Here is a 115,343-nt window from a genome sequence, read left to right on the forward strand (position 1 = left end):
CAAGGCGCTCGCCCTGGACGCCCGGCTGCTCATCATGGACGAGCCGACCGCGGCGCTGGCCGACCACGAGGTCGAGCTGCTCTACGGGTTGGTGCGCCGACTCCAGGAACGCGGCATCGGCCTGCTGTACGTCTCGCACCGGCTCGCCGAGGTGTTCGACCTGTCGAGTCGGATCACCGTGCTCAAGGACGGTCGCCGGGTCACCACCGTGGACACCGCGAGCACCACCGGCGACGAGTTGGTGCGGCACATGGTCGGCCGGGAGCTGTCCAGCTACTACCCGGACCGGGCCGCCCCCGAGGACCGAGGTCCGGTGCGGCTCAACCTTCGCGACGTGGGAAACGGGAAGCTGAGTGACATCAACCTCCAGTTGCGCGCCGGCGAGGTGCTCGGCATCGGCGGCCTCCAGGGCTCCGGGCGGTCCGCGCTGGCCCGTGCGATCTTCGGGGTGTCGCCGTTCACGACCGGTGACGTCACGCTCGACGACCGGCCGGTCCGACTGCGCTCACCCCGCACCGCGATGCGGGCCGGCATCGCCTACGTCACCGAGGACCGCAAGGGCGAGGGGATCGTCCCCCGACAGTCGGTGCTCGACAACGCGCTGCTCGCCAGCCGGGCCGTCTTCGCGGCCCGGTCCGGCCGTGCGGCCCGGACCGTTCGGGTGCGCGAGCTGCTCAACGCCGTGGAGGTCCGTGGTGCGGGCGACGACCAGGAGATCCGCTTCCTGTCCGGCGGCAACCAGCAGAAGGTCGTGCTGGCCCGCTGGCTCGCGCTCAACCCGCGGATCCTGCTCTTCGACGAGCCGACCCGCGGTATCGACGTGGGTGCGAAGTCGGCCATCCACGACCTCGTCCGCCGCCTCGCCCGCGACGGCGCGGCCGTGCTGATGATCTCGTCTGATCTCCCGGAGCTGCTGGGCATGAGTGACCGCATCATCGTCATGCGGGACGGCCGTGTCGCGGGCGAGCTGCCCGCCGGCGCGAGCGAGGAAGAGGTCGTCACCCTGGCGGTCGGCGCCGTGCCGGAGGCCGCCCGATGAGCGCGAGGAGTGAGCCGGGTTTGCGAGCCCCGCAGTCGCGAATGGAGATGGCCCAGTGACCGCGCTGTCGCTCCTGCCGGCCCGCCGCGCCGTACCGGGCGTCTTCGTGGCCCTGACCCTCACCCTCGCGATCGGCTGGCTGGTCGTCCTCGTCGACGGTGGCCAGCTCTTCAACCAGTCCACGACGGTGAGTCTGCTGCACGTGGCGGCCGGCCTCGGGCTCGTGGCCGTCGGCCAGACACTTGTCATCCTGGGTGGGTCGCTGGACCTCTCGGTGGCGTACGTGATCAGCCTCAGCACCCTCGTCGCCGCCGAGACGATGAACGGCAGCGACGGTGCGGTGCTGCCGGCGATCGGCCTGGTGCTCGTCGTCAGCGCCGGCGTCGGGCTGCTCAACGGGCTCCTCGTCACCAAACTCCGGGTCAACGCGTTCATCGCGACCCTCGGCGTCGGGCTGTTGCTCAAGGGCTACCTCGACAACGGCTACGACGGACCGGCCGGCACCACCGCGCCGTCGCTCGTGCAAGCGCTCGGCTACCAGCGCATCGGCCCGGTGCCGGTGTCGTTCCTGCTGCTGGTCGCCGTGACCGCGGCGGCCTGGTTCGCGCTCTCGAAGACCCGCTTCGGTCACCACCTGGTGGCCGTCGGCGGCGACCCGGAGGTCGCCCGGCTCTCCGGCGTCCGCAACGACCGGGTCCTCGTCACCGCCCACGTGCTGTGCTCGATGTGTGCCGGGCTCGCCGGCATCTACCTCGCGAGTCGGCTCGGCTCGGGCGCGCCCCGGGTGGGCACCGAGGGCCTCTACGACCTGGAGTCGATCGCCGCCGTGGTGATCGGTGGCACCGCCCTCGCCGGTGGGCGCGGCGGCGTCATCGGCACGGTCGGGGGAGTGCTGCTGCTGGCCAGCATCGACGCGATCTTCAACCAGCTCGAGGTCGACGCGTTCTTCAAGCAGGTGATCCGGGGCGCCATCATCATCGCCGCGGTCGCCGTCTACGCCCGCAGGGCCATGCGAAAGGCGGCTGCCTAGCCATGCAGACCGTTCAGCGTCGTACGCTGCCGCTGCGTCTCCCGCGGGTCCGTCCGGGTGGCCTCCTGCCGATCCTCGCGATCCTCGCGGTGCTGGTGGTGCTCGTCGGCATCCGACAGCCCGACTTCCTCGCCCCGCCGTCGCTGATGTCGTTCCTCGGGCGTTCGGCGCCGATCATCCTGCTCGCCGCCGGCCAGTACTTCGTGATCGTCTCCGGCGAGTTCGATCTCTCCGTCGGCTCCCTGGTCACCGCGCAGGTGGTCGTGGCCGCCCGGCTCATCGACAGCGACCCGACGCGTACCTGGCCCGTGGTGCTGCTCCTGCTCGCCTTCGGGGCACTCGTCGGGTTGGTCAACGGCGTGATCACGACCCGGCTGCGGGTGCCGTCGTTCATCACCACCCTCGGCATGTTCCTGATCCTGGTCGGTGCGGTCTACCTGTGGTCCGACGGTGCTCCGAAGGGTGGGCTGTCCGAGGAGTTCCGGCGGTTCGGTCGGCGGGCCTTCGAGGACGTGCCGGTGCTCGGTCGCGTGCCGTTCGCGCTGCTGGTCCTGGTGGCCTTGGCGGTGGTGGCTGTGCTGCTGATGCGCTCCGACTTCGGCCGCACGCTCGTCGCCGTCGGCGACAATCCGCGCACCGCCGAGCTGAGCGGCGTAAGCGTCTGGCGTACCCGGACGATCGCCTTCATCCTCAGCGGCCTGGCGGCGGCGGTCGCGGCGATCCTGCTGGGCGGCTACAGCGGCGTGTCGTTCCAGGCCGGCGCGGGGCTGGAGTTCGGTGCGATCACCGCGGTCGTGCTCGGTGGCGTCGCGCTGGGCGGGGGTCGCGGCTCGGTCGTCGGCGCGATGCTCGGTGCGCTGACCCTCGAGTTGCTGTTCGCCCTCATGAATTTCTACGGCGTCTCCGGCGCCCTCAGGTCGACCGTCCAGGGCGGGATCATCCTGCTCGCCGTGGCGGTCTCGGCAACGCGTTCTTCGTCGAGATAAAGGGGAATCCATAGTGCGACGTTCCATGGCGGCCTTGGCCGCTGTCACCTTGCTGTCCCTCACCGCCTGTGCCACCGACGAGCCCTCCGCGGGCCCGTCGGGCGGTGCCTCCACCGCCGCCGGGTCGGGCACCGGCGAGCAGTCGAAGTTCTTCGTGCAGGCCGACTACGACGCCGAGCTGGCACTGCTCAGCGCGACCGCGACGGGCCCGGCCGACAAGCCGTGGGAGCAGGTGCTCAACCCGAAGCTGGTGGACACCGCCAAGTTCAAGAAGAAGGGGCCGCACAAGATCTGCTTCTCGAACGCGGCGTTGAACAACCCGTGGCGGCAGGTCGGGTTCAAGACCATGCAGGCCGAGGTGGAGGCGCAGAAGAGCCGCATCAAGGAGTTCGTGCACGTCGACGCCGAGGGCAAGGACCAGAAGCAGATCGCGGACATCAACGACCTGCTCGGCAAGGGCTGCTCCGCGCTCATCGTCTCGCCGAACACCACCGCCACGCTGACCCCGGCCGTCGAGGCGGCCTGCCAGGCGGGTCTGCCGGTGGTCGTCTTCGACCGGGGCGTCAACACGAAGTGCCCGGTGACGTTCATCAACCCCATCGGCGGCTACGGGTTCGGCCACGTCGGCGCCGAGTTCGTCAGCCAGAAGATGAAGCCGGGCGGCAAGGTCCTCGCCCTGCGGATCCTGCCCGGTGTCGACGTCCTGGAGACCCGCTGGTCGGCGGCGAAGGTGGCGTTCGACAAGGCGAAGGTCGACGTCGTGGGGGTCGAGTTCACCGACGGTGACCCGGCCAAGACCAAGAAGATCGTCGACGACTACATCCAGCGGTACGGCACGATCGACGGCGTCTGGATGGACGCCGGAGCGGTGGCCGTCGCGGCGGTCGAGGCGTTCCAGGACGCGGGCAAGCCCGTTCCGCCGATGAACGGCGAGGACCAGCTCGACTTCCTGAAGATCTGGAAGGACAAGAAGCTCACCGCGATCGCGCCGACGTACCCGACCTACCAGTGGCGTACGCCGATCATCGCCGCACTGCGGATCCTCGACGGCGAGCAGGTGTCGAACCCGTGGAAGCTGCCGCAGCCGACCGTCACCCAGGACAACCTGGACACGTATCTCGACGCGGGCATGCCGCCGCTGCACTACGCGATGTGCGGCTGCACCGACCTGCCCGGCTACCCGCAGCGCTGGAAGTAGGGCCCTGATGTACGCCATCGGCGTCAACCCCTGGGTGTGGGCCTCGCCGGTCGACGACGAGGCCCTGTCCGAGCTGATCCCGCGGATCGCCTCGTTCGGCTTCGACGCGGTCGAGTTGCCGATCGAGCAGCCGGGCGACTGGGACCCGGTCCGCACCCGGGACCTGCTGGCCGAGCACGGCCTCGTCGCCGCCGGCGTCTGCGCGGCCTTCTCGCCGGGGCGGGAGCTGGTCGACGCCGCGCCAGCGGTGGTCGAGTCGACGGTGGCGTACCTCAAGGGCTGCGTGGCGAGCGCCGCGGCCGTCGGCGCTGGATGCGTCGGCGGCCCGGTGTACGCCTCGGTCGGCCGCACCTGGCGGATGTCACCGGCGGCTCGCGCGGCCTGCTACGCGGATTTCCGGCGGGCCCTGGCGCCGGTTGCCGAGCAGGCCGGCGAGTTGGGCGTGAGCATTGGTGTCGAGGCGTTGAACCGCTACGAGACGAGCGTCGTCAACACGATCGAGCAGACGGTCGAGTTGATCGACGGGCTCCCGCCGAACGTCGGCATCATGATCGACACGTACCACATGAACATCGAGGAGGCCGACCCCTACGCGGCTCTCGCTGCCGCTGCCCCGCACATCAAGCACGTGCAGGTCAGCGGCAGCAACCGGGGCGCACCCGGTGCGGACCACTTCGACTGGCCCCGCTTCTTCACCGTCCTGCGGGACACCGGTTACCAGGGTGCGATCTGCATCGAGTCGTTCACGGGGGAGAACGAGGCCATCGCGGTCGCCGCGGCGATCTGGCGCCCGTTGGCACCCTCACAGGACCGTCTCGCCACGGACGGCCTGCGCTATCTCCGGAAGATTCTCAGCTGACCACCACGCACCAAGCCCTCCGCCCCTCTCATGTCAGGAGCACCGTCCCGTGTCTGTCTCCCCCATTCCGCCGCTGCGGCGAATGTTGGCCGGCGTCGCCGCGTCAGCGTTGACCGCTGTGGTCGCGGTGGCTGCCGCGGCGTCCCCCGCGCTCGCGGCCACCACCACCCTCTACGCGTCGCCCTCCGGCACCGGCACCAGTTGCTCGGCCAGCGAACCCTGCTCGCTGTCCGCCGCACAGACCGCGGTGCGGGCAGCCAACACCACGATGTCCGGTGACATCGTCGTGGAGTTGGCCGACGGCGCGTACCGGCTGTCGTCGCCGCTGCGGCTGACCGCTGCCGACTCCGGCAACAACGGCTACCAGGTGATCTGGCGGGCGGCCACCGGCGCCCGTCCGACGATCACCGGCGCCCGGGCGGTCACCGGCTGGACGCAGGTTGACGCCGGGAAGAACATCTGGCGGGCCAGCGTTCCCGCCGGGCTCGACTCCCGTCAGCTCTACGTCAACGGGGCAGTCGCCACGCGGGCACGTACCGCCGTGAACCGCGCCGACTTCACCTTCACCACGTCCGGCATGCGGTTCACCAACAGCGCGCTCAACTACCTCAACAACCTCGGCAACCAGAACCGGGTCGAGGTGGAGAGCGTCGGCTCGTTCACCGACCGGTACTCGCCGGTGCAGAGCATCAGCGGCAACTTCCTGACGATGCAGCAGCCGGCGTGGAACAACAACACCTTCGGCTTCGACACGCTGTCCCGTCCGCACCGCGCCGGCCCGTTCTACCTGGCCAACGCGTACGAGTTCCTGGACTCGGCGGGGGAGTGGTATCTCAACCCCAGCAGCGGCCAGCTCAACTACATCCCGCTCGCCGGACAGAACATGAGCTCGGTCAGCGTGGAGCTGCCGCAGTTGCAGTCCCTGGTGAACGTCGGCGGCACCTACGACGCGCCGGCGCACCACATCTCGTTCAGCGGGATCACCTTCACCGGCACCAGCTGGCTCGGCCCGAGCAGCAGCAACGGCTTCGCCGACCAGCAGACCGGCGCGCACATCGTCGGCACCTGGGCCCGTCCGTCCGACGCGCTGACCTCCTGCCAGGAGGGCTGCTCACTGTTCGAGGCCACCCGCCCGAGCTGGGCGCAGATGCCGGCCGCGGTGCAGGTCTCCGCCGCGAACACCATCAGCTTCAGCGACTCCCAGTTCGTCAACCTGGGGCAGACCGCGATCGGCATCGGCAACGACGCCAACGCCCACGCCAGCGGTGTCGGTCTGGGCGTCAACAACATCACCGTCACCCGCTCCGAGATCGCCCGCAACTCCGCCGGTGGCGTCGTGGTCGGCGGCGTGCGGGCCGACGCCCACCACCCCAGTGACCAGCGGATGGTCAACCGCAACGTCACCATCAGCAACAACAAGGTGCACGATCTCGGCCTGGAGTACCGGGGCGTGGTCTCCATCCTGACGACCTACGTGAACACCTCGCTGGTCTCGCACAACGAGGTCTACAACATGCCGTACACCGGCATGTCGATCGGCTACGGCTGGGGCGCCAACGACGCCGGCGGCAGCCAGCACTACGCCAACCGTGGCCTGTACAACTACCAGCCGCGGTACACGACCGCGACCACCGCGGCCAACAACCAGGTCATCGGCAACTACGTGCACGACGTCATGCAGCAGATGACCGACGGCGGGTGCATCTACTCGCTGTCGGCGAACCCGGGCGGATTGATCGCCGAGAACTACTGCCTGCGGACCAACGGCTGGTTCGGGCTCTACTTCGACGAGGGCTCGCGCTACTACACCGCCCGCAACAACGTGTTCTCCTCCACCGGCACCTGGGCAACCGCCAACTACTACTACGCCGAGAACATGGGCAACTTCACGGTCACCAACAACTGGTCGACCAGCAGCGGCACGAACGTGACGAACGGTGACCGCGGCAACGTCGTCAACGGCAACGTCACGGTCAGCAACGGCAACTGGCCGTCCGGCGCGCAGACGGTGATCAACACGGCCGGCGTGCAGAGCGGTGGCAGCACCAACCCGACGAACGTGCAGCTCGTGGGCGTCCAGTCGAATCGCTGCGCCGAGATCGGCAACTCCAGCACGACCAACGGCACGCAGGCCCAGATCTGGGACTGCATCAGCAACGCCACCAACCAGCGGTGGACCCACACCGCGAGCCGGCAGCTCATGATCTACGGCACCAAGTGCCTGGACGCCTCCGGCCAGGGCACCGTGAACGGCACGAAGGTGGTGATCTGGGACTGCAACGGTGGTGTCAACCAGCAGTGGAACATCAACTCCAACGGCACCATCACCGGCGTGCAGTCGGGTCTCTGCCTCGACGCGAACGGCGCCGCGACGGCGAACGGCACCAAGTTGATCCTGTGGGCCTGCAGCGGCGGCGCGAACCAGCGCTGGCAGGTACGCAGCTGACGTAACGAGGGACAGCAACGGATCCGGGCTGGGGTGTTCTCGCCCCGGCCCGGGTCCGCGTGGTGCGTCCTGACCGGCCTGAGGTTACGCGGACACTTCGGGCAGGTTTCATTGATGCTCTTGACAGGCATTGTTAGCGATAACACGATGGCTGCACGCCGCTCTCGCGTCTGGAGTCCACCTTGGTCGTGTCGATCCGCCCGCGAGTTTCCCGCCGCTTCCGCACGCTCGCATCGGTCGCCGTTCTCCTGGGTGCGAGCCTGGTGAGCACACCCTCCGCCGCCCACGCCGCCGAGGGCTGGTCGCCCCGCTCGTCGTACACCTCGACCGACACCGGCGCCGGCACCTACTCGGTGCCGCTGCTCAACGCCGACGTGCCGGACATCAGCGTCGAGCGGGTGCCCGCCGCCGAGAACGACGAGGGCCGCGACACCTACTACATGATCAGCACGACGATGCACCTGAGCCCGGGTGCGCCGATCATGAAGTCGTACGACCTGGTCAACTGGGAGATCGTCAACTACGTCTTCGACCGGGCGAGCATCGGCGACTCGTTCTCGTTGCGCAACGGTCAGAACTCGTACGGTCAGGGTCAGTGGGCGTCGTCGCTGCGCTACCACGACGGCACGTTCTACGTCGCCTTCAACACCAACAACCTCAACGGGGCGTACCTCTACCGCACCGACGACATCGAGAACGGCACGTGGCAGCGCACCGCCCTCGGCCGTGGCCTGCACGACCCGTCGCTCTTCTTCGACGTCGACGGCACGCCGTACATCTTCTACGGCTCCGGCGGCACCAGCGCCGTACGCCTCAACGCCGACCTGACGGCCATCGCACAGGACTATCCGAACATCTTCACGGCGAGCAACTACGCCGGGCAGCCGTTCATCGGCGGCCTGTTCGAGGGCGCGCAGGTCTACCACATCGACGGCTGGTACTACGCCGTCATCATCACCTGGCCGTCCGGGCAGGGCCGCCAGGTCGTGATGTTCCGGTCGAAGGACCTGCTCGGCCGCTACACCTCGGCCGGCGGGGTGAACACCTACGAGGCGCGTGGCGTGCTCAACTCCAACGGCTTCGCCCAGGGCAGCCTGGTGCCGATCAGCCGGGCCGGTGGCGGCACCGACTGGCACGGCATGTTCTTCCGCGACACGTTCCCGATCGGGCGGATCCCGGCGCTCATCCCCGCCACCTGGCAGGACGGGTGGCCGACCTTCGGCACCAACGGGGTCGTGCCGGTCAACGGCGTGTTCGCCAAGCCGATCCAGCTCAGTCCGGCCGAGGAGGTCTTCGAGCGGCAGAAGAGCATCGTCGCCTCGGACGACTTCGCCAACGACGCGCCACACAGGGCGTACCAGGACGAGCAGTGGACGGTGCCGGCGCCGCTGGACCCGGCGGAGATCGCCCCCAACGGGTCGCGGCTGGACCTGGCGTGGGAGTGGAACCACGCACCGGACAACCGGTACTGGTCGCTCACCGACCGGGACGGCTGGCTGCGGTTGACGGCCGGCAAGGTGGTCACCGGCCAGTACGTCTACACGAAGCTGTCCAACCGGGCCGAGTTGGCCTGGTTCGAGGAGGCCCGCAACACGCTCTCGCAGCGGACGTTCGGGCCACGGCAGTCGGTGCAGACCCGGATGGACATCGCCGGAATGAACAACGGCGACGTCGCGGGCCTGGCGGCCTACAACCGCGGCTTCTCGTACGTGGCGGTCAAGCGCGTCGACGGTGTCAACACCCTCGGCGTCGTCAACCGGTCGCAGCCGTTCGCGGTCGACCTCGACCAGTCGACACTGGAGAGTTTCGTGGCGGGCACGACCGTGGCGTTGGGTGACGCGACCGAGGTGCACGTGAAGGCGGACCTCGACTTCGCCTCGCCGGTCGGCCAGTTGTGGACGACGTTCTACTACAGCCTGGACGGGTTGACCTGGACCCGGCTCGGCAACCGCGTCGGCCCGCAGACGCTGGACGGCAGCCTCGCGCACTTCATGGGTCACCGGGTGGGCCTGTTCAACTACGCGACCCAGGAGACCGGCGGGCACGTCGACTTCGACAACTACCTGCTCAGCGACGTGCTGACCGCGCAGGCCCGGCCGCTGGACACCGTCGCCCTCGACGCGGCCATTGCCCACGCGCACACGCTCGACGCGCGCCACTACCCGCCCGACGCCTGGGCTGCGACGCGGTCCGCACTCGCGGCGGCGACGGCGGCACGGGCCGGCCAGTTCGGCACCCAGAACCAGATCGACGCCCCGGAGCGCGCACTCAGCTACCAACTGGCCCGACTCGGCGTGCTCGCGGCACTGCCGGTCACGGCCAGCGCCGAGGTGCGGTGCCTGGCTGGCCGGGCGTACCTGGCGGTGCGGGCGCGCAACGACTCGGACGGGCCGGTCGGGATCACCCTGGAGACCCCGTACGGGAACCGGTCGTTCGCGACCGTGGCGGCGGGGGCGAACGTCTACCAGTCGTTCCCCACGCGTGCGGCGTCGGTGGCGGCCGGCTCGGCGACGGTCCGGGTCACCGGCACTGTCGCCGGCCGGGACGTGACCACCGCGCACTCCGCGCCGCACCCCGGCGCCACCTGCGGCGGATAACCCCACCACGAGCCCCTCGGCTCAGCGACCAGCACCACCGGCGACCGGCCGTGCGGCGCGGAACAGCAAACCTGTTCCGCTCCGCCGGTCGCGGTCGAGCCGGTGGTGGCGGTCGACCCCTGATGTCCGGACCACCCACCGATCCCCCGTACACCGATGACCGCACGTCAGAGATGAAGGAGGACGTTTCGTGGAACAACGAATGCGACGGCCGACCCGAGGACGGGTCGCGGCGCTCGCGACAGTCGGCCTGCTGCTGGCCGCCGGGTTCGGCGCCGGGGCCGCGCCGGTCCAGGCCGCCGACACGAATCTCGTCGTCAACGGCGGGTTCGAGGACGGCCTGGCCAACTGGTTCGTCAACAACGGAAACGCCAGCGACGGCGCCCAGTTGTCGGCCACCTCGGATGCCTACGCCGGGGCGAACGCCGCCCTCGTGACCAGCCGGACGACGACCGGGTCCGGGCCGATGCAGGACCTCAGCGGCAAGGTGCAGGCCGGCCAGGCGTACACCCTGACGGCCCGCATCAAGTACGAGAACGCGAACGGACCGGCCACCAAGCAGTTCTTCGCCACCATGCACTACGGCGGCGGCACCTACACCAACCTCGTCAGCGTGACGGCGACGAAGGGTCAGTGGGCGCAGTTCAACGGCACGTTCACGATCCCGGCGACGCAGACCGTGTCGACGGCGCGCCTGTTCTTCGAGACCCCCTGGACGGCCACCCCGACCACCGACCCGGACCTGCACCTCATGGACTTCAAGCTCGACGACGTGTCGGTGGTCGGCGCCGCGCCGCCCGCACCGGCGTCGAAGACCATCGAGGTCGTCGGCAAGCTGCCCGGGGAGCACAACCCGTTGATCGGGCACAAGTTCGGCGCCGACGGCTTCGGCCTCGTGCACGACGGCCGGGTGTACATGTACATGACGAACGACACCCAGGGCTACGCCCCGAACCCGGCCACGGGCGTCTCGCCCGGGATCAACTACGGCGACATCAACCAGATCACGGTGATCTCCTCGGCGGACCTGGTGAACTGGACCGACCACGGTGAGATCCAGGTCGCCGGCCCGAACGGGGTGGCCCCGTTCACCGCCAACTCGTGGGCTCCGGGCATCGCCAAGAAGGTGGTGAACGGGGTGGAGAAGTTCTTCCTCTACTACGCCAACGGCGGTGGCTCCAGCAACGTGATCACGGGCGCGTCGCCGCTCGGCCCGTGGACCAGCGAGCGTACGAGCACGCTCATCGACGGTCGTACCCCCGGTGCTGAGAACGTCGCGTGGAAGTTCGACCCGGCCCCGTTCGTGGACGACGACGGCCAGCCGTACCTCTACTTCGGTGGTGGCCCCGCGTCGACGAGCATGCCGCCGGCCGAGCGCTTCAACAACCCGAAGAACATCCGGGCCATCGAACTCGACGACACCATGGTCGCGACCCAGGGCACGGCCGCGGTGGTCGACGCCCCGGTGGCCTTCGAGGCGGGTCACGTCTTCAAGCGGCAGGGAAAGTACTACTTCTCGTACTCGTCGCACTTCGGCGGGAACGACTTCGGTGGCAGCCAGCAGCCGCTCCCCGGCTACCCCGGTGGTGGCCAGATCGGCTACCTGATCTCCGACAACCCGATGTCGTGGCCGAAGGAGACCTACGCCGGCGTGCTCTTCCCGAACCAGTCGCAGTTCTTTGGGGCCGGCACCGGCGGCAACAACCACCAGTCGGTCTTCGAGTTCGAGGGCAAGCACTACTTCACCTACCACGCGCCGACGTTGAACAAGCGCATCAACGGCAACACCACCCAGGGGTACCGCAGCCCGCACATCCAGGAACTTGCCTTCAACCCGGACGGCACGATCCAGCAGATCGTCGGCACCTACGCCGGCGTGAACCAGGTCCGCGACTTCGACCCGTACCGCGTCTTCGAGGCCGAGACCTTCGGCTGGAGCAAGGGCGTCGCGACCACGAAGATCGACGGCGGCTCCGCCCAGTTCGGCGGCGCGGCACCGAACCTGGTGGTCCGCGACATCGACAACGGCGATTGGACGGCGTTGTCGTCGGTGAACTTCGGCGACAACGGCGCGCGGAGCGTGACGGCGAGGGTGCGGGCGCTCGCCGCTGGCGGGCAGATCCAGGTACGGCTGGACTCCGCCACCGGTCCGGTCGTCGGCACGGCCGCCGTCGACACGCCCGTCGGCCAGTGGTCCGAGGTGACCGCCGAGCTTGCCGGCGTCAGCGGCGTGCACGACGTCTACTTCACCTACACCGGTCCGGCCGGTGTCGACCTCTTCGAGATCGACACCTGGGCCTTCCAGGCGGCCACCCTGGAGCTGCCCGTCACGGTCACCGCGTCGGCGCGGTGCGTGGGCGGCAAGGTCTACGTGGCGGTGCAGGCGCGCAACGACCATGGCGCGCCGGTGGGGATCGCGCTGGAGACCGCGTACGGCGAGCGCTCGTTCGCGGCCGTCGCGCCGGGCGCGAACGCCTACCAGTCGTTCAACACGCGCGCCGTCTCGGTGCCGGCGGGTTCGGCGACGGTCCGGGTGACCGGGGCGATCGGTGGACAGGACGTGACGACCGTCCGCACCGTGCAACACCCCGCCGGCACCTGTGGCGGATAACCCCTTTTTCGACGCGAACGGAGATCACATGAACACAGACAAACGGCGGCGGATGCTCGCGGCCGGTGCCGTCGGCGCGGTTCTGGTCGGGGCCGCGGTGCTGCCGTCGCCCGCCCTGGCCGAGCCCGACGACGACGCCAGCGTGCGGGTGACCGTCGACATCGACGAGGTCAGGGAACCGGGCGTCCTGGCCCTGTCCATCGCCGGCGACGCCGTCGCGCTGTCCGAGGACGGCTCGACCCTGCTGGTCCGCCAGTTCGTCGGTACGCTGCCGACGGTGACGGTCACCGACACGCGCGTCGCCGACGAGGTTCCCGACGGTGCCGGCTGGGCGGTGCTCGGCAGCGCTACCGACTTCGCGGGCACCTCCGGCCAGACGCCGATCACCGCCGACCACCTCGGGTGGAAGCCCCGCCTGCTCGACGGCGGGGACAGCGGCCTGGTCACCGAGGGCGAGGAGGTCGTGACCGCGCTGGACGAGGCGACCCTGCCGGGTAACAACGTCGGCCTCGTCGACCAGGAGCTGTTGGTCTCGGCCTTCGACTCCGAGGCGGTCGCCAGCGACTCGTACTCCGTCAACGCCGATCTGTACCTGCGTACCCCGGCGGAGGTCGCCGCCGGTGCGTACAGCTCGACGCTCACGCTCTCACTGTTCGAGTAGTGGTGTGGCGGGGGCCCGGACCGGGCCCTCGCCACACCCCCCGCCGAAGGGCCATCCGCATGACCGTCTCCCCGCTGCGCCGGGTGCTCACCGTCCTCGCCGTCGTGGCCCTCACGGTTGGGGCCGCGCCGGCCGTGGCGGCGGCGGAGCCGGACCCGAAGGCCCTGACCTGGACGGTCCAGCCGGCCACCCCGAGCGGGCCCGACCAGCGCCGGTGGATCAACGCCAGCCTCGACCCGGGGGCGGTCGTGACCGAGCACCTGGCGGTCCGGAACTTCAGCCGTACCGCTGTCGCCTTCTCCCTGAAGGCCGCCGACGGCTATCTCACCGACAGGGGTCGGTTCAACATGCTCTCGTCCGACCGCCCCTCGGTCGACGGCGGCACCTGGATCGACGTGCAGGAGAAGGTCACCGTCGGCCCGAACGAGACGAGGGTGGTGCCGTTCACGATCACGGTGCCCAGGAACGCCACACCGGGGGACCACCCGGCCGGCATCGCCGCGACCGTCACCAGCACCGGTGGCACGGTCAACGTCGAGAGCCGGGTGGGTTTCCGGGTCATGGTCCGGGTCAACGGGTCCGCCCAGGCGACCCTGCCCGTTCAGGGCCTCACCGCGAGATACACGCCGTCGTGGAATCCCTTCGCCGGTGGCAGGCTGCGGGTCCGCTACACGGTCGAGAACGCCGGCAACGTCTGGGTCGGCGGAACGAGCCGGGTGGTGGTGTCCGACCTCTTCGGACGGACCAACCACGACGCCACAGGTGCGATCGAGGAGTTGCTCCCGGCCGGCAGCCGGCAGGTGCAGACCCGCGCCGACGGCGTCTGGGCGCTGGTGCGCCTCCGGACGACCGTCACCACGTCACCGGCCCTGCTCGGCGACGCAAAGGTCGGTGCCGATCTTCGGCCGGTCTCCGCCACCGTCACCACCTGGGTCGTGCCGTGGGCACAGCTCGCGCTGCTGGTTCTGCTCGGCGTACTCCTCGTCGGTCTGCGGGCCGTGGTCCGGCGCCGCCGTCGTCGGCTGGCCGGGCTGCTCGCCCGTGCCCGCCAGGAGGGTCGGCAGGAGGGGCAGGAGTCGGTGCTGGTCGGAGGCGGGCCTTCCAGCGCTGAGCCCGACCCGGGCGACGCCCGCCGGTAGTCCGCCGCGCGCCGCACTCGCGTCGTCGGATCGTGGGCGGCGCGCGCAGGCCGGTGGGGCTGCAACAAACCTGCAAACGCTAACCCTTGCCTTCGGGGAAAACGCTTTCCTACCATTGCTGTACATCGATGTTCTATCTGTGAGCCGGGCGATCACACATCGATCAACGCCACCTCGGGTGCACCGCTTGCGCGGCCGGTTCCCTGCGCCTACCAGGGCGAGGCGGATGTCGACAGACCTTGGGTGCTGTCGAGCGGTCGGCAGGGTCTCCACCGAGCAAGCGTGCGGTCTGACGGGCCGCCACCCGGCGATGGACCTCTCGAATGTGAAGGTGAGACGAGATGAAAAGACATGTCGCTCTGCGACTTCAGGCAGCGCTGGCCACGGCGGCCGTCGGGATCGCGGTCGCGGTGGCCCTGCCGACCCCGCAGGCGTCGGCGGCGGCCGGCAACGCCACCGGCTACGCCACCCAGAACGGCGGGACCACCGGCGGTGCGGGTGGGCAGACCGTACGCGCCACCACGGGCACCGCGATCCACGCGGCGCTCTGCGGCCGCCCCAGCAGCAGCACCCCGATCACCATCGAGGTCACCGGGACCATCAACCACGGCAACACCGCCAAGGTGTCGGGATCGAGCTGCAACACCACCGCCGGCGTGATCGAGCTCAAGCAGATCAGCAACGTCACCATCATCGGCGTCGGCAGTGGAGCGGTCTTCGACCAGCTCGGCATCCACATCCGCGACTCCAGCAACATCATCATCCAGAACGTGACGGTCCGGAACGTCAAGAAGTCCGGCTCGCCCATCTCCAACGGCGGGGACGCCATCGGCATGGAGAGCACGGTCCGCAACGTCTGGGTCGACCACGTCACGCTGGAGGCGTCGGGCGGGGAGTCGCAGGGGTACGACGGCCTCTTCGACATGAAGGACAACACCCAGTACGTCACCCTGTCCTACAGCATCCTGCGCAACTCCGGGCGCGGCGGCCTCGTCGGGTCCAGCGAGACTGACCTCTCGAACAGCTTCATCACCTACCACCACAACCTGTACGAGAACATCGACTCCCGGACACCGCTGCTGCGCGGCGGCACGGCCCACATCTACAACAACCACTACGTGGGCCTGCACGAGTCGGGCATCAACTCCCGGGCCGGTGCGAAGGCGAAGGTGGAGAACAACTACTTCCGAAACTCCAAGGACGTGCTGGGCACCTTCTACACCGACCAGCGCGGCTACTGGCAGGTGAGCGGCAACATCTTCGACAACGTCACCTGGTCCGGCCCCGGCAGCGACAACTACCCCGCCGGTCCCAACCCGACGTCCAACACCACCGTCACCATCCCGTACGCGTACAGCCTCGACGGGGCGAGCTGCGTGCCGGACGTCGTCCGGCAGACGGCGGGCCCCAACACGGGTCTGCGGGTGTCGAACGGCAGTTGCTCACCGCAGAGCCCGTCGCCGACCACGCCGCCGCCGACGAGCGCCCCGCCGACCACGACTCCGCCGCCGACCACCCCGCCTCCGGGCGGCGGGACCAACCTCAGCCTCGGTGCCGGTGCCGACGGGTCCAGCAAGGCCAGCGGGACCAGCTACGGCAACGTGCGGGACGGCGACCTCGGCACCTACTGGTCGCCGGCCGGAGCGACCGGCACCATCTCGATCAAGTGGGGCTCCCCGACCCGGGTGTCCCGAGTGGTCATCCGAGAGCCGTCCGGGACCCAGGGCTCCATCGGGGCCTGGCAGCTCGTCAACAACGACAACGGGGCCGTCCTGGCCTCCGGCAGCGGGGCGGGCTCCATCACCTTCTCCTCGACCTCGCTAAGCAAGATCAACTTCAAGATCAACAGCTCCGGCGGTACGCCGCGGGTCGGCGAGTTCGAGACGTACGCCAGCTAGCTTGCGCGGGCGGGAGCGGCGGAACCCGTCGCTCCCGCCCTCGCGCGAGCACCCGTCACTCGAACACCTCGGCGGTTGCTCCGAGCTGAACGGTCTGCGCTGAGCACCGAGCCTGACCTCGACGCGGCCGGGGCATGTCGTTCTGCTGAGCGTGATGCCGGTGAGTCATCTTGATGACTCAGCGACATCAAGGTCTCCGCGGCATCGCCCGACAAGCATTGGCTGGCTGGCTGGCTGGCCGGCCGGGCCGGGTGCGGCGGGCGGGCGTGGCCGGGCGAGAGCTCTGCTCGGTCTCCGGCGCGCACTCACCGGAGACTGCCCGCCCCCAGTGCCAGCCGGGCCAGGAGCGCGTCCAGGGGCAGGTCCGCCGCGCTGGGCAACACCAGGTCCGCGGCCGTGAAGCGGGCGTGGTCCGCGTGGCGGTTCGGCACGGCAACGCACCGGAGCCCAGCGGCCCGTGCCGCCGCCACGCCGTGCGCGGTGTCCTCGAACGCGACAGCCTGATCCGCGGGCAGCCCGAGCCGATCCAGCGCCAGCAGATAGACCGCCGGATCCGGTTTGTGGGCCGGCACCTCCTCGCCGGTCGCCAGCACCTCGAACCGCGCCCGCAGCCCCGCCTGGTCCAGCAGCGCGCCCACATGCGTGATCGGGGAACTGCTCGCCACGGCGAGCCGCAGCCCCAACTCCGCGGCCCGGTCCAACCACCCCAGGATGCCGGGCGCGGGCGTCAGCGCCGCATTCAGCTCTGCCCGGTACGCCATCCGCAACGTGTGGCTGGACGTGCGGTCGTACGCCGGCCCGACCGCCGCTGCGAGCGCCACATACCGGGCGTCGTTCGCGTCGCCACCGTGGTCGGCGAAGAAGCCCGTCGGGTCGAGCCGCAGGCCGTGCCGTCGCCACTCCCACCGCCAGCTCTCCAGCAGCGTGGTCTCCGTGTCCATCAGCAGACCGTCGAAGTCGAGGATCAGCGCTTTGATCGTCACGGTGGCCAAGTATTCCGGTGCTGGTCGCCGCGCACGTCCCCAGCCCCGGATGGTCGCGGTCGAGCCCGGGCCCTCGTGCCGTGCGTCGGGCCGTGCGTCGGGCCGACGGTCACCGCTGGTTGCGAACGAGAGCCAGGAGGGCGGCGTGCGTCCGCTCGTCGGCGGCGACGACGAGACCTTTCCCGTCGGGGTGAACCGGCCCACCGTCGATCCCGGTGACCACACAACCGGCCGCCTGACCGAGGGCGATTCCGGCCGCGAAGTGGACGCTGTCGCACAGGTGCTCGCCATCGGTGACGTAGCCGGCGCGGCGACCGGCGGCCACCCAGGCCACGGCCAGCGTGGTGGAGACGACGCGCGGGCGGAACTGTTCGATGAACCCGTCGTCCGCGAGCATCCGGGCGGCCAGGAAGACGTGTCGGTGGGGAAACGGCGGGTCGAGATTGACGTCGACGAGACGTGACTCGGCCGACGGGGTGAGCCGCTCGTCGATGCCGCCACGCCGGGCGTACGCGGTGCTGCCGTCGGTCCAGAACACCTCGTCGGTGAACGGGTCCGCCGAGGCGGCCACGGAGACGCGGGCCCCTGCACGCAGGGCGACGTTCACCGAGGTCAGCATGGTCCGCACGGCGTAGTTCAGCGTTCCGCACAGCGGGTCGACAAGCCACGTACGTCCGTTCGCGCCGGTGCCGGTGCGCCCGCTCTCCTCCGCCAGCACGGTGTCGTCCGGCCTGCCGGCGCGCAGGACGTCGAGGATGGCCCTCTCGGCCTCGACGTCGGCGGTGGTGGCGAAGTCGTCAGCGGTCTTCATGAAACGGGCCAGCGACGATCCGTACTGCGAGCGGACGACCGCGGCTCCGGCTTCCGCCGCCTCGACGGCCAGCGCGTGATCGGTGATTGACATGTCCGACATGATGCCGCCCGCCCGGACGACGGGCGGGCGGCATCACCACCGCATCAGCAGTCGCAGTCCGGTGGCACGACGTAGAAGAAGACACTGCCGGTGGTTGCCCGGTACGTGGCGGTGCCGGACCAGGAGAACTCGTACTGGAACTGCGGGTAGGTGCTGGCGTCCATGGTCGGCAGCGAGTCGCGGTAGGAGAAGGTGCCGTCGGCGGCGGTGGTCACGCCCGGGAGGGTGACCTCGGAGCCGTCCGGGCCGATCCGCCGCACGGTCAACTTCCACCGCCCGCTGATCGACTCGCCGTTGAGATCGGTGACCCTGCCCTCGATGACCGCCTGCTGCCCGTTGAGGAGGGTGCGGTCGGGAGACGTGGCCTCGATGTAGGTCGGCTGCTTCTGCACGGTGCCGGAGATGGTGCCGGTGGTCCTGCGGTGGGTGGCGTCGCCGTCCCAGGTCACGGTGTAGGCCACCGGCCCGGTCCTGCTCACGGTGTCGTCGAAACCGAAACCGCAGGAGGCGTCGGTGGTGACGTCCGGCAGCCGGCTCGCCGCGCCGCCGTTGACCCGCCGGCTCACGTGCACCACGGTCGGGCCCTGGCACGCGCCGACGTCGTAGGTCACGGCGCCGGAGACCCGGAACGGCACCCCGATGTACGCGGGCTCCGCCACCTGACCGGCGACGTGCGAGTCCGTGGACGACACCGTCACCTCGTGGCTGGCGGACGGCGACGCGTACACCGAGTCGCCGTGCCAGGTGACGGTGTAGACGTACCGGCCGCCCTGGCTGGGCGTGTCGAGGACGGTGAAGGCGCCGAGGCTGTCGGTGGTGACGTTCGGCAGTTGCTCGATGGCACCGTCGAGGCGGTTGTTCCAGATCGTCCGGGTCACCGCCAGGGTCTGCGGTTGCGTGGGAGCCCTGCCGTCGAGGCCCAGGACGCCGGAGAGCGACAGTTGCCTGCCGTCCCTGCCGTTGCCCGGCCCGCCGAGGGTGAGCGTCGCGGCGCGCCCGGCCACCGGAACCGTCGCCGAGGCCGTGCTGCCGTGGTAGTCACCTGTCGGATTCCAGTAGACGTCGTAGCGGATCTGCCCGCTCAGCGGGGGGACGTCGGTGAGGGTGAAGGTGCCGTCGGCCGACGTGGTGGCCGAGAGGGTGACCCAGGTGCCGTCCGGAATGGTGCGGCTGACCTGAAGCTCCTGCACCCCCGGGTCGGTGCCGTCGGCAAGGGTGAGCCGGCCGGTGACGCGCAGTGGGTCGAGCGCGATGCCGGAGTCGGGCGCGGTCAGGGTGATGGCCGACGTCGGAAGCGTCGCGTCGACCACGTGCCAGAGCCGGAACGCGCCTTCGCGCTCGATGACCGTGAAGACGTCCCTGCCGAGGAGGGTCGCGGTGCCGAGCACCATCTGACCGAACTCGGTGCTGGCCGTGTTGATCACCCTGCCGCTGGCGGTGTCGTAGATCATCAGCGCCGGGCCTTCGCCGACGTAGTGGCCGGCCGCGAGGTGTCGACCGTCCGGGCTGAACGCCACAGCCGTCGGCGATCCTGAGGAGCCGCCGTAGCGGCGTACCTCGGCGAGGGTGGCGGTGTCGTACGCGAGAGCCTCGGACCTCCCACCCCAGGCGGCGACCAGCACCGAGCCGTCCGGGTTGAGCGTCAGGTCGCCGAGCACCGGCACCTCGATCGTGCCGCGCTCGGTGGCCTGCTGGCCGTCGACGGAGTAGACGTGGACCGTCGACGGATGCAGTTCGGTCTCGCCGAGGGCCAACACGCCGCCGGCCACGGCCAGGGCCGGGGCACCGAACTTGTTGTCGGTGATGCTGACGACGGTGGGGGAGGCCGCGGCGAGGTCCAGGGTCAGTGCTCCGCCCGCCCCGCTGCGCTCACAGCCGTAGCCGACCCAGACCCGGCTGCCGGAGAGCGCGAGGTGCTGGGGACAGCGCTGCCCGATGTCGATCCTGCGGACGACCTCCCTGGTGCTGGTGTCGATCTCTGCCACCGCACCGCCGTCGTACAGCGCCACGTAGAGGCGGTCGCCGCCGGGTGTGATCGCGAGGCCGCGCGGACCGGCGAGCCCTTTCACCGTGTCGGTGATGGTGCCTGTCGAGTCGGCGACGATCACCCGGTCCGTCGCGGAGACGAAGACCCGGCCTCCTGCGGCGGCGGTGTCGAAGACGGCGGTGACGTCCGGCAGTCGGGTCACGCTGTCCGCGGCGGCAGTCGGTGCGGCCGCCCCCGCCGTGGCGAGGGCTGGCCCGCCCACGCCGACCGCGGCGGCGGCGACCAGGGTCACCACGGCGGTCGCGCCGGCAACCCGGCGTGACAGTGCGGCGCGGGTGCCGACGAATGATGGTCTGTGAAGCATTGTTCTCCCCGTCTGGGGTGACGGGTCGTCACCCCGCACGGGATCATGGCTGGCCCTTCCGACGGGAATCCACCCGTCTCCGCCAGGCGGTGGGGCATTTTCACATGTCGATAACTGCGACATCGCTCCGCTGCCCCGCCGGACCTCGCGGCACGGGGGACGACGGTCAGGAGATCGCCGCCCGGACCAGCTCGACGACCTTCTTCTCCACCGCCGGGCTCCACTTCTGTAGGGCGTACGCCACCGGCCACAGGTCGCCGTCGTCGAGGTTGGCCGCGTCCTGGAAGCCCAGGGTCGAGTACCGGTAGTTGAACTTGCCGGAGTCCTGGAAGAAGACCACGATCTTGCCGTCGGCGTTCGCGTAGGCGGGCATTCCGTACCACGTCCTAGGCAACAGATCCGGGGCGGCGGCGGTGACCGTCACGTGCACGCGCTCGGCGAGCGCCCGGTCGTCCGGCTCCATCTGCGCGATCCGGTCCAGGATCGCCTGTAGCCCGTCGGCCTTCTTGGCGCCCTTCTTGCCCTCGGCGCGCAGCTCGGCGGCGCGCTCCTTCATCGCGGCCCGCTCCTCGGGGCTGAAACCGTCGGACTCGGTCGTGGCGGTCTTCGCGGACATTCGCGGGCTCCCTCTCGTCGTCAAGTCTCGGCGTGCTCCGTGACCTGGGAAAAGGCTAGACCGGGTGGCACCGGCCGGGCTTCTCGATTCCTGATCGACCAGCCGCGTCCGGACCACACCAGCGCTGACCGCGGTCAGGCGGCGGCCACCTTCCGGTACGCCCACGGCGTGCGGGGGGAGCCCGGCGACTACGACGCCGCTCGGGCGGCGGCAATGGTCCGCCCACGCTCGGACTCCGGGAAGCGGTCGAGCATGGCACGCACCTCGTCGGCGCTCACGTTGGCACCGAACAACTCGCTGCCGGGTTCGAGTCGTACGCCCTCGGCCAGGCGGCCGGCGACGACCGGATCGAAGCCCAGCGCGTCCACCAGCGCCGCGACCGTGGCGAGGTCGGTGGCGTCGTCGCCGGCGATCGCGATGGCCTTGCGGCCGGCCGATCCCGCCGGCCGCGCCTCGTCCTCAAGATCGTGGTAGCCCATGTGGTTGAACGCCTTGACTATCCGGGACCCGGACAGGAACGCCTGGACGATCTCGCTCGACGAGGTACGCGGGTCGGTGAGGTCGTCGCGGATGCCGTCGATCTCCCACCAGTAGTTCATCGCGTCGACGACGAGCTTGCCGCGCAGCGCCTCGGCGGGAACGCTGCGGTACTTTCCCAGCGGCAGGGCGAGGATCACGATGTCGGCGGCGGCCACCGCGTCGACCGCCGTGGTGGCCGCCGCCCCCGGGGCGAGCACCTCCACGGTGAGGGCGATCTTCGCCGGGGCGCCGGAACCGGCGACCAGCACCCGGTAGCCGGCGGCGACGGCGAGCCGGGCGAGCACCGTGCCCACCTTGCCGGCCCCGAGCACGCCAAGGGTCTGGGGCCGATCGTTGTCGAACATGTCGTCCTCTCGGTTCTGACGTGCTGATCAGGCCAGCAGTTCGCGGACCATGGGGATCACCCTGGAGCCGTACAGTTCCACGGCCCGCATCCGGGCACTCACCGGTTGCGCGCCGGCCGAGTAGATGAGGTCGAACCGGCCGACGCCGAGGCTGCGGATCGCGCGGGCCATCCGGCGGGCCACGGTCTCCGGCGAGCCGATGTAGAGCGAGCCGTTCTCCACCTCGGAGTCGAACTCCTGGCGGCGGATCGGTGGCCAGCCCCGCAGTTTGCCGATCCGGTCTCGCATGATCCGGTAGTGCGGCCAGTAGATCTCCTTGGCCTGCTCGTCGGTGTCGGCGATGAAGCCCGGCGAGTGCATGCCGACCGGGTGCGCGGTCGTCCCGAGTTGGTCGGCCGCCCGGCGGTACAGGTCGATGTAGGGCGCGAAGCGTTCGGGGGCGCCGCCGATGATGGCGAGCATGAGTGGCAGCCCGTACTGGGCGGTGCGGACGACCGACTGTGGTGAGCCACCGACGCCGACCCAGGTGTCCAGGTGACCCGACTCCGTCTTGGGGAAGACGTCGGCGTTCTCCAGCGGGGCACGCAGGGTGCCACTCCAGGTGACCGGCTTCTCGTCGAGCAACTTGACGAACAGTTCGATCTTCTCCTCGAACAGCGTGTCGTAGTCGCGCAGGTCGTAGCCGAAGAGGGGGAACGACTCGGTGAACGAGCCGCGACCGAGGATGACCTCGGCTCGGCCGTTCGACAGCGCGTCCACCGTGGCGAAACGCTGGAACACCCGGACCGGGTCGTCCGAACTCAGCACGGTCACGCCGGAGGCCAGTCGGATCCGCGAGGTACGGGTGGCGATGCCCGCCAGCACCGTCTCCGGTGTGGAGACCGAGTACTCCGGCCGGTGGTGCTCGCCCAGCGCGATGACGTCGACGCCGAGGTCGTCGGCGAGCACGGCCTCGTCGACGACCTGGCGGATCGCCGCCGCGTGGGAGACGAGCTTGCCGTTGTCGTCCTCCGGTACGTCGCCGAACGTGTCCAGGCCGAACAGCAGATCAGACATGGGTGGGCTCCTTCGCCAGCAGCTCCCGGACTCGCGGTGCGACCGCACTGCCGAGCAGTTGGATCGTGCGCGCGCGTGCCTCGCGGGGCAGGTGCATGATGTCGTACTTCAGATCGAAGCGGCTCAGCCGCAGGTCGCGGGCGACCGTGGCGATCTTCTGCGCCACCGTCTCGGGCGACCCGACGAAGAGCGCGCCGTGGTCGATTTCCGCCTCGTAGCGTGCGCGGTCCGGTTTGTAGAAGCCACGTTCCGCGGCGAGCGCCGCCGCGACCGGCTGCCAGTACCGCCACCACGTCTCCACCGCCTCCTCGTCGGTGTCTGCGACAAGGCCGAGGGAGTGCTGCCCGATTGGCTGCGGGGTATGCCCGAACTGTTCGAGCGCTTTGGTGTACAGGTCGACGTGGCCGGCGAACCGCTGTGGTCGCCCACCGATGATCGCCAGCAGGAGCGGGAGACCGTGCCGGGCGGCCCGGATCACCGAGTTCGGGCTGCCCCCGACGCCGATCCAGGTCGGGATGCCGCCGGGCCGCATCCGTGGATGCAGGCGCTGGCCGGTCAAGGGAGTTCGCACCGTTCCGGACCAGGTGACCGATTCGTCGCGTTGGAGCCGGAGGAAGAGGTCCAACTTCTCCTCGAACAACCGCTCGTAGTCGGCCAGGTCGTAGCCGAACAGCGGAAACGACTCGGTCGCCGACGCGCGTCCGAGGACCATCTGGGCGCGGCCGTTGGACACGGCGTCGAGGGTGGCGAACTCGTGGTAGAGGCGTACCGGGTCGTTCGTGCTGAGCACCGTGACCGAGGTGCCGAGGCGAATCCGCTCGGTCGCCGTCGCGGCTGCCGCGAGCAACACGGGCGTGGCCGAGTCGTTGTGGCCCTCCCGGTAGTGCTCACCGAGGCTGAACACGTCGAGTCCGAGCGACTCGGCGAGTTGTGCCTCCTCGACGAGCAGCCGTACGGTCTCGGCGTCGCTCAGGACCCGGTCGCCGTCGGTGGCCACCTCCCCGAACGAGTTGAGCCCCAGTTCGAAATCTGCGGCTGTCATCGTGCCCTCCTCGGTACTCCCCGTCGGCGATCCGCGGAAGCGGACCTACCGGTTGACGTGTCAATGATGCTAACTTGGCGATTGACACGTCAATTCCCGGGAGAGTGGCATGACGGAGACCACACCTGTCCGGCGGGGTGGGCGCCAGCTACCGACGGCGGAGGAGCTACGGATCTGGCGGGACTTCATCGAGACGACGGCGGCGCTGGGTTCCTGGCTGGAATCCCGTCTCCAGGGCGACTCTTCCCTGTCAACGGGGGACTACGCCGTCCTGCTCGCTCTCAGCGAGGCACCGGAGCAGGCAATGCGCTCGTCCGCACTCGCGTCGCACATCGGCTGGGAGCGCAGCCGCCTCTCCCACCATCTGGGGCGGATGGAGCGGCGCGGCCTCATCCGCCGCCAGGAGTGCGCGACAGTCCCCCGAGGGGCGGAGGTGCTGCTCACCACGGCCGGCGCCGAGGCGTTCGGCAAAGCCACATTTCCCCACCTGCGCGCCATTCGTGAACTCTTCGTCGACGCCCTCACGCCGGACCAGATCGTCGCGGCGGGCGAGATCGCGGCGGCGCTGCGAGCGCGCCTCGACGCCCTCCGCGAGGATTGACCACCCAACTGGTGGTCAACTTCGGCCTCGGGCTCTACCTCGCCTTCAACCGTTGACGCGACGAGCCGTGGCCAGCAGGAACGCCTGGTCGTCCCGCTCCGTGCCCCGAGCGCGTCGCACCAGGCGGCACTCCTCGCGCAGGCCGGCGGCCTCGATCTCGGCGGCGACCCGATCCGGCGGGTAGCGGTGTCGCGCCAACCGGATCTCGTGCCCGAACCGGCGACGGAAGGCCGCGGACAGGTCGCGTGTGCCGTCACCGGCCTGGAATCCGACGAGCAGGTGGCCACCCGGGCGCAGCACCCGGGCCGCCTCCGCGAAGACGCGCGCCTGCCCGGCGGGAGGTGTGTGGATGGTGGAGTACCACAGCAGCACGCCGGCGAACCGGGCGTCCGGGTAGGGCAGGGCGCTCAGTGAGCCCACGGTGAACATCAGGTCGCGGTGGTCACGCCGGGCGCGGGCGATCATGCCCGGCGACAGGTCGACGCCGTGCACCAGACACCCACGGTCGGTGAGGTACCTGCTCATCCGGCCCGGGCCGCACCCGGCGTCGAGGACCCGGGCGTCACCGCCGGACGTCACCGCCTCGGCGAACGCGTCGACCATGGCGAGGTCGACTGGTGCCTCGGCGCGGGTGTCCGGCAGGAGAGTGGCGTAGTCCTCGGCGACGGTGTCGTAGGCACGTCGTACGCCGCGCAGGTCGAGCGGATCGGAGGCCGGGGAAGTCACGGGCCGCATCATCGCACCGGGGAACCACCGCCGGTCGGGGACTACCCCTGCCAGGCGTCGATGGTCCGGACACCCTCACGCAGGGCCCGGTCCACGACGGCGGGGTTGCCGCTGGTGCCCTCCCAACCCTGGTCGTCGAACACGGTCACCACGGTGTCGACGCGTGCCACCGCGATCTGGCTGGTCGCCTCGCGGCCGGTGTGTTCGCCGTTCAGGCTCGTCTCGGGCCACGTGCGGGTCAGCAGCAGCGCCTCGTCGCCGACACCGGGCACGGCCTTGCTCTTGACGGTGGCCCGGTTTCCGAACTGCTGGTAGGTGGGGCATGCGTCCAGGGCGGTACGCAGACGTGTCATGTACGCCGTGGCGCCGTCACCCTCGAAGGTGAAGATGGTCTGGTGGATCGTCCCCTGCGCCACATCGGCGGCGGTGGCGCCCGCCGACTGGTACATGACGGTCATCGCGGCGCTCGCCGTCACCTGCCGGCCTCCGGTGCCGAACTCGTTGGCACACAACTTCGGCAGGGCGTCCTCGACGGACAGCGTCCGACGGGGAGACTTTCGCAGCTCGGCGGGCAGCTCGAAGAAGGCCGACGTCGGGATGGTCGTCGGGCCGCTCGCGCTCGGCGAGGGCTGGCCGGTCGGATCCACTGCGGCCGACGCGGACGTCGGCGCCGCGGTGGACGGGGTCGACCCGGGCTTGTCCTCGGTGCTGGTGCAGGCGGCGGCAACGGTGATGGTGCCCAGTAGCGGGATCAGCGCAAGCACGCGTCGCATACGGGCGGGCGATGGCGGTGTGTGTCGGCTCATGATCACCTTTCGTCGATGTGGGGGCAGTTCCCGATGGGGCACCGTCCCAAACGACGGTTCGCGGCCGTCGGACGCTCACCCGACCGGTGGTAATCGGGATGTCGACACATCCGTGGCCGGCTAGGCTGCCCACATGACCAGCGTGATCGCCAAGTGCACCGGAGCGTCTTCTGACGTCCAGGTCGGTGCGCGGCGACGCCGGCGATCCGTCGCCCGCCCGCGCTGACCTGTTCCCGCGACCGGCGGATCGAGCCGCCGGTCGTGCGCCTGTCGTCCTCGGTCCGCCCCGCATCTCCTGTCGTCAGAGGCTCGCGTGACAGCGTGGGTCCGAGTGAGATCGGCGTACTCATGGATCTTGAAAGATTGTTGTCCGACCGGCTGGCGCCGGCGTTCGCGGCGGTGGCCGGCGGCCCGGTCGACCCGCTCGTGCGGCGCTCGCCGCGGGCGGACTTCCAGTCCGACGCGGCGCTGGCGCTGGCCCGGCGGCTCGGCCGCCCGCCGCGCGACATCGCCGCCGCGGTGCTGGAGCACGCGGTGCTCGACGACGTCTGCGTGTCGGCGGAGGTCTCCGGGCCGGGCTTCATCAACCTCACCGTCGCCGACCCGGCACTTGCCGACCTGGTCGCCGGGTTGGCCGGCGACGCCCGGCTCGGCGTGCCGGCGACGGCGGCCCCGCAGACCGTGGTGGTCGACTACTCGGCGCCGAACGTGGCGAAGGAGATGCACGTCGGGCACCTGCGCTCCACGGTCATCGGGGACGCGGCGGTCCGACTGCTGGACTGGCTGGGGCACCGGATCGTGCGGGTCAACCACCTGGGCGACTGGGGGACACCGTTCGGCATGCTGATCGAGCACCTGGCCGACCTCGGCGAGGCCGGGGCGGCGGACGAGTTGTCGATGGGTGACCTGGACGACTTCTACCGGGCGGCGCGGGTGAAGTTCGACGCCGACGAGACGTTCCGGGAACGCTCGCGGCTGCGGGTGGTCGCGTTGCAGGGCGGCGACGAGCGGACGCTGCGGTGGTGGCGGCTGCTGGTGGCGCAGTCCGAGCGGTACTTCCTGACCGTCTACGACCTGCTCGACGTGACGTTGTCCGGGGATGACTTCCGGGGCGAGAGCGCCTACAACGATCTGCTCGCGGGGGTCGTCGATGACCTGGACCGGTTGGGCCTGCTGGTGCGAAGCGGTGGGGCCGACTGTGTCTTCCCGGCCGGGTTCAGCGGCCGCGACGGCGAGCCGGTGCCGCTCATCGTGCGCAAGAGCGACGGGGGATACGGCTATCCGGCCACCGACCTGGCCGCGTTGCGGCAGCGCGTCGGTGAGCTGGGCGCGACCCGGCTGCTGTACGTGGTCGGGCTGCCGCAGCGGCAGCACTTCGCGATGGTGTTCGCGGTCGCCCGGACGGCCGGTTGGCTGTGCCCGCCGGCCCGAGCCGAACATCTGGGCTTCGGGTCGATCCTCGGCGCCGACGGGCGGATGCTGCGCAGCCGGGCCGGCGAGTCGGTGAAGCTGGTCGGCCTGCTGGAGGAGGCGGTCGCCCGCGCCACCGACCTGGCCCGCAGCAGAAACCCGGAGCTGGACGCCGGAGCCGCCGCCGAGATCGGTCGCGCGGTCGGGATCGGCGCGATCAAGTACGCCGACCTGGCCACCGATCGGAGGAAGGACTATGTCCTGGACTGGGAGCGGATGCTCGCCCTGGACGGCAACACCGCGCCGTACCTCCAGTACGTGTACGCCCGGATCCGGTCGGTGTTCCGGCGCGCCGGAACACCCGCGCGGCCGGACACGCCGATCGTGCTCACCTCGCCGGCGGAGCGGGCGCTCGCGGTCGAGCTGCTCGGCTTCGCCGCGGTGGTCGGCGAGGTGGAGCGAAGCCTCGAGTTCCATCACCTCGCCGGGTACCTGCATGGGCTCGCCACCGCGTTCAACGCGTTCTACGAGCGCTGCCCGGTGCTGCGGGCCCCCGACGAGCTGCGGGAGAGCCGGCTGCTGCTGGCCGAGCTGACGGCCCGGACGCTGCGGCAGGGGCTGCACCTGCTCGGCATCCGGACCCCGGAGCGGATGTGAGGGGTCAGCGGGTCTTCTTCGTCGCCCGCTTTCGGGGCGGCGTCAGCAGGTCGGCGATCTGGGCGATCGCGGCGGGCACCAACCGGTAGTAGGCCCACACCCCGCGCTTGTCACGTTCGAGTAGCCCAGCCTCGGTGAGGATCCGCAGGTGATGACTCACCGTCGGCTGGGAGAGGTTGAGCGCCCCGGTGAGGTCACTGACGGACGCCTCACCTTCCGGCGCGGACTGGATCAGACTCAGCAGTCGCAGTCGGGCCGGATCGGCGAAGGCCTTCAGCACCCCCGCGAGCCGTTCGGCATCGGCCCGCTTGATTGGATCGCCGGTCAGCGGCGAGATCGCAGGCATGGCAGTTTTCGCAGTTCCCACGCCTGCCATAGTGACACCAACTCGATCGATAAGCCGGTAGAACCGGCATCAATACTCCGATGGCGTCCGTACGGCCGCACGGGGACGACCGAACGTGGACACGTAGCGGCCGTGTGGGGCTCCGCCAAGCCCCACACGGCCCTACGCCGACGGACAGGCCGTCGGGTCGGCCGCGACCGGAGGTCAGCGGCGGGGTTTGGGGGAGACGCGGGGCAGGACGTACGGCGGGCCAGCGAAGATCAGATCCGACTTCAACTCGTGGTACGCCCGCTTGGGCTGGTAGTTCTCGTCGTAGATCGTGGCCAGGCCCTCCGGCGGGTCGTCGAACCAGCCCGGCACCCAGGAGTGGTTGTCGCTGAAACCCCAGACCGTGTACGACAGGCAGCTACGCACGGCGAGGCACGCCTTCATCAGCACGCTGAAGTTGGCGGCCGACGCCTGCAACCGGGGGTTGATCTCCTCCGCGTTGCCGGCCCGGACGGCCTCGGTCAGCTGACTGCGGACGTCGACCTCGGTGAACGCGGTCGCGACGCCGAGCCCGCTGAACTTCTTCAGCGCGGCGGTCACCTGGAGGGTGTCGAAGTTGCCGTACTGGGTGCCCAGGTGACCCTGGGCGCCGACGCCGTCGATCGGCACACCCTGGGCGAGCAGGCCCTTCGTCATGTCGTAGACGAACTGGGTCTTGTCGTCCGCCGGGTTGCCGGAGCCGAACGCCTCGATGTTGTAGTCGTTGTAGAACAGCAGGGCCCTGGGGTCGGCGGCCCGCGCCCAGCGGAACGCGTCGGCGATGTAGCCGGGCCCGAGGTTGTCGGCCCAGAAGCCCTTGTAGTGCAGGGTCGACGGGGTGTCCCAGGGGTCGCTGACCGCCTCGTTGACCACGTCCCACTGCCAGATCTTGCCCCGGAAATGGTTGACGACAGTGGTGATGTGCTTGCGCAGCAGCTCGCGCAGCTCCTGCTTGCTGATGGAGCCGTCGGCGACACCACTGGTCAGCCAGCCGGGCAGTTGGTTGTGCCAGACCAGCACGTGCCCGCGCACGCTCTGCCGGTTGCGCTTGGCGAAATCGATGAGCTGGTCGGCTGCCGCCCAGTTGTAGGTGCCGCGGGTGGGCTCCAGGACCTCCCACTTCATCACGTTCTCGGCGGTGACCGAGGTGAACTCGGAGGAGGCCAGCGCGCGGTACTGCGGATCGCCGGCGTCGTTGAGGGCATCCGTGTTGACCGCGGTGCCGACCTGGAGGCCGTGGCGCAGGCCGAGGGCGCCGAGGCTCTGCGCGGTGGGGTCGTACGGCCGACTCGCGGTGGCGGGCACCGTGTTCAGCGCCGCGACGGTCGCGACGGCGACCACACCGACGGTCGTCCACTGTCTCAGCTTCATGTGCCTTCCCTTCCAGACCTTTGATCGACAAGAATCGATCAATAAGGGTGCGGGTCCGGTGTTGGCGGATGGGGGGCGGGGGCCGGTAGTTCCGGCCGGTGACCGGAAACCTGCTCGAAACGTTAAGGCCGTCGATGTCCGGGCGTCAACGCTGAAAACTTCCGGAAATTCGTCATATGACCTGCGCGGGCTCGCCGGAGATACCCGCGAAACTTCCGGAGGTTGTCGGCGGTACCTGCCTGCCGACCAGGCGCCGACGATAAAGCGCCCGCCTCCGAATATCGAGGGCGGGCGCTTCGTGCGTCTGGCGTTGCTTACGACCGCTCGGCGACCTGACCAACGAAGGCCCGCCAAGACTCGGGCGTGAAGACCAGCGCCGGCCCGGCCGGATCCTTCGAGTCCCGTACGCCGACGACGCCGGGAAGGTTGTCGGCGACCTCTACGCAGGCTCCTTGGTTGCTGCCGCTGCGGGTGCTCTTGTGCCAGCGTGCGCCGGTCAGGTCCATGACTTCGCCACTTCCGTTATCAGCTCGGTGGACTGTTGCAGGGTCAGCGCCTCGGCGAGGATGGCTTCCCACTGCTCACGCAGGGCCGCTACCTCGGCAGCCCGCTCGACCACCTGACCCCGCAGCCGATTGTCGAGGTAGCCCACATCAACCAAACCCGGCAGGGTCGCGAGGACGAACGGCCCGTCGAGGCCAGCGTACGCGCCGACCCCGCGTGGAACGACATGGATTCTCACGCGCCGCCGGTCCTGGTTGAGCTGCGCCAGGTGGAACAGTTGCTCACGCATCACCGCCGCGCCGCCGACGGGACGCCGAAGGACGGCATCGTCCAGGACGGCGACGAGGTGCGGTGGGTCGTCACTGGTGAGGATCTGTTGCCGGGCAAGCCTTCCAGCTACCCGCGTCTCGACCTCCTCGGCGCTGATCCGGCCGTCGCTGGCGAACACGGCACGGGCGTACGCCTCGGTCTGCAAGAGACCCGGCACCCACGCGACCTCACACCATCGCAACGTGCGGGCCTGCTGCTCGAAAGTGATCCACTCACGCAGCCAGAGCGGCGCGGCGTCAAGGTCGGAGAGTCGATCGAGCAGCCGAGCGAACAATCCTCCGGTCTTCAGCGCACGATCGATGGCCGTGGCGTAGTCGCCCGTCGGCGGACGCGAACCAGTCTCAACGGCGCTGACGTGCGTACCTGAATAGCTGATGAGCTTGCCAAAGTCGTCCTGACTGAGCCCGTGTGAGGCACGAGCGTGCCGTAACTCATCGAGCAGGATTTCGGCAGCCGTCATGCTCATGTCCCCAGCCCTTCCCCACCTCTAGCGCGCGTACCCCCATGTGTCTCCACCAGGGCAAACGTTGGCCTTCGCGGTCTCTCCAACGTGGTCGAACACCTTCCGACACTAGGCGGTCACGCACAAGAGTGGAACCAGGTGGCGCGGCCGGTCGGGACCCGAATCCGGCGGACGCGTTCGCACCGGGGCTGCCCCTGCGGGCGAGCGCTCAGGCGGCGGCCCTTTCCCAATGGCAGCAGGGAGAGAACTGTGCCCGACGAGAAGCCGACGCCAAAGCCAAAGCCGAAACGTGAGCCGACGCCGCCCGCCAACCCTGACGCACCGATAGCGCCGTTTGACCCCTGGCCGCCCGGACCGATGATCCCGCCCGCTGGCCTGCCGTCACCGGCCGATCGCCGCGCCCGCCGTTGGACTTCTCGCGTCGCCCGCGCCCATATCCCGATGCGCCCCGTGTGGCTGTGCCGCAACTGCGCCGCGCCCTGGCCGTGCAACCCGGCGCAGCTACACCTCGCGACCGAGTTCTACGGCCACTCGATCGCCCTCTCGTTCTACCTGGCGGCGAACCTGCAAGACGCGATCGACGACCTGTACGCCCTCGGCGCACGTCCCGACGTACGAGCGCTGCACCGCCGCTTCCTCGGATGGCTGTCGATCTCCCGCCGACCCCGCCGCGCCGAGATGCCCTGACCCCCTGGGCGAGTAGGTCGCAAGATTCAGCGCAGGCCGGCGAAGAGGTCGTCCTCGGGGGTCGGCGCGTCGGTGCGGTCCCGGACCCGGACGAAGGTCTCCACACCCATCAGCTCGGTGAACCGCTCCCGGCCCAGTTGCAGGAAGAAGATGTTCTCGGTCTGGCTGGCATGGGTGGCCAGGGCGTCGAACTTCTGCGCCCCGAAGGCGCTGGTGTCCACCCAGGTGCTGATCTCGTCGTCGGGCAGGCCGAGCTCCGGCATCGGCTCCGCCTCCGGGTCCGGTGCGTCCCACTCGACGCCGAGCTCCCGCATGATCTGGCCGAACTGCTCGAACGCGGTACGCGGCACCGTGGTCCAGTACACCTTCGCCGGGGTGTCGGTCTGCTCGACGGCGGCCATGGTGATCCGGTGCGCCTGGATGTGGTCCGGGTGGCCGTAGAAGCCGTTCTCGTCGTACGTGACGATCACGTCCGGTTGGTATTGCCTGATCAGCTCCGCGAGGCGGCCGGCCGCCTCCGCCACCGGCGTCGTCCAGAACGCGCCGGGCTGGTCGTTTGTCGCCCAGCCCATCATGCCGGAGTCGGCGTACCCCAGGGTCTCCAGGTGGCTGACCTTCAGCACGGCGCAGCTGGCCTCCAGCTCGGCCTGGCGCATGGCCACGACGGCGGCCGGGTCGTGCCCCGGGTCGCCCGGCTTGACCCCACCGGGGCCGTCACCGCACCGCCCGTCGGTGCAGGTCACCAGCACCGTCGTGATCCCCTCCGCGGCGTAGCGGGCAAGGACGCCACCGGTGCTCGTCGCCTCGTCGTCGGGGTGGGCGTGCACCGCCATCAGGGTCAGAGGTCGCTCAGCCATGCCATCACCCTACGGTCGGTGCCCCGCCCGCAGGCGCGGAGGGCGGCGAAGTCGCTGGCGACGGGCGCATCATAGCCAGCCCGGAACGGGTGCCGCCGATCATGTGTGAACCCTGCTCACCGGCCTGGCCCCGGCTCTAGGTTGAGACGTGGCCAGCACATCCGAGAGGTCGGGACGCGGGGAGAGGTGCGATGGCGGGGGCCGGCATGGGGACGTCGTTCGATGACGTGAGACAGGTCGACGCGGGGGTCCTGAGCGTCGGGTACGTCGACGCGGGGCCGCCCGACGGGCCCGCGGTGATCCTCCTGCACGGCTGGCCGTACGACATCCACAGCTTCGTCGACGTCGTGCCGCTGCTCACCGACGCCGGTCACCGGGTCGTCGTGCCACACCTGCGGGGCTACGGCACGACCCGGTTCCTCTCCGACGACACCATGCGCAACGGCGAACCGGCAGCCCTGGGGCTCGACCTCATCGCCCTCATGGACGCCCTGAAGATCGACACCGCGAAGCTGGCCGGGTTCGACTGGGGCGCGCGTACGGCCGACGTCGTGGCCGCGCTGTGGCCCGAGCGCTGCCGAGGGCTGGTGTCGGTGAGCGGCTACCTGATCGACGGCCAGGCATCGGGCAAGGTGCCGCTGCCCCCGAAGGCGGAACTGGCCTGGTGGTACCAGTACTACTTCGCCACCGAGCGCGGCCGGGACGGATACGACAGAAACCGACGCGACTTCGCCCGGCTGATCTGGCAGACCGCGTCCCCGAAGTGGTCCTTCGACGATGCCACCTTCGACCGCAGCGCGACCGCGTTCGACAACCCCGACCACGTGGACGTCGTGATCCACAACTACCGGTGGCGGCTGGCCCTCGCCCCCGGCGAGTCGCAGTACGACGAGGTGGAGAAGCGGCTGGCCGCCAAACCGAAGATCACGGTGCCCAGCATCTCGATGGAGGGCGACGCCAACGGCGCGCCGCACCTGGAGCCCAGCGTCTACGGCAAGCAGTTCGCCGGGCAGTACGAACACCGGACCGTCGGCGGCGGAGTCGGGCACAACCTGCCCCAGGAAGCGCCCCGGGCCTTCGCGGACGCGGTGCTGGACGTCTGACCGGGCCGCTATCCCCGGCGGACCGGTCGCGAGGGCTCCGGACGTTCCACCCGCACCGGGTCGCCGCGAACGAGGTCGTCGTGCACACGCCACCGGGCCGTGGTGACGGCACGCCGGGCCGCCTCGTCGCCGTGCTCGATGCGCTGCCGCAGCAGGTGCAGGGCGATCCGGCGGTTGAGGCTGAACTGCCGCTCCTCGTCCACCACGACGACGATGCCCGAGGGACGGTGCGTCGCCCGTACCGCCGTGCTGGCCTTGTTGCGGTGCTGACCACCCGGGCCGCCGGTCCGGCAGGGCACGATGTCGACATCCGTCTCGGCGAACGTCGTCGGCGTGGCGTCGGGTTGCGGTGGCTGAGCGGTGACGTACCAGTTCTTGCGGCCCGTGCCCGCCCGGTAGGGGCTCGGGGCCTGCCAGCACAGCGTCCCGGTCCACGAGGCCGCGAACGCGTCGGCGTCCGGACCGGTGATCCGGATGAGCGCCGACCGGTAGGTGCCGGGCCGATCACCGGGTGACATCCGAAGCTGGGCGATCGTCAGACCTCGGCGGGTGCCGTCCCCCGTCAGGCGGTGCAGGAGCTGGGCCACTGCCCAGGCACACTCGGCGGGGCCGCGACCGGCGGACAGCAGCAGGAGCACGCTCACGACCGCCCCCGTCCGCCGCGGTGGCCGCGCCGCTCGGCACGGGCGGTGGACCCGAGATCCGGTGTCTTGTAGGTGACCAGGGGAGTCGTGCTGACCACCGGGGTGGCCAACCGGTGCTCGACCAGATCGGCGATCACCTGCTCGATGCGCTTGTACGCCGTGGGCGCCTCCTCGAAGAGCAGTTGCCGGTCGCCACACACCACGAGCGAACCCACCGGAGTACGGCGAAGCTCCTCGACCGTGTGCTTGGCCCGGCCCCGCCGCAGCGCGTCGGCGCGCGACATCTTGCGGCCGGCGCCGTGTGCCACCGAATGGTTGGCCTCCGGCCCGGCGTGGGCGGCCACCAGATAGGAGGCCGTGCCCCGGGTGCCGGCGACGAGGACGTCCCGGCCGTCGCCCGGCGCCGCGCCCTTGCGGTGCAGGTAGACCCCGTCGGAGACCTCGACCAGGTTGTGGCACTGGTCGACGATCGGTGCGGTGGGCTCCGCCCCCAACGCGTACGCGACCCGGGCCGCGAGCACCCGGCGGTTGAGCGAACCCCAGCGCACGGCCTCGTCGTGCATCGCCAGGTAGGCGGCGGGATCGGGAGCGGCACCGGCGCCGTGCACCTCGGTGTGCGCCCGCAGGATCCGCTCGCCCAGACCACGGGACCCACTGTGGACGATGAGCACGAGATCGCCGGCGTCGAGCCCGAGACGACCCGCGTGGTTCGCGTCGAGGATGGTGTCGACCCGGGCCAGTTCGACGAAGTGGTTGCCACGGCCGACCGTCCCAAGGCCGTCCAGGTGACCGGCCGGGACGTCGTCGGGCACGTGAGCCCAGGCCGGGTCGTCGGCGTCCCGCTCCGGGTCCAACGCACGGTCGAGGTCGGGGAAGCGGGAGGCGAGCCGCTCCGGCACGGCACGCTTGAGCTTGATGGGGAACACGGCGATGCCGCAGCCGATGTCGGAGCCCACCAGGAACGGGTACAGCACAGTCGAGGCCATGGCCGCACCGATGGGCGCGCCCTTGCCGGGGTGCAGGTCCGGCATGGCCGCGACGTGGATCATGCCGTCGAGGGCGGCGACCTGCTGGCACTGCGTGAGCGCGGCGGACTCGATCCAGCTCGCGGGTGAGGCGAACACCGTGACGGTGGCCGGGGTGGACGGGGGCAGGGACTCCCCAGGGGAGTGGTGCTGGAGCAAGGAGGGCTCACTTCTCACGCAGACGCGGGAACGGACGACGGCACGGCCTCCCGGGCGAGGTCACTGGAGGCGGGTGCGTGGGGGTGGTTCCGTCAGTACGTCATGGACGCCACTCTCGTGCAGTCCGCCGCGGACGACAAGTGATTTTCCGGCGCACCGGGCGCTGCCGTGCGGGCTCGCCGGGCCAAGCACTGACGGTAGCGCGACAGGTGTCGGATGACTGATCGCCCCTGGCCAGTCGCTCGTCCACTATCCGTTCATGCTGACTGGGCGTGACGGCCTGCTCGTGGAGGCCCGTGCCGCGCTGGTCCGGGCCGCCGGTGCGGTGCTTCTCGGCCCGGCCGGTGTGGGGCGCACCGCCCTCGCTCGGGCTGCCGTCGCCGACCTGCCGCCCCGACTGTTCCGCGAGGTCTGGATCACCGCGACCGCGGCGAGCAAGGAGGTGCCGTTCGGCGCGCTCGGTCAACTCCTCAGCGGCGGTCACCCAGCCCTGCACCCGGCCCTGGTGCACCACACCGTGCTGGCCGCCCTGCGTGAACGGTGTGGCTCCGGCCGTACCCCGGTGTTGGTCGTCGACGACGCCCACCTGCTCGACGGGCCGTCCGCCGGCGTGCTGCTCTCTCTGGTCCAGGCCCGTGCGGTCCGCGCGCTGGTCACCGTCCGGTCCGGGGTCCCGGCCCCGGACGCGGTGGTCGCGTTGTGGAAGGACGTCGGGCTGCCCCTGCTGATCGTGCCGGCCCTCGCCGAGGACGCGGTCGCCACCCTGGCCGAACAGCGGTTGTCCGGCCCGGTCAGCCGCTCCACCACCCAACTGCTCTGGCAGTGGACGGGCGGGCTGCCGCAACTGGCGACCGCATTGATCGACCACGGGCGGGAGGTCGGTTCGCTGGTGCGCGACACCGACCAGTGGCGGTGGCGCGCCCCCCTCGCGGTGCCGGCACAGGTGGCCGACCTGCTCGACCGGGAGCTGGACCGCGTCGGCCGCCTCGGCGAGGACGCCCTGGCCGCGTTGGCCCTCGGTGGGCCCCTGCCGCTGTCCGTCGTGGAGGCGGCCGCGTCACCGGAGTTGATCGCCGATCTCGAACAGCTCGGCCTGGTCCGCAGCGAACAGAGCGACGACCAGATCCTGGTACGACTCCGCCACCCGATGCTCGGTGCCGTGCTTCGTCGCCGGATGTCGCCGGCCCGGCGTCGCCGGGTGTCCGCCGCTCTGCTGGCCAGCACGCCCCAGGGCACGACCCGGGGCGCATCCGCGATGGCCAGCGCGCTGTGGGCGGTGCACGCCGGCCAACCGGTCGGATCGGCCGAGCTGCTCAGGTCGGCCAGCCTCTGCCTGTACGCGGATCCGACCGCCTCGGAACAGTTGGCCCGGCGGGCCCGGGAGCGCGGCGGCGGGGCACCGGCGGCGGTAGCGCTCGCCGCCGCCCTCGTCGAGCAGAGCCGCACCGCCGAGGCGTACGAGACGCTGGCCGCCGCACTCCGCGATGCCGAGGCCGCCGGTGACCGAGGCGCGCAGGTGACCGTCCGGGTGGCGTTGGCCAGGCACCGGGCGTGGGTGGGGCGGGAGCCTCGGCAGGCGTACGACAATCTGCTGCGCATTCGCGCGGACGCCGAGGCCGCCGGTGACGCGGCCGGTCGGGCGGAGGCGGCGGCGGTCGCCGTGGTGGTCCAACTCTTCAGCGGTCAGGCGGCGCGGGCGCTGCACGATGCCCACGAGTTGCTGGGTGCGACACCTCCGCCGGCCGGGCAGCTGCGGGTCACGCTGGCGTCGGTGGCCGCGCTTGCCCTGACCGGGCGCACCGCGGAGGCGGCGCGGATGGGCCGTGCGGCGGTGCGCAGGTCCGGGTCGTCGGCACTGCCGTTCGCCCGTGGCATGGCCGCGGCGGCGCTGGCGTTCGCCGAACTGTGGCGGGAACCCATCCCGACCGGGCCGGTCACGGACCCGGCGGCGGGACGGTGGCCGATGCCCGACGACCCGCTGGTCTCCGGGCTGTCCCACACCGCGTGGCCGATCTTCGACGGCTACGCCCAGCGGGTCAGCGGTGACCGGGTCGGCGCGATCAGCCGGCTCCGGGACGCCGTCGCGCAGCAGGCCGACGGGGAGGGGCTGTTCCGGTCCGAGGCCACCGGCTGGCTCGCGATCACCCTCGCCGAGGACGGCCGCCCGGACGAGGCCGAGGCGGTGCTGCGGGAGCACCCCGTCGACGCGGTCGCGTTGGTGCCGGGTCTGCGGCCCTGGGCGACGGCCGCGGTAGCCGCCGCGGCCGGTCAGCGAACGCGGGCGGCCCGGTTGATGGACGAGGCGATCGCCGTCGCCCGGACCTCCGGGTGCTGGCTGGTGGAGCTGGGTTACCTCATCTACGCGGCACACCTCGACCCGGTCACCGGGCCGACCAGGTACGCGGGTCGCATCGCCGAAGCGATCGGGCACGTGGACGCCGAACGCCTCGTCACCGCCGGTCGGGCGGTGCTCGCGCTGGCCGGCCGGAACCCGACGGTGCTGCTCGAACACGCCCACCGCCTGCTCGACGTCAACATGAGCGGTGAGGCGCTGAGACTCGTCGACGAGGTCACCCGGCGTACCGGCACGTCCGACAGTGCCCGGCTCTTCGCCGACCTGCGCACCCGACTTCGGGCCGCGGCACCCGGCGACCCGGCGGTGGCGGCGGGGCTGACCGCACGGGAGACGCAGATCGCCGGGTTCGCCGCCCGGGGCCTGTCCGACCGGGAGATCGCCGACCAGTTGGTGCTGTCGGTGCGGACGGTGCAGACACATCTGGGTCGGGCGTACCGCAAACTCGCGGTGACGTCCCGGCGTGAGCTTGCCGACGCGTTACGCCTGGTCAGCTGAGGGTCGGGCGACGGCCGTGGCGCGCGACGCACCACGGCCGTCACCGTTCGGGAACCACTAGGTGTTCTTCGTGTAGCAGGTGACGTGCCCGTTGGAGTCCTCGTGACACTCGGCCCCCTTGGCGCCGATAACGTTGATCGTGCCGACCAGGACGGTCAACCCGAAGGCGGTCAGGATCCCCATGCCCACCTTCTTGGCCAACTCCGCGAAGTTGGCCGTGACGTCCAACCGGAACGTGACAGGCGCGTACCGGATCTGGTCCCACAGCTCGGCGATCCGCGGATCCTGACCGGTGATGCTGAAGTCGTCGCTGCTGTGCTCGTCGGTCACCCGACCGCTCGCGAAGGCCACGAACACGTTCTTGTTCTGGTCCACCACGTTCGGCGCGGCGGCGAAACCCCAGCTGTGGCTGAGCAGCCCGTTCTCGTGGACGTGCCCCTGGAACCAGTAGTGGCCGTCGCTGGCCATCCGCAGCCACGCGGTGCCCTTGACGCTCGACGGCAGCAGGCTGCCGGAGAACGTGTTGCTCCACTCCTGCTCCAGTCGGTCCATCGCCGTCCGGGTCGACCCGCCCGGATTCCCGACCTGCGCGCCGACCTGACGCAGGGTCAGCGGCGCCCGGATGTCGAGGTACCGGGCGGCGGCCGTACGGACGCTGGTCATGCCGTCACTCCCTCGACTTCCACATGTGGATGGTGCCGTTCTCGTCCCGGTAGGAGTGGACCTTGCCCGGCTGACCGAAGAACGCGATCCACCCGGCGACCACCGCACCCACGATGACCAGCGGAATCCACTTCAGGATGTTGGTGATCAGCTGACCGACGTTCATCGTCACGCTCAGCCGGAAGTTCACGCTGGCGTTGCTGAGCTGGTCCCAGTACTGCCCGATCCGCGGATCCTGGCCCAGCTCGGCGAAGTCGTCACTGCTGCTGTTGTCCGACACCTTGCCGCTGGCGGAGAAGACGAAGGCGTTGCCGTCGGCGTCCACGAACGCCGGCGTGGCCACGAACGACCAACTGTGCGAGACCGCGCCGTTCTCGTGCACGTGGCCCTCGAACATGTAGTGGCCGTCGCTGAACAACCGCAGCCACGCGCTGCCCTTCACGCTGGAGGGGAGCAGGCTGCCGGAGAACCACTCGCTGGACGTCTGCTCCAGTTGGACCAGCATCCGGCGACTGGAGCCGGTGGGGTGGCCGATCTCGCCGCCGACCTGCCGCATCGTCATCGGCGCCTCGAACCGCAGGTACTTCCCGGCCGCCTGACGCAGGCTGGTCATGACGTGGTCACCAGGATCGGCACCAGCGCCCGACCGGTCGGCAGCGGACCCAGCGCCTTGCCCAGGATCGCCCCGACCGCCTTGAGCGGGTCGGCCACCCGCATGGCGTGCCCCCGGGTGGGGGAGGTGGTCAGCAGGTCACCGGGACGCACCGGGCCGTGTGTCGCGTCGACCAGGCAGTAGACCTTGCCGGCCAGGGCCAGCGGCCGACGCCTGTCGCTGTCCGGCTGCCGGTCCAGCACCATCGCCGGGGCGAAGCTGCCCGCTCCGGAGACCACGCCGGCCACCGCGCTGTCGTACGGCTTGTCGGCCAACTCCAGCGCACCGGTCTCGCCGATCACCAGCACGGCACCGGGAATCGCCGCCGTCAGGTGCGCGTCGGCGACGTCGAACTCCTCCGCCAGGTCCGCGTTGCTGAGCGAGATGTCGCCGTGCACACCGTCGATGACCACTGTGTACGCCCGCGTGTCCGGGTTGGCGAAGGACATCGAACTCTGGTCGCCACTGATCCCGACGGTGTACGTACGGGTCTTGCTGTGGCAGAACTTGATGTGGTTGTTCGTGCCGTCCAGGTCGACCTGGTTCGCCGCGACGATCTTCGAGCTGACCGCGTTGGTCGCGGACATGTTCGTCGCGGTGACGCTGGGGCTGTTCAGGTTGTTGGCCGCCCACAGGTCACCGGTGGTGCCGTTGAGCAGCAGCTTGTACTGGCGGGTGTCCGGGTGCGCGAACGCCATCGAACTCTTCTCACCGTCGATCCCGACGGTGTACGTACGGGTCTTGCTGTGGCAGAACTTGACGTGGTTGTTCGGCCCGTCCAGGTCGACCTGGTTCGCGCTCAGGCTGCGGCTGTTGACGTTGTTGGCCGCCCACAGGTTGCCGTTCTGCCCGTCCAGGATCGTGGTGTAGGCGCGCTTGTCGTTCGCCAGGCTGATGGTGCTGGTGCCGCCGTTCATCCCGATCGTGTACGCGCGGGTCGTGAAGTTGGTGAGCACCAGAGCGTTGTCGGCGCCGTCGAGCACGACGGCCCGCGCGGCCACGGTGTCGGCGGTGATGGTGGTCGGCGGCGACGGGGTTGGCGTCGTCGGTGCCGCCTCGGCGTCACCCTTGACGACCGGAGCGGCCGTGGCGGGCGGCCCGTCGGCGCGCTGCGCCTGCTCGGTCTGCCGGGCCTGCTCGGGTGCGCGGACCGGCGGGGACACCGGTGCGGCGGTGTCCGCCCTGGCGGGCGCGTCGTCCGGGGTGGTCCGCTGCGGCGGTGTGCTCGGTGGGGTGGTGGGCCGGGCGATCGCCTCGGCGCTGTCCGGGTTGCTGGCCTTCGCGGCCTCGTTGTTTGCCATGCGTCCATTGCACCGGCCAGCCGGCCGCCAATCGTCGGTAGTCACTACGTAGGTTGGTCCACCCGACTACGTAGCGCCGACGGCGTACGCTGCCGCGATGACCGCACCGCGTCGCATCCTGATCTACGGGGTGCACGGCGCGGGCAAGTCCACTCTCGCCGTACGCCTGGCCGAGCGACTCCGGTTGCCGTGGTATCCGGTGGACGACCTGCTGTGGCTGCCGGGGTGGGTGGAGGTGCCGGTCGCCGAGCAGCGCGCCCGGATCGAGGAGCTCTGCCGCCGGGACACCTGGATCCTCGACGGCGCGTACCACGGCTGGCGGGACGTGCCACTGGCTCGTGCCGACCTGGTGGTGGCCCTGGACTACCCACGGTGGCGCTCGTTCTGGTGGTTGCTGCGTCGTACCCTGCGCCGCCTGGGCTCGGGCGAGGTGATCTGCAACGGAAACCGCGAATCGCTGGGCAGCGTGCTGTCCTCGGAATCGATCCTGGTCTGGCACGTCACCGCGTTCGGCCGGGAACGGCGGCGGATGCGGGCCTGGCAGGCCGATCGGGCCGGGCCGCCCGTACTGCTGTTCACCAGCCCGGCCGCCCTGGACGACTGGGTGGCGGGCCTGCCAACCATTGACCCACGGGTGCCACCTGCGGCAGGCGAACGGCGGTGCTGAAGCGCGGTCCGCCGCACCGGATATCGCCTGGCATACTCGCCGCACCGGGCACCCGAAGGGACTGCGCATGAAGTCTGCCGAAGCACCCGTACGCGACTCGATCACCGCCTTCCTGCACGCCTACGCGCGGGCCGTCGAAGCCGGCGACAACGCCAGGGTCGCCGCGAGTTACGCCGCGACATACATCGAGGGTGACCCGAGTACGGCGACCGCCGTCACCAACGACGCGGCGTACCGGGCCGCCCTCGACGAGCGGCACGCCGCGATGACCGAGCAGTTCGGCCTGCGCCGCGCCCAGGTGACGGTCCTGGACGTGCTCGACCTCGCACCGGGGTATGTCCTCGTCCCCACCCGGTGGGCGTTGGACTTCGCACCGCCCGGTGGTGAGGCCGGCAGCGCGCGGTTCGCGCAGACCTATGTCGTGCGGCTGGGGGACGACCGGCCGCAGATCCTGCTCTACCTCTCGCACGAACGAGAGGACGACGCCCTACGGGAGCTGGGTCTGACCGGCTGACCCGGCCCCTGCGCCACACGTCGGCCCATCCCCGGTAGGGGGATGGGCCGACGGTGTCCAGGATGGTCCGTGCGGAGGGGCCCGGCCGGCAGGTCACCGGCCGGGCCACCGATCAGGACTCCTGGGTACGACGCCGAGTCAGGAAGAACGCGAACGCGCCCAGCAGGACGAGCGCACTTCCGATGCCCGTCAGGGCCGGGACCGTGCCACCGCCGGTGACCGGCAGGATGGGACCCCTGCCGCCAGGGCCACCGGGTGCGCCAGGCGCTCCGGGGCTACCGGGCGCTCCTTGCGGTCCGGCTTCGCCCTGTGCGCCGGGCGCGCCTTGCGGTCCGGCTTCGCCCTGTGCGCCCGGTGCTCCTTGCGGTCCGGCTTCGCCTTGTGCTCCGGGTGCGCCTTGCGGTCCGCGTGCTCCAGGGCTGCCGGGTGCGCCGGGACTGCCAGGTGCTCCAGGCGCTCCGGTTGCTCCGGGGCTGCCGGGTGCGCCGGGACTGCCAGGTGCTCCGGGGCTGCCGGGTGCGCCGGGACTGCCGGGTGCGCCGGGTGCGCCGGGTGCGCCAGGGCTGCCAGGTGCGCCAGGGCTGCCAGGTGCGCCGGGACTGCCGGGTGCGCCGGGGCTACCGGGTGCTCCAGGGCTGCCCGGTGCGCCGGGGCTACCGGGCGGACCGGACGGGCCGGGTGGCCCGGTGGGGCCGGGTGGTCCGGACGGGCCGGCGCACAGCGGTGCGGTGATGACGTTGGTGTCGAGAGTGACGGCGGCGGTACGCGCCAGCGCGCGGCCCTGGAGGGTCGCGCCGGTGGCCATCGTGATCGCCGCCTGGGCCATGATGGTGCCCACGAAGGTGGTTCCCGTGCCGATCGTCGCTGAGCTGCCGATCTTCCAGAAGACGTTGCAGGCCGAGGCGCCGTTGATCAGGACGACGCTGCTGTTCGACGCCGTCGTCAGCGAGGAGTCGATCTGGAAGATGAACACGGCCGCCGGGTCGCCCTGGCCGTTCAGCGTCAACGGCCCGGTGAGTTGCGCGGCCCCGATCCGGTAGACGCCCGCGTTGAGCGTGTTGCCACCGAGTTCCGCGGGCAGGTTGGTGAAGGGCGTCCGCCCGGCGGCGTCGTTGAAGGCGATGGTCAGGTCGTTCTGCGCCTGGAGAGCGACCGCGTCGCCGAGGTGGATCTCACCGCCGATGGTTGCCGTTTCGAAGCCCGCCGCGGTGTTTCCGGGGAATCGACCAAGGCTCTGCCCCAGAAAGCTCGCGCCGGTGTTTGTCGGCTCGGCTCCGGCGAGGACCGAGAAGTTGCCCGCCGTGCCCAGGTTTACCGGTGCGTCGGCGGCACTGGCCGGCGTCGAGCCGAGCAGCAGGAAGCTGGCCGCGACGGCGGCGGCTGCGGATGCCGCGAGCGCCGCCAGGAGCCCTCGGCGAAGACGATGATGATGGGGCTTTGCTGTCACAGAACACCCTCCGTGGGTTATTACTTCGCAGGAGGGCTCGGTGAAGCCAAGACCTGCGTCAGACGGCCTGGATGGCACTGACAAAGTGCGGTGACCACCACATCACGTCCGGGCCGTCGATACCCACAAAACGGGATAATAGGTGCATTGGATGCGCAATACGTATTCACCTTCACATTGCTCTGAATCGCACGAGTGATCGACTGACCACCCTCGCTCAGAGCTGGTGTGTCGCCTCGGGCCTGATCGCCCGGCCGTGCACACAGGGCGCGGACGGGCTGTTGCTGGTGGCCGGGAAACGGAACCGGCGCAGTTCCTCGATCACGAACCCTTCGGCGCTGATGGCCGCGACGGTGTCGCGGTTGGTGTGGCAGCCGCCGAACAGCTTCGGCCACAGTGTCGCGTCGAGCAGTCGCTGGGCGCGGTGCAGACCGCTGTGCCTCTCGGCGGCGACGTGCTCGAAGAAGCGCAACTGGCCGCCGGGACGCAGCACCCGGCTGACCTCCGCGAGCGCGCCCGCCTGATCCGGCACTGTGCACAACACCAACGCGACGACCGCCGCGTCGAACTCGCCGTCACCTGCGGGCAGACCCTCCGCCAGACCGTCGACGACCGTGACCGGTACCGGCGCGTTCGGTGCCGCCCGCTCGGCGGCGGCGCGCAGACGACGTTCTGGCTCGACCGCGACGACCTCGGTCACCCCGGGCGGATAGTGGGCGAACATCCTGCCGTTGCCCGCACCGATCTCGATCACCCGGCCGGCGAGGTCGGCGACCAGGTCCCGTCGGAACTCCGCCGTGCCGGCCCGGTCCATGGCGACGCTGAGCCGTTCGTACACCCGGGCGAACACCGGGTGGGACACCACGGCCATGCCGACCTCCAGAAGACGGGGATCCTCGTTGACCTGTTCTCGAGCGATTGTGCTGCATCGGCGCACGGTTTCCGTCTTACTGATGTGGCAGCGACTCATCCCACGCAGACAGGACGTGGTTCGACCATGAAGATCGTCGTCATCGGTGGCAGTGGCCTCATCGGCTCCAAGCTCGTGGACAATCTCGGCGCCCGGGGGCACGAGGCGGTGCCCGCCTCTCCGAAGACCGGCGTCAACACACTGACCGGCGACGGGGTCGCCGAGGCGCTCGCCGGTGCGGACGTCGTCGTCGACGTGTCGAACTCGCCGTCGTTCGAGGACACCGCCGTGCTGGAGTTCTTCGAGACGTCCACCCGGACGCTTCTTGCCGCCGCGTCGGACGCCGGGGTGGGCCACTACGCGGCGCTCTCGATCGTCGGCTGCGACCGGATCCCAGACAGCGGCTACATGCGGGCGAAGGTCGCCCAGGAGAAGCTCATCGTCGCGGCCGGCATCCCGTACTCCGTGGTGCACGCCACGCAGTTCTTCGAGTTCGTCCAGGGGATCATCGACGCCGCCACGGACGGCGACACCGTGCACCTCGCGCCGGTGCTCATCCAGCCGATGGCGGCGGACGACGTCGCGGCCGAGGTCGCCGACGTCGTGGTCGGTACGCCCACCAACGCGGTGGTCGAGATCGCTGGCCCGGAGCAGTTCCGCCTCGACGAACTGGGCCGTACCATCCTCGCCTCCCAGCATGATCCCCGGTCGGTGGTGGCCGACCCGGGCGCCCGGTATTTCGGCGCCACACTTGGCGAACGCTCGCTCGTCCCGGCCGACGGCGCTCGTCTCGCCACCACGCGTCTCGACGACTGGCGTGCGCGGGCGGCCCGCGCCACGTGACCGGGCCGGCTACCCGGGCGCCACGGGTGGGTTCGTCCGCCCACCGAGGCGCTGCACCAACTCCCGTACCGCCTCGGTGAACGCCTCGTCCGCCTCGTCCGGCCAGTGGCCGTGGATGGGTGGGGGAACGCTGTCGCTGGCCGGCGTCACCACGTCGCGGGGATCGCGTTGTCGGCGATCCACGGCGTCTGCCGGGTCGCTGTCCGTGGCCGCCGGGGGTGACCGGTGGGCGGAGAAGACCCAGCCGCCAATGGGGTCGGTGTCCCGCCACAGGTTCACCCAGCGCCAACCGACCCGGCGGCCGATGTCGTGCAGCGCCGCATCATCGATGTAGGCGGGGAAGAGTCGCGCGTAGAGGCGACGCAACGGCGACCCGTGGGTGAGCAGGGCGACGCGGCAGCCGACCTCCGGCGGCAACTGGAGCACCGTCGCGGCGAGCAGGACCGAGCCGTGGCTGTGCCCGGTGAGCAGCACCGGGTGGCCGCTCTCGACGAGGTGCGTGACGCGCCGGGTCAGCTCCGGTACGGCCCGTTCGGCGTAGCAGGGCGGCGCGAAGGGGTGGGCGGCTCGGGGCCAGAAGGTGCCGAGGTCCCAGAGAACGCCGACGTGCCGCCGGAACGGGATGGTCCGGTAGGCGAAGACACTGCCGACGATCAGGCCGATGATGATCGCGGCGATCAGCCAACTGCCGAACGCGATGCTGAAGGTGACCGCGTCCGCCGGCAACCCGATGTTTCTCTCGACGAGGTCGCTCGGGAACTCTCCCAGCAGGCCGATGGTGGTGTTGGCCGTGGCGAGCCCGGCGAGGCAGCCGAAGAGCACCGCCAGCGACACCAGTTTCTCGGTGAACCGGGCCCGAGCTATCGCGTCTCGAACCTGCCGGAGTCGGGGTCTGACCTGGGCCGGCGGGTTCGGGTAGTCGTGCGCGACGATCGTCTCGGCGGCGCGCCGCCGGCGACGGCGGGAGATCGCGACGACCAGACCGGCGACGATCAGCGTGATCAGCACCGCCCGCAGGAAACCGAAGATCACCCACGTGTACGCGCGGGGCGGGCCGGCGGCGATGCCCGCAGCGGTCGGCACGTCGCGGTCGAGGAAATCCGCCGCCCGAAAGACCAACCCCGCGGAGTACGCCACCGCCACGCTGATCCCGGCCGCCGCGATCGCGAGCGCGCCCAGCCCGAACAGCGGCCTGGCCCCTCGCCGCCGGTTCCCGGGCCGCAGCAGCACCACGCCCAGGGCGGCCAGCAGGGTCGTCTGCGCGACGAACAGCCCGGCCAGGGTCGTGTCGTAGCCGGGCAGCCCGTGGCGTTCGTCCCACGGTCGCGGGCTGGCCAGCACGTAGGCCAGCACGAGGACGGTCAGGACGATGGCGGTGGTCCGCAGCGCGTTGGTGACGCCGTCGAGCCGCCGATCGGCGGCGGCCCGGTCGATCAGCGGGGGAGTGCACAGCGATCCCACGCAGGCGGCCAGGACCACCGCGGTGGCCACCGTCAGGGCGACGCCGGTGGCGGTGGCACCGGTGGCGACTCGGGCCAGCAGCAGGGTGAGGTCCAGCGTCGCGAACGCGGCGGCGACGTGGATCGAGCGCAGTCGGCCGACCAGCGGCTCGGCGTCCCACTGGCCGACCTCGCCGAGCCGATGCCCGGAGACCTGCTCGGGCGCGCGGAACGCCTCGAACGGCCGCCCCGGGCGGTTGCTGATCCGCCAGATCAGGCCGATCGCGGTGGCCGGGACCAGCGCGAGCACCGCCAGTCGGAGCCCGACCGGCCGCCCGCTCAACCAGGACAGCCAGCTGCGCCCGGCGAGGCAGTTCGACGAGTTCAGACACTTCCAGCCGACGAGATCCAGGGCGACGCCGGCGATGGCGAGCACGTAGAGCGCGGTGAGCGTGAGCGCCAGCAGCCGGCACAGCGACCGGACCATCGCCTCGGAACCGGCGTTCGCGGGACGCATCCAGATCGTCACGTTGACGAGCATGAACGGCAGGAGGAAGACCAGCCCCAGGGCGCGGGCCACGGTCCCGGCGGGCAGGTCACCCCAGCGGTACGCCTCCAGCGTCACCCCGTGGGCGCCGACACTGTCCGAACACCGGGGGCGCGGGCGGTAGAAGCCTCCGCTGCGGTCGCCCGCCACCTGCGCGATCTGCCGCAGGTCCAGCACCTCTTCGGCGTTCGCGCCGGAGACTCCGTGCACCCGTAGCTCCACGACGTCGCCGGAGATATCCGGCCCGCTCAACCGCGCTGACCCATCCGACGTTCCCCCCCGCGGCGTCTCGGCAGCCCCATGACACGATCCACCCGAGGCCAGCCCCACCAGCACCGTGGCCGGGGACGCCACCCGGACGGCGGCAGAGCGCGGTCTACCCGAAGCGGACCGCCTCAATCGCGACCGGCCCGGCGTACGCCGGAACGATCGTCGCGGTCCCACGGCGACGCGTCCGGCGTACCTCGAAATGATCGTCGCGGTCGCGCGGCCCCACACTCGTCGCGGTCGTCGCGGTGGCCGCTCGGCGCGGTCGCCGCTTGGTCGCCGCGCACGTGCGCGGGGGATTGATCGGGCCCTGGCGGGGTAGGTGCCGCCATGGTCGCTGCCGGTCGGCACGGAGCGGACCGGCGCGCTCCGCTCGTGGTCCGGCTGTGGGACCGCACGATGGCCACGCTGCGCGAGCGGTTCCGTCGGGTACGGGCGATCGGTGGGCTGGCGGTGCAGGCCGGCCTGGCCGCGGCGCTGGCGTGGTACGTGGCGCACGAGCTGTTGCAGGTGTCGCAACCGGTCTTCGCGCCGATCTCCGCGGTCTCGACTCTCGCCGCGTCCGTCGGCCAACGGCTCCGCCGAACCGTCGAGCTGATCATCGGGGTCACCGTCGGCGTGCTGATCGGCGATCTGCTGCTCCTGGTGATCGGCACCGGGTGGTGGCAACTGGCCCTGATCGTCGTGCTCGCCATCGTCGTCGCGTTGTTCCTCGCGGGCAGTGCGGCGGTGGTGATCCAGGCCGGGGCGACGGCGGTGCTCATCGCCACGCTCAGTCCGTCCGTTCGTGACCTGGAGATCCCTCGGTTCGTGGACGCGCTGGTCGGGGGAGGTCTGGCGCTGCTGGTCACCGCTGTGCTGCTGCCGCTGAACCCGCTGCGGGTGCTCAACCGGGCGGCGCGGCCGGTGTTGGATCTGCTCGTGGCCCAACTCGGCGCGACCGCCGACGCGCTGGCCGCGGGTGACGCCGGTCGGGCCCGTGCCGCCCGCAGCGCGCTGCGGCAGAACAAGGGCCAGTTGCAGGCGTTCGTCGAGGCGACCCAGGGCGCCCGGGAGGCCAGCACCCTGTCGCCGGTGCACTGGCGCGAGCGGCACGGGCCGGTGGGCCGGTACGCGCAGGCGGCAGAGCCGATCGACCGGGCGATGCGCAACAGCGGAACCCTCATCCGGCGATCGGTGACGCTGATCGAGGACGGCGAACCGGTCCCGGAAGCGCTGCCGCAGGCGGTGGCCGATCTCGCCGACGCCGTCCGGTTGCTCAAGCGGCAGTTCGCGGCCGGTGCCGAGCCGAACCGGGCGCGCGAGCAGGCGCTGCGGGCGGTGCGGACGGCCGGTCGTGCCTACCGGGAGGGGGTCGGCTTCTCCGGTGCGGTGGTGGTGGCGCAGGTCCGGACAACCGTCAGCGATCTTCTGGTGGCCACCGGGTTGACCCAGGGGGAGGCGAATCACCTGGTCCGAGGTGCTTTCGGCGGCCTGGAAACGTCCGCGTCCGGCAGCGGGACCGACCGTTTGGCATCGTCCTGAGCCATGACTGTTGCACTCTGAGCCAAAATGGTGCCATGATGGTGCCATGGAGCTGAGGTCATACGTTGAGAACCTGCGAGACGAGTTCGCCGTGGCGGCGGAGGGCGTCGACCCCGAGGCCCGGTTGCTGGCCGAACGGCTCTTCGCCCAGCTGGAGGCGGCGACCCGGCTCACGTTGCTCGAAGCACTCTCCGACGCCGCCGACGAGATCACCCGTGACCTCGCCCCCGGTTCGGTGCACGTCCGGTTGCGGGGGCGCGAGCCGGACTTCGTGGTGACGCCGGCCAGCCCGCCGGTCGACGAGGTGGGTGCGGGCAGTGGCCCACCGACGCTGTCCGCGCCGGCACCCGCGCCCGACGGCGAGGACGGCGGCACCTCGCGGATCAACCTTCGGCTCCCCGACCACCTCAAGGCCAGCGTCGAGGAGGCCGCCGGGCGCGCCGGGCTCTCGGTCAACGCCTGGCTGGTGCGCGCTGTCGCCGGTGCCATCGGCGCCGGTGACCCGGAACGTCGTCCACCCCGTCGGGCGGAGCCGCGCTCCGGCCAGCACGTCACCGGCTGGGCCCGCTAACACTCCGTACCCCCTCGTTTTCTTACGCCGCTGACCAGCGGCGACATTCGCCGACCACCTTTCGGGAGACCACCATGCCTGTTTTCGACACGCCAGAGCCCATCGCCGTCCAGATCGAGCTGCCCGTCGGGGATGTCTGGATCAGCGCGACCGACCGCACCGACACGGTGGTGACGGTGCGACCCCGCGACCCGTCGAGCAGGGCCGACGTGAGTACCGCCGAGCAGACCACGGTCGAGTACGCCGCAGGACAGCTGCTGATCAGGGTGTCGAAGAGTTGGCGTCGCTACGGCTTCGGCCCCGGGCCGTCGGTCGACGTCCTGATCGAGCTGCCGGCCGGGTCGCGAGTGCACGCGCAGTCGTCCTGGGCGGCGTTCCGCTGCGAGGGTCGGCTCGGTGCGTGTCACATCAAGACCGGGAGTGGGATCCGGCTCGACGAGACCGGGCCGCTGGACATCGACAGCAGCCACGGCGAGGTCGCGGTGGAGCGGGTCGTGGGCTCGGCCCGGGTGAAGGTCTCGTCCGGCAAGGTGCGCATCGGCGCGGTCGACGGCCCCGCCGAGATCAAGAATTCCTCCGGTGACTGCTGGATCGGCCGCAGTGGCGGCGACGTCCGGGTCAACACCGCGTACGGCGACATCACCCTCGACTCGCCGATGGCCTCGGTGACGGCACGCACCGCCTACGGCAACGTCCGGCTCGGTGAGGTCGTCCGGGGGGCGATCGAGCTGAACACCTCGTACGGGGCCATCGAGGTCGGCATCCGTCGCGGCACCGCGGCCTGGCTCGACGTCAGCTCCAAGCACGGCCGTGTGCACAACGCCCTGGAGACGACCGACGGCCCGGCGCAGACCGACGAGACCGTCGAGATCCGGGCGAACACCGCCTACGGCGACATCATGATCCGCCGCGCCTGATCCATCCCCACCGCGACCGCAAAAGAGGAGACCATGACCAGCTCCACGAAGCCCGCGATCGTCGCCACCGACCTGCGGAAGTCCTACGGCGACAAGGTCGTGCTGGACGGCATCGACCTCATGATCACCGAGGGAACGATCTTCGCGCTGCTCGGCCCCAACGGCGCCGGCAAGACCACCACCGTGCAGATCCTCTCCACCCTGATCAACGCCGATGGCGGCAACGCCCGCGTCTTCGGCCACGACCTGAAACGCGAGCCCGACGCGGTACGCGAACTGATCGGCGTCACCGGCCAGTTCTCCGCCGTCGACAACCTGCTCACCGGCCGGGAGAACCTCAACCTGATGGCCGACCTCTGTCACCTGGACCGCGACGCCGGTCGGCGACGGATCGCCGACCTGCTCGACCAGTTCGACCTGACCGAGGCGGCGGGCAAGCCGGTGTCGACGTACTCGGGCGGGATGCGGCGGCGGCTCGACCTCGCGATGACCCTGGTCGGCGCGCCCCGCGTGATCTTCCTCGACGAGCCGACCACCGGCCTCGACCCGCGCAGCCGCCGGGCCATGTGGCACATCATCCGCGCTCTCGTCGCCGAGGGCGTCACCATCCTGCTCACCACCCAGTACCTGGAGGAGGCCGACCAGCTCGCCGACCGCGTCGCGTTCCTCGACCACGGCCGGCTGATCGCCGAGGGCACCCCGCGCGAACTCAAGCGGCTCATCCCGGGCGGCCACGTGGTGTTGCAGTTCGCCGACCAGGACGGGCTCGACTCGGCGGCCCGGACGTTCGCGGCCGGGACCCGCGACGACGCGGCGCTCACCCTCCAGGTGCCGAGCGACGGCGGAGTCGGGTCGCTGCGCTCGCTGCTCGACCAGCTCGACGAGGCCTCGATCAGCGTGGCCGGGCTCTCCGTGCACACCCCCGATCTCGACGACGTCTTCCTCACCCTCACCGGCCAGCCCGACTCCCGTGCCGGCCGACCCGACCAGGAAAGGGCCACCGCGCGATGAGCACCGTCTCCCTCGCCGTCCGCGACTCGAGCACCATGCTGCGGCGCAACCTCCTGCACATGCGGCGGTACCCGTCGATGACGTTCCTGCTCATCGGCATCCCGATCATCATCCTGCTGCTCTTCGTCTACGTCTTCGGTGGCACGCTCGGCGCCGGCCTCGGCCCGTCCGGCGACCGTTCCCAGTACGCCAACTACGTCACCCCCGGGATCCTGCTCATCACGGTGGTCAGCGCGGCGCAGGGCACCGCCATCTCGGTCGCGATGGACATGACCGAGGGCATCATCGCCCGGTTCCGGACGATGGCGATCTTCCGCCCGTCGGTGCTCACCGGCCACGTGCTGGGCAGCCTGGTCCAGACCCTGCTCAGCCTCGCGGCCGTCACCGTCGTCGCGCTGCTGGTCGGGTTCCGGCCGACGGCCAACCCGGTCGAGTGGCTCGCCGCGATCGGCGTCCTCGCCATGATCACTTTTGCGCTCACCTGGCTGTCCGTCGCCCTCGGCCTGGTCAGCGACAGTGTCGAGACGGCCAGCAACCTGCCCATGCCGCTGATCCTCCTGCCGTTCCTCGGCAGCGGGTTCGTCCCCACCGACTCCATGCCGACGCCGGTGCGGTGGTTCGCCGACTACCAGCCCTTCACGCCCGTCATGGAGACCCTCCGCGGCCTGCTGCTCGGCACCGGGATCGGCGCCAACGGAGTCATCGCGGTCGTCTGGTGCGTCGTCATCAGCGTGCTCAGCTTCTTCTGGGCCAAGGCCCTGTACAACCGCAGTCGGGCCACCTGATCCCGACACCCGCTCGACGTCCCGCCATCGCGACGGACAGCCGGCGGCTCGGCCCACGGGGGGCCGAGCCGCCGGCTGTCCCTGTCGCGCGGTACGGGCCGGCGGGGGCTTGATCGACTCGGCTTTCGTGAAGTCGGCCCGTCTTCGCCCTACGGACCCCCGATTTCAAGGAACGCGAGTGGATCACTAAAACGTCGAATGTTATCGATAACACGGGCCCCTCGCGGGGCCGTGCGGTGCGCCGGTAGCCCCCGGGGGCGCTCGCTCATGAGCCATCGCGGCGACCGGTGGCCGTGCCAGAGGTCCGGCCATGGGAGCGCGGCGGCCCGGTGATGTTATCGCCAACATCATCCCGGCCCGGCGCGTGGCCGCCGGCAGGCGGGCGTCCCGCGGCGGGGGAGGTGCGGCACCCGTCGCCCGGCCCGTCGCGGGTCATTCGGTCGGCGCCCGGCCCGTGCGGCAGCCCTCGTCCCGAGTGCCCGATCGGTCACCCACACCGGATTCACGTGCTTTGTGTCGGTCCGCCATTGACGCGCCCGAGTCGGCCCGGCTTCCCCGTTCCGTTACGGAGCTGTTGCGCCTAGATGTCTTGACGAGGCTGGATGTGAGCGTTAACACTATCCCCGTTAACGGTGGAGGTGAACATGAACCGTGTGGATGGAGCTGACGACCGCTACGTCGTCGGTGTCGACTTCGGCACCCTGTCCGGGCGAGCTCTGGTGGTCCGTGTCGGTGACGGTGCCGAGTTGGGGACCGCGGTGCACGAGTACGGCGACGGCGTCATCAGCACGACGCTTCCGGGAGGCCGAGCGCTGCCCCCGGACTGGGCTCTCCAGAACCCGGACGACTACCGCGAGGTGCTGCGGCAGGCCGTCCCGGCGGCGGTGTCCGCCGCGGGGGTGGACCCCACCAGGGTGGTCGGCATCGGCATCGACTTCACCGCCTGCACCGTGCTGCCGACGCTCGCCGACGGCACCCCACTGTGTGAGACGCCCGAGCTGCGCGACCGACCGCACGCCTGGGTCAAGCTGTGGAAGCACCACGCCGCGCAGCCGCACGCCGACCGGATCAACGCGCTGGCCCACGAGCGGGCAGAGCCGTGGATCGGCCGGTACGGCGGCAAGATCTCCGCCGAGTGGCAGTTCGCCAAGGGCCTGCAGATCCTGGAGGAGGATCCGGAGGTCTACGACCGGGCCGAGCGCTTCGTCGAGGCGGCCGACTGGATCGTCTGGCAGCTCTGCGGCACCGAGACCCGCAACGTGTGCACCGCCGGATACAAGGGCATCCTGCAGGACGGCCACTATCCGTCCGAGGGTTTCCTGACCGCGCTCAACCCCGACTTCGGCGACTTCGTGGCCAAGCTGGACGGTCCGTTGCTGCCGCTCGGTGCCCGGGCCGGCGCGCTCACCGCCGAGGCGGCCGCCTGGACCGGCCTGCCCGAGGGCATCGCGGTGGCCGTCGGCAACGTCGACGCGCACGTCACCGCGGCGTCCGCGCAGGCCGTGCAGCCCGGTCGGCTCGTCGCCATCATGGGCACCTCGACCTGCCACGTCGTCAACGGCGCGGCGGTCGCCGAGGTGGCCGGCATGTGCGGGGTCGTGGACGGCGGCATCAGCCCCGGCGCGTGGGGTTACGAGGCCGGGCAGAGCGGGGTCGGCGACATCTTCGGCTGGTTCGTCAAGCACGCCGCCCCGGCCGGCATCGACTCGCACGAACAACTCACCGAGCTGGCCGCGAGCCAGCCCGTCGGCGCGCACGGCCTGATCGCCCTGGACTGGTGGAACGGCAACCGTTCCCTGCTGGTCAACCACGACCTCAGCGGGATGATCGTCGGCATGACCCTGGCCACCCGGCCGCAGGACATCTACCGGGCGCTGCTGGAGTCGACCGCCTTCGGCACCCGGATGATCATCGAGGCGTTCGTCGAGGCCGGTGTCGCCGTCAACGACCTGGTGATCGCCGGTGGCCTCACCAACAACGCCCTGCTGATGCAGATCTACGCCGACGTGACCAGGCGACCGCTGAACATCATCGCCTCGGCGCAGGGGCCGGCGCTCGGGTCGGCGATCCACGCCGCCGTCGCCGCCGGTGAGTTCCCCTCGATCCACGAGGCCTCGCAGGCGATGGGCCGGGTGCACGAGGCCGTCTACCGTCCGGACCCGGAGCGGGCGCGCGCCTACGACGCCCTCTACGCGGAGTACCGGACGCTGCACGACCACTTCGGTCGTGGCGGCAACGACGTCATGCTCCGTCTGCGGGCGATCCGCAACGCGGCGGTCGAGAGCGCCGCGGCCACACCCGAGCCCGCGCTGGAAGTGGTGGCATGACCGCTGTCAGCGAGCTGCGCGAGACGGTCGCCCGCCTGCACTCCGAGCTAACCCGGTACCGCCTGGTGGCCTGGACGGCCGGCAACGTCTCCGCGCGGGTGCCCGGCCGCAACCTCATGGTGATCAAGCCGAGCGGCGTGGGCTACGACGACCTGTCGGCGGCCACGATGGTGGTGTGCGACCTCGACGGTGTCCTCGTCGAGGGAGATTTCGCCCCGTCCAGCGACACCGCCGCCCACGCGTACGTCTACCGGTCCATGCCCGAGGTCGGTGGGGTCGTGCACACGCACAGCTCGTACGCCACCGCCTGGGCCGCGCGGGGGGAGTCGATCCCCTGCTACCTCACCGCGCAGGCCGACGAGTTCGGCGGGGAGATTCCGGTGGGTCCGTTCGCCCTGATCGGCGGCGACGACATCGGCAAGGGCATCGTCGGCACGCTCGCCGGGCACCGCTCACCCGCGGTGCTGATGCGCAACCACGGCGTCTTCACCATCGGCCGGGACGCCCGCGCGGCGGTCAAGGCCGCGGTCATGTGTGAGGACGTGGCTCGCACGGCGCACCTGGCCCGCGCACTCGGGCAGCCGGTGCCGATCGCACAGGCGGACATCGACGCCCTCCACGACCGTTACCAGACCGTCTACGGTCAACAACCAGTCCCACCGGCGGGTTTCTGACCTCTGGCCATACCCGACCCGCCGGTCTGCACCACCCCGAAGTAGCAGCACGCAACACCCGCGTACGCCGCTCCTTGCACATCGGCGGTTGGCGCGGTTCCCCACCACACCGAGCCAAGGAGATTCGATGCGAAAGATGCGAATGCACTCCGCTCCGTGGCGCGCTGCCACGGTCCTCGCCAGTGTGCTGCTCGTCGGCAGCATGGCGGCCTGCGGCAACAGCGACACCGGCAGCGGCGGCGGCACCAAGGACGACGGCAAGATCACGATGGGCTTCTCGCAGGTTGGCGCGGAGAGCGGCTGGCGTACCGCGAACACCGTCTCGATCAAGGAGGCCGCCACCGCGGCCGGGATCGAGCTGAAGTTCGACGACGCGCAGCAGAAGCAGGAAAACCAGATCAAGGCGATCCGCAACTACATCCAGCAGAAGGTCGACGTGATCGCCTTCTCGCCGGTCGTCGAGTCCGGGTGGGACACCGTGCTCAAGGAGGCCAAGGACGCCAAGATCCCGGTCATCCTGACCGACCGCTCGGTCGACTCGGCCGACAAGTCGCTGTACAAGACCTTCCTCGGCTCGGACTTCGTCAAGGAGGGCAAGCTCGCCGGTGAGTGGCTGGTCGAGCAGAAGAAGACCGCCTCGGGTCCGGTGAACATCGTCGAGCTGCAGGGCAGCACGGGCGCCGCGCCGGCGAACGACCGTAAGAAGGGCTTCGGTGAGGCGATCGCCGCCAACCCGAACCTGAAGGTCATCGCCTCCCAGTCGGGTGACTTCACCCGGGCCGGTGGCAAGCAGGTCATGGAGCAGTTCCTCAAGGCCAACAAGAAGATCGACGTGCTGTTCGCGCACAACGACGACATGGGCCTGGGTGCGCTCGAGGCGATCACCGCCGCTGGCAAGGTGCCGGGCAAGGACATCACCATCATCACGGTCGACGCCGTCAAGGATGGTATGCAGGCCCTCGCCGACGGGAAGTTCAACTTCATCGCGGAGTGCAGCCCGCTGCTCGGCCCACAGCTGATGGACCTGGCCAAGAAGGTCAAGGCCGGCGAGGAGGTGCCTGCTCGGATCGAGACCGAGGAGACCACCTTCACCCAGGCGCAGGCCAAGGAAGCTCTGCCCAACCGTAAGTACTGATCGACGACGGGGTCGCCGCGCTCGCGTGGCGGCCCCGCCGCGTCGCTCTCATACCCGCAACGGACCGGGCTCGGCCCGCGAACACCCCCGTACGACGCCCGCCCGAGCGACCCCCAGGGGCGACCGGGCGGGCGCTGCGGGCGCGTAGCGGCCCTTCCGTGTCGACAACCCAGAAGAGGTCTGATGGGATGACGGATAGCCGTCCGGTCCTGACGATGACCGGGATCAGCAAGTCCTTCCCCGGGGTGCGCGCACTCCACAACGTCAACTTCCAGCTCCTTCCCGGCGAGGTGCACGCCCTGATGGGCGAGAACGGCGCCGGCAAGTCGACCCTCATCAAGGTGCTGACCGGTGTCTACGACACCGACGAGGGCACGATCACCCTGGACGGGGAGCCGGTGTCCTTCACCGGCCCGATGCAGGCGAACGCCGCCGGGGTCAGCACCGTGTTCCAGGAGGTCAACCTCTGCACCAACCTCTCGGTGGCGGAGAACATCTTCATCGGCCGCGAGCCCCGGCGCCTCGGCGCCGTCCGCTGGGGTGAGGTTCGCCGCCGCGCCCGCGCCCTGCTCACCCGCCTCGACCTCGACCTCGACGTCAGCGCGCCGCTCGGCTCGTATTCTCTGGCGATCCAGCAGATGGTCGCCATCGCCCGCGCCATCGACATCAAGGCCCGGGTGCTGATCCTGGACGAGCCGACGTCCAGCCTCGACGCCGGCGAGGTGGCGCAGTTGTTCCGCATCATGCGGCAACTGCGCGACGAGGGCATCGCGATCCTGTTCGTGACCCACTTCCTCGACCAGGTCTACGAGATCGCGGACCGCATCACCGTGCTGCGCAACGGTGGGCTCGTCGGCGAGTACCTGACCCCCGAGCTGCCCCAGCTCTCCCTCGTGGAGAAGATGATCGGCAAGGAACTCGACATCCTCGAGGGCATCGAGGAACACTCCCGTCGCGACCTGGCCAAGCTGGAGGAGGGCACCCCGCTGGTGGCGGTGTCGGACTTCGGCCGGGCGGGGGCGGTCCAGCCGTTCAGCCTCACCATCCACGCCGGCGAGGTGGTGGGCCTGGCCGGCCTGCTGGGCTCGGGGCGTACCGAGGTCGCGCGGTTGTTGTTCGGTGCCGACCGGACCGACGGCGGCCAGGTCACGGTCGACGGCACGGCGAGCAGCCTGCGGACCCCCGCGCAGGCCATCGACCACGGCGTCGGCTTCTGTTCGGAGAACCGCCGCGCGGAGGGCATCGTCGCCGACCTGTCGGTCCGGGAGAACATCATCCTCGCCATGCAGGCGGCCCGCGGCTGGCTGCGGCCCATCCCGCGTCGTCGTCAGGACGAGCTCGTCGACAAGTACATCAAGGCACTCAACATCCGGCCCGCGGACCCGGAGGTGCCGGTCCGCAACCTCTCCGGTGGCAACCAGCAGAAGGTGCTCCTGGCCCGGTGGCTGATCACCGAGCCACGGCTGTTGATCCTCGACGAGCCGACCCGGGGCATCGACATCGGCGCGAAGACCGAGATCCAGAAGCTGGTGACGCAGCTGTCCGACGGTGGCATGGCGGTGCTGTTCATCTCCGCCGAGTTGGAGGAGGTGCTGCGCCTCAGCCACAAGGTGGCAGTCATGCGGGACCGCCAGATGGTCGCGCAGCTCCCCAACGACGACAGTCTCAACGCCGACCGCATCATGCAGACCATCGCGAGTGGATCCCACCGCGAGGAGGCAGACCGATGAGCGACACCGTGAGCCGCTACCGGACGATCACCGGTCACCGGCTGTTCTGGCCCGCCGCCGTGCTGGTCGTCATGCTCGCCGCGAACACGATCTACCGGCCCGGGTTCCTGTCCATCGAGCTCAAGGACGGGCACCTGTACGGCACGCCGATCGACATCCTGCGGCTGAGCGCACCGTTGATCCTCGTCGCGCTGGGCATGACCCTGGTGATCTCGACCGGCGGCATCGACCTGTCGGTCGGCTCGCTCTGCGCGATCAGCGGCGCGATCGCCTGCATGTACATCAGCAAGCAGCCCGACCAGAACAACCTCGGCGTGGTGCTGACCGCCCTCGCGATGGCGTTCGGGGTCGCGCTCGTGCTCGGCGCCTGGAACGGGGTGCTGGTGGCCGTGATCGGCATCCAACCGATCATCGCCACCCTGATCCTGATGGTGGCCGGCCGGGGTCTCGCCCAGCTGATCACCGAGGGTCAGATCATCACCATCAACTCCGAGCCGTACCGGGCGATCGGCCTGGGCCACGCGCTGACCCTGCCGCTGGCCATCTTCATCGCCCTCGCCGCGGCCCTGCTCGTCGCCGCGTTCACCAGGCGCACCGCGCTCGGCATGATCATCGAGTCGGTCGGCGGCAACGCCGTGGCCAGCCGGTTGTCCGGCATCCGGTCCGCCCGGGTCATCTTCCTGGTGTACGTGATCAGCGCCGCGTGCGCCGCCGTCGCCGGCTTCATGATGACGGCCAACGTCTCCAGCGCCGACGGCAACGCCGCCGGTCTCTGGGTGGAGTTGGACGCGATCCTCGCGGTCGTCATCGGCGGTACGTCCCTCGCCGGCGGCCGGTTCTTCCTCAGCGGCACGATCATCGGGGCACTGATCATCCAGACCCTGACCACCACGGTGTACGCCATGGACATCTCGCCGCAGACGTCGCTGCTGTTCAAAGCGGTAGTCGTCATCGCCGTCTGCCTCATCCAGGCACCGGCCTTCCGGGCCCGGTTCGCCCGCCGCAGGCGCAGTGTTCCGCCGTCCGCCCCCATCGCCGACAAGCCGAAGGAGCAGGTGCCGGCATGACCACTGGAACGCTTACCGCCGGTCGTAACCGGTTCCGGCTGCCGAGGAAGCAGATACCGGTCCTGGCGACGCTCGCCCTGCTGCTGGTCATGTACGCCATCGGGGTGTCGCAGTACACGGCGTTCTCCAACGTGCAGGTCATCTTCAACGTCTTCATCGACAACGGCTTCCTGCTCGTCGTCGCGGTGGGCATGACCTTCGTGATCCTCACCGGTGGCATCGACCTGTCGGTCGGATCGGTCGTCGCCATGACGGCGATGGTGTCGGCCGCGCTGCTACAGGACGGCATGCCGGCGGCACTGGTGCTCGTCATCGCCCTGCTCATCGGCCCGACGCTCGGTCTGCTGATGGGTTGCGCCATCCACTTCTTCGAGATCCAGCCGTTCATCGTCACGCTCGCCGGGATGTTCTTCGCCCGGGGCATGTGCACGTTCATCTCCGGTGCGTCGATCCCGATCACCGACGGGTTCTGGACCTCGATGTCGCAGGAGCGGATCGGTAACCCGCAGGGCAACTTCGTGTCGATCAGCGTGCTGATCGCCTTCGTCGTGGTCGCCGTCGCCGCGTACACGCTGGCCTACACCCGGTTGGGACGCAATGTGTACGCCATCGGCGGCAACCCCCAGTCGGCCCTGCTGATGGGCCTGCCGGTGGGGCGGACCCGGATCGCCGTCTACACCATCAGTGGTCTGTGCTCCGCGATCGGTGGGATCCTGCTGTCGTTCTACACCCTCTCCGGTGCGCCACTGATCGCCGTCGGCATGGAGCTGGACGTCATCGCCGCCGTCGTCATCGGGGGCACCGTGCTCACCGGGGGTGCGGGTTACGTCTTCGGAACGGTGCTGGGCGTACTGGTCCTGGGCGTGATCCAGACCCTCATCACCTTCGATGGGAGCCTCAACTCCTGGTGGACCAAGATCGTGATCGGCGGCCTGCTGTTCGCGTTCATCCTCCTCCAGCGCCTCATCGGAATCCGTTACAAGTGACCGCCCCTCTCGCGGAAGGCAACCCCATGGCACCACACACCGAACCCGAGATCTGGTTCCTCACCGGCAGCCAAGGCATGTACGGCGAGGAGACGCTCCGCCAGGTGGCCGAGCAGTCTCGCCAGATCGCGGCCGCGCTCGACGACTCGCCGCAGATTCCCGCCCGCGTGGTCTGGAAGCCCGTCCTGACCAACAGCGGTGAGATCCTGCAGGTCTGCCGGGACGCCGCCGCCCAGGGTGCCGTCGGGGTCATCGCCTGGATGCACACGTTCTCGCCGGCCAAGATGTGGATCTCCGGTCTGGACGCGTTGCAGACGCCGCTGCTGCACCTGCACACCCAGGCCAACGTTCTGCTGCCGTGGAACGACATCGACATGGACTTCATGAACCTGAACCAGGCCGCCCACGGCGACCGGGAGTTCGGGTACATCCAGACGCGTCTCGGTGTGGCCCGCAAGACGGTGGCCGGGCACGTCAGCGACCCGCGGGTGGCCAATCGGATCGGGGCGTGGGCCCGCGCAGCGCTGGGCTGGTCGGCGATGCGGTCGCTGCGGCTGGCCCGCTTCGGTGACAACATGCGCGACGTCGCGGTGACCGAGGGCGACAAGGTCGAGGCCGAGCTGCGGTTCGGGGTCTCGGTCAACACCTACGGCGTCAACGACCTGGTCGAGGTGGTCGGCGAGGTCACCGACGCGCAGGTGGACGACCTGGTCAAGGAGTACGAGGACACCTACCGCATCGTCGGCGCACTGCTGCCCGACGGGGAGCAGCACGACTCGCTGCGGTACGCCGCGCGCGTGGAGTTGGGCATGCGTGCCTTCCTGGACGCGGGCGGGTTCCGGGCCTTCACGACGAACTTCGAGGACCTCGGGGGGCTGCGTCAGCTACCGGGCATCGCCGTGCAGCGGCTGATGGCAGACGGTTACGGCTTCGGCGGCGAGGGCGACTGGAAGACATCGGTCCTGGTCCGCACCCTCAAGGCGATGTCGGTGGGCGTGAGCGGCGGCACGTCGTTCATGGAGGACTACACCTACGACCTCACCCCGGGCAACGAGCTGGTGCTCGGCGCCCACATGCTGGAGGTCTGCCCGACCATCGCCTCCGACGTGCCCAACGTGGAGATCCACCCGCTGAGCATCGGTGGCCGGGAGGACCCGGTCCGGCTGGTGTTCGACGCCGCACCCGGTCCGGCCGTGGTGCTCGGGCTGTCCGACATGGGGGAGCGCTTCCGGCTGGTGGCCAACGAGATCGACGTGGTGGCCCCGCCGCAGCCGCTGCGCCGGTTGCCGGTCGCCCGTGCCGTCTGGCGTCCGCGCCCCGACCTGCCGGTCTCGGCCGAGGCGTGGATCACCGCGGGCGCCCCGCACCACACCGTGCTGTCGCAGGCGGTGGGCGTGGAGGAGCTGCACGACCTGGCGGAGATGAGCCGCACCGAGCTGGTCGTCATCGACGCCGACACGGAGCCCCGCCGCTTCGCCGACGAGCTGCGCTGGAACCAGGCCTACTACCGGCTGGCCCGCGGCTTCTGACCCGCGCGGTCGGAGAACGGGTGGTCCATCCCTGCCTGCGGGCGGGGGTGGGCCACCCGTTCGCGTGTGTGCCAGCAGGCCCGCGAGGCGGTCGTGTTACGCCTTGACTAACAGCATGTTATCGCTCACAGTCTATAGCCAAGATGGTCGATGTCGTGGCTGGCCCGGTCGCGCGCGTGTCCTACCCCGCGGTTTCGGCACCTCGTCACCGCGACGGTCGGGCGACCGGTGTTAGCGATCACATGGCCGGGCCTGGTCAGCTCGGTGCCCCGCCCGGTGCCGCGGACGCCGGCCCAGACCGCACGGTTCGCGTCAGCAGAGGAGGATCATGCTTTCCATCGGTCGGGTTCCCCGGGGTGCGCCACGGCGGCGCGGGTGGCTGTCGAGACTCGCCGTCGCCGCGATGGTGCTGGTGGTCGGTGGCGCGGCCGCAGCGGTGGCCGCGGCGCCCGCGTCGGCGGCAACTGTCGACACCAGCGCCTGGTACGTGTTGGTGAACCGCAACAGCGGCAAGGCAGTGGACGTGTACAACATGGCCACGAACGACGGCGCGCGGATCACCCAGTGGACGCGCAACAACGGCAACCAGCAGCAGTGGCAGTTCGTCGACTCCGGCGGCGGCTACTACCGGCTCAAGTCGAGGTTGTCGGGCAAGGTGCTTGACGTCTCCGGCCGCTCCACGGCCGACGGCGGGCCGATCGTGCAGTGGTCCGACAACAACGGCACCAACCAGCAGTTCCGGTTGGCCGACTCGGACGGCGGGTACGTCCGGCTGATCAACCGCAACAGCAACAAGGTGATGGAGGTGCAGGGCGCCTCGACCGCCGACGGTGGCAACATCGTGCAGTACGCCGACTGGAACGGCACCAACCAGCAGTGGCAGCTCGTCCGCGTCGACGGCGGGGGCGACCCCACCACGCCACCGCCCACCACCACGCCGCCCCCGTCGAACGGCACGTACTCGAACCCGGTGGTCTGGCAGGACTTCGCCGACGTCGACATCATCCGCGTGGACAACGCCTACTACATGTCGGCGTCCACCATGCACTACTCCCCGGGCGCTCCGGTGTTGCGCTCGTACGACCTGGTCAACTGGGAGTTCGCCGGTCACTCGGTGCCCAAGCTCGACTTCGGCTCGAAGTACGACATGAGCGGCGGCAGCAACGCGTACGTCGACGGGATCTGGGCGTCGACGTTGAACTACCGGCCGAGCAACAAGACGTACTACTGGGCCGGGTGCATCGACTTCGCGCAGACGCACATCTACACCGCGTCCGCCGTCGACAGCACGTGGACCAAGCACACCACCATCCCCAACTGCTACTACGACGCCGGCCTGCTGTTCGACGACAACGACACCCCGTACATCGCGTACGGCAACGGCACGATCAGCGTGGCGCAGCTGTCCGCGGACGGGAAGTCCCAGGTCCGCGCCCAGCAGGTGTACCAGACGCCGTCGAGCATCGGCACGCTGGAGGGCGCCCGGTTCTACAAGCGCAACGGCGCCTACTACATCTGGCTCACCCGCCCGGCCAACGGCCAGTACGTGCTGAAGTCGACGAACGGCCCGTTCGGCCCGTACGAGCAGCGTCAGGTGCTGCTCAACCTGCCCGGCCCGATCTCCGGTGGCGGCGTGCCGCACCAGGGTGGGCTGGTGCAGACCCAGAACGGCGACTGGTACTACATGTCGTTCGTCGATGCGTACCCCGGTGGTCGGATGCCCGCGATGGCGCCGATCACCTGGACCGGCGACGGCTGGCCCGTGCTGCAGACGGTCAACGGCACGTGGGGCTCCACGTACCCGAAGCCCAACCTGCCCGCGCCGCCACGAGCCGTCAAGCCGCTCACCGGCACCGACACGTTCGCCGGCACCACCCTCGGCCCGCAGTGGGAGTGGAACCACAACCCCGACAACAGCAAGTGGTCGGTCAACAACGGGCTGAACCTGCAGACCGCCACCGTCACCGGCGACCTGTACAAGGCGCGTAACACGCTGACCCACCGGATCCAGGGCCCCACCTCGACGGCCACCATCGAGTTGGACTACTCCACGATGCGCGACGGTGACCGCACCGGCCTGGCGGTGCTGCGTAACTCGTCGGCCTGGATCGGAGTCCGGCGGGACAACGGGTCGACCCGTCTGGTCATGCAGAACGGCCTGACGATGGACGGCAGCTGGAACACCACGAGCACCGGCAGTGAGGTGGCGAGCACCGCCGTCTCCGGTGGCCGGATCTGGTTGCGCGCCAACGCCGACATCAGACCGGGGTCCGGCCGGCAGGCGCGCTTCTCGTACAGCACGGACGGGGTCAACTTCACCTCGTTCGGCAACGCCCTGACGCTGGCGAACAACTGGCAGTTCTTCATGGGCTACCGGTTCGCCATCTTCAACCACGCGACGTCGGCACTCGGCGGCGCGGTCACGGTCCGCAGGTTCGACCTGACGACACCGTGACACCAGTCACACGACTGTCGGTTTGACCGGTGGCGCCGACGAGCGTTTGCCCGACTGGCACGTGCGGTCGGCGCCACCACCCGGTGCCCGGCCGGCCTGCTCCACGCTCTCTGAAGGAGCGTGGAGCAGGTTGGCGTGCCACCGCAGCCCGCAACCGCGAGCCGGCTGCCCGCGTACGCCGGGTGGGAAAAGCCTTGTGCGGCTTCGATGCGTAGCACATCCGGGCACAGCCGTCCCGTAATCGAAGCGGATGCTGGCGTAGACTGACGGCGATTCAGCGCTGGTCACCTGGGATTCAGCACCGGCGTGGTGGCTGAGCGAGGGGGATTGGGCCGGGCCGCTCCAGTCGACGTCGACCGGGCCGCGGGCCCGAGACTTAGCGGGGAGAGTGAAATGGCCGTCCACGGTCCCGCGATGACAGATGTCGCTCGTCTGGCCGGTGTCTCCCATCAGACGGTGTCGCGGGTGCTCAACGGGCACCCCAACGTTCGTGAGCAGACCCGGCTCCGGGTGCGGGCGGCGATCGCCGAGCTCGGCTACCGCCCGAACGGCGCGGCTCGTGCCCTGGTGACCGGCAGATCCCAGGTCATCGGTGTGGTCGCACAGAACACGACCCTCTACGGTCCGGCGTCGCTGTTGGCCGCCCTGGAGCAGACCGCCGCCGAGGAGGGTTTCGCGGTCAGCGTCGGCAGCGTGCGAAACCTGGACCACCGCTCCATCTCGGCAGCCGTCGAGCGGCACCTGTCGCACCGGGTCGCCGGCATCGTGGTGATCGCGCCGGTGGAGTCGGCGGGTGAGGCGCTGGAGCGTCTTCCCCAGGACGTCCCGCTGGTCACCGTCGACGGCGACCCGAGCCGACCGGTGCCGTTGGTGACAGTCGACCAGGTGGCGGGTGCCCGGGCGGCGACCCGACATCTGCTCGACGCGGGGCACCGCACGGTCTGGCACGTCTCCGGGCCGTTCGACTGGTTCGACAGCGTCGGCCGGATCGACGGCTGGCGGGACGCCCTGCTCGCGGCCGGTGTGGACCCGCCGCCGCTGATGCCGGGGGACTGGTCCGCCGCGTCGGGTTACCGGTGTGGGCAGATGCTGGCGAGGATGCCGGAGGTCACCGCCGTCTTCACCGCCAACGACCACCTCGCCCTGGGCGTGCTGCGGGCGTTGCACGAGTTCGGCCGGCGGGTGCCGGACGACATCAGCGTGGTCGGCTTCGACGACGTGCCGGAGGCGGCGTACTTCATTCCGCCGCTGACCACCGTCCGCCCGGACTTCGACGCGGTGGCGCGGGCGAGCCTGCAGATGCTGCTGGCCCAGATCGAGACGGGCACCGGCGGGGCGATGCGGCAGACCATCGCCCCGGCCCTGGTCGCCCGCGAGAGCGTCGCCCCACCGCGGCGCTGACGTCGGCCCCAGCCGGAGGGTCTCGGCGTCGACGGCACCGCGCCGCCCTGCTGGCTCGTCACCGTCGGTAAGACGCCGCTCAATCGAAGCCTGGCTTTTTTCATCGACCGGGGACAATGCAACTGGCCGGGAGGTATTGAACCTCGTGAAATGTGGCCGTAACATGATGGACGTCTCTGTTAACGCTAACAAGAATCGGCGTCCAGCTTTCGTCCCACCTCTGATCGTAGTCACCGGCGGGCGCCACCGACAAGGAGGCTCGATGAACCGCATCACCCGAGGTCGACGCTGGGGGAGCGTGCTGGCGGCCGGAGTGCTCGTCGCCGGTGCTCTGGTCGGCCTCCGCGCCCCGGCGGCGCAGGCACTGGACAACGGGGTGGCGCGCACTCCCCCCATGGGTTGGAATTCGTGGAACTCGTTCGGCTGCAACATCAACGAGGCGCTGATCCGGCAGACGGCGGACGCAATCGTCAGCAGCGGTATGCGGGACCTGGGCTACAACTACGTCGTCGTCGACGACTGCTGGTTCAACCCCAACCGGGACAGCTCCGGCAACATCCAGGGCGACCCCACCCGTTTCCCCAGCGGGATGAAGGCGCTCGGCGACTACCTGCACGCCCGGGACCTCAAGTTCGGCATCTATCAGGTGCCGGTCGACAAGACCTGCGCGCAGTACTTCAACTCCTACCCCGGCGCCACCGGCAGCCGCGGCCACGAGGTGCAGGACGCCCGCCAGTTCGCCGCCTGGGGCGTCGACTTCCTCAAGTACGACTGGTGCTCGCCGGAGGGCAGCATCAACGACCAGGTGGCCACCTTCGCCAAGATGCGTGACGCGCTGGCCGCCACCGGCCGGCCGATCGTCTACAGCATCAACCCGAACAGCATCCACGCCAAGACCGGCCCGCAGCGCAACTGGGGCGACGTGGCCAACATGTGGCGTACCACCGAGGACATCACCAACGCCTGGGACACCGGTCAGACCAACGGCTACCCGATGGGCATCCAGAACATCATCAACGTGACGGTTCCGTTGGCGTCCTACGCGCGGCCGGGTGGGTTCAACGACCCGGACATGATGGAGGTCGGTCGCGGCGGCATGAACGACACGGAGATGCGCAGCCACTTCGCCATGTGGGCGATCATGGCGTCTCCGCTGATCGCCGGCAACGACGTCCGGAACATGAACGCCGCGACGCAGACCATCCTCAAGAACGCCAACCTGATCGCGATCAACCAGGACTCGCTCGGGTTGCAGGGGACGCAGGTGTCGTTCGACGGCACCCGCCGGGTGCTGGCCAAGCGGCTCGCCAACGGTGACGTCGCCGTCGCCCTGCTCAACCAGGGTGGCTCGACGACGACGATCTCGACCACGGCCGCCGCCGTCGGCAAGTCCGGGAGCTCGTTCACCCTGGTCGAGGCGTGGTCCGGTGCCACCACCTCCTCCAGCGGGGCCATCAGCGCCAGCGTTCCGGCGCACGGCACGGTGGTGTACCGGGTCAGCGGTGGGGGGACGACTCCTCCGACGACGACCCCGCCGCCGACGAGCCCGCCGCCGGGCACGTCGAGCGCGCTCGCCAGTGCCGCCTCCGGCCGCTGCCTGGACGTTCCGAACAGCAACACCGCCAACGGCACCCAGCCGGTGATCTGGGACTGCAACGGCGCCGCCAACCAGCGCTGGACCGTCAACGGTCAGACCCTGCAGTCGCTCGGCAAGTGCCTGGACGCGCCCACGGGCGCCGCGGCCGGCGCCAAGGCGCAGATCTGGGACTGCAACGGCGGAGCCAACCAGCGGTGGACCATCAACGCCAACGGCACGATCAGCGGCGCCCAGTCCGGGCTCTGCCTCGACGTCAACGGCAACGGCACCGCCAACGGCACCACGGTGATCCTCTGGAACTGCACCGGGGCGGCCAACCAGCGGTGGACGCAGCGATAGCCGACCGGGTCCGTCGACCGACCAGGTCGCGGCAGCCCACCTGATCCGACCGCACTCCAGGTGCCCGCGGACGACACCCGTCGTCCGCGGGCACCGTCGCGTCCGCCGGCCGTCTGGACGGTGGCTCGGTGCGGTCGACGGGCCCTGCCTGACGGCCGTCCGCTCCGGTGCCGGTCACCGCCGTGCGCCCAGGTCGGGGCCCCTCCGGGCGCTGGCCTCGCCGCTGGGGACGCCTCCGTTACGAGACCGTGACACCGGTATTTCGGATCTGGTGTTGACGTGTCGTATGTGAGCGCTAACACTACCCCGAAAGGTGACAGTTTTGGCCCCGGCACTCGACGGGGGAGTCCAGAGAGGAGAGGCCCGTGGGCAGGAGATTCCTGGTTGCTCTCGGCGGCGCGATGCTGACGCTGAGTATGGCGGCGTGCAGTGGCGGGGGTGCCGGCAGTGGTGACGACAAGAGCGACGCCAAGCCTGGCGACCTGACCATCGGTGTGTCGATGCCGACCCAGACCTCGGAGCGGTGGATCGCCGACGGCAACGCGGTGAAGTCCAAGCTTGAGGCGAAGGGCTACAAGGTCGACCTCCAGTACGCTGGCGACGACATCCCCACCCAGTCGCAGCAGGTCGACCAGATGATTACCCAGGGTGCTGACGTCCTGGTCATCGCGGCGATCGACGGCACGGCGCTCAGCAGCCAGCTGCAGGCCGCCGCGTCCGCGAAGATTCCGGTCATCTCCTACGACCGGCTGATCCGCGGCAGCAAGGACGTCGACTTCTACGTCAGCTTCGACAACTACAAGGTCGGCGTCGCCCAGGGCACCGCGCTGCTCGTCGGGCTCGGCCTGCTCAACAAGGACGGCTCGAAGGGCACCGCCAAGGGGCCGCTGAACGTCGAGCTCTTCGCGGGGTCGCTGGACGACAACAACACGCAGTTCTTCTTCAGCGGGGCGATGGACACGCTCAAGCCGTTCGTCGATGACGGCACGCTTGTCGTCAAGTCCAAGCAGACCACGCCCGAGCAGGTCGCCACCCTGCGGTGGCAGCAGGAGACCGCGCAGAAGCGCATGGAGAACCTGCTCACCTCCAGCTACAACGACGGCTCGAAGGTCGACGGTGTGCTGTCGCCGTACGACGGCATCTCCCGGGGCATCATCACCGCCCTGCAGAACGCCGGCTACGGCACCGGGGCGAAGAAGCTCCCGGTGGTGACCGGCCAGGACGCCGAGATCGCCTCGATCAAGCTGATCAACGACGGCGTGCAGAGCTCCACGGTCTTCAAGGACACCCGCCTGCTGGCCGACCAGGCCGTGAACGCCGCCGAGGCGTTCCTGCAGAAGAAGGAGCCGCAGGCCAACGACACCAAGACGTACAACAACGGTGTCAAGGTCGTCCCGTCGTACCTGCTCCCGATCGTCACGGTCTACAAGGACGACATCAAGACCGCGCTGATCGACTCCGGCTACTGGACGGCGGAAGAGGTCGCCGCCGGTCAGGCCAAGAAGTAAGCCAATCGTCGGGCCCGGCGGTCGCCGCCGGGCCCGACGTCTGGGCGTACCCGTCCAGACCTGACGGAGGACAGTGACCATGGACGACACCATCCTCGAGATGCGTCGCATCACGAAGACCTTCCCCGGCGTGACCGCGCTGGAGGACGTCACCCTCGCAGTACGCCGTGGTGAGATCCACGCCATCTGCGGTGAGAACGGCGCCGGCAAGTCCACCCTGATGAAGGTGCTGTCCGGCGTCTACCCGTCCGGCTCGTACGACGGCGAGATCTTCTTCGACGGCAAGCCGATGCAGTTCCGTGGCATCCGCGACAGCGAGGCCAACGGCATCGTCATCATCCACCAGGAGCTTGCCCTGGTGCCGTACCTGTCGATCGCGGAGAACATCTTCCTCGGCAGCGAGCGGCGCAACCGCCTCGGGCTCATCGACTGGAACCTGGCCAACGCCGACGCCGCCAAGCTGCTGGCGTCGGTCGGGCTGCACGAGAACCCGGTCACCCCGGTCATCCAGCTCGGCGTCGGCAAGCAGCAGTTGGTGGAGATCGCCAAGGCGCTGTCGAAGAAGGTGCGCCTGCTGATCCTGGACGAGCCGACCGCCGCTCTCAACGACATCGACTCGGCACACCTGCTCGACCTGTTGCGGGCCCTGAAGGACCAGGGCATCACCTGCATCATGATCTCGCACAAGCTCAACGAGATCACCGCCATCGCCGACTCGACCACGGTCATCCGGGACGGGCGCGCGGTGGAGACTCTCGACATGCGCTCCGACGAGGTGACCCAGCAGCGGATCATCCGGGGCATGGTCGGGCGCGACCTGGACAGCTTCTACCCCGACCGCGAGTCGTCCCCCGGCGAGGAGGTCCTCCGGATCGAGGACTGGACGGTGCGGCACCCGGTGCAGGACCGGATGGTCGTCGAGGACGTGGCCCTGTCCGTCCGCGCCGGCGAGGTCGTCGGCATCGCGGGCCTGATGGGCGCGGGGCGCACCGAACTGGCGATGAGCGTGTTCGGTCGGTCGTACGGCCGCGACATCCGGGGCCGACTCTTCGTGCGCGGTCGGGAGGTGCAGGCGCGTACCGTCGCCGAGGCGATCGACAACGGCATCGCCTACGTCACCGAAGACCGCAAGAGGTACGGTCTGAACCTCATCGACGACGTCCGCCGCAACGTGTCCGCCGCCGCCCTGGACCGGCTGTCCCGCATGGGCTGGGTGAACGGCAACGAGGAGATCAAGGTTGCCGAGGCGAGCCGGCGGGAGATGAACATCAGGACGCCGAGCGTCATGGCGGTCGTCGGCAAGCTCTCCGGCGGCAACCAGCAGAAGGTCGTCCTGTCGAAGTGGCTGTTCACCGACCCGGATGTGCTGATCCTGGACGAACCGACCCGGGGGATCGACGTCGGTGCCAAGTTCGAGATCTACACGATCATCAACCGGCTGGTGGCCGCCGGCAAGGCGGTGATCGTCATCTCCTCGGAGCTGCCGGAGTTGCTCGGGATGTGCGACCGCATCTACACCCTCGCCGCCGGCCGGATCACCGGTGAGATGCCGGTGGCCGAGGCAACTCAGGAGAGCCTCATGGAGCTGATGACCAAGGACAAGGAGCTCGTCGCGTGACCAGCATCAAGACCCCTCCGACGGAGAGCCCGGCGACTCCGGACGGCACACCCGCCGCCGCTCTGCACAGCGGGACGAACGACCTGCGGGCGCTGGTGTTGAACAACCTGCGGCAGAGCGGGATCTACGTCGCCCTGGTCGTCATCGTCGCGTTCTTCGCGATCCTGACCGACGGGGTGCTGCTGAGCCCCGGCAACATCACCAACATCGTTCTTCAGTACTCGTACATTCTGGTGCTCGCGATCGGGATGGTCATCCTGATCATCGGCGGGCACATCGACCTGTCGGTCGGATCGGTCGTCGCGCTGACCGGAGCGGTCTCCGCCGTTCTGGTGATCCAGCAGGGCTATCCCTGGTGGGTCGGCGTCGTCGCCGCGATCGCCGTCGGCGTCGCGGTCGGCGCGTGGCACGGCTTCTGGGTGGCGTACGCCGGCATTCCAGCCTTCATCGTCACCCTGGCCGGCATGCTGCTGTTCCGGGGTCTGACCCTGCGGGTGCTCGACAACATCTCGCTGTCGCCGTTCCCGGCCGAGTACCAGAAGGTCGCGGCGGGCTTCCTCAACGGTCTGCTCGGCGGGCAGGGTTTCGACGCCTTCACGCTGCTGATCGGCGCGGTGGCCGTGGCCGGGTACGCGGTGAGTGGTTTCCGCACCCGCGTGGCGCGCATCCGCTACCAGCAGCCCGTCGAGTCGTTCCCGCTGTTCGTCGCGCGGGTCGTGCTGGTCGGCGCGGTCATCATGTACTTCGCCTGGCAGTTGGCACACGCTCGCGGCCTGCCGATCGTGCTGATCATCCTGGCGGTGCTGGTGCTGGTCTACGGCCTGCTCACCCGGCGGACCGTCTTCGGTCGCCAGGTCTACGCGATCGGCGGCAACCTGTCGGCGGCGGCGCTGTCCGGGGTGAAGGTCCGCACCGTCAACTTCTGGATGTTCGTCAACATGGGCTTCCTGGCCGCGGTGGCCGGTGTCATCTACTCCTCGCGGTCGAATGGCGCCCAGCCCGCAGCCGGCAACATGTTCGAGCTGGACGCGATCGCCGCGGCCTTCATCGGCGGCGCGGCGGTCACCGGTGGGGTGGGCACCGTGGTCGGCGCCATGGTCGGCGGTCTGATCATGGCGGTGATGAGCAACGGCATGCAGCTGATGGGCATCGACCAGTCGACCCAGTCGGTGGTGAAGGGCCTCGTCCTGCTCGTCGCGGTCGCCTTCGACGTCTACAACAAGCGCCGGGCCGGCACGGCTCGCTGACGTAGCGACAGTACGACCGTGGCCCCTGCCCCCTTGCGGGCGGGGGCCACGCGTCACAGGTGGTTGTCGGGGTACCAGGCCCGCCTCGGCGCCCGGCACGCTGGTCGAGCGCGAGACGATCCCGCCGCGACGCGAACGGCACGGCGGGATCCACGCGGTCAGTGGCAGGTGGTGGTGCCGCTGTCGTTGTAGGTTTGGCCGGCTACCGGTACGAACTGCCAGTCGTAGCTGTTGGAGTGCAGGGTGAACTTCAGGACGCCCCAGGCCGAGCTGTTGCGGGCCTCGCTGTTGGGCTGGATGGTGCCGAAGCCGTAGTGGCTGGCGCCGCCCATGCCGGCGACGAAGCTGCGCAGGCCCCGGCTGGAGTCGGCGCCACCGGACGGGTTCATCGGTGCGAAGCGCTCGTACACGTGGTTGTGCCCCCACACCACGACGTCGGCGTTGTAGTCGTAGAGCGCCTGGTACAGCGGGCGCGTCGACGTCGACGGCGCGTGGTTGGAGCTGGACGTGAACAGCGGGTGGTGCCAGTAGGCGAGCGTGCACGGCTTGCCGCTGGCGGCCAGGTCCGCGCGCAGCCACTGCTCCTGCGTCGAACCCGCCGACATGCTGATGTTCGAGTTCAGCGACACGATGTGCCAGTTGCCGAGGTCGAACGAGTAGTAGCCGCGGCCGCTCGGGCCGGCGGACGTACCGAAGTAGTTGTAGTAGCCGGTCGCGCCCGACGTGTTGTAGTCGTGGTTGCCCGGCGACGGGCGGGTGCGGCTCTTGTGCCGGCCCCAGGTGGGCTCGTAGTAGCTGCTGAACTGCGACGCGGTGCCACTGTCGTAGACGTTGTCGCCGGTGGTGAAGACCGTTCCCGGGATGCTGTCGAGCAGCGTCGCGGTGGCGCTGTCGCCGGAGCCGGAGTCGGCGATGTCGCCGGCACCGACGAACACCGGGTCCCCGGAATCCGGTGGCGTGGTGGTCCCGGTGGTGACCACCAGTTGCGGCGCGTCGGCACCACTCTCACGCGTGTCGTAGTAGGCGCCGTCGCCGCTGGCGGAGGTCGCACCGAAGCTGTACGTCCCGTTGCCGGTGACGGCGGCCGTGACGTCGACCTCGTACCAGGTGTTGCCGCTGACCGCGCCGATGGTGCCGAGCGTGGCCCCGTCGATGGCCGGCTGGTTGTTCCAGGTGGTGCCGGTCTCCGACCACGTCGTGTTGGACATCCGGCGGAACGTGCCGCCGGCGTCGCTGCCGTCGTTGCCGCTGATGGTGCGCAGGCGCAGCTTGGCACTCGTCACCGTGCCGCTGACACCGCTCACGGTGAAGCGCAGGAACGAGCGCCGCACGGGCGAGTTGTCGACAACGACCTGCGTGGACGTGCCGTAGTTGGTGGACGCCGCGTCGTTCTGGACGTAGGTGTCGGCGACCGGCGTGAACGTCACGCTCGCCGCCGACGCCGCGTCGGCACCGGTCACCACGACGGCGGCGGTGGCCGCGACGAGCACCGCGACCGCCCCGATCGTGATCGACGGACGGGGGAATCGAATGTCCATCCAGGACTCCTTCGCTGCGGGTGTGAAGCGCAAGGAATGTAGGAGCGTCGATCGGCCGGTGGGCGACGGGCGGATGAACACCGCGTCCGGGCAGGCGAACACCTCGATGTTCGCGAGGCGTTCATCCGCGCCTCGCCTCGCTGCCGCGCACGGTCCGTTGTGCCCGCTCCGATGAGTACGGACGATGGCTGACCGGCAGTTGTCGATCCGAGGAGCTGCTCGTGTACCTGTCGACCGTCTCCCGACCGGCCGCCGACCCGCCCGACGCCGACCCGCCCGAGTCGGGGCCACGGCGTCGACGGCTCGCCCTGGTCAGCGGCAACGTCGTCGCACTCGGCACGGTCAGCCTGATCACCGATGTCTCCGCCGAGATGGTGGCCGCCGTCCTGCCGCTGTACCTGGTACTGGGCCTCCAGCTCAGCCCGGTGGCCTTCGGTGTGCTCGACGGTGTCCACACCGGCGCCACCGCACTGCTGCGGGTCGTCGGTGGGTTCGCCGCCGACCGGTTCCGGCGGCGCAAGCTGATCGCCGGCATCGGCTACACCCTCTCGGCGGTCGCGAAACTCGGCCTGCTGCTCGCCGGCCGGTCCATACCGGCGATCGGCGCGGTCATCGCCGTCGACCGGCTCGGCAAGGGTGTGCGCAGCGCCCCGCGTGACGCGCTGATCACGCTCTCCACGCCGCCCGAGGCGCTGGGCCGGGCGTTCGGGGTGCACCGGGCGATGGACAGCGTCGGCGCGTTCCTCGGGCCGCTCGCCGCGTTCGCCGTCCTGCTCGTCGTCGGGCAGTCGTACGACGCGGTCTTCGTCACCAGCTTCTGCGTCGCCGCCCTGGCCGTCGTCGTCCTGGTGCTCTTCGTCCGGGAACGTCCCACCGACCAGACGACGGACGGCCCGACCGTCTCCGTACGCGAGGCGTTCGGTCTGCTGCGCGCAGGGCCCGCCCGTCGGCTCGTGCTGGCCGCGGCGCTGCTCGGGCTGGCCACCATCGGCGACGGTTTCGTCTACCTGCTCCTGCAACGCCGCGAGGACCTCGGACTGCGCTGGTTTCCCCTGCTCGCGGTGGGCACCAGTCTGGCCTACCTGCTGCTCGCCGCCCCGCTCGGCGTACTCGCCGACCGGATCGGCCGGCTACCGGTGGTGCTCGGCGGCTACACCGCCCTCGGTGCGACGTACCTGCTGCTGGCCGGTCCGGTCGACGGCTGGCCGCTGATCGCGCTGACGCTTCTGCTGTACGGCGGGTTCTACGCCGCCACCGACGGGGTGCTCATCGCGCTCGCCGGCCCGATACTGCCGGCACGGCTGCGGACCACCGGGATCGCGCTGGTGCAGACCGGGCAGGCCCTCGCATACCTCGTCTCCTCCGTCCTGTTCGGTCTGGCCTGGCAGGCGTGGGGGCCGCAGGCCGCGATCCGGGCGGCGGCCGTGGCCGTCGCCGGCGTACTGGTCGGCACGCTGCTCCTGCTGACCGCCCCGTCCCGTCTCGTCACCCGGAGTGTGTCCCGATGACCGTGTTGTCGACCCGAGCGAAACTCGGCGTGGTGGTCGCCTCGGCCGTGCTGCTGGGCAGTGTGGCGGCCGGCTACGTGGCCGTGGCCGCGGAACCCGCCCGGACACCGCCAGCCGTCGGCGGCGACCAGGCGGTCACCCTGGCACCCGGCCCACGCCTGCTGGCCATCACCGACCGGCACCTGTCCACCGTCGCCACGGCCGACCCCACCGGGCCGCGCACCGTCTCCGCCCTGGAATGCCTGCGGGTGTACGCCGCCGCGGGCACCGGCGTCTGTCTGAAACCGGAGACCGCCTGGTCGTACCAGGTCGTCGTGCTCGACGCGGCGCTGCGGCAGACCCGGGCGGTCGGCGTACCGGGTCTGCCGAACCGGGCCCGCGTCTCGGCCTCCGGCCGGATGGTCTCCTGGACGACGTTCGTCGGCGGCGACTCCTACACGGCCAGCGGCTTCTCCACCCGTACCGGGATTCTCGACACCACCACCGGCGCCACGGTGACCTCGCTGGAGGAGTTCGCGATCACCCGGGACGGGCGGAGCTACCGCAGCCCGGACGTCAACTACTGGGGCGTCACCTTCACCGCCGACGACAACCGCTTCTACGCCACCATGTCCACCGCGGGCAGGCGCTACCTCGTTCGGGGTGACGTCGCCGCCGGTACGGTCGAGACGCTGAAGGAGAACGTCGAGTGCCCGTCGCTGTCACCCGACGGCACCCGGATCGCCTTCAAGGAGGCGGTCGACGCCGACCCGGCGAAGGGCTGGCGTCTGTCGGTCCTGGAGCTGGCGACCATGCGGGTCACGGCGACGGCCGAGAGCCGCAGCGTCGACGACCAGGCCGCCTGGTTGGACGGCGGGACGCTCGCCTACACGATTCGCCAGGACGACGGCCTGCCCGACGTCTGGAGTGTCCCGGCTGACGGGTCCGGTGCGCCGAAGCTGACCATTCCGGGCGCGGAGTCTCCGGCACCGCTGGGCTGACGGCGACTGCCGGGCGGCCAGGACACCTGACCGCCGTGGTGCGGACAGCCTTCCGTCATGTGGGATTCCGCGCCGCACCCATCGCCGTTCATCGACGTTCTCAAGGCTGTTGACCATGACAAGGCTGAGCCGTCGCATCTTCGTCCTCGGTGGACTCGTGGTAGCCGGCGTCGCGGTGACACCCCGCCAGGGTGCCCGCGCCGCGGTGCCGTACCCCTTCAAACTCGGTGTGGCGTCCGGTGACCCGGCGCCGGACAACGTGGTCCTGTGGACCCGGCTGGCACCGTCGCCCCTCAACGCCGACGGACAGGGCGGCATGGCCAACGCGGACGTGCCAGTGGAGTGGCAGGTGTCCACCACCGACCGGTTCACCTCGCTCGTCGCCTCCGGCTCGGTGACCGCCCGCTACGCCGACGCGCACTCCGTGCACGCGATCGCCGGCGGGCTCGCCGCCGACTCCGACTACTACTACCGATTCCGGGCCCAGGGTCAGATCTCCCCGGTCGGGCGGACCCGGACCGCCCCGGCGCCCGGCACCTTCGGCCGTGACCTGGTGATGGCCTTCGCCTCCTGCGCCCACTACGAGGCCGGCTACTACACGGCGTACCGGCGGATGGCCGAGGAGAACCCCGGACTGATCCTGCACCTCGGCGACTACATCTACGAGGGTGGCGTCAACACCTCCGCGGTCCGGCAGCACGTCGGCGCCGAGATCGTGTCGCTTGCCGACTACCGCCGCCGGTACGCGCTCTACAAGTCCGACCCGGACCTGCAGGCGGCGCACGCGGCGGCACCCTGGCTGGTGGTGCCGGACGACCACGAGGTGGAGAACAACTACGCCACCATGGTCCGCGCCGACAGCAGCCCGACGCTGACCGCCGCGCAGTGGACCGCTCGGCGCACGGCCGCGTACCGGGCGTACTACGAGAACATGCCGCTGCGGCCGGCCTCCGCCGCCAGCGGCAACAGCATCCCGCTGTACCGGCGGGTGCGGTGGGGACAACTCGCCACCTTCCACATGCTCGACACCCGGCAGTTCCGCGACGACCATGCCTGCGGGGACGGCTGGAAGGTCTGCGCGGACGCCGACCTGGCCTCCCGGTCCCTGACCGGGGCGAACCAGGAGGCGTGGCTGCTCGACGGGCTGGCCCAGCGCTACGGCACCTGGGACATCCTCGGCCAACAGGTCTTCTTCGCCCGCCAGTTCGAGGCGAGCGGCGCGGCGAGCATGGACGCCTGGGACGGCTACCGGGCCTCCCGCAGCCGGATCCAGACCGGCTGGCAGCAGCGCGGGGTGCGCAACCCGCTGGTGCTCACCGGCGACGTGCACCGGTCGTGGGCCAACGACCTCAAGGCCGACTACGCCAACCCGTCGTCGGCGACCATCGGCACCGAACTGGTCTGCACCTCGATCACCTCGACCGGCAACGGCACCGGCAGCACCACCATCCCGAACGCGGCGACCAACCCGCACCTGAAGTTCTACTCGGACCGGCGTGGCTACGTGCGTACCACGATCAGTCGCAGCCAGGTCCGCGCGGACTTCCGCGCGGTGAACACGGTGACCGAGCACGGCGCCGCGGCGTCCACGGTGCGCTCGTTCGTCATCCTCGACGGCCAGCCCGGCCTGCAGGCCGGGTAAAGGAGAACCGCCATGACCGCAATCACGTCACTGCTCGCCGCGTCCCTGCTGGTCGGCAACCTGGCACCGGCCCCGATCGCCGTCACCGCCGAGGCGGTCACCTGGACCACCGCGAACAGCGTGGCCACCGGTGACCAGGACCTACCCGGCATCGCCATGAACCGCAACGGCCAGGTCGCCGTGGTGTGGGAGGACGACCGGGACAGCACCGCGCCCGAGGACGACACCCACAGCGAGATCTACCTGCGCCTGTTCCGCGACGGCACGCCCGCCTACGAGCTGAAGCTCTCCGGCGGGGGCACCAGCGGGGCCGCCTGGCGGCACATCAGCCCGGACGTGGGGCTCGACGACCGGGGTAACGCCGTGGTGGTCTGGGCCGCCGACGGCGACGGCAACGGCGTCTACAACATCCAGTACCGGGTGGTGTCGCCCAGCGGCGCGGTGCTCGGCTCGGGGCAGGCCAACGCCAGTGACGCCGGGCAGCAGATCTGGCCGAAGGTGGCGGTCGACCCGGACGGCGCGCCGACCACCGCCGGGGTTGGCTTCACCGTGGTCTGGGAGGACGTCCAGGGGACCGCCCCGGCCACCGTGAAGGCCGCCGGCTACACCGCGGCCACCACCAAGGGGTACGAGGTGACCGCCTCGCAGACGACGGGCACGCACCACCGCCCCGACGTGGCGGTGTCCGCCGCCGGTGAGGCACTCGTGGTCTGGGACGAGGACGCCGACGCGAACGGGTCGTACAACATCGGGTTGACCCGCCTGGCCCGGTCCAACGGCGCCGTGGTGCTGTCGCGGCGGACCGCCAACGCGCAGAGTGGCGGGCAGCAGCAGCGCGCCTCGGTCGCGGCGAACGTCGCCGGGGACTTCACCGTCGGGTGGGAATCCGACCACACCGGCACCCGAGGTGTCTGGGCGCGGTCGTTCACCGCCGCCGGCACCGCCCGGCACGACGAGGTCCAGGTCTCCACTGGGGCCGGGGCCGGCACTCCCGGCGTCGGCATCGACGACCAGGACAACGTGGTGGTGAGCTGGACGGTGTCGGGCAGCGACCCGGACGTCTGGGCGCGGGGCCTCAACCCGGACGGCACCTCTACCGGCCGCCTGGCGGCCCAGGCGCTGAGCCAGACCACGACCGGCCGGCAGGAGCAGGTGGCCGTCGCCGCGTCGCCGTGGGGCGAGGTGAGCGTCTGCTACACCGACGACAATGACGGCAACGCCTTCGACCAGGTGCTCCTCGGGTTGGGCGCGACGAACTCGACCTGGCTGATGTCCGCCGACGAGCTGCGCCGGCTGAAGGCACGGGGCACCCCGGCGGCGGGCTGAGGCGGGCAGCCACGGCCGGCGTGCTCCACTCCGGTTCGGTGAGGTCGCGGTGTCCCGCTACCGGGGACACCGCGACTTCGGCGCAACCGGGTCGATCACATTCCGGCGGCGCGGTCGGGCGCACTGCTGGCGTTGCCCGCCTCGTCCGGTGAGGACGACGAGGACGTGACGGCGCGCAGGGTGACCGACCGGTCGGCGTGGTCGACCTCGAACAGCGTCCCGGCCGGGAAGGCCGCCAACGTCTCGGGCGGCAACTGGATCGTGCCGTCGCCGGCCACCACGGCGAAGTCCCGGCCGTCCCGCCCCTCGGCCCCGACCCGACCGTCCCGGATGGTGACCGCCCGGCCCAACCGGGCACCCACCTCGCCGTCGTGGGTCACCACGACCACAGTGGTGCCCCGCTGGGCGTTGACGGTGGCCAGCGCCGTAAGCACCTCGTCCCGACCGGACGCGTCGAGCTGACTGGTCGGCTCGTCGACCAGGAGCAGCCCGGGCCCGGCCGCGAGCCCCTGCGCCAGAGCGGCCCGCTGACGCTGCCCCGGGGTCAGGTCGCCCACCCGCCGCGTGCCGGCACCGGCGAGGCCGACCAGTTCCAGGATCGCCTCCGGCGGATCGAGCCGGCGTCCGGCGAGGCGTGCCGCGGGTCGCTGCGCCAACCAGATGTTGCGGGACAGCGACACGTACGGCAGCAGGTTGCGTTCGGCGCCCTGCAACACCGTGCCGACCGTGGCCCCGCGAAGGGCGGCCAGGCCCTTGGCGGAGAGTCGGGACAGCTCGTGGTCGCCCACCTGCACGCGCCCGGCGGACGGCTGCATGAGCCCGCCGAGGATCGCCACCAGAGTGGACTTTCCCGAGCCGGACGGGCCCACCATCGCCAACATCTCGCCGGGCGAGATGCGCAGGTCCACCCCGGAGAGGGCGACGACGTCGCCGTTGGCGGTGGGGTAGATGTGGATGAGCCGGTGGCAGGTGACGGCCACCCCCGAGCGGGTGGCGGTCGTCGGCTCGTCGTGCGGCTCGGCGGTCATCGGCTGCTCCGGCGGCTCGGCGGTCCTCGGCCGCTCCGGCGGCTCGGCGGTCCTCGGCCGCTCCGGCGGCGTGGCGGTCATCGGCTGCTCCGGCGGCGTACCGAGGCGGCGACGACCCGGCCGAGGACGACCGCGGTGAGGGTGAACAGGGTGACCGTGGGCACCACGAACACCAGCAGACGGCCGATGTCCGGCCATTCGGGGATCGGGACCGGGGAGCGGCCGTCACCGAACAGCCGCTGCCCGCTTCGGGTGAGCAGCCAGATCACCAGGGTGACGAGACCGCCCGACACGGCGGCGACCGCGACCGGTAACCCGTAGCCGCCACGGACGGCGCGTGGCGGCAACCCCTGCCGCCGCAGCGCCACCAGCATGGCCACCCGGCTACGCTGCTCGGCCGCCGCCATCGCGATCAGGCCGGCCGCCCCGATCAGCACCCCGGCCAGCGCGGCGAACAGGTTGAAGCGCAGCGCCAACGCCGGAGCCTGCCGATCGAAGTCCTGGCGAACCCCGGTGATCGTCCGCTCACCGACGATCGCCAGACCCTGGGCGCGAAGCCGGTCGAGGACGTCGGCGGGCGCGGTCGCGGCCAGCCACACCTCCTTGGTGCCGCTCTGGCCGGAGACCGCGAGTCGATCAGCGTATTCCAGGTCGGCGATCAGGCCCGCGCCACCGAGCTGCGGCAGACCGTCGGCCACGCCGGCAATCCGGGCTGTGGTCGGTGACCCGTCGACGCCTTCGTACGCATGAGCCCCGCCGAGCGGTGTCCCCTCCGACCCGGTCAGGTAGACGGGCAGCGGAAACGGTGAATCGGCAACACTGAAGCCGGTTGCCCCCGGACTACCTTCCCCCTTCTGCAGGGCCAGCGCCGGGGACGCGCCGCCCGTGGCGCTGATCTCCGAGGCACCCGTCGTGGCGGCGCTTCGCCACCGCTTCAGATCGGCGAACTGCGTACCGGTCAGCACCACCGTGTCGGCGCCGTCATCGCCGCTGCGCAGCTCCTCGAAGTGGACCGTCAGGTCCTGCCACAGCACCTGGGTGACGACTTCTACCTTGACCAGGCGGCACTGCGCCACGCACTCGGGCACCTGAACGACGTACTCGTCGCGCCCCGGCCGGATGTCCGGGCGTGCGGCGACCACCCGGGTGCCATTGGCGCTGGAGACGGTTACTGCGAGTTGCACCTGATTTCCGCCGAAGGCCTCCGCGTCGAAGGTGGCCGACATGACGACGGTGAGCAGCCGCCCCCGCAGCAGCACCGGTTCCCCGGGCGGGGCGGGGCGGATGGCCCGTGCGATGTCCGCGAAGGACACTCCGTAGGACGGATGCGGCACGGCTACCGTCGCCAGCCGGGCGGAGTCCACGGCGAGCACTGGTGTGCCGCCGTCGGGGAGTGTTCTCGTCACGACCGCGGCCATCGCGTAGCGACCCTCGGGATCAGCCTTCCGCACGGCCGTCAACAGGTGCGAACGGGACGGCGCGTCGACCTCGACCACGCGCGGCGCGCCGACCTCCACGACCGCCCGATCGCGGTAGGCGGCTGAGGCGACCTCGTTCATCGCCGCCGTGAAGGCGAGCATGGCGACAGCGACGGTGAGCAGTGCGATCAGCGGCCGGAACCGTGGTTGCCGGGCCACCTGCACCAGCGCGAGCCCGACGGCGGTGCGGCCCCGCGCCAGCAGTGCCGCACCCACCGCGGCGCCGGCCAGCATCGCGACCCGTGCCAGCACCACAGCCGCGGCGAGCGCCCCGGCGACCGGTGCGACAAGTGCCAGCCCACTGGGCGAACCGCCGGTGCGCAACTGCACCACGGCGGCTGCCGCGATGGACACCGCGACGACGTCACCGATCGTCGCCCGCCATCCCCGAACCCGAGCCGGCACCCGACGCAGCAGGTCGACGACCGGTGCGGACAGCATCCGGGCCTGGGCCAGCAGCACCGCGGCGAGCGCGCCGGCCGCGCCGATGGCGGCGAAGGCGACGACGTTGGCGTCCAGCGTGACGTCGGCGCGGGCCGGGAGGGTGTGCGCGGCGAGCAGTGTGGCAGCGGCGACGCCACCCAGGCAGCCGAGGGGGATCGCGACCAACGCGGGGACGGCGTGTTCGCCGATCGCCAGCGCCCACAGTCGTCGGCGCTGCACCCCGCGCAGCAGGAGCAGGCCCTGCTCCGGTCGCCGCTGCTCCGCCGCCGAACCCACCGCGACGAAGAGCACCAGCCAGCAGAGCAGCACGAGCAGCCCGGCGCCCAGCGTGACGCCGTCGGCCAGTTGCCCGCGTTGTCGCTCGATGCGGTCGAACAGGCTGGTCACGGTGGTGCCGGCACCGAAGCCCTCGCGGTTTCCGTCCCGCTGCATCCGCATGACCTCGGCGCGCAACTCCGGCATGGACCGGCTGTCCAGCAGCTTTTCGGTGACGTAGAGGTCGGCCGTCGAGCGATGCAGGATGACATCGTCATCGGGCAGGGGAGCAGCCTCGGCGGTGAAGATGGCATCCTCGGCGCTGCCCGGGATCGACGTGCCGGGGGTGCCTCCGGCGGCCGGCCGAATGAATTCCCCCCCGAGCCAGAACGCATCTGTCACGTCCAGCGGTCGGTAGATGCCGGTCACCCGTACCGGCACCGCGGCGAAGGTGAAGCGATCGCCGACGGCGACACCCAGCCGCGCAGCGGTGTGCGTGCTGACCATGACCTCGGGGAGCTGACCCCTCGAATTGGCCCGGGGGCAGGCGCCGGTCACCGCGACCCGCTCACACACCCCCGCTCGGAAGATCAGGCTGGTGGTCACCTCGCCGGCTCGACCGGCGGCGACGCCACCGCTCTGAGCGCCCAGCAGGACGTCGAACCCGGCCGGCGTCAGTCGCTGGACCGTGCTGGTGAAGACGGTGCGGCTGGGGTCGGCGGGCAATCCCGGGTATTCGGCGCCCTCGGCGAGCCGGACGCGCAGCTCGTTGGGCTTCGCGGTGGACATCTCATACCGGGCCAGTGCCTGCCCGGCCGCGGCGACGTAGCTCGGTGCGGCCGCCGCGGCGGCACTGGCGAGCACGGCGAGCAGGAGCACCGCCAACGCGTGTGCCCGGCGGGCCGCGAGCGCGCCCCAGATGACGGTCAGCATTGACGCCGAGGCTATCGACCCGCCCGCCGGCCCGCCGCCCCCTGCGGGTGGACCGAGACCTACCGGTTATCGCGGGCCTCAGTCGCGAAGGATCTCCGCCCGCCCCTCGACGAGGTGCACCTCCGCTTCGCAGGCGGCGGCCACCTCCGGGTCGTGGGTGGCGAACACCACGGCCGCGCCCCGCCGCGCCTCGTCGTGCAACAGGTCCAGCACCCGCCGCCGGTTACCCGCGTCCAGTTCGCTCGTCACCTCGTCGGCCAGCAGCACGCCGCCGCGCAGGGCCAGGCCGCGGGCGACGGCCGTCCGCTGCTGTTGGCCACCGGACAGCTCCTCGACGAGTTGGTCGGCCTGACTGGCAAGGCCCAGCAGATCCAGCATCGCGGCGGTCTGCCGCCGGGCCTCGGGTGGTGTCACGCCGTCGGCCACGAGCGCCACCTGAAGGTTCTCGGCGGCGGTGAGGATCGGGGCCAGGCCGTTGTCCTGGGGGACGAGCACGATCCGGTGCGCGACCGCGTGGTCACGGTCGCGCAGCGGCTGCCCGTCGACTGTCACCGAGCCGTCCCGTGGCCGCAACAGCCCGGCCAGGGCGTGGAGCAGTGTCGTCTTGCCCGCGCCCGACGACCCGGTCACCGCCAGGATGCGACCCGGTCGGAGCGTCAGCGTGATCTCCCGGAGGACGGCCGGCTCACCGCCGTAGCCCACTGACGCTCCGTGCATGCTCAGCATGTGCCACCGCCCCTTTTCCGGCACCCGAGGATCCGCAGACTGCCACGGCGGGCGGACCCGCACAATCCCGTGGATCCGCCAGTAGAGCCACCACAGGCAGACGGTCGCGGCGAAGCCGAACACCGCAGCGAACGTCTCGGTGCCTGCCAGGGTCCGGGACGCTCCAGCGTCAGCCGTTGTCCTTCACGTACACACCGGCTCCGGGCAGTGACTCCGTGAGTCCTTGCATCTTCAAGATGAGGAACACGCGGTCAGCGACGAAGCTTGAGACTTCGTACTGCTCGCACAGCTCCGCCCGGCTCGGCAGGCGCGAGCCCGGCGGGAATTCCCCGGACTTGATCCTGTTGGTCAAGTCCTCGGCAACGCGCTGGTAGGCGTACTGCGGTGGCACTGGTGTTCCCCTATCGGTCGGCACCTTCCACTCAATCACCCATGGGGAGTGCTTGACTACCGATGGATAGCCATGGCAGGTTTCCTTGTGGCGCCCCTATCGGTCGGCAACTGACGGGGTGCACGGATAGCGGTCCGGCCACTTGATCAGGGATCGGTGGCCGGACCTGCCCACTAGCGGAGGTGGAGCCGTGGCCATGGACGACGGACCTCTGACGCCCGCGCTGGTCGTCTGGACCGCGCAGCGGGTGATCACCCAGCATCATGAGCCGTCGCGCGAGCACCGAGCCACCGGCCGCTGCTGGCAGTGCCGCGATGGCGGGTGCGAGATGCTGAGCTGGGCGCGCGCCACGCTCAAGGCGCACCGCCGATGATTGAGCGGGAGTTGCCCCGGTCGGTGTGGGTGCCGATGCTGGCTCGGCAGACCGTGGTTCAGCACGACGCGCACGGATCTTGCGAGCGCTGCCGGCCCGAGGGTTGTGCGGAGCTGCGGTGGGCGCGCGAGCGGTTGAAGGCGTACCGACTGGCCGGAAACCGGACGCAGCGATACTAGAAACCCCCATACATAGAGCCGCGCAGCCGCGACCGGATCAGTCGAAGAGCAGGTCCAGGTGGGCGTCCAGAGCGGCCAGTGCCTGCTCGGCGGTGTACTGCCCACCCAACAGGTACAGACCGAGACCTTCCATCAGCGCCAGCAGGCCGGCCGCGGCGGCGGCACCGTGCCCCTCGGGCAGGACACCGGCGATGAAGCCGGTGAACTGCGCGGTGTCCTCGTGCAGGCGGGGCTCGGCCGACGGTCGCACCGCCGTGTAGGCGAGGAACGCCAGCGCCACCCGGCCGTCGTCGCGGGTCCGGTCGTCCAGGGGCAGCAGGGCGGCGAGCATCGTGCGCAGCAGCAGCCGAGGCGGCGGGGTCTCGCCCAGGCGTGCCAGCGCCTCGGTGATCCTGAGCTGGCTGCGTTCCCGCACCACACTCAACGCGAACGCCATCATCTCGTCCTTGGTGCGGAAGTAGTGCTGGACCATGCCGGCGGACACCCCGGCCGCGGCGGCCACGTGGCGGAGGCTGACCGCCTCCAGGCCCTGGTCCGCGGCGACCCGCATCAGCGCGTCCGCGATGAGGGTGCGTCGCTCCTGGTGATCGACCTTCTTGGGCATGGCCTCGATCGTTTCACAGTGGGTGACCCGGACCTCCCGCCAGCGGCGGTGGTTACCGGCTGGCGGTGCTGCTCGCGGGGGTGCCCCGGGCGCTGCGTAGGAGGCCGTCCGGGTCGTCGGCGTACAGCCGCAGCTCGTTCACCGGCAGGGACCCGGTCTTCGCCAGGTCGACGGCCAGCGGCCGGCGCAGCAGGACGTCGATGCTGGTCTGACTGCCGACCGCGAGGGACACCACCCGACGGTCGCCCTCCTGCTCGACCTGCACCGACCTGCTCGACGGCAGCGACCGGTACCGCTTGCGCAGGGCCTCGACGTCGGTCCACGGGATGAAGATGTCGATGCCCGAGCTGAGCCGCACCCGCAGGCCACGGTCGCCCACCACGTGCGGGTGGATGGTCATGCTGGCGTAGAGCCCGATCATCCAGAGCAGACCCCAGATGCCGAGGCCGAGCACGATCCAGCGGGCCGGTCGCCACGGCACCACGTGGGTGACGACGACATCGAAGATGGGAATCTCCACGACCGACAGGCCGATGAAGATGCCCAGGATCGGCCTGACCACGCCGAGGTAGCCGAACGGCTCGTCGCCGGATCCCAGCGGCAGGGGGCGGCGCCGGGCCCAGACGTACAGGCTGCGCCAGGTCGCGGCCTCGGCCTGGGCCGCCCGGCGCAGCAGCGAGCCCACCCGAGCCCTGGCCGGTGCCTTCGTGTCGGTCATGGTCGTCCTTATCGCTAGGTGCCGACGGTCAGTGCGGTGTGACGGTGCCGGCGCCACCGTCCACGGTGACGAGCTGTCCCGTGGAGATCGTCCGGGTGGCGTCCGGCACGCAGATGACTGCGGGAATGCCGTACTCCCGGGCCACCGTCGGGCCGTGCGCCATGATCGCGCCGGTCTCGGTGACCAGCGCGGCGGCGGTGAGGAACAGCGGGGTCCAGCCGGGGTCGGTGGTCGCGGCGACCAGGACGTCCCCGGGCTCGACGTGGGCGGTGGCCGGGTCGTGGACGACCCGGGCGGGGCCGGTCACCCGGCCCGCCGACGCGCCCACGCCGACGAGCGTCCCGTCGCCGCTGGGCGCCGCCGGCAGGACGGTCTCGACGTCGGTGCCGTCGGAGAGCAGCGCCACCGGCACGCGCCGGCGACGCAGCTCCCGGCGGTGCACGGCCCGTCGGGCGGTGACGGTGCCGCGCAGATCAACACCCTGGTGTACGAGGGTGTGCACCTCGTCGAGGGTCAGGAACATGATGTCGTCGGGCTGGTCCAGCAACCCGGATCCGTGCAGGTCGGCGCCGATGAGCAGCAGTTGGCGGCGGGTTTCGCGCAGCGGGTACAGCCCGGCGAACTTGCCGGCCTCGCGCAGGCCGGCCAGGGACCGCGCCCGGCGCAGCAGGAACCCGGCGATGCTGCCCCGCACCGGCCGCCGACGGCGGGCCCGCCCGACCAGCTCCGCCAACGCCGCCTCGGCTGCCGCGCTGGCCCGCTGGAAGCGCCTGTCGGGGCCCTGCCGTGGATCGGTGACCCGCAGGTAGTTGGCGACCGCGGCGAAGACCGGGGTCGGATCCTCCGCCCAGCGCGGCACACCGAGGTCGACCTCGGCGATGCCCCGGTGACCGTAGACGTCCAGGAAGGCGGTCATGCCGATGTCGGGCAGCGTGCCGCGCAGGTGGCGCGCGGCCAGCTCGGCCGGCGGGGTGTCGAGGAGGAGTTGGCGGTGCTCGCCGGCACCCTGGGCGAGCCGCCACAGGGCCAGGTCCATCTCGATGGTGACGTTGTGCGGCATCCCGCCCAGCACGGCGTGGATCTCGTCCGGGCCGGCGACCCCCTTGAGCAGGGCGGTCGGCAACGCGGTGGCGAGCATTCCGGCGACGATCGGCCACATGATCGCGTCGGCGCTGTCGTCGGCGTCGGCCTCAGTCGCCTGGACGAAGCGCAGCCGGTCGGCGGCGGTCCGCAGGTCGGCGGGGGCGGCCGAGCGTACTCTGAGCTGCTCGATCGCCTCGAACATCCGCATCCGCGCGGCCTCGGGACGGGCCAGCGCCCGCAGGATCCCCACCACCGCGCGGCCGGCCGTCCGCAGCGACGCGGCGCCCTGCGCCGGGCCGCGCGTGGTGCGGCCACCGGTCGGGGCGAACCGGGGATCCGCCAGCACGTGCCGCATCGCCGCCTGGGCGCGCGGGCCGAAGTCGACAGCCAGGAGCCGCACCAGTCGCTTACGGGACGATCGGTCCCGCGCGAGGTCGGTCAAATCGCCGTAGAGGCGGCCGCCGATGTCGACGATCTCGACCCGCACCCCGAGCGCGGCGAGCATCGCGGCGATCTGCGCCCGCAGGGTCGACATGCCCATCGGGGTGACCGGTTGCCGCATGCCCTGGACGTGCCCGAACTCCAGGTAGACGCGGGGGAGGGGCTTCCCGCTCGGCGGCGGGGCGGGGAACAGGCTGGTGATCGGCCGGGACTGGAGGAGCCACAGCACGTCGTCCGCGTCGATGGCCCACTCGACATCCTGCGGGCAGCCGAAGTGCGCCTGCAACCGTTCGCCGGTGGCGCGGAGGCGGGCCAGTTGGGCCGCCGTCAGGCAGCCGGCCTCGTCGCGCGTGACGTCGTCGAGGAGGTAGTGGTCGACGGCGGTGGCGCCGTCCACCACTGTCGTGCCGAGGCCGGCGGCGGCGTCGACGGCCATCTCGTCGCGGTGCCCGGTCAGCGGGTTCGCGGTGAACAGCACCCCCGCCACCGTGGGGGTGACCATGCGCTGCACGACGACGGCCATCAGCACCGTTCGATGATCGATGCCGTGGGCGTCGCGGTAGGCGGTCGCGCGGTCGCCGTGCAGCGAAGCCCAGCACTTCTCGATGGCGGCGATCAGCTCGGCGGTGCCGGTGACGTTGAGGACGGTGTCCTGCTGCCCGGCGAAGCTCGCGTCCGGCAGATCCTCGGCGGTGGCGCTGGAGCGCACCGCCACCGGGCCGGCGCCGAGCCGCTGGTACGCGGCGACGACCTCGGCCGTCGGGACGACCCCGAGTCCGTGCGCCTCGGTGGTGACGCAGAAACCGTCGGGGACCTGCTCGCCGTGCCGGATCAGCTCGCCCAGCCCGGCTGCCTTGCCGCCGACCACTGCGGTCATGGCGGCGGTCACCTCGGACAACGCGATCACGTGCATGGCGACCTACCCTCGTTGCAATGCGACTGCATTGAAACGACCATACCTCTTTTGCGATGCGACTGCAATGTAACAGCGCTGGCTGCCGCCGTGCGCGAGACACCCGATCCGGAAACCGTGCGGCTGGGGCTCTACGCGACCGAAATCACAATGGACCGATCCCCGCCAGGTGCCCGGCGCCCCGGAACGATGCTTGCCGGCGCCGGCTACCGCGCGGCAACCCTGCCAGTCTCCACGACGGGACCCTCGCCATCCGACCGCCAGCCTCGCTCCGAGTAGCGCGTTCGCCCAGTTGCGAACAGTCCATTCGCGGCTCGGCGACGGCACGGTCTGGTTAGGGTAAGAACCCCATTTTCTACCTCAATTCACCCTGAAAAGGTGTCGATTTTGTCTCACATTTCGGGTGCCGTGCTGCCGGTACTGCTGGCATTGACGCCGATCGTGCCGGCCAACACCGTTTCGCCGGACCAGTCGGACTTCTCGTTGACCGTCAGCCCCAGCCGGATGGTCGTACCAGCCGACGAGATCGGGCAGCCGCGACAGTTCACCGTGACCAACCGTGGTCAGTCGGCGATCGACGTCTCGATGCGAACGGAGAGCTTCGCGGTGGATCCTGCGGGGGTGTTGACGTTCCGCTCGGACGTGGCACACACGGCGATCGACTGGGTCACGGTGAACCCGAAGCGCCTTCGGCTCGCCCCCGGTGCGACCGAACCGGTGGACCTCCGGATCGCGGTACCGGCGAACGCCGAACCCGGCGAGCACCAGGTAGCGGTGATTTTCTCGGCACCACCGCCGGCCAATGCAGCCGGGACGAGCATCCGCCGCAGTGTCGGCGCGCCGATCTATGTCACGGTGCCGGGCGACGCGATCGAGTCGGTGCAGGTAAGCGACGTCGATGCGCCCGGTTTCGCGCTGCGTGGTCCGCTGGCGCTCACCGCGACGGTACGCAACGTCGGCACCCTTCGCCGCGATTTCGTCGCGGCCGACCGGTTACGGGCCCGGGTGGCAGGGGAGGACGTGACGTTCCCCGACTTCACCCTGCTGCGCGACGGCAGCCGACAGGTCAGCGCCCGGTGGGACGATCCACCCCTCATCTGCGTCTGTCGGGTGACAGTCGCGGTGTCGAACCCGGACGGCCGGGCGGGGAGCGCGCAGGCGACGGTCGTCATCCTTCCGCTGCACCTCATCGGTCCGACGGTGGGGGGCCTCGTCATCCTGCTCCTGCTCGGCTGGATGCTCCGGCGTCGCCGGAGCGGCACCGCTGCGGCGACACCGGCGCCGTCCACGGTGGCGGGTGACGGAGCGCATCCGGCGCTGCCGGCGTCGGTTCTTGACGACCTGACCCGGTAGGCCACGTGCTATCCCTCGGTCCGTCCCGATTGGTCTGGCCGGCGGGCCGACCGCCATCCGCCGAGCGTCTTTCACGATTCACGAAATCACGCTCAGGTCCGGTCCGTGCACCGATTCGTCCCGTTTTTTCCGATTACGCCTGAAAGCGGCTCATCGGCTGACATAGCCTTAGTGCGTCTTATGGGGGGTTGACGCATGTCCGTGGCGATGGTGAATGGCTTTACGGCGAGACGGGGTCAGCGCGGTGCCGCGACGAACGGCGTGCGCCCCTCGTTGACTGGCGCAATCGTCGACAGCACGGACGTGGCCCGTTGAACACCCGCACCCGGTCCTTGCGACTGTTCGGTCGCCGCGAGGTCCGACGCCGAACCGCAGTTGGCGTGGTGGGCACCCTGCTGGCCACTCTGGTCGCCGTGCTCAACCCGGTCGTCGCCGAGGCAGCCGGCACCGTCCTGTTCAACCAGCCCTTCCACAACAACACCCCGGACGGACTCGGTCCGATCGTCCTGCCGGCCCTACCCGCGGCGTCCACCACCCCGAACTTCGCCTGCCTGAGCGCCTCCGGCAACACCGGCACCGGAGCACTGCGCAGTTGTGCGACGCAGACCGACGCGCCCGGCAGTGGAAAGCTGCGACTCACCGACGCCACCATCAACCGGACCGGTGGGCTCTTCGGGGCGACCAGCGTGCCCACCGCGTCCGGCCTGGACATGACCTTCAACCTCTACCAGTACGGCAACACCGGCGGTGCGGACGGAATGACCCTGGTGCTGGCCGCGGTCGACCCTGCCAACCCGACCGCACCGGCCAGCATCGGCCAGTCCGGGGGAGGGCTGGGCTACACCGGTACGAGGACACTGCCCGGTCTGGCCAACGGCTACCTGGGCATCGGGTTCGACGTCTTCGGCAACTACAGCACCACCACCTACCAGGGGAGCGGCTGTACCGACCCAGCCTTCGTCACCGCCTCCCGGATTCCGGGTCAGGTGCTCGTCCGGGGACCCGGGCGGGGCACGGTCGGCTACTGCGGTCTGAACAGCACCGCCACCAACGGATCGTCGCCAGTGGTCCCACTGCGGGCCAACAACCGCGCCGGCTCGGTCGTACCGGTCGAGGTGGTCATCAACCCGACCACCTCGTCGTTCACCACCGCCTCCGGTCTGGTGGTGGCGGCCGGACGTTACATGGTGGTCTTCCGGCCGGTCGGCGCGAGCGTCTCGCGGGTCCTGGAGGGGCCGCTACCCGCGGTCGCCGCCGGCCTCTACCCCTCACCGAACTGGCTGAACAGCAACGGCATCCCACGCCAACTCGCCTTCGGCTGGGTGGCGTCCACCGGTTCCGTGGTGGACAACCACGAGGTCGACAACACCAACGTGGTGACCTTCAACCCGGTGCCAGACCTGAACGTCACACAGACCAGCTACACCGGCCCGAACCCCCAGCCCGGTGATCCGGTCAACTACACGGTGGTTCCCTCGGTCGCCGTCGGCGCCAACGAAACAGCCCCGGTCTCGATGACCGCGACCACGCCGCCGGGCGTGGTGCCGGTTGGCGCGTTCGGTAGCGGTTGGGTCTGCGCGGCGCCAACGGGGCAGACCGTCACCTGCACCAACAGCAACGGACCCTTCGCCAACGGGACCTCGCTGCCACCGATCTCGGTGGTCGCCATCGTCACCGGGTCCGCCGTCACACCGTCGATCATCCAGACGCAGTCGACGGTCACCGCCTCGTCCATCGACGGCAACCCCGGAATCTCCACCACCACTGTCGTGGGCACGCCGCCGGCGACGCCGAGCGGCATCACCGTCTCGCCCGCGACGAGCACGATTGCCGGTGGCGCGGCGGTGACGGTCGGCGGGACGAACATCGCCGGGGCGACCGCCATCGAGATCGGCACCACGGCGCAACAGCAGGCCGGTACGCCAGTCACCCTGCTGCCCTGCCCGTCCGGCCCGGCGCCCGGCTGCTTTACGGTGAACGCCGACGGGACGTTGAGCATCTCGTCCATGCCCGCGCGCAGCAGCGCCGCCACGGTGAACGTCACAGTGGTCACCCGGGGTGTCGCCGCCGCGGCCACGTACGTCTACACCGACGTGCCGGCCACTCCGACCGCGCCGACCGCGACCGCCGGCCTGGCCAACGCCACGGTGAACTGGACGGCTCCGGCGAGCAACGGCAGCCCGATCACCAGCTACATCGTCACCCCTGTCCGCAACGGGGTGGCGCAGACCCCGATCACGTACGACGCGTCCACCACCAGCCGGGTGATCTCCGGGCTGACGGTCGGCGCGAGCTACACGTTCACCGTCGCGGCGGTCAACTCGATCGGCACCAGCGCGACGAGTCCGGCGTCCAACGCGGTGGTGCCGTACGCGGTGCCCGGCGCCCCCACCATCACGGCGGCCAGCGCCGGTGACTCCTCGGCCACGCTGACCTGGACCGCCCCCAACGCCAACAGCAGCCCGATCACCTCGTACGTGATCACCCCGTACATCGGCGGGGTGGCGCAGACCCCACAGACCTTCGCCAGCGCGGCGACCACCCAGACGGTGACCGGGCTGACCCCGGGCACCGCGTACACGTTCACGGTGACGGCCCGCAACGCGGGCGGCGCCGGACCGCCCTCGGCGCAGTCCGCGCCGGTCATCCCGAACCAGTCGCCCAGCCTCACCAACCCCGCGCCGCCTGCCGGCGAGGTCAGCGTCCCCTACAGCAACCAGCTGACCGTGAACGGCGGTACGGCACCGTTCGCCTGGTCGATCAGTGCGGGCAGCCTGCCGCCCGGGGTGACCATCAACGCGAGCACGGGTCTGCTGTCCGGCGCCCCCACCACGGCCGGGACCTTCTCCTTCACCGTCCGGGTGGTCGACGCCAGCAGCCAGGCGGCCACCCAGGCGCTGAGCATCGTCATAGCGCCGCTGCCCACGCTGACCTTCCCGCCACCGCCGCAGGGGCAGGTCGGCATCGCCTACAGCACCCAGCTCACCGTGAACGGGGGCACCGGCCCGTTCGTCTGGTCGGTGAGCGCGGGCAGTCTGCCGCCGGGTGTGACCCTGAACCCGAGCACCGGGCTGCTCTCCGGCACCCCCACCCTCGGCGGCAACTTCTCGTTCACCGTCCGGGTGGTCGACTCGTTCGGCCAGGCCGCCACCAGGACAGTCTCCCTCGGCATCACCGCGTCACCGACGCTGACGTTCCCGCCGCCACCGCCCGGCCAGGTCGGCATTCCCTACAGCACTCAGCTCACGGTCAACGGCGGCACCGCGCCGTTCGTCTGGTCGGTCAGCGCGGGCACGCTGCCGCCGGGTCTGACCCTGAACCCGAGCACCGGTCTGCTCTCCGGCACCCCCACCACCGAGGGCAGCTCCAGCTTCACGGTGCGGGTGGTCGACGCCGCCGGCCAACAGGCGACCCAACCGGTCACCCTGGTGATCACCACCGGGCCACTGGTCGTGACGAAGACCTCGAATGTGTCCACCGTGGCGGCCGGCGGAACGGTGAACTACACGATCAGCGCGACCAACACCGGTTCGGGTGCGCTCAGTGGCGTGACGATCACCGACCCGCTCGGCGGGGTGCTCGACGACGCGGTCTACAACGCCGACGCGACCGCCACCTCGGGCACCGTCTCGTTCGTCAACCCGACGCTGAGCTGGACCGGCAACCTGGCCGCCGGGGCGGCCGTGACCATCAGCTACTCGGTCACCGTGGCCAGCCCGCCAACCGGTGACCTGATGCTGACCAACGCGGTCACCTCGCCGACGTACGGCAACTGCGCCACCGGAAGCCTCGACGCCCGCTGTACGGTCAACGTCCCGATTTCCGCGCTCACCATCGTCAAGACGGCGAACAGGACCACCGCGACACCCGGCGACGTGGTCAGCTACACCGTCACGGTCACCAACACCGGCCAGGCCGCGTACCCGGCCGCGACCTTCACCGACGCGTTGGGCGCGGTGCTCGACGACGCGGTCTACAACAACGACGCGGCGGCGACGACAGGTGCGGTCTCCTTCAGCTCCCCGAACCTGACCTGGACCGGCATCCTGGCGGTCGGCGCCAGCGCCACCATCACGTACACGGTTACCGTTCGCGTGCCGAACCCCGGCGACAAGGTCATGACGAACACGGTCAGCTCCGGCAGCCTCGGCAGCAACTGCCCGGCCGCCGCCAACGACGCCCGTTGCACCGCGACTGTCACCGTGCTGGTGCCCGGCCTGGTCCTGACCAACACCGCGAGCACCGCGACCACGACACCCAACTCCACCGTCGGCTACACGGTCACCATCACCAACAGTGGGCAGACCGCGTACACGGGGATCAGTGTCGCCACCTCGCTGGCCGGGGTGCTCGGCCGGGCCACGTACAACAACGACGCGACCACCACCGCCGGCGCGCTGTCGTACGCCAGCCCGATCCTCACCTGGAACGGTGACCTCGCGGTCGGCGCGACGGTGACCGTGACGTTCAGCGTGACGGTCGCCCCGACGACCACCGGCGACGCGGTGCTGACCAGCGTGGTGTCATCCTCGGCGGTCGGCAACAACTGCGCCCCCGGCAGCATCGACCCGCAGTGCACCGCGTCGGTCACCATCCTCATCCCCGGGCTGACGCTGCTCAAGACGGCGAGCGTGCCGAGCACGACGCCCGGTGCGGTGGTGGCCTACGAGATCGTGGTGACCAACACGGGCCAGTCCGCCTACCTCGGGGCGAGCCTCACCGACTCGCTGGCCGGGGTGCTCGACGATGCCGCCTACAACGGCGACGCCACCGCCACCTCCGGGACCGTCACCTACACCAACCCGACCATCTCCTGGAGCGGTGCCCTCGCCGTCGGCGCATCCGCCACGATCACGTACTCGGTGACCGTCGGCAGTCCCGCCACCGGTGACCGGTCGATGGCCAACCGGTTGGTCTCTCCGACACCGGGCGCCAACTGCGCCACCGGCAGCGTCGACACCCGCTGCTCGGCGACGGTCGCCGTGCTGCTGCCCGGGCTGACCCTGACCAACACCCCGAGCGCGGCCACCGCCATCCCCGGCGACACCGTCGGCTACACCATCACCATCGCCAACACCGGGGAGACGGCGTACCCGGCGACGACAAGTGTCACGAACCCGCTGGCCGGCGTGCTCGACGATGCCGTCTACAACTCGGACGCCACGGCTGACAGCGGGACCGTCGACGTGTCCGGGTCGGTGCTGACCTGGACCGGCGCGCTCGCGGTGGGAGCGACTGCCACCGTTCGCTTCTCCGTGACCGTGCAGAATCCCGACGCCGGAAACCGGGTGCTGACCTCGACGCTCAGCTCGACGGCGGCCGGCAACAACTGCCCGGCCGGCGCGCCCGCCGCGGCCTGCACGGCCACCGTCACGGTGTTGCTGCCGGGGCTGACCATCGTCAAGACCGCGGACAGCGCCACCACCGTCCCCGGTGGCGTGGTCACCTACACCATCACCGTGACGAACACCGGCGAGACGGCGTACGCGGCGGCCGCGTTCACCGACTCGTTGGCCAACCCACTCAACGACGCCACCTACAACGGTGACGCGACCGCCTCGTCCGGCACGGTCAGCTACGCCTCGCCCAACCTGAGCTGGGTGGGCGCGCTCGGCATCGGCGCCGCCGCGACCATCACGTACTCGATGACGATCCTCGACCCGGACCCGGGCGACAAGTCGATGGTCAACACGGTGGTCTCCACCACCCCGGGCAACAACTGCGCGACGGGCAGCAGCGACGCGCGGTGCACCGCCACCGTGTTGGTGCTGGTGCCGGCACTGACCATCACCAAGACCTCCAGCGTGCCGACCACCACGCCGGGCGCGACCGTCGGCTACACCGTCACCATCAGCAACACCGGACAGACCGCGTACCCGACGCTGACCGTCACCGACGCGCTGGCCGGCGTGCTCGACGACGCGGCCTACAACAACAACGCGGTGACCTCCGCCGGCACGGTCGGCTTCGTCAGCCCCAACCTGATCTGGACTGGACCCCTGGCCGTCGGCGGGTCAGTGACGATCACCTACTCGGTGACGGTGCACGATCCGGTCGCCGGTGACCTGATCCTCAGCAACCGGGTCAGCTCGACAGCAGCGGGCAACAACTGCCCGAGCGTGGGCGGCAGCGACGCCCGCTGCACGATCACCGTGCCGGTGGCCCGACTCGTGATCGCGTTGGACGCCGAGCCGGCCACCGTCCTGCCGGGTGGGGTGATCCGGGTCGGCGCGACCTTCACGAACACCGGCCAGGTCCCCTACCTGAACACCAGGGTCAATCTCGACTTCGGCGGGTTCATCGACGACGTGTTGCCCACCGGTGACCAGACCGCCTCCTCGGGGACGTTGACCGCAGGTGGTGGCGGTGCGGTCTGGACCGGTGACATCGCGGTGGGGCAGACCATCACGCTGACCGGCACCGCGACCGTGCTCGACCCGGACACCGGCGACCGGCAGATCAGCGGCCGCGCGTTCTCCTCGGCCGCGGGCAACAACTGTCCACCCGCGAGTACGGATCCGCGCTGTGTCTTCAACGTGGCCGTGCTCGTGCCGGGCCTCGCACTGGACGTCGTCGCCGACACGGTGACCGCCGTACCGGGGCAGACCGTCGGTTACACCGTGACGATCACCAACTCGGGTACCGCGCCGTACACCGCGATCAGTGTGGCCAACTCGCTGGCGGCGGTGCTGGACGACGCGGTGTACAACGGTGACGCGGTGGCCAGCGCGGGAAGTCTGGCCTTCGCTGACTCCACTCTCACCTGGATTGGTGACCTGGCGGTCGGCGCGGCCGTCACGATCACCTACTCGGTGGTGGTGCTCTCACCCGACCCGGGCAACAAGGTCATGGTCAACGCCCTGCAGTCCACGGCCGTGGGCAGTTCCTGTACCGCGACGGCCCAGGCGCCCGGGTGCAGCTCGACCGTGCTCGTCCTCACCCCGGCGTTGACCATCGCCAAGTCGACGACTGCCACGACGGCGCTGCCGGGCAGTGCGGTGTCCTACACGCTGACCATCACCAACTCCGGGCAGGTCGGCTACACCGCGACCAGCGTCACCGACGACCTGACCGGCGTCCTCGACGACGCCGCCTACAACGCGGACGCGAGCGCCACGGCCGGTACGGTCTCCTACGCCGAACCGGCACTCACCTGGACCGGCAACCTGGCCGTCGGCGCCACCGTGACGGTCACCTACACCGTGACCGTCGACAATCCAGCCCTCGGTGACGACGTGCTCACCAACGTCGTCAGCTCCGCCGCGGCGGGCGCCAACTGCCCGGTGGGCGGCACCGACCCCACCTGCACGGTCACCGTCGCGGTTGTCGACCAGACCCAACTGACGTTCGCCAAGACCGCAAGCGTGGCCTCGGCCGTCGTCGGTTCGACGGTCACGTACACGGTGGTGATTTCCAACTCCGGGCTCACCCCGTACCTCGGCGCGACCTTCGACGACTCGCTCGCCGACGTGCTCGGCAACGCTGTCTACAACAACGACGCCTCGGCCGGCGGGGTCGGCACCATCGGCTACGCCGCCCCGGTGCTCACCTGGACCGGTGACGTGCCGACGGCCGGGTCCGTCACCATCACCTACAGCGTGACAGTGCAGCCGGTCACCGGTGACAACCTGATGGTCAACACCCTGGTCTCCGAATCCGACGGCGGTAACTGTGCCGCCGGCAGCGTCGACCCGAGGTGCACCACGCGGGTCACCGTGTCGCAGGTGACCATACTGAACACCGCCGACATGGCCACCGTGCTGCCCGGCGGCACGGTCGTCCTCACCACCACCATCACCAACGACGGCGGCACCGCCTACTTCGGCGCGGCCGTCAACCTGGGCGGCGCCGACCTGCTCGACGACGCCGTGCCGATCGGCGACACGGTCACCTCCGGCGGCCTCGTGGTCGGCCCGGACGGTCTGACGTGGACCGGTGACCTGCCGGTGGGCGGTGTGGTGACCATCGCCAGCACCTTCCGCGTCCGCAATCCGGACCAGGGCGACAAGAGCATCACAAGTACGGCCACCTCGGCGATCCAGGGCAACAACTGCCCGGTCGACGGCACCGATCCGCGCTGCACCGTCCGGGTCGACGTGCTGGTGCCGGCGCTGAGCATCGTCAAGGTCGCCAACACACCCGTCACCACACCCGGCAGCACGGTCGGCTACACCATCACCGTCAACAACACCGGCACCGCACCGTACGTGGGGGCGGTGGTCACCGACGACCTCACCGGCGCGCTGGACGACGCGAGCTTCGGCAACGACGCCACCGCCACGGCGGGCGTTCTGTCGTACGCGGCGCCGACGCTCACCTGGACCGGAAACCTCGCGGCGGGGCAGAGCGCCGTCATCACGTACACCATGGGGGTGTTCAGCCCCGACCCGGGCGACAAGACGATGGTGAACGCCGTCTCCTCGACCGAGGTCGGCAGCACCTGCCCGCCGGCCAGCTCCAACCCGGACTGCTCGGTGCTGGTGCCCGTGCTCACCCCCGGCCTGGGCATCACCATCACCGCCGGCACGGCCAGCACGGCGCCCGGCGCGCAGGTGGGCTACACCATCGCCATCGTCAACACCGGGCAGACCGCGCAGACGGGCGTCACGGTGACCAACTCGTTGGCCGGGCTGCTGGACGACGCGACCTACAACGGCGACGCCGTCGCCAGCACCGGCACGGTCACCTTCACCAGCCCGAACCTGCAGTGGTCCGGCACCCTCGCCCCGGGGGCGACGGCCACGGTCACCTACTCCGTGTCGGTCGCCGATCCGGACAGCGGCGACCGTCTCCTCACCAGCCGGGTCAGCTCCGCGGCGGTCGGCAGCACCTGTCTCGTCGGCAGCACCAACCCCGCCTGCACGGCCACCGTGACGGTGTCGGTGCTCAGCATCGTCAACAGCGTGGCCCCGTCGAGCGCGGTGCCCGGCGGCACGGTGCGATTCACCACCACGGCGACCAACACCGGGACGACCCCGTTGACCGCGATCGAGATCATGGCCGACTTCGCCGGCTCGGTCGATGACGCCACCTATACCGGCGACGCGGCGGCATCGACCGGCACTCTGGTCCTGGTGCCGGGTACGGCATCGATCCGGTGGACCGGCGACCTGGCGGTCGGTGCGGTGCTCACTGTCACCGGCTCCTTCACGGTGAACAACCCGGACCTGGGCAACCGGATCATGACCTCGGTGATCAGCTCCGCCGTACCCGGTAACAACTGCCCGTCCGGCGGCACCGACCCGTTGTGTACGGCGACGACCACGATCCTCATCCCGGCGTTGACCGTTTCGAAGACCGCGGACCGGGCCAGCACCGTCCCCGGCGGCATCGTCGGCTACACCATCACCGTTACCAACGTCGGTGAGACCCCGTACACCGGTGCCACCGTCACCGACGACCTGACCGGCCTGCTCGACGACGCCACCTACAACGGCGACGCCGTCGCCAGCTCGGGTGTCGTCACCTATGCCGCGTCGGTCCTCAGCTGGACCGGTGACCTGGCGATCGACGGATCGGTCACCATCACCTACACCATCACCGCCGACGATCCGCAGACCGGCGGCCGCGTCCTGGTCAACACGGTCAGCTCCACCGCCGCGGGCAACAACTGCCCGCCCGGAGGCTCGGATCCGGCCTGCACGGCGACCGTCCAGGTGCTGCTGCCGGCCCTGAGCATCAACAAGCACGCCGACGTCGGCACCACCACCCCGGGCGGCACGGTGGGCTACACCATCACCGTCACCAACAGCGGGCAGACCGACTACACCGGGGCCACCCTGAGCGACAGCCTCGCGGCCGTGCTCGACGACGCCACCTTCAACAACGACGCGGTCGCGACCGGCGGGGTGGTGGCGTACACCGCGCCGACCCTGACCTGGACGGGTGACCTCGCCGTCGGCGGCACCGCCGTGATCACCTACTCGGTCGCGGTGCACAACCCCTCCGACGGCGACCGCAGCATGACCAACGCCGTCACCTCCACCACGCCGGGCAGCAACTGCCCGGCCGGGGGCACCGACCCGGGCTGCACCGTCACCGTCACCGTGCTCATCCCGGCGCTCACCATCACCAACCTCGCCGACGTGGCCACCACCACGCCCGGCAGCGTCGTCCGGTTCACTGTCACCCTGACCAACACCGGGCCCACCCCGTACGTCGGCATCCAGGGCACGACCAACCTCGCGAACCGCTTCGACGACTCCCGGCCCAACGGGGACCAGGTCGCCAGCTCCGGCACGTTGACCGTGGTCGGCACCGTCGTCACCTGGACCGGGGACATCCCCATCGGCGGGGAAGTCGTCATCACCGGCACGGTCACGGTCAACAACCCGGACACCGGCAACCGGGTCATGGCCAACACCATCACCAGCAACGCGCCCGGTAGCAACTGCCCGCCCGCCGCGCCCGGTCCCGCCTGCACCGTCAGTGTCGCCGTGCTGCTGCCCGGCCTCGCCATCGACAAGACCGCCGACAACCCCACCGTCACGCCGGGCGGCACCGTCACGTACACCATCACCGCCACCAACACCGGGGAGACGGGGTACGTCGACACGACGATCACCGACTCGCTCGCCGGCCTGCTCGGGGACGCGGTCTACAACGCCGACGCCACCGCCAGTTCCGGGGTGGTCTCCTACACGACGCCGGTGCTGACCTGGCGCGGTGACCTGCCGATCGGCGCCGCCGTGACGATCACCTACACCGTGACGGTCAGCGACAGCCAGGTCGCCGGTCGCACCCTCGTCAACACGATCACCTCCGGCGCGCAGGCCAACAACTGCGGGGTCGGCAGCACCGACCCGAGGTGCAGCGCCCAGGTCGCCATCCTGATCCCGGGGCTGGGCATCACCAAGGCCGCGGACGCCGCCACGGTCACCGCCGGCGGCACGGTCACGTACACGATCACGGTCACCAACACCGGGCAGTCGCCGTACACCGGTGCGACAGTCGCGGACTCGCTCACCGGTGTGCTCGATGACGCCGTCTACAACGCGGACGCCACCGCCAGTTCCGGTGTGGTCTCGTACGCGACGCCGGTGCTGACCTGGACCGGTGACCTTCCCGTCGCGGCGGTCGCGGTGATCACCTATTCGGTCACGGTGAACTTCCCGGACACCGGCGACCAGAGCCTGGTGAACACCGTCAGCTCCAGCACCGTGGGCGCCGACTGTCCGGGATCGCCGGCCTGCACCGCGACGGTCGCGGTCCGGATCCCTGAACTGAGCATCACCAAGACCGCCGACACCGGCACGGTCGTCGCTGGCGGGACCGTGCGGTACTCGGTGCTCGTCACCAACAGCGGGCAGGCTCCCTACAGCGGTGCCACATTCACCGACTCGCTCGTCGACGTCCTCGATGACGCCGTGTACGTCGGCGACGCCGTGACCACCACGGGCGTGCTGTCCTACACCGCCCCGGTGCTCACCTGGACCGGTGACCTGCCGGTCGGTGCCACCGCCGCGATCACCTACAGCGTCACCGTCAACCAACCGGTCTCCGGCGACGGGAGCCTGGTCAACACCGTGGCCTCCACCACCCTCGGTAATACCTGCCCGGCGGGTGGGGGCGGCGCAGCATGCACCGCAACGGTCGTCGTGGCCGCGCAGTCGATCACGTTGGCTGGCCTGCCGGCCGGGTTCACTCTGACCGGCCGGCCTCAGCAGGTGGTCGGTCGGCCCGAGGCGGTCACGATGACCGTCACCACCAACAGCCCCACCGGATACGCCGTGACAGTGCGCGGGCTGGCGCCCGAACTGGTCGGGGCGAATCCCGAGAATCCGTACACGATCCCGATCGAGAACCTGAGGGTACGGGAGAGCGGTACCAGCGTCTTCCGCGAACTCTCCGACGTGACGCCGGTGGTGGTGCACCGCCAGCCCGGGCCGTCGGCGCCGGGCGGGGACGCGATCGGCAACGACTACGAGGTCAGCATTCCCGCGGTCGTAGCCGACGAGTACTCCACGACGTTGGAGTACGTGGCGATTACCGAGTAACAGCCTGAGGAGCATCATGCGAAGGATCCCTGTCCTGGCGACCGCACTGGCCGCCTGGGTGCTGGCCGGGCCGGCGGTCGCCCCGGCGCAGGCGGCGGCCCCAACGCCGAAGCCGTCCGCGTCGGCCTCGCCGCCCGGCCCGCTGCTCAGCATCACGGTGGACGACGGCCGGACCGAGGTCGCCGCCGGCGACGAGCTGACATACCGGCTCACCGTCCGCAATCTCGGCACCACCAAAGTGGCGGACATCAAGGTCTCGCAGAGCCTGCCGACCGGGTTGACCCTCGTCTCCGCCGACCGCGGCGGCAAGTCTCGGGACGGCGCGGTCACCTGGGACACCGACCTCACGGTGGGTCAGGAGTCCACCTTCACCACTGTGGCCCGGGTCGGTGAGACGCCAAAGGATCTTCTGCGACTCGCCACGGTTGCGTGTGCCACCGCCAAGGACGGCAAGAAGCCACTCGTCTGCGCGACCCACTCCGATCTGCTCCCGGCCGGCGCCGTCGCCCCGGCCGCCGAGCGCTCCGGCATGTCCTGGCTCTGGTCGGCAGGTGCGGTGGTGGCGCTGCTCATCGTCGGCCTGGGCGCGATCGTCCTGCTTCGCCACCGCCGACGCCGGGTTGCGCCCGCGCCCGCCCACTCGGCGTCCCGACCGACCGAGAGCACCGACCGAATGGCCGGCGCGGTCAGTCTGGATTGAGCGAGCCGCGAGCCGCGTTGACCGCCGAGAGGCGGTTGCCGAGCCGGCGCTTGTCGTACGGCGCCGATCAGCCGACCGAGTGGGTCACCGTTCCGGTGTAGACGCCTACCACCGTGGACGGAGACAGCTCAAAGATCAAGGTCGGGTTCCAGCTGGCCCTGTTCAGTCCGTCACCGGTGGTCCTGCTGAACGCCCTGGGTTCCGTGGCGAGTGGCACCGCCTCGGCCGCGGTGGGCTGACCCGGTACGAGGACGCCGGTGCCGACGTCCTGCGTAGCTGGTCCGGACCAGTAGTCGATCGTGCTGGCCGGGATCGTCTCTTCCGGCGTCCCGCCACCGGTGGTGAAGTCAGTCGCTGTCACGGTCGCCACCCAGGTCGCCGCGAGCTGTGCGCGATCGTCGACGACGGTGACCGTGCCGAGCTGACCGGAGATGCCCTCGTCGGGCGACCCGTGCCCGAGATCTGCGCTCGCCGGCACGATGATGGAGAGTTCACCGCCGGCGACGACGACGGTGGCCGTGACGTCGCCGGTGCTGTCGGCCCGGGCGGGCGTGGGACAAGCCACCAGGCATGCCGCTCCGATTGCCACGGTCAGTTCAAAGGGCCTGCGCATTGTTGTTCCCGTCATCACGTGCTAATTCGCTGCGTCTCCTTGTACCGAGCCTATCGGCCGTGATCCCTGCGCACTGCCAAAGTGGACATAGTGCAAACCCGCGAATGGTATTACCGCTGGAGCCGGCGCCTCTGCCGAGGACCTGGGCGACTCGGACGGCCGTCGCCGTGCCGGCGGGCAGACCGGGGGGCCGAGGTGTTGCCGGCATCTGCCATGCTCGGCTCGATGACGACCGGCCGCCCGCCCAGAACCCCTTCCCACCGCCGTCCTGGCAGCCGCGCCCTCCGCATCCTCCTCGCGCTCGTCGCGGTGGCGGCCGTCCTGGGCATCGCGGTGCTCGCGGTGCCGATGCTGCGACCGGCCGGCCCGCGCCCGCTCTTCCAGATGCCGGTCTCCTGTGGCGAGACGTGGCAGCTCAGCACCTACCCCGGTCACGACGACTACGACGTGGACTTCTTTCCGATCGAGGGCGAGGCGTGGGGGCGGCCGGTGCTCGCCTCCGCCGCCGGCACGGTCACGGTGGCGGGCATCAACGGGTCGTTGGGCGGCCGTACCCCGGAGAACCCGGACGGCCCACGGGGGCGCGGTGGCGGCTACTGGGTGAAGATCGACCACGGCGGCAAGTGGGAGACGCAGTACCTGCACATGCTCGAACCGCCGCTGGTCGCTGTCGGTCAGAAGGTCGCCCAGGGTGACCAGCTCGGGCGGCTCGGCAGCACCGGCAACTCCGGCGCGCCGCACCTGCACTACGAGCAGCGACGCGGCTGGGACAAGGTCGAGACGTACTTCGACGGCACGGCGTCGGGCATCACCACCGACGAACGTGAACAGATCCTCCGGCGGGTGAGCAACAACTGCTCGGCCGTCTCCTGAGGCCCGCGGTTTGCCCGGCCCGGCTCGGGGCACTGACTGGGGGGACAGTTCAGACGCGGAGAGGAGCCGGCCATGGCCAAGGGTGACGTCGACACGTACCACGAGGACGGGCAGTGGAAGAACAAGCCGGAGGGCCACGAGCGGGCCACCAGCACGCATGACGTGAAGGCCGACGCACAGGCCCAGGGCCGCGAGATGGCGGCCGACCGCGGCGTCGAGCACGTGATCAAGAAGCAGGACGGCACGATCGGGGAGAAGAACACCTACCCCCGCAGCCGCGACCCCCGGGACATCGAGGGCTGACAGCATCCCGCGGACTGACCTCCTCGGCCGCGCCGACGAGGTCAGTCCGCGTCAGCTCACGCGGTGACCAGGCGTGAACTGTGTCCGTCGTCGTCGAGCGAGATACCAGCCGACCAGCACGAGCAGCACCAGCAGCGCCGCGACGCCGATCGCGTAGGCGAGCCAGATCGGTCTCGGGGACTGGGCGAGTTCCATCGGTGCCGCAACGGGCAGGGTGATACGTCCCTCCGCCTTCCGTTCCACCAGCCCGCTGGCGAGAAACACCTGCACGTCCCAGACGCCTGCGGGCAGCGACTGATCGACCGCGATGCGGACCTTGCCGCTCTGGCCCGGCAGGATCGTCACGCCGTTGGTGACCTTGAACGGCCCGGCCTGGACCGCTCCCTTGCTCAACGTGAGACGTCCGGTCATGTCCAGCGCCCGTTCGCCGGTGTTGGTGACGATCGCGGTGACCACGGGGAACTCACCCATTCCTCGCTCGGCTGCCAGATCGCCGATCCGGAAGTCCGTCAGCGGCTCGCCGCCCGGACCGACGTCGAGGTAGACGCGGATACCCACTCGGTGTACCTGCACCACGTTGCCGTTCTGCTTCGACCCGCTGGTCACCTGCGCCCAGATGGCGGCGTACCGCTCGCCCTTGGACGCTGTCTTCGGAACGGCGATGTCCACCGCCACCGAGTCACGTTCGCCCGGGGCGAGCTCGACGGCGGCCGTCTTCAGTTTGATCCAGCCGCTGAGTTCGTTGCCGGTGCGGTCATCGGGCACCGTGAAGGCGGTGTTCACGACCGAGGCCGCGCCGGCGTAGAGCTCGATCTTCTGCGTCGCCGGAGAATCGTTGCGCACCTCGACCCGGCGGCTGATCGTCGCGCCTGGCTTGAGGTGGTCGATGATGTAGACCCGGGCGCGGGGATCTTCGGCCCGGGCGGCGGGGATGTCCAGCAATCGAAGATTGATCGCGGCGGGATCGTCCCCAGGTTCGTACCGCTGCTCCCGCGCGGCAACGGCTGGGGCCGCCGACGCCCCGACCGCTACGAGAGCGACCGAGGCCAGCAGCACCAGCCGGCCGAGCGGCTCAGACCACCGAATGTGTCACCGTCCCGGTGTAGACGCCCTCGACGGTTCCATCCGGAACGTTCACCTGCAGCGTGGGGTTCCAGCTCGCGAAGTTGTTGCCGGTGCCGCCCGTTTTGCTGAACGCCGTCCGGGGAACATTGATGATCACCGCCTGAGCTGCGGTCGGCTGCCCCGGCGTGAAGGTGCCGCCGCCGGCCGTCCCGGTCGCGTTACCCGACCAGTACAGGACGTTGATGGCCGGGATTGTCTCCCCGGAGGTGCCGCCGCCGGTGACGAAGTCGGTCGAGACGACGGTGGCGGTCCAGTTCGGGGTGAGCGATCCCCGTTGGTCCAGCACGGTGACCGGGCCCAGTTGGCCGGAGACGGTCGTGCCCTCCACGCCGTTTCCGATGTTCGCTGTCGCGGGCACCGTGATCGAGAGGCCACCGGCGGCGTTGACGGTGAGGCTCACGATCGTGTCGCCCGTCGTGTCCGCGGCGGCTGGCCCGGCGAGGGCGGCGGCAGCGGCGAAACCGGCTAGGCCGGCGGCGAGAAGTTTCCTGCGCATCGAGTCTCCTTCGTCCTGACATCCCCGTGGGATTGCACTGATGAGACTATCTGCGCAAACAACCGTATATCGGACTAAAGGGGTGTTTTCTCACCTGCGGGTAGCGCGCGGCTGCCTGGTCAGGCGGGGATCACGTACGGGAACCGTTCGGCGCGGGCCGATTTGGTCACCTCCGGGGTGAGCCCGGAGGTCGTGCCGGTGTTCAACACGAGGGAGAACATCACCTCTGGCGCGTTGTCGGCCAGGGTGCGCCCGTTGCGGACCGCGAAACCGAAGTTCGCTGCCGTGCCGACCTGGTAGGACAGCAGGTCGGGGTAGAGCTGCCGTGCGACGCTCCAGCCGTACGCCTGCGGGTCCGGTGCGGTGCCGTTCGCCTTGACCACCCCGGCGACCGCGTTCGCGATCTCCTCGCCGCCTTCGGTGAGGTCGTTGCCGGGGTGCCGGAAGTTGGCGGGGTCGGAGAAGTCGGTGTCGTGTGGCCAGAAGATCGGCCACATCATCGGGTGGCCGGCGCGGTTGATCTGGCGCCAACCGCCGGCGTCGGTGGCCAGCATGGTGCGACACCACACGCCGATCTCAGTGCCGTCGCGCAGCAGTGGCTCGTCATGGGAGACCTCAAGGACGATCGACTCGACTGTGGTGCCGGCGAAGCTGTTCTTGGCCTGGTCGACCCGCCACGCCGAGCGGTCCGCCCGCGAACCGTTCTTGACGGCGCCGTTGATGGTGGCGAGTTCGTCGAGGTCGACGTAGAAGGGGTCGGTGATCCGGCCGGCCCAGATCCGGACGTTGCCGCCGGTCGTCACCTCGCCGGTGCGCCCCTCGGCGACGGGGGTGCCCATCGCGGCGTCGTCGCGGGCGTCCGCTCCGCTGAGCTCGTACACCTGGAGGGCCTGCCGGGCGTCGCCGTCCGGCTCGCCGAAGGCGAACCGGTAGGTGAGGTCCTCCACCTCGGACCGGTTGATGTGAATCTTGATCTCGTAGCGCGCCTCGGCGTGGAAGCCGCGCTTGATGTCGGCCTTGGTCACCGAGCTGTTGACGTCCATGACGAACACGGTGGCGCGGTCACCGTTGAAGACGTACAGGTCGTCGATGTACAACTGGCCGCCCTGGGCGGCCAGGGGGGTATCGAGGTGGTGCGACATGAGCTCACTCCCGGAACTGCCGGATTATGGACTAGTCCGAACATAGTGGGCGTAAGTCACGCCCTCCGCTCATCGAGTCAATCCGGCTCGAGGAGGTGAGCGCCGGCCCGCACGGCGGTAGGCCGCCCGAGTTTCCCTCGGCCGGCCCACGCCTTCGCACTCGGCCGGTCAGACGCGGGACCACTTCTGGTTGGCGGCGCCCAGGCAGTCCCACAGGTGCAGCTTGCCGCCGTTGTTGGGGTTGGCGTCGCGTACGTCCACGCACCTGTTGGCATTGAGGTTGACCAGGTCGCCAGCGGCGTTGAGGGTGAAACGCTGCGCGGTGTTGCCGTTGCAGCTGACCAGGTTGACCTCGGTGCCGTTCGCGGTGCCGGCCCAGGCGGGGTCCATGCACTTGCCCATCGCGCGGACCGTCCCGTCGGAGGCGAAGGTCCAGGCCTGGGCGGCGGTGGTGTTGCAGTCCCAGATCTGCAACTTGGCGCCCTCGACCGGGTTGGCGCTGGGGATGTCGATGCAGCGCCCGCTCTGCGCACCCCTGATCCGGCTGGTGCCGGGCGCCGGGTCGCCGCCACCGGGGGTGTAGCTGGAGACCCGGACGTAGTCGACGAGCATCTGCTGCGGGAACTGCGTGGAGCCGTCCGGGTAGCCGGGCCAGTTACCGCCCACCGCCACGTTGAGGATCATGAAGAAGGGGTGGTCGAACACCCAGCGGCTGCCGCCGAGTCGCGCGGGATCGACCCGGTGGTACTGGACCCCGTCCAGGTACCAGGTGATCACGTTCGGTTCCCAGTCCACCCGGTAGGTGTGGAAGCCGTCGGCCAGCGGGGCCCCGATGGTGCGGCTGCCGGTGATGCCGCCACCGCCGGAGTAGCCGGGCCCGTGCACGGTGCCGTACACGGTGTTGGGCTCCCGGCCGATGTTCTCCATGATGTCGATCTCGCCGGCGTCGGGCCACCCGCCGCCGGTGCCGAGCATCCAGAACGCCGGCCAGATGCCCTGGCCGCGCGGAATCTTGATCCGGGCCTCGAACCGGCCGTAGGTCTGGGTGAAGGTGGCCGCCGAGAGCAGCCGCGCCGACGTGTACTCGCAGCGCCCGTAGTGGCACTGGTAGTTGGCGGGATTGTCCCGGCGGGCCGTGATGACCAGGTTGCCCTGGCCGTCGTGCACGGCGTTGCTGGTGCTGTTGGTGTAGTACTGCCGCTCGTTGTTGCCCCAACCGCTGCCGCCGATGTCGAAGCGCCACTTGTTCTGGTCGACGGGTGTGCCGGCCGGCGAGTTGAACTCGTCCTGCCAGCTGATCGGGCCGATGGCGGCCTCGGCGCGGTCGGGGTGCGCCGGGACGAGCGCACCGACTGTCGCGACCACGGCGGCCGCCAGGAGTACGAGGGGACGAGAGCGGAGGGTTGTGAACACGGGAGGCTCCTCGGCGGGGGAGTGGCGGAGGCTGCACGACGAGAGGACGGAGAGCGCTCTCCAGAGAGAAGCATGTCGATATGAGGGCTTTCTGTCAAGAGTGTTTCCAGTAGCTCGCAGCGTGGCCGGCTGTTACTCGACGGCTGTCGAATCGACACTTCCTATTGCCGTGGGACGTCCACCCGGGACAGGATGACGAGGCGTGCCGGAAACCTCCTCGTAACCCGCACGCTGCTGGTCTCTGTCACAAGGAAGTGGGAGTCAGTCATGAGCGACGCGTCGACGGCGCTGGGTGTGCGCCTCTACCCGGACCTGGTCGAGCGGGGTGGTCTGGCCCCCGCGCTCGTCGAAACCGGCACCCGACACGGGCTCGACCTGGGCCGGGTCACCGCCCCGGAGCAGGGGCGCGGCCGGTTCACCTGCGCCGAGCTGCACTCCGACCAGGGCGTGGTCTGCGTGACGCTGGGCTCGCAGGCCCGCTACTTCATGATCGACCTGCGGGTCTCGGGCGAGGTGCTGGCCCGTGGCGACGTGATGGACCTGCTGCAGGTCGCCAGGGTGGCCGCGGCCTGGCGGGCCGGGCTGACGGTCGCCGAGCTCACCGCCCAGTTCCCGTTCATGGAGGAGATCACGCACCGCCCGGCGCCCGTGGTCCAGGTCAGCTAGCGTCAGCAGCGCAGCCGGGGTGGCAGCGGCGTTTCGGCGCCGACACCGCGGTTGAGGTAGGTCGACTGGACGAAGGCGACGAAGCGTTCCGCGTCGGTCGCGGTGGATGCCAGTCCGAACGAGACACGGACCGCGCCGCCGGTCGGCAGGCGCAGCGCGGCGAGGTAGTCATCGATCGTGTCGACCCGCGCCAACAACCGCCGCCGCACCGACTCCCGGCTGATCCCGAACGCGCGCTCGCCCGCGCCCGGATTGCAGAAACAACCGGTACGCAGGGAAAACCCGGCTTCCGCCGACTCCCGCGCGACGAGCCGCTCGTCGACCAGGGTGCCGTCCGGGTCGCGGAGGTTGAACGTCACGGTGCCGCCGCGGCCCGCGCCCGTCGTCGGCCCGTACACCTGGACCAGGGGTTGGCCGCTGGCGTGCCGCAGCGTGGTCAGCCGCTCCAGCAGCCACTCGGTGAGCAGGCCGACCCGGGAGTGCACGAGGTCCACGCCGATCGAGCCCAGCCATCGCAGGCCGAACTCCACGTCCGGGATGCTCAGGAAGTTGAGGGTGCCGTCCTCGAACGCCGACTCGTCGTCCATCGACCGGTGCCAGTCGCCCTGCACGCTGACCGCGCGGATCGTGCCGCCGGCGAACCACGGCCGGCGCAGCCGGGCCAGCGCGTCGCGGCGGGCCAGCAACGCACCGACCCCGGTCGGGTAGCCGAAGAGCTTGTACCAGCTCAGACACACGAACTCCGGCCGGACGACGCTGAGGTCCAGCCGATTCGTCGGCGCGAAGGCGGCTGCGTCGAGCAACACGTCGTACCCGTGCTGGTGGGCCAACTCCACCCAGCCCAGCGGGTGCTGCACACCGGAGAAGTTGCTCTGCGCCGGATAGGCGAACAGCCCTCGCCGACCCCGACGCCACCGCCGGCCCAGCCCACCACGGCCGGAATCGAGCACGGTGACCAGGTCCGAATCGGCGACCCGCAACTCCGGCCCACTCAGCGGTACGTAGCGCACGGGCGCGCCGGCCGTGCGAGCGTACTCGCGGATGCCGTTCACCGAGTTGTGATTGTCCCAGGTCAGCACGAGCGGAGCGGCGTGGCCGAAGTCGTACGCCTCGCCCACCAGCCGACACGCGCCTGTCGCGTTCGGGGTGAAGACGACCGTGTACTCGGACGGGTCCGCGCGGAAGAAGTCGAGCACGGCGCGTCGTGCCGACTCCACCAGGGACCCGGCCGCCGTGCTCGTGGGACTCTCCGAGTGCGGGTTGCCGTACAGGCCGGCGAGCAGCCGATCGTGGTGTTCGCGTACCTGGGCGTGTGCGGCGACCCCGGCCCCGGCGTAGTCGAGGTACACCTGCCCGGCGGTGTCCAGGTGCCGGTATTCGGTGGCGCGCAGTTCGTCGAGCCGGCCGGTGGCGGCGTAACCCGACAGCGCGGTGGGGGAGGCGTGCGGGATCGGCTCAGGAGGCACGACGGGAGTCCCGTCGGGCCAGCACCGCCCAGGCGGCGCCGAGGAAGAGCACCGTGAAACCGCCGAGCACCAGCCAGTTCACCCACACCGGCCGGGAGAAGCTGTCGCCGTAGGTGGCCAGCAGCGGCGGGCCGAGCGGTGAGCCACCGTCGCGCCAGAGTCGTTCCACCCCGGCGGTGTGCCCCAGGCCCTCGAACGCCCAGCGGTTCGACATCGCGAAGCTGAGCCACTGACCGCCGACCGCCATGGCCGGCACCGGCAGGATCGCGCCGACGAAGAGCACCTGTGGAAAGCAGAGCATCGGCAGCAGGAGCGTCGCCTGGGCCGCGTCGGAGACCGCCGCGGAGCACAGCAGGCCGAGGGTGAGCGCCGCCGCCGAGGAGAGCAGCAGGGTCACGTACAGGGCCGCGAAGGCGGTGCCGTCGACCGGCGGCAGCCGGTCGATCCCCCGCAACACCCCGAGCAGGGCCAGGTCCACCAGGGCCAGCAGCGGCAGCAGCACCGCGACCTTCCCCATCAGGTACGGCAGCAGCCGGACCCCGGCCAGCCGCTCCCGGCGCAGGATCGGTAGCTCGGTGCAGATCTGGAGCAACCCGTAGGTCAGCCCGAAGAAGAAGCCGCCGAACGCGATCCAGAACAGGATCATCACGGTCACGGTCGGGCTCGGCCGGGTCGGCTCGAACGCCCCGGGCCGGAACAGCAGTGCGAACATGCCGAGCACCAGCAACGGCGAGCCGAGCAGGATCGCCAGGGTCAGCCGGTTGCGGACGACGATCTCCGCGTTGCGGGCGGTGAGCACGGCCCACTGGCGCAGCCGGCCGACCCGCCGAGGTGGTGGCGTCGCGTGGTCACCGCCGCCGATCGCGGGGGCCGGCGGGCCGACCTCGCGGTACGCGGCGAAGCGGTCGGGCCACTCGGCCGGGTGCGCCGCCTCGTCGAGCCGCGGGTGCACCTCGACGAGGGACCGCAAATCGAAGAACTCCCGGGCGGCGGCGGGCGTGCCGGCGAACGCCAGACGGCCGTGTCGGGTCAGCACGACGACCTGGTCGCAGTGGTCCACGTCGGTGATCTGGTGGGTGGTGAGCACGACTGTGGTCCCCGTGTCGGCAAGCGTGCGCAGGACCCGGAGCGTCTCCACGGCGATCGCCGGGTCCAATCCGGAGGTGGGCTCGTCGAGGAAGAACACGCCGGGCCGGGCGAGGAGCTCGACGGCGATGCTGGCGCGTTTGCGCTCGCCACCGCTGAGCAGGCCCACCGGCACGGCGGCCCGTTCGGTGAGGCGCAGTTCGGCGAGCACCTGCGCGACTCGGCGGGTCGCCTCGGCCGGCGCGGTGCCGGGTGCCAGGCGCAGCCGGGCGGCGTGGCGCAGGGTGCGGGCCAGGGGCAACTCCCGGTGGATGATGTCGTCCTGCGGGACGAAACCGATCGCGCCCGCCGTGGCCGTGCCGTCGAACGTCACGGTGCCCGCCGTCGGCCGTCGTACCCCGGCCAGCAACTCCAACAGGGTGGTCTTGCCGGCGCCGCTGGCGCCGATGATCGCGACCAGTTGGCCCGGTGCGATGGCCAGCGAGATGTCGTCCAGGATCTGTCGACCACCTCGGACACGCTGGCCCAGGCCACTGGCGGCGATGCCGACGCCGGTACGCGGCGGAGAGCTGGTCTGCTCGGTCGTCATGTCGGGTGCCCGATCCGGTCGGTGGTGGTCCGCCTGAACATCGTGCCCCGCCGATGCTACTGAGCGGGCGCGCGGTGCGCCCGAAGTGGACGGTCGAGGACCGTCGTCCGTTCAGCCGGTGGTGGTCCGCGCCTGCGCCGGCACCTGGAGAAGATCAAGGCAGTTGCGCCACAGCATGTCCAGCTGGGTCGGATCGTTGAGCAACTTCGCGAGCAGGACCCGCCCCTCGATCTGCGCGACGATCGATCGGGCGGCTTCCCGGCTGTCGACCGCGGCGCCGGCCAGGCCGCGGTCCTTCGCCTCGATGACGACCTGCTCGATGAGGCTGATCTGTTCCTCGAAGATCTCCTGGAGCCGACCGCGGATCTCCTCGGCCTGGTTGCTGAGTTCGAGGGCGAGGTTGCCAAACAGGCAACCGGCAACCACGCCGGCCTTCTGCTGACCGACGCTCTGGACTTCCTCGGCGGCCTCGAACAGGTCCCGAAGCCGCTGTAGCGGGTCGCGCTCGCCGCCGAGCAACTGCTCCCACTGGCGGCGCTGGGTGACCCAGTGCTCGTCGATGACGGTGCGGGCGAGCGCCTGCTTGGACTCGAAGAAGTAGTAGAAGCTGCCCTTCGGCACGCCCGCCGTCGCGCAGATCTCGGCCACCCCGAGCGCCGTGTAGCCGCGCTGCTCGATCAGCGCGGCGGCCGCGTCGAGGATCTTGTTCCGCGCGTCACTGGTCCGTCCCATGCTTTGACGATACACGACCGGTCGGCTAGCTTTTAGTCGACCAGTCGTCTAGTGAAGGTGATTTCCTCATGAGCAGCAGTCAGGGACAGCAGGTAGTCGTGATCACCGGTGCCTCCCAGGGCATCGGCGCCGACCTCGTGGACGCCTACCGCAAGCTCGGGTATGGCGTCGTGGCGACGTCACGCTCGATCGGCGCGTCTGACGACCCGGAGGTCGTCACGGTTCGGGGTGACATCGCCGAGGCCGACACCGCAGAGCGGGTGGTACGCGCTGCTCTGGACCGGTTCGGGCGAATCGACACCCTGGTGAACAACGCCGGCGTCTTCGTCGCGAAGCCGTTCACCGACTACACCGACGAGGAGTTCGACCTGGTCACCCGGGTCAACCTCGCCGGGTTCTTCCACCTGACCCGACGCGTCCTGCCGCACCTGCTGGCCGGGGGATCGGGGCACATCGTCAGCATCACGACCAGCTTCGTCGACCAGCCCAGTTCGCACGTTCCGTCGGCGCTCGCGTCCCTGACCAAGGGCGGCCTCAGCTCGGCCACCAAGTCCCTGGCCATCGAGTACGCGGCTCGCGGCGTACGGGTCAACGCCGTCGCGCCCGGCATCATCAAGACCCCGATGCACCCGGTGGAGACGCACCAGACGCTCGCGGGCCTGCACCCGGTCGGCCGGATGGGCGAGACCAGCGACGTGGTCGACGCCGTTCTCTACCTGGAGTCCGCTCCTTTCGTCACCGGGGAGATCCTGCACGTCGACGGCGGCCAGAACGCCGGTCACTGACGCCACCCACACCTTAGAAGGGAGCACACGATGCCGATCGTGACCATCCAGATCACCCGCGAGGGCAGCACCGCGGGCGCGTCCGCCGCGACCGCCGAGGAGAAGGCCGCCCTCATCAGGGGCGTGAGCGAGTTGCTGCGCGACGTCCTGAACAAGCCGCTGACGTCGACCTTCGTGGTGATCGACGAGGTCGACACCGAGAACTGGGGTCGCGGCGGCCTCCCGGTCGAACAGTTCCGCCAGCAGCAGGCGACCGGGTAGGCCGAGGGCGCCCGCCGACGTGACGGGCAGGATCCGTACCGGTGGTGAGGGATCCTGCCCCGGCGGCATCAGCGGGCGGCGGTCGCCGTCCCGGTGGGGTCGCCGGAACTCGGCGGAGCCGCCGATGCCTCGGCGAAGAACTGTCGCAGGGCGTCGGCGACCAGGGTGGGTGCCGTCATGGTCACGAAGTGCGACTGACCCGTCCAGACGAGGTGGCGCGCCGGCCGGATCGCCGTCGCCAGGGCGTTCATCATGGTGGGCATGGGCTCCCACGTGTCGGCGCCGGCCAACAGCAGGGTCGGCACGGTGATCGAGGACCAGCGGGCGATGTCCGTGCTGTCCCCGGCGAGGGCCTCGAGATCGTGCAGCCAGCCGATCGCGGCGCGCCGCGCCTCGACCGGGTCGGGGGTCCGGTCGCCCGCCCCGGCGGCGAGCGCGGCGACGATCTCCGCCGGCACCCGTGTCACCTCGTGCAACGCCGCCGCCATCGCGGGGGCGTCGTCGCGTTCGAAGGCGGCACGGTATCGGTCCAGCAGGGGTGCGATCTCCGGCCCGGCCGCGAAGAGCGGAGGCTCGAAGACGGCCAGCGAGCGGATGTCGCGCGGATCGGCCGAGGCGGTGTGCAACGCCAGGGTCG

At 70.4% G+C, this 115,343-nt stretch carries 89 protein-coding genes and 1 pseudogene (2 of these 90 cut by a window edge); 51 read left to right on the forward strand and 39 right to left on the reverse strand.

What is annotated here, in order from left to right; all coding sequences use genetic code 11:
- From AB0B57_RS05030 to AB0B57_RS05080, 11 genes are all read left to right on the forward strand, one after another.
- On the forward strand, positions 1–1,039 hold the 3' portion of the coding sequence (locus tag AB0B57_RS05030; protein WP_357065217.1) for a sugar ABC transporter ATP-binding protein. 473 nt of this gene lie to the left of the window's left edge; only the last 1,039 of its 1,512 coding nucleotides appear in the window; its start codon lies off the left edge, out of view; it ends in the stop codon at positions 1,037–1,039.
- A gap of 55 nt (positions 1,040–1,094) precedes the next feature.
- The gene (locus AB0B57_RS05035) at positions 1,095–2,069 is read left to right on the forward strand and encodes an ABC transporter permease (RefSeq protein WP_357065219.1); all 975 of its coding nucleotides are present in this window, start codon (positions 1,095–1,097) and stop codon (positions 2,067–2,069) included.
- Between the two features lie 2 nt (positions 2,070–2,071).
- Positions 2,072–3,055, forward strand: a complete 984-nt coding sequence (locus AB0B57_RS05040) for an ABC transporter permease (RefSeq protein WP_357065221.1) — start codon at positions 2,072–2,074, stop codon at positions 3,053–3,055.
- Between the two features lie 25 nt (positions 3,056–3,080).
- Positions 3,081–4,253, forward strand: a complete 1,173-nt coding sequence (locus AB0B57_RS05045) for a substrate-binding domain-containing protein (RefSeq protein ID WP_357065584.1) — start codon at positions 3,081–3,083, stop codon at positions 4,251–4,253.
- Positions 4,254–4,260: 7 nt separating this feature from the next.
- Complete coding sequence (locus AB0B57_RS05050; RefSeq protein ID WP_357065222.1) at positions 4,261–5,112, forward strand: sugar phosphate isomerase/epimerase family protein; 852 nt, start codon at positions 4,261–4,263, stop codon at positions 5,110–5,112.
- A 49-nt stretch (positions 5,113–5,161) separates the two neighbouring features.
- Positions 5,162–7,558 (forward strand): RICIN domain-containing protein, encoded by a 2,397-nt coding sequence (locus AB0B57_RS05055; RefSeq protein WP_357065223.1) that lies wholly within the window; start codon positions 5,162–5,164, stop codon positions 7,556–7,558.
- 263 nt (positions 7,559–7,821) lie between these two features.
- A complete protein-coding gene (locus AB0B57_RS05060; RefSeq protein WP_357065225.1) occupies positions 7,822–10,155 on the forward strand; it encodes a glycoside hydrolase 43 family protein in 2,334 nt (777 codons plus the stop codon).
- 190 nt (positions 10,156–10,345) lie between these two features.
- Positions 10,346–12,766, forward strand: a complete 2,421-nt coding sequence (locus AB0B57_RS05065) for a family 43 glycosylhydrolase (RefSeq protein ID WP_357065227.1) — start codon at positions 10,346–10,348, stop codon at positions 12,764–12,766.
- Positions 12,767–12,794: 28 nt separating this feature from the next.
- Positions 12,795–13,427, forward strand: coding sequence for a hypothetical protein (locus tag AB0B57_RS05070; RefSeq protein ID WP_357065229.1), 633 nt, complete (start codon positions 12,795–12,797; stop codon positions 13,425–13,427).
- A 59-nt stretch (positions 13,428–13,486) separates the two neighbouring features.
- Positions 13,487–14,566, forward strand: coding sequence for a hypothetical protein (locus AB0B57_RS05075; RefSeq protein WP_357065230.1), 1,080 nt, complete (start codon positions 13,487–13,489; stop codon positions 14,564–14,566).
- A gap of 341 nt (positions 14,567–14,907) precedes the next feature.
- On the forward strand, positions 14,908–16,464 hold the full coding sequence (locus tag AB0B57_RS05080) for a polysaccharide lyase family 1 protein (protein ID WP_357065232.1): 1,557 nt from the start codon (positions 14,908–14,910) through the stop codon (positions 16,462–16,464).
- Positions 16,465–16,769: 305 nt separating this feature from the next.
- On the opposite strand, the gene AB0B57_RS05085 is transcribed toward AB0B57_RS05080, so the two are convergent.
- The 7 genes from AB0B57_RS05085 to AB0B57_RS05115 form a co-directional block, all read right to left on the reverse strand.
- The gene (locus tag AB0B57_RS05085) at positions 16,770–17,447 is read right to left on the reverse strand and encodes an HAD-IA family hydrolase (RefSeq protein ID WP_357065233.1); all 678 of its coding nucleotides are present in this window, start codon (positions 17,445–17,447) and stop codon (positions 16,770–16,772) included.
- 109 nt (positions 17,448–17,556) lie between these two features.
- Entirely contained in the window at positions 17,557–18,351 is a 795-nt protein-coding gene (locus AB0B57_RS05090; RefSeq protein ID WP_357065235.1) for an inositol monophosphatase family protein, read from the reverse strand.
- 53 nt (positions 18,352–18,404) lie between these two features.
- Complete coding sequence (locus tag AB0B57_RS05095; protein ID WP_357065237.1) at positions 18,405–20,711, reverse strand: hypothetical protein; 2,307 nt, start codon at positions 20,709–20,711, stop codon at positions 18,405–18,407.
- Between the two features lie 166 nt (positions 20,712–20,877).
- The gene (locus AB0B57_RS05100) at positions 20,878–21,327 is read right to left on the reverse strand and encodes a hypothetical protein (protein ID WP_357065239.1); all 450 of its coding nucleotides are present in this window, start codon (positions 21,325–21,327) and stop codon (positions 20,878–20,880) included.
- Between the two features lie 188 nt (positions 21,328–21,515).
- Complete coding sequence (locus tag AB0B57_RS05105) at positions 21,516–22,211, reverse strand: NAD(P)-binding domain-containing protein (protein WP_357065241.1); 696 nt, start codon at positions 22,209–22,211, stop codon at positions 21,516–21,518.
- Between the two features lie 27 nt (positions 22,212–22,238).
- Positions 22,239–23,267 carry an LLM class flavin-dependent oxidoreductase gene (locus tag AB0B57_RS05110; protein WP_357065242.1) on the reverse strand — a complete coding sequence of 343 codons (1,029 nt, stop codon included), beginning with the start codon at positions 23,265–23,267 and terminating at the stop codon, positions 22,239–22,241.
- The gene (locus AB0B57_RS05115; protein ID WP_357065244.1) at positions 23,260–24,309 is read right to left on the reverse strand and encodes an LLM class flavin-dependent oxidoreductase; all 1,050 of its coding nucleotides are present in this window, start codon (positions 24,307–24,309) and stop codon (positions 23,260–23,262) included. The genes AB0B57_RS05110 and AB0B57_RS05115 overlap by 8 nt, the downstream gene beginning before the upstream one ends.
- A gap of 109 nt (positions 24,310–24,418) precedes the next feature.
- On the opposite strand from AB0B57_RS05115, the gene AB0B57_RS05120 reads away from it, so the two are divergent.
- Positions 24,419–24,910 carry a MarR family transcriptional regulator gene (locus tag AB0B57_RS05120; protein WP_357065246.1) on the forward strand — a complete coding sequence of 164 codons (492 nt, stop codon included), beginning with the start codon at positions 24,419–24,421 and terminating at the stop codon, positions 24,908–24,910.
- Positions 24,911–24,955: 45 nt separating this feature from the next.
- Here AB0B57_RS05120 and AB0B57_RS05125 read toward each other — a convergent pair whose 3' ends face one another.
- Entirely contained in the window at positions 24,956–25,636 is a 681-nt protein-coding gene (locus tag AB0B57_RS05125; RefSeq protein WP_357065248.1) for a class I SAM-dependent methyltransferase, read from the reverse strand.
- Positions 25,637–25,677: 41 nt separating this feature from the next.
- Entirely contained in the window at positions 25,678–26,400 is a 723-nt protein-coding gene (locus AB0B57_RS05130; RefSeq protein ID WP_357065250.1) for a hypothetical protein, read from the reverse strand.
- A 390-nt stretch (positions 26,401–26,790) separates the two neighbouring features.
- Between AB0B57_RS05130 and argS the strand changes: the two genes are divergently transcribed.
- Positions 26,791–28,509, forward strand: coding sequence for an arginine--tRNA ligase (gene argS / locus AB0B57_RS05135; protein WP_357065587.1), 1,719 nt, complete (start codon positions 26,791–26,793; stop codon positions 28,507–28,509).
- 4 nt (positions 28,510–28,513) lie between these two features.
- Here the strand turns inward: argS and AB0B57_RS05140 are convergent, their stop codons facing one another.
- From AB0B57_RS05140 to AB0B57_RS05155, 4 genes are all read right to left on the reverse strand, one after another.
- On the reverse strand, positions 28,514–28,855 hold the full coding sequence (locus tag AB0B57_RS05140; protein ID WP_208641223.1) for a metalloregulator ArsR/SmtB family transcription factor: 342 nt from the start codon (positions 28,853–28,855) through the stop codon (positions 28,514–28,516).
- A gap of 204 nt (positions 28,856–29,059) precedes the next feature.
- Positions 29,060–30,253 (reverse strand): endo-1,4-beta-xylanase, encoded by a 1,194-nt coding sequence (locus AB0B57_RS05145; protein WP_357065252.1) that lies wholly within the window; start codon positions 30,251–30,253, stop codon positions 29,060–29,062.
- A gap of 314 nt (positions 30,254–30,567) precedes the next feature.
- Positions 30,568–30,759, reverse strand: coding sequence for a DUF397 domain-containing protein (locus AB0B57_RS05150; RefSeq protein ID WP_357065254.1), 192 nt, complete (start codon positions 30,757–30,759; stop codon positions 30,568–30,570).
- The gene (locus AB0B57_RS05155) at positions 30,750–31,553 is read right to left on the reverse strand and encodes a helix-turn-helix transcriptional regulator (protein WP_357065256.1); all 804 of its coding nucleotides are present in this window, start codon (positions 31,551–31,553) and stop codon (positions 30,750–30,752) included. Before AB0B57_RS05155 ends, AB0B57_RS05150 begins: the two co-directional genes overlap by 10 nt.
- A gap of 438 nt (positions 31,554–31,991) precedes the next feature.
- Here AB0B57_RS05155 and AB0B57_RS05160 point away from each other — a divergent pair, with 438 nt between their 5' ends.
- The gene (locus tag AB0B57_RS05160) at positions 31,992–32,237 is read left to right on the forward strand and encodes a hypothetical protein (RefSeq protein WP_357065258.1); all 246 of its coding nucleotides are present in this window, start codon (positions 31,992–31,994) and stop codon (positions 32,235–32,237) included.
- A 26-nt stretch (positions 32,238–32,263) separates the two neighbouring features.
- On the opposite strand, the gene AB0B57_RS05165 is transcribed toward AB0B57_RS05160, so the two are convergent.
- Positions 32,264–33,094: a PIG-L family deacetylase gene (locus tag AB0B57_RS05165; protein ID WP_357065259.1), complete on the reverse strand. Its 831-nt coding sequence runs from the start codon at positions 33,092–33,094 to the stop codon at positions 32,264–32,266.
- Positions 33,095–33,321: 227 nt separating this feature from the next.
- Between AB0B57_RS05165 and AB0B57_RS05170 the strand changes: the two genes are divergently transcribed.
- Positions 33,322–34,197 (forward strand): alpha/beta hydrolase, encoded by an 876-nt coding sequence (locus AB0B57_RS05170; RefSeq protein WP_357065261.1) that lies wholly within the window; start codon positions 33,322–33,324, stop codon positions 34,195–34,197.
- 8 nt (positions 34,198–34,205) lie between these two features.
- On the opposite strand, the gene prfH is transcribed toward AB0B57_RS05170, so the two are convergent.
- Together prfH and AB0B57_RS05180 are read right to left on the reverse strand one after the other, a co-directional pair.
- On the reverse strand, positions 34,206–34,841 hold the full coding sequence (gene prfH / locus AB0B57_RS05175; RefSeq protein ID WP_357065262.1) for a peptide chain release factor H: 636 nt from the start codon (positions 34,839–34,841) through the stop codon (positions 34,206–34,208).
- Positions 34,838–36,025 (reverse strand): RNA ligase RtcB family protein, encoded by a 1,188-nt coding sequence (locus tag AB0B57_RS05180; RefSeq protein ID WP_357065263.1) that lies wholly within the window; start codon positions 36,023–36,025, stop codon positions 34,838–34,840. Before AB0B57_RS05180 ends, prfH begins: the two co-directional genes overlap by 4 nt.
- A 259-nt stretch (positions 36,026–36,284) precedes the next feature.
- On the opposite strand from AB0B57_RS05180, the gene AB0B57_RS05185 reads away from it, so the two are divergent.
- Entirely contained in the window at positions 36,285–38,876 is a 2,592-nt protein-coding gene (locus AB0B57_RS05185) for a LuxR C-terminal-related transcriptional regulator (protein ID WP_357065265.1), read from the forward strand.
- A 57-nt stretch (positions 38,877–38,933) separates the two neighbouring features.
- Here AB0B57_RS05185 and AB0B57_RS05190 read toward each other — a convergent pair whose 3' ends face one another.
- From AB0B57_RS05190 to AB0B57_RS05200, 3 genes are read right to left on the reverse strand one after another with little or no spacing between them, the layout of a single operon-like run.
- Positions 38,934–39,539 carry a hypothetical protein gene (locus AB0B57_RS05190; RefSeq protein ID WP_357065267.1) on the reverse strand — a complete coding sequence of 202 codons (606 nt, stop codon included), beginning with the start codon at positions 39,537–39,539 and terminating at the stop codon, positions 38,934–38,936.
- Positions 39,540–39,543: 4 nt separating this feature from the next.
- Positions 39,544–40,152, reverse strand: a complete 609-nt coding sequence (locus tag AB0B57_RS05195) for a hypothetical protein (RefSeq protein ID WP_357065269.1) — start codon at positions 40,150–40,152, stop codon at positions 39,544–39,546.
- Entirely contained in the window at positions 40,149–41,492 is a 1,344-nt protein-coding gene (locus AB0B57_RS05200; protein WP_357065271.1) for a hypothetical protein, read from the reverse strand. The genes AB0B57_RS05195 and AB0B57_RS05200 overlap by 4 nt, the downstream gene beginning before the upstream one ends.
- A 97-nt stretch (positions 41,493–41,589) precedes the next feature.
- Between AB0B57_RS05200 and AB0B57_RS05205 the strand changes: the two genes are divergently transcribed.
- From AB0B57_RS05205 to AB0B57_RS05215, 3 genes are all read left to right on the forward strand, one after another.
- Positions 41,590–42,159: an adenylate kinase gene (locus tag AB0B57_RS05205; RefSeq protein ID WP_357065272.1), complete on the forward strand. Its 570-nt coding sequence runs from the start codon at positions 41,590–41,592 to the stop codon at positions 42,157–42,159.
- 67 nt (positions 42,160–42,226) lie between these two features.
- Positions 42,227–42,673, forward strand: coding sequence for a hypothetical protein (locus AB0B57_RS05210; protein ID WP_357065274.1), 447 nt, complete (start codon positions 42,227–42,229; stop codon positions 42,671–42,673).
- A 390-nt stretch (positions 42,674–43,063) separates the two neighbouring features.
- The gene (locus tag AB0B57_RS05215) at positions 43,064–43,405 is read left to right on the forward strand and encodes a hypothetical protein (RefSeq protein WP_357065624.1); all 342 of its coding nucleotides are present in this window, start codon (positions 43,064–43,066) and stop codon (positions 43,403–43,405) included.
- 55 nt (positions 43,406–43,460) lie between these two features.
- Here the strand turns inward: AB0B57_RS05215 and AB0B57_RS05220 are convergent.
- Positions 43,461–44,198, reverse strand: a pseudogene (locus AB0B57_RS05220) (ice-binding family protein); the annotation flags it as partial.
- A 139-nt stretch (positions 44,199–44,337) separates the two neighbouring features.
- Positions 44,338–44,991: a class I SAM-dependent methyltransferase gene (locus tag AB0B57_RS05225; RefSeq protein WP_357065276.1), complete on the reverse strand. Its 654-nt coding sequence runs from the start codon at positions 44,989–44,991 to the stop codon at positions 44,338–44,340.
- A gap of 126 nt (positions 44,992–45,117) precedes the next feature.
- On the opposite strand from AB0B57_RS05225, the gene AB0B57_RS05230 reads away from it, so the two are divergent.
- Entirely contained in the window at positions 45,118–45,873 is a 756-nt protein-coding gene (locus tag AB0B57_RS05230) for an SDR family oxidoreductase (protein ID WP_357065278.1), read from the forward strand.
- A 9-nt stretch (positions 45,874–45,882) separates the two neighbouring features.
- Here the strand turns inward: AB0B57_RS05230 and AB0B57_RS05235 are convergent, their stop codons facing one another.
- The gene (locus tag AB0B57_RS05235; protein WP_357065280.1) at positions 45,883–48,111 is read right to left on the reverse strand and encodes a hypothetical protein; all 2,229 of its coding nucleotides are present in this window, start codon (positions 48,109–48,111) and stop codon (positions 45,883–45,885) included.
- A gap of 414 nt (positions 48,112–48,525) precedes the next feature.
- Here AB0B57_RS05235 and AB0B57_RS05240 point away from each other — a divergent pair, with 414 nt between their 5' ends.
- From AB0B57_RS05240 to mmsB, 18 genes are all read left to right on the forward strand, one after another.
- Positions 48,526–49,650, forward strand: a complete 1,125-nt coding sequence (locus AB0B57_RS05240; protein WP_357065590.1) for an FUSC family protein — start codon at positions 48,526–48,528, stop codon at positions 49,648–49,650.
- Positions 49,651–49,696: 46 nt separating this feature from the next.
- The gene (locus tag AB0B57_RS05245; RefSeq protein WP_357065281.1) at positions 49,697–50,221 is read left to right on the forward strand and encodes a hypothetical protein; all 525 of its coding nucleotides are present in this window, start codon (positions 49,697–49,699) and stop codon (positions 50,219–50,221) included.
- A 74-nt stretch (positions 50,222–50,295) separates the two neighbouring features.
- Positions 50,296–51,138 (forward strand): DUF4097 family beta strand repeat-containing protein, encoded by an 843-nt coding sequence (locus AB0B57_RS05250; RefSeq protein WP_357065282.1) that lies wholly within the window; start codon positions 50,296–50,298, stop codon positions 51,136–51,138.
- Between the two features lie 33 nt (positions 51,139–51,171).
- On the forward strand, positions 51,172–52,149 hold the full coding sequence (locus AB0B57_RS05255) for an ATP-binding cassette domain-containing protein (RefSeq protein WP_357065284.1): 978 nt from the start codon (positions 51,172–51,174) through the stop codon (positions 52,147–52,149).
- A complete protein-coding gene (locus AB0B57_RS05260) occupies positions 52,146–52,934 on the forward strand; it encodes an ABC transporter permease (protein WP_357065286.1) in 789 nt (262 codons plus the stop codon). Before AB0B57_RS05255 ends, AB0B57_RS05260 begins: the two co-directional genes overlap by 4 nt.
- A gap of 644 nt (positions 52,935–53,578) precedes the next feature.
- On the forward strand, positions 53,579–55,261 hold the full coding sequence (gene araB / locus AB0B57_RS05265; RefSeq protein ID WP_357065288.1) for a ribulokinase: 1,683 nt from the start codon (positions 53,579–53,581) through the stop codon (positions 55,259–55,261).
- Positions 55,258–55,935, forward strand: a complete 678-nt coding sequence (locus tag AB0B57_RS05270; protein ID WP_357065290.1) for an L-ribulose-5-phosphate 4-epimerase — start codon at positions 55,258–55,260, stop codon at positions 55,933–55,935. The genes araB and AB0B57_RS05270 overlap by 4 nt, the downstream gene beginning before the upstream one ends.
- A gap of 127 nt (positions 55,936–56,062) precedes the next feature.
- Positions 56,063–57,070, forward strand: coding sequence for an ABC transporter substrate-binding protein (locus AB0B57_RS05275; RefSeq protein ID WP_357065291.1), 1,008 nt, complete (start codon positions 56,063–56,065; stop codon positions 57,068–57,070).
- 188 nt (positions 57,071–57,258) lie between these two features.
- The gene (locus tag AB0B57_RS05280; RefSeq protein ID WP_357065293.1) at positions 57,259–58,800 is read left to right on the forward strand and encodes a sugar ABC transporter ATP-binding protein; all 1,542 of its coding nucleotides are present in this window, start codon (positions 57,259–57,261) and stop codon (positions 58,798–58,800) included.
- On the forward strand, positions 58,797–59,867 hold the full coding sequence (locus AB0B57_RS05285; RefSeq protein WP_357065295.1) for an ABC transporter permease: 1,071 nt from the start codon (positions 58,797–58,799) through the stop codon (positions 59,865–59,867). Before AB0B57_RS05280 ends, AB0B57_RS05285 begins: the two co-directional genes overlap by 4 nt.
- Complete coding sequence (gene yjfF, locus AB0B57_RS05290; protein WP_357065297.1) at positions 59,864–60,853, forward strand: galactofuranose ABC transporter, permease protein YjfF; 990 nt, start codon at positions 59,864–59,866, stop codon at positions 60,851–60,853. The genes AB0B57_RS05285 and yjfF overlap by 4 nt, the downstream gene beginning before the upstream one ends.
- A gap of 26 nt (positions 60,854–60,879) precedes the next feature.
- Positions 60,880–62,382, forward strand: a complete 1,503-nt coding sequence (araA, locus tag AB0B57_RS05295) for an L-arabinose isomerase (protein WP_357065299.1) — start codon at positions 60,880–60,882, stop codon at positions 62,380–62,382.
- Between the two features lie 328 nt (positions 62,383–62,710).
- The gene (locus AB0B57_RS05300; protein ID WP_357065300.1) at positions 62,711–64,837 is read left to right on the forward strand and encodes an RICIN domain-containing protein; all 2,127 of its coding nucleotides are present in this window, start codon (positions 62,711–62,713) and stop codon (positions 64,835–64,837) included.
- Positions 64,838–65,251: 414 nt separating this feature from the next.
- Positions 65,252–66,238, forward strand: coding sequence for a LacI family DNA-binding transcriptional regulator (locus AB0B57_RS05305; RefSeq protein ID WP_357065302.1), 987 nt, complete (start codon positions 65,252–65,254; stop codon positions 66,236–66,238).
- 262 nt (positions 66,239–66,500) lie between these two features.
- Entirely contained in the window at positions 66,501–68,174 is a 1,674-nt protein-coding gene (locus tag AB0B57_RS05310; RefSeq protein ID WP_357065304.1) for an alpha-galactosidase, read from the forward strand.
- A 365-nt stretch (positions 68,175–68,539) separates the two neighbouring features.
- Positions 68,540–69,682, forward strand: coding sequence for a multiple monosaccharide ABC transporter substrate-binding protein (gene chvE / locus AB0B57_RS05315; protein ID WP_357065306.1), 1,143 nt, complete (start codon positions 68,540–68,542; stop codon positions 69,680–69,682).
- Between the two features lie 79 nt (positions 69,683–69,761).
- Complete coding sequence (mmsA, locus tag AB0B57_RS05320) at positions 69,762–71,300, forward strand: multiple monosaccharide ABC transporter ATP-binding protein (RefSeq protein ID WP_357065308.1); 1,539 nt, start codon at positions 69,762–69,764, stop codon at positions 71,298–71,300.
- Positions 71,297–72,547, forward strand: coding sequence for a multiple monosaccharide ABC transporter permease (mmsB, locus tag AB0B57_RS05325; protein ID WP_357065310.1), 1,251 nt, complete (start codon positions 71,297–71,299; stop codon positions 72,545–72,547). The genes mmsA and mmsB overlap by 4 nt, the downstream gene beginning before the upstream one ends.
- Positions 72,548–72,705: 158 nt before the next feature.
- Here mmsB and AB0B57_RS05330 read toward each other — a convergent pair whose 3' ends face one another.
- Positions 72,706–74,085 carry a DNRLRE domain-containing protein gene (locus AB0B57_RS05330; RefSeq protein ID WP_357065312.1) on the reverse strand — a complete coding sequence of 460 codons (1,380 nt, stop codon included), beginning with the start codon at positions 74,083–74,085 and terminating at the stop codon, positions 72,706–72,708.
- A 221-nt stretch (positions 74,086–74,306) separates the two neighbouring features.
- On the opposite strand from AB0B57_RS05330, the gene AB0B57_RS05335 reads away from it, so the two are divergent.
- The 4 genes from AB0B57_RS05335 (at position 74,307) to AB0B57_RS05350 (ending at position 79,541) form a co-directional block, all read left to right on the forward strand.
- Positions 74,307–75,593, forward strand: a complete 1,287-nt coding sequence (locus AB0B57_RS05335; protein ID WP_357065314.1) for an MFS transporter — start codon at positions 74,307–74,309, stop codon at positions 75,591–75,593.
- The gene (locus AB0B57_RS05340; protein WP_357065316.1) at positions 75,590–76,573 is read left to right on the forward strand and encodes a hypothetical protein; all 984 of its coding nucleotides are present in this window, start codon (positions 75,590–75,592) and stop codon (positions 76,571–76,573) included. The genes AB0B57_RS05335 and AB0B57_RS05340 overlap by 4 nt, the downstream gene beginning before the upstream one ends.
- A 115-nt stretch (positions 76,574–76,688) precedes the next feature.
- Positions 76,689–78,215 (forward strand): alkaline phosphatase D family protein, encoded by a 1,527-nt coding sequence (locus AB0B57_RS05345; RefSeq protein WP_357065317.1) that lies wholly within the window; start codon positions 76,689–76,691, stop codon positions 78,213–78,215.
- 12 nt (positions 78,216–78,227) lie between these two features.
- Positions 78,228–79,541, forward strand: coding sequence for a hypothetical protein (locus tag AB0B57_RS05350; RefSeq protein WP_357065319.1), 1,314 nt, complete (start codon positions 78,228–78,230; stop codon positions 79,539–79,541).
- Positions 79,542–79,636: 95 nt separating this feature from the next.
- Here AB0B57_RS05350 and AB0B57_RS05355 read toward each other — a convergent pair whose 3' ends face one another.
- From AB0B57_RS05355 to AB0B57_RS05370, 4 genes are all read right to left on the reverse strand, one after another.
- Complete coding sequence (locus tag AB0B57_RS05355) at positions 79,637–80,569, reverse strand: ATP-binding cassette domain-containing protein (protein ID WP_357065593.1); 933 nt, start codon at positions 80,567–80,569, stop codon at positions 79,637–79,639.
- A gap of 77 nt (positions 80,570–80,646) precedes the next feature.
- A complete protein-coding gene (locus AB0B57_RS05360; protein ID WP_357065321.1) occupies positions 80,647–83,679 on the reverse strand; it encodes an FtsX-like permease family protein in 3,033 nt (1,010 codons plus the stop codon).
- Positions 83,680–83,757: 78 nt separating this feature from the next.
- On the reverse strand, positions 83,758–84,405 hold the full coding sequence (locus tag AB0B57_RS05365; RefSeq protein WP_357065323.1) for an ATP-binding cassette domain-containing protein: 648 nt from the start codon (positions 84,403–84,405) through the stop codon (positions 83,758–83,760).
- A 169-nt stretch (positions 84,406–84,574) separates the two neighbouring features.
- Complete coding sequence (locus AB0B57_RS05370; protein ID WP_357065325.1) at positions 84,575–84,796, reverse strand: winged helix-turn-helix domain-containing protein; 222 nt, start codon at positions 84,794–84,796, stop codon at positions 84,575–84,577.
- Between the two features lie 196 nt (positions 84,797–84,992).
- Between AB0B57_RS05370 and AB0B57_RS05375 the strand changes: the two genes are divergently transcribed.
- On the forward strand, positions 84,993–85,169 hold the full coding sequence (locus AB0B57_RS05375; protein WP_357065326.1) for a hypothetical protein: 177 nt from the start codon (positions 84,993–84,995) through the stop codon (positions 85,167–85,169).
- Positions 85,170–85,385: 216 nt separating this feature from the next.
- On the opposite strand, the gene AB0B57_RS05380 is transcribed toward AB0B57_RS05375, so the two are convergent.
- The 3 genes from AB0B57_RS05380 to AB0B57_RS05390 are packed head-to-tail and all read right to left on the reverse strand — an operon-like array spanning position 85,386 to position 89,107.
- Positions 85,386–85,952: a TetR family transcriptional regulator C-terminal domain-containing protein gene (locus tag AB0B57_RS05380; protein WP_357065328.1), complete on the reverse strand. Its 567-nt coding sequence runs from the start codon at positions 85,950–85,952 to the stop codon at positions 85,386–85,388.
- Positions 85,953–86,004: 52 nt separating this feature from the next.
- Positions 86,005–86,670, reverse strand: coding sequence for a hypothetical protein (locus AB0B57_RS05385; protein WP_357065329.1), 666 nt, complete (start codon positions 86,668–86,670; stop codon positions 86,005–86,007).
- A 28-nt stretch (positions 86,671–86,698) separates the two neighbouring features.
- Positions 86,699–89,107, reverse strand: coding sequence for a PEP/pyruvate-binding domain-containing protein (locus AB0B57_RS05390; RefSeq protein ID WP_357065330.1), 2,409 nt, complete (start codon positions 89,105–89,107; stop codon positions 86,699–86,701).
- A 387-nt stretch (positions 89,108–89,494) separates the two neighbouring features.
- Here AB0B57_RS05390 and AB0B57_RS05395 point away from each other — a divergent pair, with 387 nt between their 5' ends.
- The 3 genes from AB0B57_RS05395 (at position 89,495) to AB0B57_RS05405 (ending at position 103,156) form a co-directional block, all read left to right on the forward strand.
- Positions 89,495–90,460, forward strand: coding sequence for a hypothetical protein (locus tag AB0B57_RS05395; protein ID WP_357065332.1), 966 nt, complete (start codon positions 89,495–89,497; stop codon positions 90,458–90,460).
- Positions 90,461–90,840: 380 nt separating this feature from the next.
- A complete protein-coding gene (locus tag AB0B57_RS05400) occupies positions 90,841–102,456 on the forward strand; it encodes a putative Ig domain-containing protein (protein ID WP_357065334.1) in 11,616 nt (3,871 codons plus the stop codon).
- A 16-nt stretch (positions 102,457–102,472) separates the two neighbouring features.
- Positions 102,473–103,156 carry a hypothetical protein gene (locus AB0B57_RS05405; protein ID WP_357065335.1) on the forward strand — a complete coding sequence of 228 codons (684 nt, stop codon included), beginning with the start codon at positions 102,473–102,475 and terminating at the stop codon, positions 103,154–103,156.
- A 67-nt stretch (positions 103,157–103,223) separates the two neighbouring features.
- Here AB0B57_RS05405 and AB0B57_RS05410 read toward each other — a convergent pair whose 3' ends face one another.
- Positions 103,224–103,721, reverse strand: coding sequence for a hypothetical protein (locus tag AB0B57_RS05410; RefSeq protein WP_357065336.1), 498 nt, complete (start codon positions 103,719–103,721; stop codon positions 103,224–103,226).
- Positions 103,722–103,994: 273 nt separating this feature from the next.
- On the opposite strand from AB0B57_RS05410, the gene AB0B57_RS05415 reads away from it, so the two are divergent.
- Together AB0B57_RS05415 and AB0B57_RS05420 are read left to right on the forward strand one after the other, a co-directional pair.
- Positions 103,995–104,642 carry a M23 family metallopeptidase gene (locus AB0B57_RS05415; protein ID WP_357065338.1) on the forward strand — a complete coding sequence of 216 codons (648 nt, stop codon included), beginning with the start codon at positions 103,995–103,997 and terminating at the stop codon, positions 104,640–104,642.
- Positions 104,643–104,714: 72 nt separating this feature from the next.
- Complete coding sequence (locus AB0B57_RS05420) at positions 104,715–104,945, forward strand: DUF2188 domain-containing protein (protein ID WP_354942245.1); 231 nt, start codon at positions 104,715–104,717, stop codon at positions 104,943–104,945.
- 51 nt (positions 104,946–104,996) lie between these two features.
- Here AB0B57_RS05420 and AB0B57_RS05425 read toward each other — a convergent pair whose 3' ends face one another.
- The 4 genes from AB0B57_RS05425 to AB0B57_RS05440 form a co-directional block, all read right to left on the reverse strand.
- Entirely contained in the window at positions 104,997–106,001 is a 1,005-nt protein-coding gene (locus AB0B57_RS05425) for a hypothetical protein (RefSeq protein ID WP_357065340.1), read from the reverse strand.
- A 16-nt stretch (positions 106,002–106,017) separates the two neighbouring features.
- The gene (locus tag AB0B57_RS05430) at positions 106,018–106,566 is read right to left on the reverse strand and encodes a hypothetical protein (protein WP_357065342.1); all 549 of its coding nucleotides are present in this window, start codon (positions 106,564–106,566) and stop codon (positions 106,018–106,020) included.
- 119 nt (positions 106,567–106,685) lie between these two features.
- Positions 106,686–107,708 (reverse strand): DUF4331 family protein, encoded by a 1,023-nt coding sequence (locus AB0B57_RS05435; RefSeq protein WP_357065344.1) that lies wholly within the window; start codon positions 107,706–107,708, stop codon positions 106,686–106,688.
- A gap of 168 nt (positions 107,709–107,876) precedes the next feature.
- Positions 107,877–109,121, reverse strand: a complete 1,245-nt coding sequence (locus AB0B57_RS05440) for a family 16 glycosylhydrolase (protein WP_357065346.1) — start codon at positions 109,119–109,121, stop codon at positions 107,877–107,879.
- A 267-nt stretch (positions 109,122–109,388) separates the two neighbouring features.
- On the opposite strand from AB0B57_RS05440, the gene AB0B57_RS05445 reads away from it, so the two are divergent.
- Entirely contained in the window at positions 109,389–109,787 is a 399-nt protein-coding gene (locus tag AB0B57_RS05445; protein ID WP_357065348.1) for a hypothetical protein, read from the forward strand.
- Positions 109,788–109,789: 2 nt separating this feature from the next.
- On the opposite strand, the gene AB0B57_RS05450 is transcribed toward AB0B57_RS05445, so the two are convergent.
- From AB0B57_RS05450 to AB0B57_RS05460, 3 genes are all read right to left on the reverse strand, one after another.
- On the reverse strand, positions 109,790–111,253 hold the full coding sequence (locus tag AB0B57_RS05450) for an aminotransferase class V-fold PLP-dependent enzyme (RefSeq protein ID WP_357065349.1): 1,464 nt from the start codon (positions 111,251–111,253) through the stop codon (positions 109,790–109,792).
- Positions 111,243–112,928: an ATP-binding cassette domain-containing protein gene (locus AB0B57_RS05455; protein ID WP_357065351.1), complete on the reverse strand. Its 1,686-nt coding sequence runs from the start codon at positions 112,926–112,928 to the stop codon at positions 111,243–111,245. Before AB0B57_RS05455 ends, AB0B57_RS05450 begins: the two co-directional genes overlap by 11 nt.
- A gap of 111 nt (positions 112,929–113,039) precedes the next feature.
- The gene (locus tag AB0B57_RS05460) at positions 113,040–113,660 is read right to left on the reverse strand and encodes a TetR family transcriptional regulator (protein ID WP_357065353.1); all 621 of its coding nucleotides are present in this window, start codon (positions 113,658–113,660) and stop codon (positions 113,040–113,042) included.
- Between the two features lie 68 nt (positions 113,661–113,728).
- Here AB0B57_RS05460 and AB0B57_RS05465 point away from each other — a divergent pair, with 68 nt between their 5' ends.
- Positions 113,729–114,445 carry an SDR family oxidoreductase gene (locus tag AB0B57_RS05465; RefSeq protein ID WP_357065355.1) on the forward strand — a complete coding sequence of 239 codons (717 nt, stop codon included), beginning with the start codon at positions 113,729–113,731 and terminating at the stop codon, positions 114,443–114,445.
- A gap of 30 nt (positions 114,446–114,475) precedes the next feature.
- Entirely contained in the window at positions 114,476–114,706 is a 231-nt protein-coding gene (locus AB0B57_RS05470; protein WP_357065356.1) for a 4-oxalocrotonate tautomerase family protein, read from the forward strand.
- 68 nt (positions 114,707–114,774) lie between these two features.
- On the opposite strand, the gene AB0B57_RS05475 is transcribed toward AB0B57_RS05470, so the two are convergent.
- Positions 114,775–115,343: the 3' portion of an alpha/beta fold hydrolase gene (locus AB0B57_RS05475; protein WP_357065358.1), read on the reverse strand. It continues 310 nt past the right edge of the window; 569 of the gene's 879 nt are visible here — the last part of the coding sequence; its start codon lies off the right edge, out of view; the stop codon is at positions 114,775–114,777.

Source organism: Micromonospora sp. NPDC049101, from assembly GCF_040648675.1.
In the GTDB taxonomy this organism is placed as follows: domain Bacteria; phylum Actinomycetota; class Actinomycetes; order Mycobacteriales; family Micromonosporaceae; genus Micromonospora.

Excerpts from the sequence above, each read along its gene's own strand:
- AB0B57_RS05040 (WP_357065221.1), top strand. The coding sequence starts at position 2,072 with ATGCAGACCGTTCAGCGTCGTACGCTGCCGCTGCGTCTCCCGCGGGTC.
- AB0B57_RS05045 (WP_357065584.1), top strand. The coding sequence starts at position 3,081 with ATGGCGGCCTTGGCCGCTGTCACCTTGCTGTCCCTCACCGCCTGTGCC.
- AB0B57_RS05050 (WP_357065222.1), top strand. The coding sequence starts at position 4,261 with ATGTACGCCATCGGCGTCAACCCCTGGGTGTGGGCCTCGCCGGTCGAC.
- AB0B57_RS05070 (WP_357065229.1), top strand. The coding sequence starts at position 12,795 with ATGAACACAGACAAACGGCGGCGGATGCTCGCGGCCGGTGCCGTCGGC.
- AB0B57_RS05075 (WP_357065230.1), top strand. The coding sequence starts at position 13,487 with ATGACCGTCTCCCCGCTGCGCCGGGTGCTCACCGTCCTCGCCGTCGTG.
- AB0B57_RS05080 (WP_357065232.1), top strand. The coding sequence starts at position 14,908 with ATGAAAAGACATGTCGCTCTGCGACTTCAGGCAGCGCTGGCCACGGCG.
- AB0B57_RS05090 (WP_357065235.1), bottom strand. The coding sequence starts at position 18,351 with ATGTCAATCACCGATCACGCGCTGGCCGTCGAGGCGGCGGAAGCCGGA.
- AB0B57_RS05095 (WP_357065237.1), bottom strand. The coding sequence starts at position 20,711 with ATGCTTCACAGACCATCATTCGTCGGCACCCGCGCCGCACTGTCACGC.
- AB0B57_RS05100 (WP_357065239.1), bottom strand. The coding sequence starts at position 21,327 with ATGTCCGCGAAGACCGCCACGACCGAGTCCGACGGTTTCAGCCCCGAG.
- AB0B57_RS05105 (WP_357065241.1), bottom strand. The coding sequence starts at position 22,211 with ATGTTCGACAACGATCGGCCCCAGACCCTTGGCGTGCTCGGGGCCGGC.
- AB0B57_RS05110 (WP_357065242.1), bottom strand. The coding sequence starts at position 23,267 with ATGTCTGATCTGCTGTTCGGCCTGGACACGTTCGGCGACGTACCGGAG.
- AB0B57_RS05115 (WP_357065244.1), bottom strand. The coding sequence starts at position 24,309 with ATGACAGCCGCAGATTTCGAACTGGGGCTCAACTCGTTCGGGGAGGTG.
- AB0B57_RS05120 (WP_357065246.1), top strand. The coding sequence starts at position 24,419 with ATGACGGAGACCACACCTGTCCGGCGGGGTGGGCGCCAGCTACCGACG.
- argS (WP_357065587.1), top strand. The coding sequence starts at position 26,791 with ATGGATCTTGAAAGATTGTTGTCCGACCGGCTGGCGCCGGCGTTCGCG.
- AB0B57_RS05140 (WP_208641223.1), bottom strand. The coding sequence starts at position 28,855 with ATGCCTGCGATCTCGCCGCTGACCGGCGATCCAATCAAGCGGGCCGAT.
- AB0B57_RS05145 (WP_357065252.1), bottom strand. The coding sequence starts at position 30,253 with ATGAAGCTGAGACAGTGGACGACCGTCGGTGTGGTCGCCGTCGCGACC.
- AB0B57_RS05150 (WP_357065254.1), bottom strand. The coding sequence starts at position 30,759 with ATGGACCTGACCGGCGCACGCTGGCACAAGAGCACCCGCAGCGGCAGC.
- AB0B57_RS05155 (WP_357065256.1), bottom strand. The coding sequence starts at position 31,553 with ATGAGCATGACGGCTGCCGAAATCCTGCTCGATGAGTTACGGCACGCT.
- AB0B57_RS05160 (WP_357065258.1), top strand. The coding sequence starts at position 31,992 with ATGCGCCCCGTGTGGCTGTGCCGCAACTGCGCCGCGCCCTGGCCGTGC.
- AB0B57_RS05165 (WP_357065259.1), bottom strand. The coding sequence starts at position 33,094 with ATGGCTGAGCGACCTCTGACCCTGATGGCGGTGCACGCCCACCCCGAC.
- AB0B57_RS05185 (WP_357065265.1), top strand. The coding sequence starts at position 36,285 with ATGCTGACTGGGCGTGACGGCCTGCTCGTGGAGGCCCGTGCCGCGCTG.
- AB0B57_RS05190 (WP_357065267.1), bottom strand. The coding sequence starts at position 39,539 with ATGACCAGCGTCCGTACGGCCGCCGCCCGGTACCTCGACATCCGGGCG.
- AB0B57_RS05195 (WP_357065269.1), bottom strand. The coding sequence starts at position 40,152 with ATGACCAGCCTGCGTCAGGCGGCCGGGAAGTACCTGCGGTTCGAGGCG.
- AB0B57_RS05200 (WP_357065271.1), bottom strand. The coding sequence starts at position 41,492 with ATGGCAAACAACGAGGCCGCGAAGGCCAGCAACCCGGACAGCGCCGAG.
- AB0B57_RS05205 (WP_357065272.1), top strand. The coding sequence starts at position 41,590 with ATGACCGCACCGCGTCGCATCCTGATCTACGGGGTGCACGGCGCGGGC.
- AB0B57_RS05210 (WP_357065274.1), top strand. The coding sequence starts at position 42,227 with ATGAAGTCTGCCGAAGCACCCGTACGCGACTCGATCACCGCCTTCCTG.
- AB0B57_RS05225 (WP_357065276.1), bottom strand. The coding sequence starts at position 44,991 with ATGGCCGTGGTGTCCCACCCGGTGTTCGCCCGGGTGTACGAACGGCTC.
- AB0B57_RS05230 (WP_357065278.1), top strand. The coding sequence starts at position 45,118 with ATGAAGATCGTCGTCATCGGTGGCAGTGGCCTCATCGGCTCCAAGCTC.
- AB0B57_RS05240 (WP_357065590.1), top strand. The coding sequence starts at position 48,526 with ATGGCCACGCTGCGCGAGCGGTTCCGTCGGGTACGGGCGATCGGTGGG.
- AB0B57_RS05245 (WP_357065281.1), top strand. The coding sequence starts at position 49,697 with ATGGAGCTGAGGTCATACGTTGAGAACCTGCGAGACGAGTTCGCCGTG.
- AB0B57_RS05250 (WP_357065282.1), top strand. The coding sequence starts at position 50,296 with ATGCCTGTTTTCGACACGCCAGAGCCCATCGCCGTCCAGATCGAGCTG.
- AB0B57_RS05255 (WP_357065284.1), top strand. The coding sequence starts at position 51,172 with ATGACCAGCTCCACGAAGCCCGCGATCGTCGCCACCGACCTGCGGAAG.
- AB0B57_RS05260 (WP_357065286.1), top strand. The coding sequence starts at position 52,146 with ATGAGCACCGTCTCCCTCGCCGTCCGCGACTCGAGCACCATGCTGCGG.
- araB (WP_357065288.1), top strand. The coding sequence starts at position 53,579 with ATGAACCGTGTGGATGGAGCTGACGACCGCTACGTCGTCGGTGTCGAC.
- AB0B57_RS05270 (WP_357065290.1), top strand. The coding sequence starts at position 55,258 with ATGACCGCTGTCAGCGAGCTGCGCGAGACGGTCGCCCGCCTGCACTCC.
- AB0B57_RS05275 (WP_357065291.1), top strand. The coding sequence starts at position 56,063 with ATGCGAAAGATGCGAATGCACTCCGCTCCGTGGCGCGCTGCCACGGTC.
- AB0B57_RS05280 (WP_357065293.1), top strand. The coding sequence starts at position 57,259 with ATGACGGATAGCCGTCCGGTCCTGACGATGACCGGGATCAGCAAGTCC.
- AB0B57_RS05285 (WP_357065295.1), top strand. The coding sequence starts at position 58,797 with ATGAGCGACACCGTGAGCCGCTACCGGACGATCACCGGTCACCGGCTG.
- yjfF (WP_357065297.1), top strand. The coding sequence starts at position 59,864 with ATGACCACTGGAACGCTTACCGCCGGTCGTAACCGGTTCCGGCTGCCG.
- araA (WP_357065299.1), top strand. The coding sequence starts at position 60,880 with ATGGCACCACACACCGAACCCGAGATCTGGTTCCTCACCGGCAGCCAA.
- AB0B57_RS05300 (WP_357065300.1), top strand. The coding sequence starts at position 62,711 with ATGCTTTCCATCGGTCGGGTTCCCCGGGGTGCGCCACGGCGGCGCGGG.
- AB0B57_RS05305 (WP_357065302.1), top strand. The coding sequence starts at position 65,252 with ATGACAGATGTCGCTCGTCTGGCCGGTGTCTCCCATCAGACGGTGTCG.
- AB0B57_RS05310 (WP_357065304.1), top strand. The coding sequence starts at position 66,501 with ATGAACCGCATCACCCGAGGTCGACGCTGGGGGAGCGTGCTGGCGGCC.
- mmsA (WP_357065308.1), top strand. The coding sequence starts at position 69,762 with ATGGACGACACCATCCTCGAGATGCGTCGCATCACGAAGACCTTCCCC.
- AB0B57_RS05330 (WP_357065312.1), bottom strand. The coding sequence starts at position 74,085 with ATGGACATTCGATTCCCCCGTCCGTCGATCACGATCGGGGCGGTCGCG.
- AB0B57_RS05340 (WP_357065316.1), top strand. The coding sequence starts at position 75,590 with ATGACCGTGTTGTCGACCCGAGCGAAACTCGGCGTGGTGGTCGCCTCG.
- AB0B57_RS05345 (WP_357065317.1), top strand. The coding sequence starts at position 76,689 with ATGACAAGGCTGAGCCGTCGCATCTTCGTCCTCGGTGGACTCGTGGTA.
- AB0B57_RS05350 (WP_357065319.1), top strand. The coding sequence starts at position 78,228 with ATGACCGCAATCACGTCACTGCTCGCCGCGTCCCTGCTGGTCGGCAAC.
- AB0B57_RS05355 (WP_357065593.1), bottom strand. The coding sequence starts at position 80,569 with ATGACCGCCGAGCCGCACGACGAGCCGACGACCGCCACCCGCTCGGGG.
- AB0B57_RS05360 (WP_357065321.1), bottom strand. The coding sequence starts at position 83,679 with ATGCTGACCGTCATCTGGGGCGCGCTCGCGGCCCGCCGGGCACACGCG.
- AB0B57_RS05365 (WP_357065323.1), bottom strand. The coding sequence starts at position 84,405 with ATGCTGAGCATGCACGGAGCGTCAGTGGGCTACGGCGGTGAGCCGGCC.
- AB0B57_RS05375 (WP_357065326.1), top strand. The coding sequence starts at position 84,993 with ATGGACGACGGACCTCTGACGCCCGCGCTGGTCGTCTGGACCGCGCAG.
- AB0B57_RS05380 (WP_357065328.1), bottom strand. The coding sequence starts at position 85,952 with ATGCCCAAGAAGGTCGATCACCAGGAGCGACGCACCCTCATCGCGGAC.
- AB0B57_RS05385 (WP_357065329.1), bottom strand. The coding sequence starts at position 86,670 with ATGACCGACACGAAGGCACCGGCCAGGGCTCGGGTGGGCTCGCTGCTG.
- AB0B57_RS05390 (WP_357065330.1), bottom strand. The coding sequence starts at position 89,107 with ATGCACGTGATCGCGTTGTCCGAGGTGACCGCCGCCATGACCGCAGTG.
- AB0B57_RS05405 (WP_357065335.1), top strand. The coding sequence starts at position 102,473 with ATGCGAAGGATCCCTGTCCTGGCGACCGCACTGGCCGCCTGGGTGCTG.
- AB0B57_RS05415 (WP_357065338.1), top strand. The coding sequence starts at position 103,995 with ATGACGACCGGCCGCCCGCCCAGAACCCCTTCCCACCGCCGTCCTGGC.
- AB0B57_RS05420 (WP_354942245.1), top strand. The coding sequence starts at position 104,715 with ATGGCCAAGGGTGACGTCGACACGTACCACGAGGACGGGCAGTGGAAG.
- AB0B57_RS05430 (WP_357065342.1), bottom strand. The coding sequence starts at position 106,566 with ATGCGCAGGAAACTTCTCGCCGCCGGCCTAGCCGGTTTCGCCGCTGCC.
- AB0B57_RS05435 (WP_357065344.1), bottom strand. The coding sequence starts at position 107,708 with ATGTCGCACCACCTCGATACCCCCCTGGCCGCCCAGGGCGGCCAGTTG.
- AB0B57_RS05445 (WP_357065348.1), top strand. The coding sequence starts at position 109,389 with ATGAGCGACGCGTCGACGGCGCTGGGTGTGCGCCTCTACCCGGACCTG.
- AB0B57_RS05455 (WP_357065351.1), bottom strand. The coding sequence starts at position 112,928 with ATGACGACCGAGCAGACCAGCTCTCCGCCGCGTACCGGCGTCGGCATC.
- AB0B57_RS05460 (WP_357065353.1), bottom strand. The coding sequence starts at position 113,660 with ATGGGACGGACCAGTGACGCGCGGAACAAGATCCTCGACGCGGCCGCC.
- AB0B57_RS05465 (WP_357065355.1), top strand. The coding sequence starts at position 113,729 with ATGAGCAGCAGTCAGGGACAGCAGGTAGTCGTGATCACCGGTGCCTCC.
- AB0B57_RS05470 (WP_357065356.1), top strand. The coding sequence starts at position 114,476 with ATGCCGATCGTGACCATCCAGATCACCCGCGAGGGCAGCACCGCGGGC.